The following is a 108,504-nucleotide window of genomic DNA, read 5'->3' on the forward strand; positions in this document are numbered from 1 at the left end:
CCCCGCCGACACCGAGCTCGTTGCCTGGCTGATCGAGGAGCATCTGACGATGTCCACGGTCGCGCAGTCGCGCGACCTGTCGGATCGCAAGACCATCGAGAATTTTGCCGCCGTGGTGCAGTCGGTCGAGCAGATGAAGCTGCTGACGATCCTCACCACCGCCGACATCCGCGGCGTCGGCCCCGGCGTGTGGAACGGCTGGAAGGCGCAGCTGCTGCGCTCGCTGTACTACGAGACCGAGCCGGTGCTCACCGGCGGCTTCTCGGAAGTCGACCGCGGCAAACGCCTCGCGGCCGCGCATGCCGAATTCCGCATGGCCTTCGCCGAATGGCCGAAGGACGAGCTCGATGCCTATATCGGCCGGCACTATCCGGCCTACTGGCTCAAGGTCGAGCTGCCGCGGAAAATCCGTCACGCCCGCTTCGTCCGTTCCAGCGAGCAGGCCGGCCACAAGCTCGCGATCAATGTCGGCTTCGACGAGGTGCGCGGCGTCACCGAGCTCACGATCTTCGCCGCCGACCATCCCTGGCTGCTGTCGATCATTGCGGGTGCCTGCGCCTCGGCCGGTGCCAACATCGTCGACGCCCAGATCTACACCACGACCGACGGCCGTGCGCTCGACACCATCTCGATCTCCAGGGAATACGACCGCGACGAGGACGAGGGACGGCGCGCCACGCGCATCGGCGAGATGATCGAGGACGTGCTGGAAGGCAAGCTCCGCCTGCCCGAAGTGGTGGCGCGGCGCACCGTGCGCAGCAAGGCAAAGCCCTTCGTGATCGAGCCGGAAGTGACCATCAACAATCAATGGTCGGACCGCTACACCGTGATCGAGGTCTCGGGCCTCGACCGCCCCGGCCTGCTCTACGAGCTGACCACCGCGATCTCGAAGCTCAATCTCAACATCGCCTCGGCCCATGTCGCGACCTTCGGCGAACGCGCCCGCGACGTGTTCTACGTCACCGATCTCCTCGGCGCGCAGATCAACGCGCCGACGCGGCAGTCCGCGATCAAGAGCGCGCTGACCCATGTGATGGCCGGCGACAAGGCGGTTCAGCCGGCGGCGTGAACCCCGCCGTCATTCCGGGGCGAGTCTTCAAACCTCGACACCCTCGTGCCGCAGCAGCCAGCGCTTGCGCTCGAGGCCTCCGCCATATTTCACCAGCGAGCCGTCGGCGCCGATCAGGCGATGGCAGGGCAGCACCACGCTAATGGGGTTGGAGCCGTTGGCATGGCCGACGGCGCGAATGGCTTTTGGCATGCCGATCTTTGCCGCGAGCGTGCCGTAGCTCAGCGTGGTGCCAACGGGGATTTTGGCAAGCGCGGTCCAGACTTTTTGCTGGAACGGCGTGCCGGCGATGCGCCATGCGACGCCTGCAAGCTGGCCGAGATCGCCTTCGAAATAGCTCGACAGCGCAGTCCGCATCCCGGCCGGCGCCGGCTGGTCGGTCAAATCGACAGGACCGTAATGCAGGCGCAGCAGCTCGCGCATGCGATGCTCGTAATCATGCCAGTCGAGCGCCCGTAGATTGCCATCGGCATCGGTGACCAACAGCGCGGTCCCGATCGGCGTCGCGATGCGGTCGAGGCCGAGGCGTTCAGGCATCTTGGTTGATCGAGCGGGCATTGCGGCACCAGGCAATCGAAACACAGCCATCGCACTTGCCATGGCGGCCATGCTAGCGTCCACCCGAAAGCTGACGCTTTTGGGGGAGCTCACTTTGAATCTGATCGCCAATGTCCTGGTGGCGCTGGTCGCCGCACTGCATGCCTACTTCCTCATCCTGGAGATGTTCCTCTGGGACAAGCCGACGGGCTTGAAAGTGTTTCGCAACACGCCTGAGAAGGCCGAGATCACCAAGGTGCTAGCCGCCAATCAGGGCCTCTATAACGGTTTCCTGGTCGCTGGCCTGATCTGGGGCCTCGTTCAAGGCAACCCGGCCTTCGCATTCCAGATCAAGGTGTTCTTCCTGCTCTGCGTGATCGTCGCCGGCGCCTATGGTGCGGCGACCGTCAGCACGCGCATCCTGATCGTGCAGGCAATGCCGGCGGCGTTCGCGTTGGTTGCATTGTTTCTCGCCTGAGACGCTTCGGCGCAGCGCCGCGATCCTTGCGCGGCGGCTGCCCTTCCTCCACAATCTTCGGCAGCGATGGCGACCGTTGCAATCAACGGAAAAGACCATCGGTCGAAAATTCCGTCAGGAGGAACAATCCAACATGAGCAATCGCAGAGTCTTTCTAGCTGCCACGGTGGCGCTTGCCTTCGCGTTCTCCGCCAGCCAGGCACTCGCCCAGAAGAAATACGACACCGGCGCGAGCGACACCGAGATCAAGATCGGCCAGACCGTGCCATTCTCCGGCGCCTACTCGGTCTATGCCAATATCGGCAAGACCCAGGCCGCCTATTTCAAGATGATCAATGACCAGGGCGGCATCAACGGCCGCAAGATCAACCTGATCCAGTATGACGACGCCTATTCACCGCCGAAGACGGTGGAACAGGTGCGCAAGCTGGTCGAAGGCGACGAGGTCCTGTTCACGTTCCAGCTGATCGGCACCGCGGCCAACGCCGCCGTGCAGAAATATCTCAACGGCAAGAAGGTGCCGCAGCTTCTGGCTTCCACGGGCGCGGCGCGCTTCAACGATCCGCAGAACTATCCCTGGACCATCGCCTACAATCCCAACTACGTGTCCGAGGGACGCATCTACGCCAAATACATCCTCAAGGAGCATCCCAACGCCAAGATCGGCGTGCTCTACCAGAACGACGACATGGGGCGCGACTATCTCGCGGGCCTCAAAAGCGGCCTCGGCGACAAGGCCGCCAGCATGATCGTCGGCGAAGTCTCCTACGAGGTCACCGACCCGACGGTCGATTCGCAGGTGGTCAAGCTGAAGTCGATGGGGGTCGACGTGTTCTTCGATGCCTCGACGCCGAAATTCGCGGCACAGGCGATCAAGAAGCTCGCCGACCTCGGCTGGACGCCGGTGCACATCCTCGACATCAATGCGAGCCCGATCTCGGCGACACTGAAGCCGGCCGGCCTCGACATCTCCAAGGGCATCATCTCGACCCAGTACGGCAAAGAGCCGGGTGATCCGCAGTGGAAGGACGATCCGGGCGTGAAGGCCTTCTTCGCCTTCATGGACAAGTATTTCCCGGAGGGCGACAAGCTCAACACCGTCAACACCTATGCCTATTCGGTGGCCGAATTGCTGACGCAGGTGCTGAAGCAATGCGGCGACGACCTCACGCGCGAGAACGTCATGAAGCAGGTCGCCAACATCAAGGGCTATACGCCAAGCCTCGCGTTGCCCGGCATCAAGATCAACACTGGCCCGAACGACTTCCGCGTCAACAAGCAGATGCAGATGATGAAGTTCAACGGCGAACGCTGGGAGCTGTTCGGCCCGATCATCGAGGACACCGGCCCGTCGGGTTAGCGATTGGTAGGTGGGTTAGCCCCGCGGATGCGCAAAGCGCGATCCGCCGGGGCGCAACCCGCCTCTTTATCTTTCGTGGCAACAGAAGCGGTGGGTTATGCCAGCTCCTCGCCCACGTGCTGAAGCAATGCGGTGACGATCTGACGCGCGAGAACGTCATGAAGCAGGCGGCGTCCTCGAAGGACGTCACCAGCGACATCGCCCTGCCCGGCATCAAGGCCAACACCTCGGCGACCGACGACCGCGTCAACAAGCAGCTTCAGATGATGATGTTCAACGGCGAGCGCTGGGAGCTGTTCGGCCCGATCCTCGAGGATGGGGGACCGGCGGGTTAGTTTCTCTCGCGGTCGTTCCGGGGCGATGCGACAGCGTCGAACTATGGTGCAACTGCGCACCTGAGAATCTCGAGGTTCCGGGGTTCGGCTCTTCGAGCCGCCCCGGAATGACTGAGCAAGAGACCGTGGATGGCCGGGTCAAGCCCGGCCATGACAGCGAGATTCCCTCCACGGCAATCAGGTCGGTATCTCCCCGAAATTCTTGCCGACCGGCAGCACCGCGTGCCGGATCAGCCGCGAGTCCTCCACCGCCGCCTGGCGATGTTTCACCGCTTCGCGATAGACGGGATCGCGGATCATCTCGACGAAGGCGGCAACGCTCGGATATTCGGCGATGAAGCAATGGTCCCAGCGCTCGTCCTGCGGACCGATCAGCATCAGCTCGAATTTGCCCTGCCAGACGATGCGGCCGCCGAGACGTTCGAACACCGGGCCGCTTTCGCGGCCATAGGCGGCATAGGCTTCCGCGCCGCTGGCCTTGCGGCCGTCGGGGTAGGCGGCTTGCTTCCGCAAGCGCACCAGGTTGAGCATGTGGATCGGGCCCGGGCGATCGTTCTCCCGGAATTGCGCGAAGATTTCCTTGGTCGGATCGATGTGACCCATGCGTGCTCCCTTCGTGAGTTCCCTCTTGCTATATGCCGGCGATCCTATCCTTGCCGCCCTGCAAGCGGAACTGCGGCGGGCGAATGCCGCATCTCCTAATCGCGCGTTAACGCCGGGGTAACCCGGCCTTAAACAGCGACCGCTAGCGTGCGGCGGGGCGGGCTGACCGGGCGTATTTGCGTATGGCGTGGGGAAAGAAGAAGGGTGGGCGGAAGGAGCCGCTGTTCGGCTTGCCTGCAGCGCTCGCCGAGCTGCGCCTCACGGCCGCGGACCGCATTCCCGGCGGCGAGGACAAGCCGAAGAAATCAACGAAATCATCCGCCAAGCGCAAAGCTGAAGACCCTGACGACGAGCCGCCGCGCGAGCGGAAGGCGCAACCGAGCCGTAGCGGCGCCAAGCGGCGCTCGAAGTCGCGCTTCGGCGCCAGCCTCGGCCGCCTTGTCTACTGGGGCGCGGTGCTGAGCCTGTGGGGCGTCATCGCCGTGATCGGCGTCGTGATTTATGTCGGCGCCCACCTGCCGCCGATCCAGTCGCTGGAAATTCCCAAGCGGCCGCCGACGATCCAGATCGTCGGCATCGACGGCAGCCTGCTGGCCCAACGCGGCGAGATGGCCGGGGCCAATATCGCGCTGAAGGATTTGCCGCCGTATCTGCCAAAGGCGTTCATCGCCATCGAGGATCGCCGCTTCTATTCGCATTTCGGCATCGACCCTGTCGGCATCCTGCGCGCGCTCGTCACCAACGTGCTCCATCGCGGCGTGTCGCAGGGCGGCTCGACCTTGACGCAGCAGCTCGCGAAAAACCTGTTCCTGACCCAGGAGCGCACCATGCAGCGCAAGCTGCAGGAGGTCGAGCTCGCGATCTGGCTGGAGCGCAAGCACTCCAAGGACGAGATCCTGGAGCTCTATCTCAACCGCGTCTATTTCGGCTCCGGCGCCTACGGCGTCGAGGCCGCCGCGCAGAAGTATTTCGGCAAGTCGGCGCGGAACGTCACCGTCGCTGAGGCCGCGATGCTCGCCGGCCTCGTCAAATCGCCCTCGCGCCTTGCGCCCAACCGCAACCCCGAGGGCGCCGAAGCGCGCGCGCAGATCGTGCTCACGGCGATGGCGGATGCGAAGTTCATCACCGAAGCGCAGGCGCAGGCCTCGATCGGCCACCCCTCCTACAATGTGAAGCCGGCCGGCGCCGGCACGGTCAACTACGTCGCCGACTGGATCGGCGAGGTGCTGGACGATCTGGTCGGACAGATCGACGAGAGCATCAAGGTCGAGACCACGATCGATCCGAAGCTGCAGGGCGTGGCGGAAGCCGCCATCATCGACGAGCTCGCGGCCAAGAGCGTGAAGTTCAATGTCAGCCAGGGTGCGCTGGTGGCGATGACGCCCGACGGCGCCGTGCGCGCCATGGTCGGCGGGCGGAACTATTCCGAGAGCCAGTACAACCGCGCGGTCACCGCCAGGCGCCAGCCGGGCTCCTCATTCAAGCCGTTCGTGTACCTGACCGCACTCGAGCAGGGGTTGACGCCCGACACGGTGCGCCAGGACGCACCGATCGAGGTCAAGGGCTGGAAGCCCGAGAACTACACCCACGAATATTTCGGCGCGGTGACGCTGACGCAGGCGCTCGCCATGTCGCTCAACACGGTGGCGATCCGCCTTGGCCTCGAGGTCGGGCCGAAGAACGTGGTGCGCACCGCGCACCGGCTCGGCATCTCCTCCAAGCTCGAGCCCAACGCCTCGATCGCGCTCGGCACCTCCGAAGTCTCGGTGGTCGAGCTGGTCGGTGCCTATGCGCCGTTCGCCAATGGCGGCTTTGCGGTGGCCCCGCACGTTGTCACGCGGATCCGGACGCTCGGCGGCAAGCTGCTTTACATGCGCCAGCCCGAGGAGCGGAATCCGGTCATCGACCCCCGCTATGTCGGCATGATGAATGCGATGATGCGGGAGACGCTGATTTCAGGCACCGCCAAGAAGGCGGAGATCCCCGGCTGGCCGGCGGCCGGCAAGACCGGGACCAGCCAGGATTACCGCGACGCCTGGTTCATCGGCTACACCGCCAACCTCGTCACCGGCGTCTGGCTCGGCAATGACGACAACTCACCGACCAAGAAGGCCACCGGCGGCGGCCTGCCCGTGGAAGTCTGGTCGCGCTTCATGAAGACGGCGCACGAGGGCGTGCCGGTGGCGAACTTACCGAGCTCACCGGGCGGCTGGGGCCTGTCGAACCTCGCGCAGGCGGCCTCGCAGGTGTCGCCGCCGGCTGCGCCAGCGACCGGACCGGCACCGGCGAGCAACGGCGGCTATCGCCCGCCGCCCACGCGCGCCAATGCGCGGCCGGAGGCCGCGGCCGGGCTCGATGGCTGGCTGATGGACCGGCTATTTGGCGGGAACCGCTAGCTTCGGTTCGAGGCTTCCGTGGCCCCAAAACAAAAACTGCGAAAACAACCCCATGCACAGTAGAACGCGACGTCAGGCGTGACGTTGGGTTGATCGTTCGAAGCGCTTGATGCGATGGGACGAATCAGGCGGCCGGCGCAATCGTCGCGGCGTCCGACAAGAAGCGCGCGAAATGCTGCCTCGCTCTCCGCTGTCATCGCCCGCGCATATCGTGCCACCGCTTCGGCAAGTCCTGCCTAGCGCGGCAAGATCGGCCGGGGCCAGCAGCTCGCTGAATGCAAAAACACCAGTCTCTTCAAGCTCCCGTCGGCGGCCCGGGTTTTGCTCTCCTAGGTTGAGTGAGTCACCGGGGGAACGTTCCATGATTTCAGGTGTATCCAGCGCGGCGCTGCCGCATCTGCGGCCCGCATCGATGTCCACTTCAGATGCGAAACCGGCTCTCCAGCCAGTGGTAGAGGATACGACCCAAGCCGAGACAAGCGGCTTCCGGATTGACGTCTCCCAAGTCAAGCCGCTGACTGCCAAGCCGATATCAGCGGCGGATGATCCCGTCCTGCGCGACCTCATGGCAACGCACTGGCTAATCGCCCACGAGACGAATGCACCCCAAGATGTCGTCGCCGACAATGCACCGCAAAACATTTATGCTCAGGTCAAAGTCGACGGCAAAGTGGTGGCCACTCTGTACAATGCCGGGTCCTCGGCGATGACCAATCAAGCGGCCGCCAAGATCGGCAGGCTCGAGGACCCTCCAGGTCTCAGCGGACCTGACCTGGCGCAGTGGCGGGCCGACAATTACGCGAGGCTGCTCGGCGGCACCGTCGAGAAGGCACCTACCGCAATCACGCAATCACAATGGACACCGCGTGAGAGCAGCTCCACGACCTATAGCCGCGAGCAACTCGACGCCGCGTTCCAGGCGATGCTGGCCGAGGGGCAAAGGGCGACCGCGCAGCAGCAGGCGTCGTATGCGGCCTCACGCGCGCAAGCGGGGACAAGTGCGGATTTCAGTGCGTGAGTGTGGAGACGATCTCTTGCTCCAGCCTCAGTGTCGTCCCGGCGAAGGCCGGACCCATACCGCATGATCTATCGATCGCGGAAAGAAGGCCTGCCGAACAACTGGCCTTCGCCAAACTTCTCCCTGCGGCTATGGGTCCCGGTCTTCGCCGGGACGACGAAAGAAAGTCGGCCGCCCGCACACAAAACGAGCGAGGCCTAATCCTCGACCCCATACCGGTGCAGGTCGTTGCCATGTGTATCGAGCCACTTCTTGGCGCGTTCCATCGACGGGCAGACCTTGCCGCACACCCGCCAGAACCTCGCCGAATGGTTCATCTCGACGAGATGGGCGACCTCGTGCGCGGCGAGGTAGTCGAGCACGAAGGGCGGCGCGAGGATCAGGCGCCAGGAGAACGACAGCGAACCGGCCGAGGTGCAGGAGCCCCAGCGGCTGGACTGGTCGCGGATCGACAGGCGCTTGACGCGGACGCCGAGTTCGGCGGCATAGGCCTCCGCCGAGCGCTGCAGGTCGCGGCGCGCCTCGCGCTTGAGGAAATCGCTGACGCGGCGATCGACATGTTCGACCCCGCCGGCGACGCAGAGAATGCGCTCGCCGCTGTCGCGCGTCTCGGTCCACACCGTGCCACGCTGACCGGCACGATGGACGATGCGATGGGGCGTGCCGCGAAGCGGTATCACCGTGCCAGGCTGGAACGGCGCAGCCTTCGGGAGCCGGCCGAGACGTGCCGCGATCCAGGCGCCGTGACGCGTCGCGAAGTCTTTTGCCTCGGCCAGCGTGCCGCGCGGCGGCATGGTGAGGATGGCTTCGCGATCACTCGGATGAATTCGGAGCGTGTAACGACGGGCTCGGCGGTGTCTTCGCAAGCGAATCGCAAAGAATTGCGATCCATGGGTGATGACGAGGGTCTTCGGTTCGTGGGGCCGCCGATAAAGGAGTGCGCGAGTGGCCATGTCTGTCAGTCCGGGGGGCAGGAGTTCGCCCGGATTCTGCCATAACCACCGCCAGGGAAAGCGCTCGGCGCAAAAACAAATCATTTGCCCAATATACAGGGGTCTGGCGTCCGGGAGACCCTACAGACTGGGGTTGGAACCGGCTTTTTTCGCCCCCGCTGAACGCATGCGACACCCCCAAGGGGTGAGGGCGGACTCACTCCTATAGCGCTACCTAAATACCGCGAATCTGGAGGGAACTTGCCCCTGCCGGACGCTCCGACAGGGGCGGAAATTTCGACGGGAAAGCCGAAATTCAGGATTATTCGGCTGCGAGAGCCTGCAAGCTCTTGGGATTCGCGGCCGAGACCATGAAGTCATGAATCCGCGGCACGATCTCCGACTTGAAACGCGATCCGTTGAAGACGCCGTAATGTCCGACGCCCTTCTGGACGTAATGAACGCGGCGATGATCGGGGATCGAGCTGCACAGACCGTGCGTCGCTTCGGTCTGACCGAGACCGGAGATGTCGTCGTTCTCGCCTTCGACCGTCATCAGCGCGACGCGCGTGACCTTGGAAGGATCGACAAGGGTTCCACGATGGGTCATCTCGCCCTTCGGCAGCGAGTGCTTCACGAACACGGTGTCGACGGTCTGCAGGTAATACTCTGCCGAGAGATCCATCACCGCGAGATATTCGTCATAGAAGTCGCGATGCTTGTCGACGAGGTCGCCATCGCCCTTCACCAGATTGGCGAACAGCTGCTTGTGGGCGTCCATGTGCCGGTCGAGATTCATGCTGATGAAGCCGTTCAGCTGCAAAAATCCCGGATAGACGTCGCGCATCATGCCCGGATGCGGGAACGGCACCTTGGTGATGACATGGTTGCGGAACCAGTCGATGCCGCGCTCCTGGGCGAGGTTGTTCACCGCGGTCGGATTGCGGCGGGTGTCGATCGGGCCGCCCATCAGCGTCATCGAGGTCGGCACGAACGGATCGCGCCGCGCTTCCATCACCGAGACGGCGGCGACGACGGGCACTGAGGGCTGGCACACCGCCATCACATGGGTGTTGCCGCCGAGGACGTGCAGCATCTCGATGATGTAGTCGATGTAGTCGTCGAGATCGAAGCGGCCTTCGCTGAGCGGCACCATGCGGGCATCGGCCCAGTCGGTGATGTAGACCTCATGCGCCGGCAGGAAGGCCTCGACCGTGCCGCGCAGCAGCGTCGCGTAATGGCCGGACATCGGCGCCACGATCAGCACGCGCGGCTGCGGGCTGCGCAGCGGGCGGGTAAACTTGCGATCGAAGTAGAGCAGCCGGCAGAACGGCTTTTCCCAGACCGAACGGATCTCGACGGGGACGCGGAGGCCGTTGACCTCGGTGTCGTCGAGGCCCCATTCCGGCTTGCCGTAGCGGCGCGTGGTGCGTTCGAACAATTCGCAGGCCGCGGCGACCGACTTGCCGACCTCGGTACGGGCCCAGGGATTGAGGGGATTCTGAAACAGCAGCTTCGTCGCGTCGGTGACTGCACGGGCCGGATTGAGAGAGGCGTGGGCCATCTCGTACATCCAGTACATCGGCGTCGTCAGGACCGGACTGCCTTCTGCAGCCAGGGGCGGGGCGCCGCCAAACTCACCAATAGGCATCGCTAGTATCCTCTTCGCATCGCAGCATACTGCCGAATGCGTAATATTGCGTCAATGCATGGTTCCGTACATCTACGGAACGGAGGCGGCTAAATCAGCCTGAATCCACGAGAAAGTGACGTTATTCACCGGCCGAAAGCAGTGAGCCGTGCTTTTTGGCGCTGCGCAAAAGGGCAAGGAATGCCCAAAAAGAAGCAACCAGAAGTACAGCATTGATGGCCAACGCCTCCAGCATCAGATCGATCCTGAAGCTGTTCTCGCTCAGCAGCGCGCGCATTCCCTCGAACACATAGGTCGGCGGCAGCGCCCAGGCGACATATTGCAGCCAGACCGGCAGCACGCTGACGGGATAGTAGATGCAGGCGAGCGGCATGATCGCGAACATCAAGGTCCAGACGATGCTCTCGGCGCCAAGACCGTGCCGCAGCACCAGCCCCGAAACGAAGATGCCGACCGACCAGCTGGTGAAGATCAGATTGCAGAAGAAGGCGATCAGCGGCAGGCCGAGCGCATAGACGTTGAAGTGAAACAGGAACAGTGCGAGCAGCGTCATCGGGACGATGCCGATGGCGAGCCGGATCAGGCTCATGACCGTCAGCGACAACAGAAACTCGATGGGCTTCAAGGGGCTCATCATGAGGTTACCGAGGTTGCGCGCCCACATCTCTTCCAGAAACGAGATGGAGAAGCCGAGCTGGCCGCGGAACAGGATGTCCCAGAGGATGACGGCACCGATCAGGGTGCCGCCGGCGCGCGCGAAGAAGCTGGCATTTTGCGCGATGTAATACTGGATGAAGCCCCAGGTGATGACCTGCAGCGCCGGCCAGTACAAGAGCTCGAGGAGCCGCGGCCAGGACGACAACAGCAGGTACCAGTAGCGCAGGATCATCGCGCCGATGCGGTGGATGGAGATGCCGCGGTGGAGGGAGAGCTCGGTCATGGCGCCCTTCCGCACATGGATAGAAATGCCGCGCACGGTCCATCCAAGACGTCATTGCGAGGAGCCCTTGCGACGAAGCAATCCAGAGTCCTTCCGCGGAACGATTCTGGATTGCTTCGCTTCGCTCGCAATGACGAAAGGAGCACCCGTTTCTCCCTCATCTTGCCGCCTCCTTCGCACCGTTCACCCGGCCGCGGGCGACGTCCAGAAACACCTCCTCCAGCGTGGTGCGGTTGTAGCGGGCCATGATCGCTTCCGGCGTGTCGTCGTCCTCGATGCGGCCGCGCTTCATGATGATGACGCGATCGCAGAGCCGCTCGACCTCGAGCATGTTGTGCGAGGCGAGAAGGATGGTGGCGTTGTTGTCGCGGCGGTACCGTTCCAGGTGACCTCGCACCCAATCGGCGGTGTCGGGGTCGAGCGAGGCGGTCGGTTCATCCAGCAAAAGCAGCTCGGGCTGGTTGATCAGCGCTTTCGCCAGTGCGACGCGGGTCTTCTGTCCCGCGGAGAGCTTCCCGTTGGCGCGGTCGATGAAATCGCTGAGGTCGAGATCGTCGGCGAGCTTCGCAATGCGGTCCGCGAGATGATTCACCGCATAGAGCTTGCCGAAGATGGTGAGGTTCTGCCGCACCGTGAGCCGCATCGGCATGTCGACATAGGGGCTCTCGAAATTCATCCGCCCCAGCACCGCAGCGCTCTCCTCGGGCATGCGATGCCCGAGCACCTCGACGCGACCGGACGTCGGCAGCACCAGACCCATGATCATCGCGATGGTCGTGGTCTTGCCGGCGCCGTTGCCGCCCAGTAGGCCGGTGATGCTGCCGCGCGGCAGCGAAAAGGAGATATCGTCGACAGCAAGAGTCTGCTTGTAGACCTTGACGAGGTGCTCGACCGCGATCGCCGCGGAGGAAACGTGCTCCGCGACAGTCGGCCGACTTGAAGCCTTGTCATTCTCGGTCATGCTGGGCCGTTCTTCTGCTATTGCAGCCGATAGCGCAAGGCTTGTAATCGGAGTGGTTCCGCAGGCCCAGCGTTTGTGATCGAGAAGGCACCGCCACATTGGCCGATATGACCGAAATTGCCGCTTCCGACTTTCGCCCCGCGCAGCGGCATATCCGCCTCGACACCATCCTGCGGCTGCGCTGGCTCGCCGTGCTGGGCCAGCTCGCCGCGATCTTCATCGTGGCGCAGGGGCTGGAGTTCAACGTCGAGATCGTCCCCTGCGTCAGCATCATCGCACTGTCGGCCGCGCTGAATCTCGGCCTGCAGACCGTTGCCAATCCGATGCGGCGGCTGGAGCCGATGCAGGCGGCCGGCCTGCTGGCGCTGAACATCGTGGAGCTGGCGGGGCTGTTGTTCTTCACCGGAGGCCTGCAGAACCCGTTCTCGTTCCTGTTTCTCGCGCCCGTGCTGATCTCCGCGACGGCGCTGCCGGCCCGCTTCACCTTCGGCCTCGGCCTGCTCGCTGTCGCCTGCGCCTCGGTGCTGTTCTTCTTCCACCTGCCGCTGCCCTGGGATTCCGACGATCCGCTGGTGCTGCCGCCGATCTATCTGGTCGGGGTCTGGCTCTCGATCGTGCTCGCCATCGGCGTCACCAGCCTCTACTCGTTCCAGGTGACCGAGGAGGCACGCAAGCTCGCGGACGCGCTGGCCGCGACCGAGCTGGTGCTGACGCGCGAGCAGCACCTGACCCAGCTCGACGGCCTTGCCGCTGCGGCCGCGCACGAGCTTGGCACACCGCTCGCGACCATTTTCCTGATCTCGCGCGAGCTGGAAAAGACGGTGAAGGATCCGGGCTTTGCCGCCGACCTGAAGACGCTGCGCGAGCAGACCCAGCGCTGCCGCGACATCCTCAGCAAGATCACCCAGCTGTCTTCCACCGGCGCACCGTTCGACCGCATGAAGCTGTCGGAGCTGATCGAGGAGGTGGTGGCCCCGCACCGCGATTTCGGCGTCGAGATCAAGGTGCGGATCGCGGTGGCCGCGGTCGCCGAGCCGGTCGGCTCGCGCAACCCGGCGATCCTCTACGGCGTCGGCAACATCGTCGAGAACGCCGTCGATTTCGCCCATACCACTGTCGAGGTGAACGCCTGGTGGAACAAGGACACGATCGAGCTGCTGATTTCCGATGACGGCCCGGGCATTCCGCCCGATATCCTCAACCGGATCGGCGAGCCCTATCTGTCGCGGCGGCGTACCCTGGATGACGGCGGTGGCGAACGGCGCGGCCTCGGCCTCGGCGTGTTCATCGCGCGCACCCTGCTCGAACGCACCGGCGCCAAGGTCTCGTTTACCAACCGGATCTTTCCGGAACACGGCGCGGTGGTCCAGATCACGTGGCCGCGAGACCGTTTTGAGGCTATCGAGACGGTCGAAGAAACAATAGGATAGACCGCGACCTTGCGTCGCACGCGAGGCCCGATCGACCATTGGCGGCCTTGGCGCCGCCCGATTGCGGCGCCATATGTAGATGTGCAGGAGAGAGGACAAAACCTTGAACGCCATCGCCGAACTGAATGAACAGGCCGACCGCTCACTTCTCATCGTGGAGGACGACAAGCCGTTTCTGGAGCGCTTGTCGCGCGCGATGGAGACCCGCGGCTTTGCGGTGACGTCGTGCGACACCGTCTCGGACGGCCTTGCGCAGATCGGCAAGGCAGCGCCAGCATTCGCGGTCGTCGACTTGCGGCTCGGTGACGGCAACGGCCTCGACGTCGTCTCGGCGCTGAAGAAGAAGCGTCCGGATGCACGCGCGATCGTGCTGACCGGCTATGGCAACATCGCCACCGCCGTGACCGCGGTGAAGATGGGCGCGATCGATTATCTATCGAAGCCCGCGGATGCCGACGACGTGGTCGCCGCGCTGCTCTCAACCAGCGCGGAGAAATCCGAGCTGCCGACCAACCCGATGTCGGCCGACCGCGTGCGCTGGGAGCACATCCAGCGCATCTACGAGATGTGCAACCGCAACGTCTCGGAAACGGCGCGCCGGCTCAACATGCACCGCCGCACGCTGCAGCGCATTTTGGCGAAGCGCGCGCCGAGGTAACGGTGTCGTAGGGCGGCCGCGTGCCCCGGACGCTGCGCAGCACGAAGTAATGCGTTGCGGCGCCGGCGCCCATGCCTCAGCTTGAATCGCCGCTTTCCGGGTCCCGGCTCTGCGCAGCAGCGCGGCGTTGCAGGCGCATCCGGGACACGAACCCGGCCTACCCCCAGAAATCCGCGTGTCCCTGCGGATCGACCAGGCGGTTGATCCGCAAGGCCGCTGCCATCCCGAAACGCACCGTCATCTGCTTGCGCGTAGCGGCGGCGAGCTTGTGCTCGGGTGCTTCGCAATGCATGTGCGCGCCGTAGGCGTCGGCGATGATCAGGCCGGTGTCTTCAGGAAAAATCTCGCAGGGCAGATCCTGCGTGAAGGCGAAGAACAGCCGGTCGCAATGGGCGCGGTATTCGTGCCATTTCTGGTCGGCGCGCAAATCCTCGACCGACGATTTGATCTCGACGATCCAGATCTCGCCGCGCTCGTTCAGCGCCACGAGATCGGCACGCCGGCCCGACGGCAGCGGCAATTCGCTGATGCAAGAGAAGTCGAGCGAACGGAGCAGCCGCGCCGTGCCGCGCGCGATAGCGAGCGCCGTTTCGGACTGGCGACGGTCAGGCGGCGGCACGAGGGTGATGCGGGCGGTGTTGTCCATGGGCGGAGGATAGCCGATTCCATTTCGCCCGTCATTCCGGGGCGCGCGCAGCGCGAGCCCGGAATCCATAACCGCAGGAAGCGGTTGTGGAGCGAAGGCGGCAACTCAGAATCTTCGCCAAACTCAATCCTGTGGCTGGGTCCCGGGCTCGCGCCAAGTAGCGCGCCCCCGGGACGACAGCAGTGTGAGGCGCGGGAACCTCCCCTTCCCCACGCACTTATCACGCAGCCGCCGTACCTCGGCGGAACCAACGGCCGCGCGCGCATGATCGACGATCTCTGGTACAAGAACGGCGTGATCTACTGCCTGTCCGTCGGCTCCTACATGGACGCCGACGGCGACGGCGTCGGCGACTTCAAGGGGCTGTTGCGCCGGCTCGATTATCTGCACGGGCTCGGCATCACCACGATCTGGCTGATGCCGTTCCAGACCTCGCCCGGCCGCGACGACGGCTACGACGTCGCCGACTATTACAGCGTCGATTCCCGCTACGGCACGCTCGGCGACTTCGTCGAGTTCGCCCATGGCTGCAAGCAGCGCGGCATCCGCATCATCATCGACCTCGTCGTCAACCACACCTCGGATCAGCACCACTGGTTCAAGGAAGCGCGGCGCGACAAGAACTCGCCCTATCGCGACTGGTATGTGTGGTCGGACAAGAAGCCGGCCGGCGCCAACAAGGGCATGGTGTTTCCCGGCGTGCAGAAATCGACCTGGACGCGCGACAAGGAGGCCGGCGCGTATTACTTCCATCGCTTCTACGACTTCCAGCCCGATCTCAACACCTCGAACCCGCATGTGCAGGCCGAAATCCTGAAGATCATGGGCTTCTGGATCCAGCTCGGCGTCTCCGGCTTCCGCATGGACGCGGTGCCCTTCATCATCGCCACCAAGGGCGCGGAGGTGAAGAAGCCGGTCGAGCAGTATGACATGCTGCGCGCGTTCCGCGAATTCCTGCAATGGCGACAGGGCGACGCCATCATCCTCGCCGAAGCCAACGTGCTGCCGAAAACCGACATGGAATATTTCGGGCGCGACGGCGACCGCATGCACATGATGTTCAACTTCCACGTCAACCAGCATCTGTTCTACGCGCTGGCTTCGGCCGACTCGCGTCCACTGGCTAAGGCGCTGAAGGCGACCAAGCCTCGCCCAGCCTCGGCGCAGTGGGGCCTGTTCCTGCGCAATCACGACGAGCTCGATCTCGGACGATTGACCAAGGCGCAGCGCGAGGTCGTGTTCAAATGCTTCGGACCCGACAAGGACATGCAGCTCTACGACCGCGGCATCCGCCGCCGCCTCGCGCCGATGCTCGGCGGTGACCGCCGGCGGCTCGAGCTCGCCTACAGCCTGATGTGCACGCTGCCGGGAACGCCCGTCATCCGCTACGGCGACGAGATCGCGATGGGCGACGATCTCTCGCAGCCCGAGCGCAATTGCGCGCGCACACCGATGCAATGGTCGACCGAACCGCATGGCGGCTTCACCAAGAGCGACAAGCCGGCCTGCCCTGTCATCGACGGGGGACCCTACGGCTTTCCGCACGTCAATGTCGCAAAACAGCGGCGCGATCCCAACTCGATGCTGAACTGGACCGAACGCATCGTGCGCATGCGGAAAGAAGTGCCGGAGGTCGGCTGGGGCGACTTCACGGTGATCCCGATGCGCGATCCCGCCGTGTTCATCATGCGCTACGACTGGCGCAACAATTCGGTGCTGTTCGTGCACAATCTCGACGAGAAGCCGCGCGAGATCGCGTTCTCGGCAGGGTTATCGGGCGAGGCCGGCGCGCATCTGATCAATCTGCTCGCGGAAGACCACAGCCACGCCGACAAGCGCGGCCAGCACCGCGTCGTGCTGGAGCCGTATGGCTATCGCTGGTATCGCGTCGGCGGGCTGGATTATCTGCTGAAGCGGAGTGATATCGACGAGAACACGGCGCGGGGGAAGAAGCATCCGGGGTAGGTCGAGGTGCCGTAATTTGCTCCGCCGTTTCAACGGTCCATTGCGAGCGCAGCAAAGCAATCCAGAATCATTCCGCGTTGACCGTCGGGATTGCTTCGCTGCGCTCGCAATGGCGGGGAGATAGCGGTGGCCCTCTCCTCGGCCGTTCTCTTGGCGAAGGCCGAGATCAGGCCGGCGGCTGCACGAGCACCCCTTCATTCCCCCGCAGATCCAGCACACCCTCCAGCCTCTCCCCCTCACGATCCAGGAACGTCGACAGCAAGATTTCGCTGCCGAAGCGGATTGCGCTGGTCGTCACGGCGATCGGCTCCGGGCCGAGATTGAGCACGACGATCACCGCCTTGCCGCCGGCGACGCGGCGATAGATCAGCAGGTCGCCTTGCGCGGCGATCGGGTGGTAGTCGCCGGCGACCAGCGGCGGGCAATTCTTCCGTAACGCGATCAGGCGCTTGTAGAGGCTGAGAATCGAGCGCGGATCGGCTTCGAGATTGGCGACGTTGTCGCGGATATGATCCTCGGGCAGCGGCAGCCACGGCCTCGCTTCCGAGAAACCGGCGAAGTTGGACGAGTCCCACTGCATCGGCGTGCGGCAGCCGTCGCGGCCGACGCCGATGCCGGGGACGTTTTTCTCGAAGGGATCGCGCACATCCTCCGGCGCGATCGCAAGCTGGTGCATGCCGATCTCGTCGCCGTAATAGAGCGTCGGCGTACCGCGCAGGGTCAGCAGCAGCATCGCGGCGACGCGGCCCTGCTCGGGGCCGACACGGCTCGCCACGCGCGGACGGTCGTGGTTGCCGAGCACCCAATTCGGCCAGGCGCCGCGCGGCAGTGCCTTCTCGTAATCCTCGACGATCGTCTCGATCGAGCGCGCGCTCCAGAAGGTCGAGAGCAGCGCGAAATTGAACGGCATCTGCGCGCCGGTGAGATCGTTGCCGTAATAGGCCATGAGGCGGTGCAGCGGCAGGTAGATCTCGCCGATCAGCACGCGGGCAGAATACGCATCGGTGACGCGCCGCATCTCGGCGATCACGTCATGCACCTCGTCCTGGTCGGTGGAATATTGCGTCAGGATCTTTTCATGCGGCGGCCGGCCCTCGACGTAATGCGGGTTCGGCGGATTGTCGCGAAACTCGGCGTCCTTGATCAGGTGCCAGATCACGTCGACGCGAAAGCCGTCGACGCCCTTCTCCAGCCAGAACCGCATCACGTCGTAGATCGCGGCGCGAACATCCGGGTTGCGCCAGTTGAGATCGGGCTGCTGGGCGAGGAAGGCGTGGTAGTAATATTGCCCCGTGGTCTCGTCGAATTGCCACGCGCTGCCGCCGAATTCGGACAGCCAGTTGTTCGGCGCGCTGCCATCGGGCTTGGGATCGCGCCAGATGTACCAGTCGCGCTTGGGATTGTCCCGCGAGGCGCGACTCTCGACGAACCAGGGATGCTGGCTTGATGTGTGGTTGGGCACGAGGTCGAGGATCAGCTTCAGGCCGTTGTCATGGGCCGCCGCGAGCAGCGCGTCGAAATCCGCCATCGTGCCGAACAGCGGATCGATACCGGCATAGTCGGAGATGTCGTAGCCGAAATCGGCCATCGGCGAGGGGAAGATCGGCGACAGCCAGATCGCGTCGACGCCGAGCGATTTCACATATGGCAGCCGCTTCAGAATGCCGGCGAGGTCGCCGACACCGTCACCGTCGCTGTCCTGAAAGGAGCGCGGATAGATCTGATAGAAGATGCCGTCGCGCCACCAGTTTTCGCCGTGAGCCATGTCGGAATGCCATCCAAAGACTGCCTCTCGCGCAAGAGAACGCGGGAGCAACGCCCCGGTTCAGATTGGCGAGCCAATTGGGACGGCCGTGTGACCTGTTCCCCGCGCCGGCGGGCGAATCTTTTGCTTGGCGGCATGGCAAAAATCGGCATTGTGGCGCCATGACCGAGCAAAATGACAACATGCCCAAGGCGGGCGCGATCATCGTCCCCGTGACGCTGTTCGAGCAGAACTGCACCATCATCTGGGACGAGCCGAGCAAGAAGGCCGTGGTGATCGATCCCGGCGGCGACGTTCCGAAGATCCTGGACGCGATCAAGCAGACCGGCGTCACCGTGGAGAAGATCTGGCTGACCCACGGTCATATCGACCATGTCGGCGGCGCGGCGGATTTGCGCGATGCACTGAAGGTGCCTATCGAGGGGCCGCATCAGGCCGACAAGTTCCTGCTCGACAACGTGGTCGAGAGCGGCGCGCGCTTCGGCATGACGGGTGTGCGTAATTTCGCGCCGGACCGCTGGCTCGAGGAAGGCCACAGCGTGTCGATCGGCGGCCTGTCGTTCGACATCCTGCACTGCCCGGGCCACTCGCCGGGCAGCGTGGTGTTCTTCAACAAGGACTTGCGCTTTGCCCATGTCGGCGACGTCCTGTTCGCGGGCTCGGTGGGGCGCACGGACCTGCCCGGCGGCAGTCACGCCACGCTGATCAACTCGATTCTGACGAAGTTGCTGCCGCTCGGCGACGATGTCGGCTTCATCTGCGGCCACGGCGCCGGCTCGAGCATCGGCCAGGAGCGGATGACCAATCCGTTCATCACCGGCGAGACGTAGGCGCTTTCTTGCTTGAGCATGATCTGATCGGAAAACCGCTTCACACTTTGCGCTAGCGCGGCCCTTCAGGTCCGGATCATGCCCTATTCAGCAGCCTCGGTGAGCACGGGCTCGCCGAGGTTTCGCTCGCCCCATTCGCGGATCGCCGCGACGACGGGGACAAAGCTCTTTCCCTTCCGCGTCAGGCGATACTCGACCTTCGGCGGCACCTCGCCGAAATCCTTGCGGTCGATCAGGCCGCTCATCGTCAGCGCCTTCAATTCGCGGCTGAGCACGCGCGGGGTGATCTCGGCACTGCCTTCAGCGCCGCGCAGCAGGCCGCTCCTGATCTCGCCGTAGCGGCGCGGGCCGTCCTTGAGATCCCAGACAATGCGCAGCTTGTACTTGCCGCTGATCATCTTCTGAAACGCCGCAACCGGACAGGTGCGTGCGGGTGAAGTCTTTGCCATGTCGTTTCCTCCATGTGCGCGATGAGGATAGGAGCAACGGCGAAAAAGTCCATACTATCAATTTTGTCCGTACTTGCAGGATCGTATCCGGCGCGCAGATGATGACGCACATGACGAACAGGGAGCGTCACATGAAGCATTTCATGATCAGCTACCAATTCAAGAACGGCACAACCGAGGCCTGGCACCAGGAGATCGGCCGCTTCATCAAGGCGATCGACGGCGATCCGGAGCTGAAGGGGCGGATCGGTTATCGCGTCCTGAAGGCCCGCGACGACGGCGCCTATTTTCATCTTGCCAGCGTCAGCGACGATGCCGCGCAGAAAGCTCTGCAGTCCCGCGACTTCTTCAGGGCCTATCAGGAGATGACGCGAAAGGTCGCCGGCGGCGAGGTGACGGTGACGCCGATCGAGGTGATCGACGCGACCGGGTAGCCACGCACTGTGCCGTCCCGGACAAGCGTCAGCGCAGATCCGGGATGACGGCAGGATTTGTGTCGCTTGCGGGACGACGCGGGGCTACTTCATCAATCCCGCGGCGGTCAGCGCGCGGGTGATGATCTGGCCGAGATCGAAGCCGCGAGCCTGCTCGTGCTTCGGCTCGGCCGTCTGCTCGGCAACGGCAGAGCGGATCGAGCGGGCAAGATGCGGCGCGGGCGTCAGCGCCGGCTTTGCGGGCTTTGCCTCCGCCCTCTTCTTCGCGTCCGCAATCCATCCCGTCAGGCCGAAGAATTTTGCGATGTGATAGGACGAGGAGATGCCGGCCTCGATCAGGAACGCGCCTTCGATGCCGTAGCGCTGGTCGTTGTCGGCAAGGCCAAGCGGCGTGCCGTGGGCCATGTCGGTGATGGCGTAGGATTCGACCAGCGTCTCGCCGTCCTTGTTCCACCAGGCCTGGCGCGGATAGCCGTCGACATGGGTCTCCGCCATCGGCACCGCCGGCAGATCGTGCAGGTCGAGCCACTGCTTGACGATTTCGTTGGCATTGCCGGGATTGACGGTGCGGTCGGCGCTGCCGTGCCATACCGACATCTTCGGCCAGGGACCACGATGATCGGAGGCGTTGCGCACGAGATCGCCGAGCTCGCGTGCGGGCCGCGCCGGCGAATGAAACATGCCCTCCAGCGCCTCGCGCAGATTCGAGGCGATGCCGTAGGGCAGGCCGGCAATGACCGCGCCTGCGGCAAAAACTTCCGGATAGGTCGCGAGCATCACCGACGTCATGCCGCCGCCGGCCGAGAGGCCCGTGATGAAGACGCGCCGGGGATCGATGCGATGTGCCTCGACCATGTGCGCGATCATCTCGCGGATCGAGCGCGCCTCACCGCTATCCCGCGCGGTGTCTTCCGGATTGAACCAGTTGAAGCAGGTGTTGCCGTTGTTGATGCGCTGTTGCTCGGGCATCAGCAACGCGAAGCCGTAATGCCGCGCGAGCGTCGACCAGCCGGCGCCGAGATCGTAGGCCGCTGCCGTCTGGCCGCAGCCATGCAGCACGACGACCAGCGCGCGCGGCTTCTGCAACTGCGCCGGCACGAACGCGAACATGCGCAAGGCGCCGGGATTGTCGCCGAAACCGGTGACCTCTTGCAGCGGGCTGGATGAATCCGGGCTGCGGCCGAACTCGGCAAAGCGCAGACTGTCCAGCTTCGGCAGACGTCTCAACAATTCGACATTTCTGGCTAACGACACGGCAGCTTCCTGGTGGGCGACGTTCAACGTACAGCCCAACCAGATAGTTGCTGCATTGCGAAATAAAAAGGCCGTATGCTGTCGATCGCGCGAAAATCACTGGAAATTCAGCAGGAATCCGCACGTATTAACCGCAATGCCTCAACTTGATGCAGATGCGCGGCGCATCCACGTCAGAAATGCGGTGCAGATCATGATTAACGTCACAAACAACGCGAGCGAGACGAGAAATCCTGCGCGTGCTGATTGCAAAGATTCGATGGCAAAGAACACCGCGCCGATTGCGGCCACTCCGGCCGCATTTCCGATCTGTGCTGTCGTACCGTACATGCCGGAGGCCGAGCCTGCGGCGACAGGTCTTACCGTCGCGAGCACTGCACCTGATAACGGCGCCATCACGAGTCCCTGACCATAGCCGAAGATGATCATGGCGAGCGCAAGCGCGAGCGGTGTCGGCGCGTCAACGCAGAATGCAACAAGTGCAAGCACGCCAAGACCTGCGATCTGCAGCACACAGCCTTCGATCAGGACCTTGGTGCCGCGATGCCGCGCCCGCGCGCCACTGTGGCGCGAGGCCACGACGAAGGCGACCGCGAGCGGAACGAAGGCCATGCCGGCGGCGAGCGGCGGAATTTTCAGGCCGCGCTGCATGAATAGCGTCATGACCAGATAGAACGAGAGATTGGCGAGGAAAAAGAAGAACGCCGCGCCAAGGCCACGCAGGAAGGCGGTGTCCGCCAGCAGCATCAGATCGATCAGCGGCATGCCGCCGGCGCGCGCGACGCCATGCTCGAGCTTCAGGAATGCCAGCAGGATGGCGACGCCGATCACCATCACCGCCCCTAGCCACGGCGTCCAGCCGACATCATGACCGAACAGCAGCGGCCCGATCAGGCACAGCAGCCCTGCGAACAACACCACGCTGCCCTTGACGTCGAGCCGCGTGCCCGCCCGTCGCGGCACCGACGGCATGATGCGCCAGGCGGCCGCGGCGATGGCCAGGCCGCAGGGCACGTTGACGAAGAACACAGAGCGCCAGCCGGTGCCGGCGAGATCGAGCGTGACGAGGAGGCCGCCGAGCAGGAAGCCCGCGGCGCCCGCAAGCCCGAGCACGATGCCGTAGACGGCGAAGGCGCGGTTGCGCGACTCGTCGGTGAACAGCAGATGCAGCGTCGCCAGCACCTGCGGCACCATCAGTGCCGCGGTCGCCCCCTGCGCCAGCCGCGCGACGATCAATTCGACGCCGGATTGCGCAAGGCCGCACCACAGCGAGGTTGCCGTGAAGCCGAGGACGCCGACAAGGAAGATAGTCTTGGTGCCGTGGATGTCGCCGAGCCGTCCGCCGGTGACGACCAGCGTGGCATAGGCGATCAGATAGATCGCGATGACTGATTCGATCTGCGCCGGCGTCGCATGCAGGTCGACGGCGATGGTGGGAATGGCGACGTTCACGATGAAGGCATCGACGCCGAACATGAACTGGGCCGCGACGACGATGGCGAGCACCCACCAGCGGCGGGTCGAATCGATCGGCTTTGTGACGGTTTGATGCATCTTGGCGCTAACCTTCGGCGATTCAATTGCAGGCAAAACTCGCAGATCGCCGTCATCCGCGCGATTACCTCGGAGGTAGGACGTGCTTTCCCCTTGCCGCATTGGCCCGATTGCTGCATGTCGGTTCCCGCTGGATTTGCAGGGGTTCGGAAGTCTTCCGATGTACGACTACGACATGGTGGTGATCGGATCGGGCCCCTCGGGGCGCCGGGCCGCGGTGCAATGCGCCAAGCTCGGCAAGTCCGTGCTGGTGGTGGAGAAGGGCCGGCGGGTCGGCGGCGTTTCCGTCCACACCGGCACCATTCCCTCGAAGACGCTACGCGAGACCGTGCTGAACCTGTCGGGCTGGCGCGAGCGCGGCTTTTACGGCCGCTCCTACCGGGTGAAGCAGGACATCGCGGCCAGCGACCTGATGACCCGGCTGCAGAAGACGCTCGATCACGAGGTCGAGGTCTTGGAGCATCAGTTCAGCCGTAACCTCGTGCGCACGGCCAACGGGGAGGCGCGCCTGGTCTCGCCGCACGAGGTCGCGATCACCAGTGCGATCGGCGAGACCAAGACCGTGTCCGCCGCCTTCATCCTGATCGCCTGCGGCACGCGGCCGTTCCGGCCCGACTATGTGCCGTTCGACGGCACCACCGTGCTCGACAGCGACGAGATCATCGAGCTGCCAAAGCTGCCGCGCAGCCTGGCTGTGATCGGCGCCGGCGTGATCGGCGTCGAATATGCCACCATCTTCAGCGCGCTCGACGTTCCCGTGACGCTGATCGAACCGCGGCCGACCTTCCTCGATTTCATCGACAAGGAATTGATCGACGAGTTCATGCATGAGCTGCGCGACCGCAATGTCGCGCTGCGGCTCGGCTCCAAGGTCACCTCGATCGAGAAGACGGCGCAGGGCCACATCGTCACGCATCTGTCCGACGGTCGGCACGTCACGACGGAAATGCTGCTGTTCGCGGCGGGNCCGCCTCAATCTCGAGACCGCCGGCATCGCCGTCGACCATCGCGGCCGTATCACGGTCGATCCGGTGACCTTGCAGACCAGCGTGCCGCACATCTACGCCGCCGGCGACGTGATCGGCTTTCCGAGCCTTGCCTCGACCTCGATGGAGCAGGGCCGCGTCGCCGCCTGCCATGCGCTCGGCATGGAGCCCCTGGCGCCGCCGGAATTCTTTCCCTACGGCATCTATTCGGTGCCGGAGATCTCGACCGCCGGCCTCACCGAGGAAGAGGTGCGCACGCGCGGCATTCCCTACGAGGTCGGCATCGCCCGCTTCCGCGAGACCTCGCGCGGCCACATCATGGGGCTGAACAGCGGCATGATGAAGATGATCTTCTCGACCAAAACGCGCCGCCTGCTCGGCGTGCATATTCTGGGCGAAGGCGCCACCGAGCTGATCCATATCGGCCAGGCCGTGCTCAACCTCAAAGGCACAATCGACTATTTCATCCAGAACACGTTCAACTATCCGACGCTGGCGGAAGCGTACAAGATCGCCGGGCTGGATGCGTGGAACAGGATGACGCGGTGATCTTTCGCCCGAGGCCGGAATTCAAACGCAGTTTGAATTCCGAGTGAGGGGGAGTCTCCGCGGGTCGTACGCCCATTGCAATGACGCCTTCTCAACACGTCATTGCGAGCGCAGCCAAGCAATCCAGAATCCCTGCGCGAAAAGACTCTGGATTGCTTCGCTGCGCTCGCAATGACGGTTGCAGCACCTCGGAAACACAATGACCTCCGTTCTCGCGGAGAGAAGCCCCTCACCCCAACCCTCTGCCCGTAAGAACGGGGAGAGGGAGAAGAGGCAGCGTCAGCGCATGCCTGCATTCCACTGCGCGGGACATCACGCGATTGCGTTCGCTTTCGCCACCACGTAGCCTGATCGCTTCAACAAACAGAAAATTCAACCGGAGAGAACGCCATGGCGCGCCTGAAGTTCGGAGCCTTCCTTGCCCCGCATCACCCGATCGGGGAGCATCCGATGCTGCAGTTCCGGCGCGATCTCGACCTGGTCGAGCAGCTGGATGCGCTCGGCTATGACGAGTTCTGGTGCGGCGAGCACCATTCCTCCGGATGGGAGATGATCGCTTCGCCCGAGATGTTCTTGGCCGCAGCCGGCGAGCGCACCAAGCGGATCAAGCTCGGCACCGGCGTGGTCTCGCTGCCCTATCACCACCCCTTCAACGTCGCCCAGCGCATGGTGCAGCTCGACCATATGACCGGCGGCCGCGCCATCTTCGGCTCCGGCCCCGGCGCGCTGGCTTCCGACGCGCACACGCTCGGCATCGACCCGATGACGCAGCGCGACCGCCAGGACGAGGCGATCGGCGTGATCCGCCGCCTGTTCAACGGCGAGCGCGTCACCGCGAAGAGCGACTGGTTCACCATGAACGATGCCGCGCTCCAGATCCTCCCCTTGCAGGAGGAGATGCCGTTCGTGGTGGCCTCGCAGATCTCGCCGTCAGGCATGACGCTCGCCGGCAAATACGGCATCGGCATCATCTCGCTGGGCTCGATGACCACGCAGGGCCTGATGTCGCTGCAACAGCAATGGCAGTTCGCCGAAGACGCCGCGAAGAAGCACGGCACCAAGGTCAACCGCGCCGACTGGCGCGTGCTCTTGACCTTCCACATCGCCGAGAGCCGCGAGCAGGCCCGCAAGGAGGCCGGCGCCGGGCTGATGCGCTGGCACAACGAATATAATGTCGGCACGCTGCAACGGCCCGGCCTGACCGCATTCTCCTCGCCGGATGAGGCCGTGGACAAGACCGCCTTCGTCGAAGGCGCCGCGTCCACCATCGGCACGCCCGAGGACCTCGTCAAAACCATCAAGAACGTGATGCAGGTCTCCGGCGGCGTCGGCGCCATCATCGGCTTCGTGCACGACTGGGCCAATCCGGAAGCCACGCGCCGGAGCTGGGACATGGTGGCGCGCTATGTCGTGCCGGAGATCAACGGCTACATCGACGGCCTGCGCAGGTCGCAGAAATTCGTGATCGAGAACCGTGCGATCTTCGAGCGCGCGGGCCAGGCCGTGATGGCCAAGATCATGGAGAACGAGAAGGCCGCCGAGGCGCTGAAGGTGACCGGCCCGGGCCGCGTCGCGATTCCCGCGGTCAACGCTCCGGACCTGCAGAAGGAAGCGGCAAAGCGGTAGGCGGCCTCTGTCGTTCCGGCCTACTGCGCAAATGCGCACGGTGGCCGGGATGACGATGGCGTGATTGCGCGCAAGACGACCCCGATGTGCTATGCAGGCCGGGTCAGCCTACCGGAGCAATCCTCATGTCGATGCAGAATGTCGCCCCTGCGCTTCCGTTCACCGCCCCCAAGCGCAACGAGCTGACGCACATCCCCGGCGACGAAGGCTGGCCGATCATCGGCAAGACCTTTCAGGTGCTCGCCGACCCCAAGGGGCATATCGAGGCGAACGGCGCCAAATACGGACCGGTCTACCGAACGCATTTTTTCGGCGAGACCAACGTCGTGCTGCTCGGGCCCGAGGCCAACGAGCTCGTGATGTTCGACCAGCAGAAGCTGTTCTCCTCGACCCATGGCTGGAACAAGGTGCTCGGCCGGCTGTTTCCGCGCGGGCTGATGATGCTCGATTTCGACGAGCACCGGCTGCATCGCAAGACGCTGTCGGTCGCGTTCAAGTCCGGGCCGATGAAATCCTATCTCGGCGATCTCGATCGCGGCATTGCCGCGCGTGTCGCACAATGGAAGGCCAGGCCCGGCGAGATGCGGCTTTATCCGGCGATGAAGCAGCTCACGCTCGATCTCGCCGCGGCGTCCTTCCTCGGCGCCGATATCGGCCCGGAGGTCGACGAGATCAACCGCGCCTTTGTCGACATGGTCGCAGCCTCCGTCTCGCCGGTTCGCCGCCCCCTGCCCGGCAGCCAGATGTCGCGAGGGGTGAAGGGACGCAAGCGCATCGTCGCCTATTTCCGCCAGCAGATCCCGCTCCGCCGCGGCAATCACGGCGGCGACGATTTGTTCTCGCAGCTCTGCCGCGCCACCCACGAGGATGGCGCGCTGCTGTCCGAGCAGGACATCATCGACCACATGAGCTTCCTGATGATGGCCGCGCACGACACGCTGACCTCCTCGCTGACCTCCTTCATCGGCGAGCTCGCCGCCAACCCGGACTGGCAGGACAGGTTGCGCGCGGAGGTCCTGGCGCTCGGGCTCGCCCCTGATGCGCCGAGCAGCTTCGACGATCTCGAAAAGATGCCGCTGTCGGAGATGGCATTCAAGGAAGCGCTGCGGATCAAGCCGCCGGTGCCCTCGATGCCGCGCCGCGCCATGCGCGATTTCACCTTCAGGGGCTATATGATTCCCGCCGGCACCGCGATCGGCGTCAATCCGCTCTACACCCATCACATGAAGGACATCTGGCCCGAGCCGGACCGCTTCGATCCCTTGCGTTTCACCGAGGAAGCCCAGCGTGGCCGCCACCGCTTCGCCTTCGTGCCGTTCGGCGGAGGCGCGCATATGTGCCTCGGCCTGCACTTCGCCTATATGCAGGCCAAGTGCTTCGCGCGACACTTCCTGCAGAACATCGAGGTGTCGCTGGAGCCGGGCTACAAGCCGGACTGGCAGATGTGGCCGATCCCGAAGCCGCGGGACGGGCTAAGGGTCAGGGTGAAGGCGGTGTGAATTAGTCCACCGTCATTCCGGGGCGCACGAAGTGCGAACCCGAAATCTCGAGGTTCCGGGTTCGATGCTTCGCATCGCCCCGGAACGACGACAGATCATCCGTCCCTACGTCCCCTGATCAAATGCCTTGCGCAGCGCCGACAAGCCCTGCTGCTGCTGGCTCCAGTTGCGGCCGCCGGTCATGGCGCCGTCGATGACGAGGTCGTGGCCGTTGATGAAGCTGGATTCGTCGCTGGCCAGGAACACCGCGGCATAGGCGATGTCGTCGGGAAGACCTGCGCGCGGGATCGGTTGCGCGGTCTTGTAGACCTCGCGCATCACCGCGGGCGTCTTCTCCGCGGCATCGGTCGACAGCCCCAGCGCCTTGCCGAAAATGCCGGTCGCGATCGCGCCGGGCGAGATCGAGTTGACGCGGACGTTGGATTCGCCGAGCTCCATCGCCACGCATTTGGTGAGATGGATCACCGCGGCCTTGGCCGCGCCATAGACGATGGACGAGGAAAACCCGGCGAGGCGGCCGGCGATGCTGCCATTGTTGATGATGCTCCCGGACCCCTGCTTCTTCATATGGGGCGCGGCGTGCTTCATGCCGAGCATGACGCTGCGCACCAAGGTCGCCATCGCCGCGTCGAACCGTTCGACCTCGAGCCCCTCGATGCCGCCGGTCTGCGCCGGGCCGCCGGCATTGTTGAACAGGCAGTCGATCCGGCCGAACTTCTCCACCGCGAGGGCGATCAGCGCCTGCATCTGCGCTTCGACGGTCACGTCGGTCTGGCGGAAAACGCAGTCGGCCCCGAGCTGCCTCGCCAGCGCCTCGCCTTCCGGTATGCGCCGCCCGGCGATCACAATTTTGGCACCTTCGGCAACGAAGACTTCCGCAGTCCGCAATCCGATCCCGCTCGTCGCGCCCGTGATCACCGCCACCTTGCCGTCCAGCCTGCCCATGGAATGTCCCTGCTTTCGAACCCCTTGACGCCAAATGGCGAACACCGATCGACGACGGCGCCGCGACAGAAGGCGCCGCGACGGTCACTATTCCTGCCCGCTTCCGACAAGGCAAGCTTTGCTTGCGCGTCCGACATGCGTAACATTCAAGGCGGATGCACGTCGCAACCGGGCTGCGCATGGAGAGGCTGATCGAGGAGTTCCGCAAGGGCTGGCAGGGCGTGGCACCTCCGTCGCTCGGCCTGAGCATCGCCTTTGCGATCGCCTGCCTGCTGGTTGCGACGCTGGCGCGCTGGGGCCTCGCGTATGTCCGGCCCGACGTCTACTTCACCCCCTATTTTCCGGCCGTGTTCTTTGCTGCCGCTTTCGGCGGTTTCCGGATCGGCATCGTGACCGCGATCGTCGGCGGCGTGCTCGGCGTCGTCGTGAATTTCGGCGATGCCTTTGCCGATCGCGCGCGCTTTGCCCTGCTGGCTCTGTACTGGGCGGTCTGCGCGCTCACCATCTGGGGTGTCGAGCACTATCGCACGCTGCTGATGGAGCAGCGCCGGATCTCCAAACGCCTGACCGAGGAGGAAGACTATCGCAAGCTTCTGGTCGACGAGCTCCAGCACCGGCTGAAGAACAAGCTCTCGACCGTGCACGCCGTGATTCACCAGGTGCTGCACGACCAGCCGCAGGTCTGGGCCCGGATCGATCCGCGGCTGCGCTCGCTGGCCACGACCGATGACCTGATCTCGCGGATCGACAAGGGCGGCTGCGACATCCGCGACCTCTTGATCGCCGAGCTCGGGCCCTACGGCCATGTCCGCTTCACCCTCAACGGCGACCGGCTGTTCCTGCCGCCGAAGCTCGCGGTCACGCTGTCATTGATGTTTCACGAACTCGCCACCAATGCGGGAAAATACGGCGCGTTCTCCGCGCCGCGCGGACTGCTGCAGGTGTCGTGGACCGTCAGCGGCGACCGCCTGACCGTCACCTGGGACGAGACCGAGGGTCCGAGCATAGGCAAAGTGTCGCCGCCTGGCTTCGGCACCAAATTATTGAAGTCCGCGCTCGCCGCCTTCGACGGCAAGACCGAGGTCTCTTATCTGGAGACCGGTCTGCATTGCATCATGCAATGCCGCATCCCCAAAGGCGGCTAGACTCGAAACAAACGAAAGAGAAGCGCGAAGGTCACGCACGCTTTTCGCGCGTGAGATTGACGCTCTGTTAATGACGATTTTCTGCGCGCCGCATCGCCGCAAAACATCCCCGTATTTCTCCGCACTGCTTAACCAAACTTAAGAGGGAACTGCGCATGATAGCGTGCATTGCAAAGGCGCGCTGAACCAAGAAGATTCATGACTTCTATGAACGACAACAAATATTCCGGCGCGAGTGAAGCCGAACTCGGATTTCTCAAGGAAATCGTTAGAATGCTGCCGGCCGGCCTGACGGTGCAAGATGCCCATGGCGAGCTTCTGCTGGTTAACGATGCCGCAGCCGCCCAGCTCGGCATGGACGGCAGCCGTCCCTCGCCTGATCTTGCGCCGCGCCGCGAAGCCTGCCGCAAGGCGCTGAGCGCCGGCCAGCCCGTCGTCACCGAGGAAGCGCTTCACGACGGCGCCGCGCGCCAGGTGCTGCTCACGACCCATCTCCCCGTTCGCCTCGCCGGACGCGAGCTCCTGATCTCCGCCTCCTCCGACATCACCGAGCAGAAGAATTTCGAGGACCAGCTGTTCCGCTCGGCCTATTTCGACGAGCTGACCGGCCTGCCCTCGCGCCGCGTGATCGAACATCGCGCCAACAGCCTGCTCGCCCGCGATCGCGAACGATTCGCGCTCGCCTTTCTCGATGTCGACAATTTCAAACACATCAACGACTATTACGGCCACGCGGTGGGCGATGCGCTGCTGGTCGAGCTGTCGAAGCGGCTCGGGCGGGACCTGCGCGATTCCGACATGCTGTCGCGCATCTCCGGCGACGAATTCCTGCTGCTGCTCTCCCCGATCCAGAGCCAGGAGGAAGTCGCCGAGTTCATGCAATCGACGCTGGAGCGGCTGACCGCGCCGTTCTTCATCGACCATTCGGAGGTCTTCGCCTCGACCTCGGTCGGCATCAGCCTCTATCCCGACCACGGCCGCAGCTTCGAGACGCTGCGGCAGAACGCCGACATCGCGATGTACCGCATCAAGAACAACGGCAAGGGACTGGCCGCGTTCTTCGACGCGAGCATGGAGCGCGAAGCGCAGGCGCGAATCAAGGTCGAGCAGTCGCTGCGGCTCGCCATCCTGGAAAAGCGCTTCTGCTGCGCCTTCCAGTCCAAAGTCGACATCCGCACGCAGGCGGTGAAGGGCATCGAGGCCCTGGTGCGCCTGCGCGACGACGAAGGTGTGATCCAGGCGCCGGGCTCGTTCATCAACCTCGCCGGCGAGCTCGGACTGATCGACGAGCTGACCCACCTCGTGCTCGCCGAGATCGTCAAGTCGATCGACCTGATCAACGACACCTTCGGCGCGGAAGCGACCATCAGCATCAACGTCGCCGCCAAGCAGGCAGGCAACCCCGAGTTCATGCGCAGCTTTGCGCTCGCCCTGGAGGAAACCGGCTTTCCCCAGCGCTTCATGATCGAGGTGACGGAAGACGCCTTCGTCGCCAAGAATCATTTCCAGGCCGAGATCCTGCCGATGTTCCGCAAGCTCGGCGTCGGCATCTCGATCGACGATTTCGGCACCGGCTATTCCTCGCTCTCGGCACTCGCCGACATCACGGCGGACGAGATCAAGATCGACCGCTCCTTCATCACGGACATCCACAAGCGCCCGCGCAGCCAGGGCATTCTGCGCGCGATCGAGTCCTTGAGCGAAGCGCTAGGCATGACGGTGATCGCCGAAGGCCTCGAATCCTTCGAAGAGCTGGCTTATCTGCAGGCCGCGACCAAGATCCGCTACGCGCAGGGCTATTATTTCTCCCGCCCGATCTTCCTGGAGGAGCTGAAGCTCGCAACACCGGTCTCCAGCGAAGCCCGCGCCAGCGTGGCCAGCCGCCCGATGCAGCAGAACCGCCAGGGCTATTCGCGGGCGAGCGGGTATCGAAGGTAGGCCTCGCCAATCTTCGCCGGGACGACACCGGGAAAGGCCGCACTTCCGTCGACCGATTCCCCCTTTGAAATTGCTGGCCTTTTGGTAATACACAGGCGGGCTTCCCGCGAGGCACGCCATGTCCGTTCCCACTTCTGCCGTCAGCGATCCCGCCTATCTCCGCGCCCGCGCGATGGTGACGCTGTTCGAGCGGCTGGAGAACCTCTGCGAGGGCGCGATTGCGATCGATCGCGGTGGGCGCGTGGTCTACGTCAACGAGAAATATCTGGCCTCGCTCGGCCTCAGGCATACCGCGGAGGCAATCGGCCGGCCGATCGAGGAGATCATTCCGAACAGCCTGATGCGGAAGGTGGCCGAGACCGGCGAGCCGATCCTGCTCGACATCATGGAGCTCGGCGGCGAGCAGCTCGTGGTGACGCGCATGCCGATCGAGGACGAGAACCGGAAAGTCATCGGCGCGATCGGCTTCGTGCTGTACGACCATCTGGAGAGCCTGAAACCCCTGCTCGCCCGCGTCGCGCAGCTGGAGAGCGATTTGCGGCTGGCGCGACGGCAATTGTCCAACGCCCGCGCCGCGCGCTTCACCTTCGCCGATTTCGTCGGCACGACGCCCGCGATCGCCCAGGCCAAGGAGCTCGCGGGCCGCGCCGCGCGGCAGAGCGTAACGGTGCTGCTCACCGGCGAGACCGGAACGGGCAAGGAAATGCTGGCGCAGGCGATCCACAACGCCTCCTCCCGCGCCGACAAGCCGTTCGTCAGCGTCAACGTCGCCGCGATACCGGAAACGCTGATCGAGTCCGAATTCTTCGGGACCGCGCCCGGGGCCTATACCGGCGCCGACCGCAAAGGGCGCGAAGGCAAATTCCGGATCGCCGACGGCGGCACGCTGTTCCTCGACGAGATCGGCGAGATGCCGCTGCAGCTGCAGGCCAAGCTGCTGCGCGTGCTGCAGGAGCGCGAGATCGAGCCGCTCGGCTCGGACAAGATCAGCAAGGTCGACGTTCGCGTCATCGCCGCGACCAATGTGGATTTGCGCAAACGTGTCAGCGATGGCGCATTCCGGCCCGATCTCTATTATCGCCTCAACGTGCTCTCGGTGGACCTGCCGCCGCTGCGTCAGTGCCTCGACGATCTCCCCGACATCTGCGCCCGGCTGCTCGACGACATCAGCGCGTCCGGCGACTACGTCAAGGCCAAGATCACGCCGAGCGCGCTCGCCGCGCTCGCCCGTTATGACTGGCCGGGCAATGTCCGCGAGCTCCGCAACATCCTCGAGCGCGCGCTGATTCTCAGCGATTCCGGGCGGCTGACCGGCGACGATTTCGTCCGCATCCTCCCCGTCGGCACCGAGGTCAGGCTTGCACCGCCCGCGCGCCCGGCCGCAGCGGTGGTGCCCTATGCCGAGGCCGAGGCGGAGTTCGAGAAACACACGCTCGAGCAGGCACTCGCTGCCAGCAACGGCCAGATCTCGGAGGCCGCCAAGATGCTGCGCATCTCGCGCGCGACCTTCTACAAGAAGCTCGCAAAGTTCGGCCTCGCCACGGGACCGGCCTCCGTCTGAGTTTCGAGACTCGCTTTGTCCAGAGTCTCGGATTCCTGACACGCGATCTCGCCGCGCTTTCCCGAAGCCTTTGCTGAATCTGCTGGGTTTTCAGCCAATTTGCGCAAAGCTGTGGCATCTGGCGCGGACCTTGCTCTTCGCTTTTGCACAATGACGCATGCTGCACATGCGCATTCGCAACCAGGGAGGACGCAAGATGAGTGAAGCGATCTCGGTCCATCAGCTTCAGACGAGACAGCCCTCGCACGTCACGGTCGCCACCGCGAGCCTGATCGGCACGGCGATCGAGTGGTATGACTTCTTCCTCTACGGCACCGCCGCGGCGCTGATCTTCAACAAGCTGTTCTTTCCGACCTTCGACCCGATGATGGGCACGCTGCTGGCGTTCGCGACCTACGCGCTCGGATTCATCGCGCGCCCGCTCGGCGGCGTCGTGTTCGGGCATTACGGCGACAAGATCGGCCGCAAGACCATGCTCTATCTGACCTTGCTGATCATGGGCGCGGCGACCGCGGCGATCGGCTTCCTGCCGACCTACGAGACCGCCGGCATCTGGGCCGCGATCCTGCTCGTCACCTGCCGGCTGATCCAGGGCTTCGGTCTTGGCGGCGAATGGGGCGGCGCAGTGCTGATGGCGGTCGAGCACGCGCCCGCGGACAAGAAGGGTTTTTACGGCAGCTGGCCGCAACTCGGCGCGCCGCTCGGCCTCGTGCTCGGCACGCTGGTTTTCTCCGTGGTATCGGCGATGCTGACCGACGCGCAGCTCTATGCCTGGGGCTGGCGCATCCCGTTCCTGTTCTCGATCGCGCTGGTACTGGTCGGCCTGTGGATCCGCTTCACCATCGCGGAATCGCCGGAGTTCCAGAAGGTCAAGGACACCAAGCAGGAAGTGAAGATGCCGATCCTCGAGGCAATCAGGATGTATCCGAAGAACATCCTTCTCGCGATGGGCGCGCGCTTCGCCGAGAACGGCTTCTTCTACATCTACGCGACCTTCGTGCTCGCTTATGCCACGCAATCGCTCGGCATGAACAAGCAGGACATGCTCAACGGCGTCTTGATCGGCGCGGCGATCGAGACCTTCACCATCCCCGCCTTCGGCGCCCTCTCCGACCGGCTCGGGCGGCGGCCGATCTACATCTTCGGCGCGGTGTTCTCGGCGCTGATGTCGTTCCCGCTGTTCATGCTGCTCGCAACCAAGAACCCGCAATATGCCTGGATCGCGATCGTGCTCGGCCTCGCCGTCGGCCACGCCGCGATGTACGGGCCGCAGGCGAGCTTCCTGTCGGAGCTGTTCGGCACCAAGGTACGCTATAGCGGCGTCTCGCTCGGCTACAACCTCGCCTCGATCTTCGCCGGCGCGCTGTCGCCGCTGATCGCGACGGGATTGATGACGGCCTACGCGCCGGCGACCTGGCCGATCTCGCTCTACATGATCGCGCTGGCGCTCATCACCGTCGTCTCGGTCTATTTCGCCACCGAAACGCGCAAGGTCGCCCAGCCCTGAACGGGCTGAGCGCGGCCCCCGCGACGCCGGAGCGGCTGGTCGCCAGCCGCTCCACGCGATACGAATAGAGGCAAACGAGAAGAACGGGCATGCGGTCCGCAACAGACATGGGAGGGAATGCCATGAGCCAGCATCCTGCCTTGCCCTATTTGCGCAATGCCGAGAAGGGCAAAGTCGTCACGGCGGCGGAGGCCGTGATGCTGATCCGCGACGGCGACACGGTGGCCACCGGCGGCTTCGTCGGCATCGGCTTCGCCGAGGAGATCGCAATTGCACTGGAGGAGCTCTATCTTTCCAACGAGGGCGACGCGCCCTACACGCAAGGCAAGCCGCGCAACCTGACGCTGGTCTACGCGGCCGGCCAGGGCGACGGCAAGCATCGCGGCCTCAACCATTTCGCGCATGAAGGCCTGGTCCGGCGCGTGATCGGCGGACACTGGGGCCTTGCTCCCAAGCTGCAGCAGCTCGCTATCGCCAACCAGATCGAGGCCTATAACCTGCCGCAGGGCGTGATCACGCACCTGTTCCGCGACATCGCGGCGCGCCGGCCGGGCCACGTCACCCGCGTCGGCATGGGCACCTTCGTCGATCCCCGGCATGGCGGCGGCAAGCTGAACGCACGAACCACCGAGGACATGGTGGAGCTGATCACCCTGCGCGGCGAGGAGTGCCTGCTCTACAAAACGTTCCCGATCAATGTCGGGATCATCCGCGCCACGACCGGCGATCCCGACGGCAACCTCACCATGGAGAAGGAGGCGCTGACGCTGGAGGCGCTCGCCATTGCCATGGCGGCGCATAATTCCGGCGGCATCGTCATCGCCCAGGTCGAGCGCGTCGCCGAAAGCGGCAGCCTCAATCCGCGCCAGGTCAAGATTCCCGGCATCCTTGTCGACTGCGTCGTGGTGTCGAGGCCCGAGAACCACTGGCAGACCTTCGGCACGCAATACAATCCGGCGTTCTCGAGCGAGATCCGCGTCCGCGCCGCCTCCCTGCCGGCGATGCCGGTCAGCGAGCGCAAGATCATCGCCCGGCGCGCCGCGCTAGAACTCAAGGCCAACAGCGTCGTCAATCTCGGCATCGGCATGCCCGAAGGCATCGCCTCGGTCGCCAATGAAGAACGGATCATCGACCTCATCACGCTGACGGCGGAGCCGGGCGTGATCGGCGGCATCCCCGCAAGCGGAATCGATTTCGGCGCGGCGATCAACACCCAGGCGGTGATCGACCAGCCCTATCAGTTCGACTTCTACGACGGCGGCGGTCTCGACGCCGCCTTCCTTGGCCTCGCCCAGGTCGACCGCGCCGGCAATCTCAATGTCAGCAAGTTCGGGCCGAAGCTTGCGGGGGCCGGCGGCTTCATCAATATCAGCCAGAACGCCAAGGAGGTCGTCTTCGTCGGCACGTTCGGCGCGGGCAAGCAGCGCATCGCGGTGAACGACGGCAAGCTCGTCATTCTCGACGAAGCCAAGTCACGCAAGTTCGTCGACAAGGTCGAGCACGTCACCTTCAGCGGTCCGTTCGCCGCCGCGCGCAAGCAGCGCACGCTTTATGTCACCGAACGCTGCGTGCTCGAGCTCAGGCCGGACGGGCTCGAGCTCACCGAAGTCGCGCCCGGCATCGACATCGAGCGCGACATCCTGCGCCTGATGGACTTCAAGCCGCTGATCCCGCGCGACCCTGCCCTGATGGACGCCCGCATCTTCCGCGACGGCCCGATGGAGCTGCGCGAGCGCCTGCTCACGATCCCGCTCGACCAGCGCTTCACCCTGGACGAGCAGCAGAACCTGTTCTTCGTCAATCTGGAGCGTTACCCGCTGCGCAGCAAGGCCGAGATCGACACCATCGCCGCCATCGTCGAGGCGAGGCTCGCACCGCTCGGCCGCCGGGTCTACGCCATCGTCAACTATGACAATTTTTCCATCCTGCCGGAGCTGATGGACGACTATTCGGCCATGGTGCGCAGCCTGGTCGACCGCTTCTATTCCGGCGTATCGCGCTACACCACGTCGGGCTTCCTGCGCATCAAGCTCGGCGAAGCCTTGCAGAAGCGCGGCGTCGCGCCGCATATTTTCGAGAGCGCGGAGGAAGCGCAGTCGGATCGACGTCAGGCCGAGGGGGCCGCCGTATCGGGCACGGCGCGGCAAGCCCAAAAATGATGCATGCTCGAAAAGAGCCGACACGCTCGGCCAGAGGTTCAATTGCAATGTTCGTAGTGTTGTGCAAATCGCTGTTGCCGAGAAACGTTGAATCGGGAGGGACCATCGTGCGTCGATCATTCATCATAACAACAACCATCCTTGCTCTTGCCGCGAGTACCTCCGCACGGGCCGACGACCTCAAGGTCGCGCTGATCTACGGCAAGACCGGTCCACTGGAAGCCTATGCCAAGCAGACCGAGACCGGCCTGCAGATGGGTTTCGAATACGCCACCAAGGGCACCATGACGCTCGACGGCCGCAAGATCGTCGTCATCACCAAGGATGACCAGGGCAAGCCGGACCTTTCCAAGGCCGCGCTCGCGGAAGCCTATCAGGACGACAAGGCCGACATCGCGATCGGCACGACCTCGTCGGCTGCGGCGCTGGCGATTCTCCCGGTCGCCGAAGAGAACAAGAAGATCCTGATCGTCGAGCCCGCCGTCGCGGACCAGATTACCGGGGAGAAGTGGAATCGCTACATCTTCCGCACCGCGCGCAATTCCTCGCAGGACGCGATCTCCAACGCGGTCGCGATCGGCAAGCAGGGCGTCACCGTGGCGACGCTGGCACAGGACTACGCCTTCGGCCGCGACGGCGTCGCCGCCTTCAAGGAGGCGCTGGCCAAGACCGGCGCGACGCTCGCTGCGGAAGAATATGCCCCGACCTCGACCACCGACTTCACCGCCGTCGGCCAGCGCCTGTTCGACGCGCTCAAGGACAAGCCGGGCCGCAAGATCATCTGGGTGATCTGGGCCGGCGCGGGCAATCCGCTGGCAAAACTGCAGGACATGGATCCGAAGCGTTACGGCATCGAGCTCTCCACCGGCGGCAACATCCTGCCGGCGCTCGCCGCCTATAAGGGCCTGCCCGGCATGGAAGGCGCGACCTATTACTTCTACGACATCCCGAAGAACCCGGTGAACGACTGGCTGGTCGCCGAGCACCAGAAGCGCTTCAACGCGCCGCCGGACTTCTTCACCGCGGGCGGCTTCGCGGCCGCGATGTCCGTCGTCGCCGCCGTCACCAAGGCGAAGTCCACCGACACCGAGAAGCTGATCACGGCGATGGAAGGCCTGGAGTTCGATACGCCGAAGGGCAAGATGGTGTTCCGCAAAGAAGACCATCAGGCGCTGCAGAGCATGTATCACTTCAAGGTCAAGGTCGATCCGAACGTCGCCTGGGCCGTGCTCGAGCCGGTGCGCGAGCTGAAGATCGAGGACATGGACGTTCCGGTCAAGAACAAGCGGTGATCGCTTCACCTCTCTCGCGTGCGGGAGAGGCCGGGACAGGGTTCTCACCTCTTGGGGGTTCTCGCCCGCGGAGACACCCTCTCCCCAGCCCTCCCCCGCAAGCGGGGGAGGGAGCGCAGCGCGATCGCAGATACAGCTCCATCCAAACTCGATCGAAACATCGGATGTCTCTCACTCTTGAAACCCGCGACCTCACCATCCGCTTCGGCGGGCATGTCGCGGTCAACAACGTCACCTGCAGCTTTCGCCCGGGCGAGCTCACCGCCATCGTCGGGCCGAACGGCGCCGGCAAGACCACCTATTTCAATCTGATCTCGGGCCAACTGCGCGCCACCAGCGGCAGCATCCTGTTCGACGGCACCGACATCACCCAGCACTCCGCGCCGCTGCGCACCCGTGCGGGTCTCGGGCGCGCGTTCCAACTGACAAATCTCTTTCCGAACCTCACCGTGGAGGAGAACGTCCGCCTCGCGGTGCAGGCTGCCAGCGGCACGCATTACGACATGCTGCGGCCCTGGATGGTGCGCGGTGATCTCATCGCGCGCGCCGACGCCATCCTCGACCAGGTCGCGCTCGGCAATCGCCGCGGCGTCGCCGCGACCGCGCTGTCGCATGGCGACCAGCGCAAGCTCGAGGTCGCGCTGATGATCGCGCTGGAGCCGAAGGTTTTCATGTTCGACGAGCCGACTGCCGGCATGAGCATCGACGAGGTGCCTGTCGTGCTCAACCTGATCGCGCAGCTCAAGCAGGACAGGAGCAAGATCATCCTGCTGGTCGAGCACAAGATGGATGTGGTGCGCTCGCTCGCCGACCGCATCATCGTGCTGCATAACGGACAACTCGTTGCAGATGGGCCGCCGGCCGAGGTGATCGCCTCGCCGATCGTGCAGGAAGCCTATCTCGGCGTCGCACCCAAGAGCACTGCAGAGAGCGCAGCATGAGCGATCTGTTGAAACTCTCCGGCGTGCACACCCATATCGGGCGCTATCACATCCTCCAGGGCATCGATCTCACTGTGCCGCAAGGACAGGTCACGATGCTGCTCGGCCGTAACGGCGCCGGCAAGACCACGACGCTGCGCACCATCATGGGCCTGTGGCAGGCCTCATCAGGCGAGATCACCCTCGCCGGCGAGCACATCGAGAGCCGCACGACGCCTGACATCGCGCGGCGCGGCGTCGGTTACGTGCCGGAGAGCATGGCGGTGTTCTCCGACCTCACGGTGAAGGAGAATCTGGTGCTCGCAGCCCGCGACGGGCCGCTCGATGATGCCCAGCTCGACTGGATCTTCGGCTTCTTCCCGGCGCTGCGCCGGTTCTGGCTGTCCCGCGCGGGAAGCCTCTCGGGCGGGCAAAAACAAATGTTGTCCATCGCCCGCGCGATCATCGAGCCGCGCAAGCTGCTGCTGATCGACGAGCCGACCAAGGGGCTGGCGCCGGCCATCGTCATGGCGCTGATCGAGTGCCTGAAGGAGATCAAGCGCAAGGGCGCGACGATCCTTCTGGTCGAGCAGAATTTCTTTGCCGCCCGCGAGCTCGGCGACAGCGTGCTGGTGATGGACAACGGCACCATCGTTCATCGCGGCGAAATGGCGGCGCTCGCCGCCGACGTGCCGCTGCAGGAGCGGCTGCTCGGCCTGAGCCTGGAGGCGCATCAGTGACTGACCTTGCCGCAAACGATCCGCTGCCGAAGCCGAAGCGCGACATCGCGCCGGTGCTGCTGCCGATCGCACTCGCCCTGCTGATGATCCCGCTGATCGGATCGACCAGCTCCTGGCTGACCTTGACCGCCGCGAGCCTCGCCATGGGCATGATGATCTTCATCATGGCTTCGGGCCTGACGCTGGTGTTCGGCCTGATGGACGTGCTCAATTTCGGCCACGGCGCCTTCATCGCCGTCGGCGCCTATGTCGCAACCCTGGTGCTGGCGCCGTTCGCGGCGTCGATCCAGGCCGATTCGCTCTGGATGAACCTCGCGGTGCTTGCCCCGGCCGCGCTGCTCTCGATGGCCGTCTCCGGTGCGCTCGGCCTGATCGTCGAGCGCGTGCTGATCCTGCCGGTCTATGGCCAGCATCTGAAGCAGATCCTCATGACCACGGGCGGGCTGATCGTCGCCGAACAGACGCTCTATGCACTGTGGGGACCCCAGATCATCCCGATGCCGCTGCCGGCCTCGCTGCGCGGCTCCTTCATCCTCGGCGATGTCGCGATCGCCAAATACCGCGTGCTGGCGATGCTGATCGGGCTCGCCGTCTTCATCGCGATCCAGCTCGTGCTCAACCGCACCAAGCTCGGCCTCCTGATCCGCGCCGGCGTCGAGAACCGCGAGATGGTCGAGGCGCTCGGCTATCGCATCCGCCGCCTGTTCCTCGGCGTGTTCATGACGGGATCGGCGCTGGCCGGCCTCGGCGGCGTGATGTGGGCGCTCTATCGCGAGCAGGTGCACGCCTCCATGAGCGACGACCTCACCGTCTTGATCTTCATCGTCGTCATCATCGGCGGCCTGGGGTCGATCGGCGGCTGCTTCATCGGCGCGATCCTCGTCGCCATGGTCGCCAATTACGGCGGCTTCCTGGTGCCGAAACTCGCCCTCGTCTCCAACATCCTGCTGATGGTCGCCATTCTGATGTGGCGGCCGCGCGGCCTCTATGCGGTGACCAGCCGATGATGATCCTCTCCGGCGATCCGCCGCGCAGCCGCGTCCTCACGCTCCTCCTCGTCCTCATCATCCTGGCGCTGGCGGCGACGCCGTTCCTGTTTCCGGGCGCCAAGGCGCTCAATGTCGCGGCCAAGATCTGCGTGTTCGCCGCGCTGGTCGCGTCCTACGACCTCTTGCTCGGCTATACCGGCTCGGTGTCGTTCGCCCACACGATGTTCTACGGCATCGGCAGCTATGCCGTCGCCATCGCGCTTTACGGCATGGGTCCCAATTGGACCGCGGTCGCGACCGGCATCGTCATCGGCCTGCCGCTCGCGGCCCTGCTCGCGCTCGCCATCGGCCTGTTCTCGCTGCGGGTGGCCGCGATCTTCTTTGCCATGATCACGCTCGCTGTCGCCTCCGCCTTCCAGGTGCTGGCCTCGCAGCTGTCCTGGCTCACCGGCGGCGAGGACGGGCGCAGCTTCCAACTGCCCGAACTGCTCCGGCCGGGCACGGTGCTGATCTCGAAAAACATGTTCGGCTTCGAGGTCAACGGCCGCATCCTGACCTTCTATCTGGTGTTCGCGATCTCGGCCCTGATGATCCTCGGGCTGCTGCGCGTCGTGAACTCGCCGTTCGGGCGCGTGCTGCAGGCGATCCGCGAGAACCGCTTCCGCGCCGAGGCGCTCGGCTTCCGCACCGTCTTCCATCTGACCTACGCGAACTGCCTTGCGGCGCTCGTCGCCGCCAGCGCCGGCATTTTGAACGCGCTGTGGCTGCGCTATGCGGGTCCCGACACCTCGCTCAGCTTCTCCATCATGCTGGACATCCTGCTGATGGTGGTGATCGGCGGCATGGGCACGATCTACGGCGCGATCATCGGCGCCACCATCTTTATCCTCGCGCAAAACTATCTGCAGTCGCTGATGGGCGTTGCCTCCAAGGCCGCCTCGGAAGCCGGCCTGCCGCTGCTGCCGGGCCTCCTGCATCCCGACCGCTGGCTGCTGTGGCTCGGGCTGCTCTTCATTGCCAGTGTCTATTTTTTCCCGACCGGCGTGGTCGGACGATTGCGCCATGGCGGCGGCAAGAAAACTGCAGACGCCTCGCATTAAGCATTGATTAATGATGCAGCGCAGCGGCTGCCTCGGGCGCAATGCAACCGCGACGTGCTTCGCGCCCAGCGGCACGCGGCCGCGGCAGCGCAACCTGATTAATGCTTAGGTAACTGGTTTTCCTAAGGTTTGGGCCATTTGTGCGGTGTATTCGTGTTTCTCCAGGGAGGGGGAATGCGCCAGGTCTTTTCCACGATGGCAGCCGGAATGTCCCAAGCCGTGAAAAACGGCTGGGCGGCCTTGGCGCGTCGTGGCCCTGTTCTATGGTTGACCCTGAGCGGTGTGTTGCTGGTCGCGGGCATCTTCGCCGTGACCGCCATGGCCGTCGGCGAATTCCGCGAGCGGACCCTGGCCAATCGCGAACGCGAGCTGGAAAACACGGTGCAGCTGATCGCGCGGCACTTCGATCAGCAATTTGAAGACTCCGATGTCATTGCCGCCGATCTGATCGGGCAGATGAACCTGCCGGAGATCACCTCGCCCGCGATGTTCCGCGAGCGCATGTCGGGCCTTGCGGCGAACCAGATGCTGCGGAGCAAGGTCAGCTCCGTATCCTATCTCGGCGACATCGCGATCTACGATGCCGACGGAGAACTCATCAACTGGTCGCGGGCCCAGCCGCTGCCCAAGATCAATATTTCCTCGCGCACCTATTTCCAGACGCTCAGATCCGATCCGATGGCCGAGCCGGTCATCCTGGAATCGGTCCGCAGCTTCATCATCGGCAAATGGACCACGGTCGTCGCGCGCCGGCTCAACGGCACCGATGGCACCTTCTTCGGCGCGATGGTCCGGCGGATCGATCCGGACAGCTACCGGAACTATTTCGCATCCGTGGCGCTTGCCGAGGGCACGGCGATCTCGCTGTTCGACCGCGAAGGCAAGATGCTGGCGCGCTACCCGCATGTCGAGGAGCTGATCGGCAGGAGCTTCAAGGATGCACCGCTGATGCGGAAGGTGCTGGCCAGGGGCGGTCAGCACACGCTTCGCGTCACCAGCCCGATCGATCGCGAGGAGCGGCTCGGCTCGGCGGCGTCGCTGACGCATTTCCCGCTGGTCATCGTCGCCACCAACACCACGGCTGCGGCGCTTGCGGACTGGCGGCAGCAGACCAGCTTCATGGTCACCACAGCGGCGCTTTCGGCCGTTGTGATCGCGCTGATGCTCTATCTGATCATTCGCCAGATCAACCGCCAGAACCGCGAGGCCCAGGAGCGGATCGAGGCGGAACGGCTACGGCTCGACACCGCCCTCAACAACATGTCGCAAGGATTGGTCCTGTACGACGCTGCCGGCTACATCGTCACTTGCAACCGCCGTTACGCCGACATGTTCGGCCTCTCCCACGACATCATCAAGCCCGGCTGTCACATCCTCGAGGCGATGCATCACCGCAAGGAACGCGGCATGTACGACGGCGACGTCGAGAAGTTTTGCGCCGACCTCATGAGAGGCGTCGCCGAAAGCAAGGTCGCCACGCTGACTCATCAGCTGGCCGACGGCCGCGCCTTCCAGGTCATCAACACCCCGCTCGCGCAGGGCGGGTGGGTCGCTACCATCGAAGACATCACCGAGCGTCGCAACCTGGAACAGGAGCGCGATCGCAACTACACTTTCTTGCGTGAGATCATCGACCATATCCCGTCGCGAATCTCCGTGAAGGACGCCCGCACGCGGCGCTACCTCCTGGCCAACCGGGTGGCCGAGGAACAGCTCGCCGAATCCACCGGGACGATCGTCGGCAAGACCGCGTTCGACCTCTACCCCACGGCGACCGCCGAGATCATCACCCGGGACGACGACAGGCTCCTGCAGTCGCCGGACGGACTATTCCTCGATGAGCACATCTGGAATACCCCGACCGTCGGACGGCGCTACATCACATCGCGGCGGATCGGCATCCGCGACAAGTCCGGCGAGCCGCGCTTCATCATCAACGTCGTCGAGGACGTCACCGAGCGGCGGCGCGACCACGAGAAGATCGCGCACATGGCGCATTACGATGCGCTGACCGATCTGCCGAACCGCACGCTGTTCCGCGAGCAGATCGAGCGCGAGCTGGCGAAGGTCGCGAGCGGCGCGCAGTTCGCGCTGCTCTATATCGACGTCGACGAGTTCAAGGGCATCAACGATTCGCTCGGCCATCACGTCGGCGACGAGCTGCTGAAGGCGATTGCGACCCGCCTGCGCGGCTGCCTCAAGAAGGCCGATCTGATCGCGCGGCTCGGCGGCGATGAATTCGCGGTGATCCAGACCGCGGTCCAGTCCTCCGCTGACGTGCTGTCCTTCGTGACGCGGATCTACGAGGCGATCCGCCAGCCCTATCACTGCCTCGGCCACCAGCTCTCCACCGACGCGAGCATCGGCATCGCGCTGGCGCCGCAGGACGGGGCCGATCTCGACCAGCTCATCAAGAATGCCGACCTCGCAATGTACGGCGCCAAGGCTTCAGGCCGCCGCACCCACCGCTTCTTCGAGCCGGAGATGGACGCCAGCGCCAAGGCGCGCCTGACCATGGAGCAGGACCTGCGCCAGGCCCTGGTGAACGGCGGCTTCGAGATCCACTATCAGCCGCTGGTCGATCTGCGCTCGGGCGAGGTCTCGGGCTGCGAGGCACTGCTGCGCTGGCGGCATCCCGATCGCGGCATGGTGTCGCCGGCGGAGTTCATCCCGATCGCCGAAGACACCGGCCTGATCAACGAGCTCGGCGACTGGGTGCTGCGCATGGCCTGCAACGAAGCCGCGACCTGGCCGGCGCATATACGGGTTGCGGTCAACGTCTCGCCGGTGCAGCTCAAATGCGACACGCTGGCGCTCAGGATCGCCAGCGCGCTCGCCGCCTCGGGGCTCAGTCCCTCGCGGCTCGAGCTCGAGATCACCGAGGCCGTGCTGATCCGCGACGACGAGGCCGCGCTCTCGATCCTGCACCAGCTCCGTTCGATCGGCGTGCGCATCGCGCTCGACGATTTCGGCACGGGCTATTCCTCGCTCAGCTATCTCAAGCGTTTCCCGTTCGACAAGATCAAGATCGACCGCTGTTTCGTCGCCGACATCGCGGAAACGAGCGGCGCACCCGTCATCGTTCAAGCCGTGGTGAACATCGCCGCCGCCAGCAACATGACCACCGTCGCCGAAGGCGTCGAGACCGAGGCCCAGCGCGAGATGCTGCGTAACCTCGGCTGCACCCAGATGCAGGGCTATCTGTTCAGCGCGCCGAAGCCGGCCACCGAGGTGCGAAAACTGTTTGGCCGCGGTGATGCCGCACCCGTGGCCGCGGTGGCCTGAGATGGCGAAGCCGGGCAAGCCGTCGGCCAGGGCCGCCGACACCGCGAATTCCTGTGCCGCAACCGCGCCATCCGCGCCGAAACGGTGCCGGCCGCGTCGCGGCCCTCGGCCGGGCGGCGGTTCCTGGCCCTTTCCGGCGCAAATCAGCCCAGCGCATCGCGACGAGAAGCGGTTGCCCACCCCGCGCCAATCGGCTAAATGACCTCCATTAGCACCCGTAGCTCAGCTGGATAGAGCGTTGCCCTCCGAAGGCAAAGGTCACACGTTCGAATCGTGTCGGGTGCGCCATTTGCGTACGACGGCGCCCGGCGCGCCCGTCCAGTATCCTTCGCCGATTTGATCCTCAGTTTTGCTTCGGCAAGGTATTTACGCCCTTGTCATTGAGGCATTTCTTCTTGTCTTTGTCCAAAAGACATCCCGGCCCTGGCGCCGATACAGGAAGCGGCTGTTTTTCTATGACCGCGGGTGTTGTCGTGGGCGCAGCTTCGATCGCCGATGACGTTGGTTTCAAGATCCAGCTCACAGCAATCGTATACGCACCGGACTGAATGGTCTCCTGACCGCTTATGGAGCCTGTCGAGGGCAACGGAATGTCTGCGAAGTTCAATTCGGCGAGGTCGCTCCCGAGGATTCTCAATCTGCCGTTATTCTTTGTCAGGGGTGCAAATATGCTGCGGATATCGATCGTCGTGTTCGCCTCGGCCAAGAAGCGCAGATGGATGTTGTAAGTCTTGTCCTTTGTGTTCACGCTGATCTTGGTGCCGCAGAAATCGTTGGTGTCGTTCGTCTTTTCGAGAACGGGAAGGGTAGCATCTCCGGCGATCTCCCCGTTGATGTCGAACCAGCCTTTGACGGAATCCAGCTCTCTTCCTTTGAGGCGGTCCCTCACGCGGACATAGCCACTCCCAACGCACCCGTGCTGATTGCGCACATCCGCAACGAACGGTGTGTTGAAATCGACAAACCTCGTCAAATCAGGTTTCACGGTCGCCGTCGGCGGCTTGAAGTTTTTCGCGCTCGCCAGCGCCGCCGATTGCGCGCAAGCCTGCATTTGCCGCTCGCAGGCAGCGGATTCCCCGCAGGCCTCGAATTTCTGTGCGCATGCAGCTATCGCGTTGCCCATCCCGGCCATATCCGTTTTGGTCAGGCCGCTCTGCGCGAGCATGGCGTCGGCCGCTTTATTTTGGGCTTCCAAGTCCTTCTGGACCATGCCGTTGTATTCGGTTGCCACCAACGGAATTTCCACGTGGGCCTCGCGGCTATAGTCGAAATCACGCCAGGGCTTCGCTTCCTTACCCTGAAAAGACTTGTTCGGATCGTCGTGATGACCGGTCACCTGGACCTTTACATCCAGAATTCCTGACTTGGGGAGATCTTGTGCCGTGGCGGAAAGGGACATCAAACCCGTGAAAACAAGGCTCAGCGCTGCGCGTTGCATGTATCCTCTGATGCTGATGATTTGTGCTGTCGAATGAATGCCAAAAGCGACATCGCTCAGACCATGCGAACGCTTCCGGCCGCTAGTCAGTGCCGGACATCACACTCAACGTGGCCGCGGTTGCCGCGGGATGGCATGGGCGTCCGCACAATTGCTGACCGCCGCGGGACCTTGCTCGGATGACAGCAAGAGCGGCCCCATCGCGAGGGCGAGCGCAATGGCCAACGACTGATCTTGCGAGACCTCGGGAACGATTCAGGTCATCCTGAGACCTTGAAGGTCGAACCCGCACAGATGGGCGCGACTCAACCGGCGCTCACGTCAGCATCGCGATGATCGCCTGGATCTGGTCGGAGGCGGACGCCACCAGCCCGTCATAGGACGTCTGACCATGCGCGGCAGCCTTCAGGATTGATTCGGCGACGGCTGCTTTCAGGCCGAAGACCGATTGATGGGCCGGCACGCTCGCCATCACGGTCTCGAGTGCCCGGCGCATTGTCTGAACGAGCTCGAAGCTGTACTGCATGGGCTGTCCTCCGCACGCCCATATGGGACCAGATCCCAAGGCTTGCCACTCACAAGGGCGAGATTGCTCTTTGAACCCGTCGAGACTGAACGCCTCAATTCAAACGTCAGATGGCCGCATTGGGCACGCCGGAAAACGCGACTGCGGCGACGACGAACAACGACACCTGACGCATCCATCACCTCGCGCTTCGCTTTGCGTGACTGTATCATCCCTGCATGAGCGATTCCGACACGGTGACGGGCGACGCCTCGCCCGTGCGCAAGATCATCCATATCGACATGGATGCTTTCTATGCGTCCGTGGAGCAGCGCGACAATCCGGAGCTGCGTGGCAAGCCGGTCGCGGTCGGAGGCTCCGCCGAACGCGGCGTCGTTGCGGCCGCGAGCTATGAGGCGCGCAAGTTCGGCGTTCGCTCGGCGATGCCGTCGGTGACGGCGCGGCGGCAATGCCCCGACCTGATCTTCGTCAGGCCGCGCTTCGAGGTCTACAAGGCGATCTCGAGGCAAATCCGCGAGATCTTTGCCGAGCACACGCCGATCATCGAGCCGCTCTCTCTCGACGAAGCCTATCTCGACGTGACCGAAAACCTGCAAGGCATCCCGCTGGCGCGGGACATCGCCTTGCTGATCCGGAAGAAGATCAAGGCCGAGACAGGCCTCAACGCCTCGGCCGGCGTCTCCTACAACAAGTTTCTGGCCAAGCTTGCCTCCGATCATCGCAAGCCCAACGGCCAGTTCGTGATCTCCCCGGAGATGGGACCTTCCTTCGTCGAGACGCTGCCCGTGGGCAAGTTCCACGGCATCGGTCCGGCAACGGCTGCGAAGATGAACGCGCTCGGCCTGTTTACGGGCCTCGACATCCGCAACCAGTCGCTGGAGTTCATGAACGCGAATTTCGGCAAGTCGGGTGCGTATTACTACTGGATCTCGCGCGGCGTCGACGAGCGGCCGGTCCGGGCCAACCGGATCCGCAAGTCGATCGGGGCGGAGACCACCTTCTCGACCGACCTCGACGCATTCGACGCGCTGGTCGCCGAGCTCAAGCCGCTCGTCGACAAGGTCTGGCGCCATTGCGAGACGACCGGCAACCGCGGCCGCACCGTCACCCTGAAGATCAAGTTCGCCGACTTCGAGATCATCACGCGCAGCAGGTCGGTCCCGGCAGCGGTTGCCGGCCGGGACGAACTGGCGCGGCTGGCTTGTGGCCTGCTCAAGGTCGAAATGCCGCTGCCCAAGCGCGTCAGGCTACTGGGCGTGTCGCTGTCCTCCCTGCAGGACGGGGACGATGCCGAGCCGCAGCTCACTCTGGGCATCTGAGCGAGGCTGATGGTGACGGATTTTGTAAATCCGTCACCGACGAAAGTGCCGGTCCTGGCGGACCGATCAATGCTTCATCTGCTCGAATACCACGATCACGCCGGTTGGCTCGGGCTCGTGCGCCATCAGGCGCGTCAGGTCCGAATCGCTCCAGTCGGCGAGACTGACGACCTCGCCGCTCTGGCGGTCCGCTCCGAGTGATGGAGTGGGTTCGAGCACCTTGAGGCCCATCTCGTCGACGAAGAAGGTGTGCTCGCCGAACATGCTGTTGAGCTGCGGCATGGCGGGATGCTCGTCGGGCAGCACCTGGGCGCCGAGTTGATGAACGGTCTGCTTCACCTGTTCGGTTGTTAGCTTCATGTGCTGCTCCGTTGCTGTCCTGTCCGGGTTCATCGGCGTGGGCCAGAACGGGCGTTCCCTGCGCCTGCGCCGCCTGGCTTCCCTTCCGAACAGGTGCTTCGCACAAATGTTCCTGCGAAATGCATTTCGTGATCGTAAGGTTCATCTGCCGCGCCTGCGGCACGAGATCGCCACACGATGCACACGATCCGGCGTTGACGGCGCTATTCGGCGGCTTCGGTAACCTGCTAGTCGCTGCGGTTCTCGCCGACCGACAGCGCGCAGATGCGTGACAGATATGTGTAGGGCAGCCCGGTCTCGTCGGCCCAGGCGTTGAACTGCGCCTGCACCTTGGCGAGATCGCCCTTGGACTTCACTTCCTCGGCAATGTCGAGGCCGGCATCGCGCAGACATGCGACGACGTCCTTGGAGGTGACGAAACCGTCCCAGCCGACGAAACGCAGCAGCATCTGGCCGGTGTTGCCGCCCAGGCGGCTGCCGCGCTTGGTGAGCAGGTCGAGCAGGTCGATCTCGTTGGACGGCGGCCACTTCGCCAGAAACTTGCCGAAGCTGCCGTGCTCCTTGGCGATCTCCTGCACGAAGGCGGCGTTGTCGCGCACCGACATGATCTTGGCGCCGTTGCGCACGATGCGCGCATCGCGCAGCAGGCCTTCCCAATAGTCCTCGGGCTGGAAGCTCAGCTTGGCCGGCTGGAAGTGCAGGAAGGCGTCTTCAAAGCCGTCCCATTTCGCATCGATCACGCTCCAGGCAAAGCCCGCGCAGAACACCCGCCTGGTCATCTCGGCAAGGATGCGGTCGTCGCCGAGCCTCGCCAGCCGCTTCAGGTCGGGCTTGTCTGGCATCAGCTTGTCCAGCGCCTTGGGCCCGCCCTTGCGCTTCTCGGCGCGGGCACGAATGGTCTTGAAGGAGGTCATGTGGACACAAATGTTGAGGGGAGGCCACGACACCAGAATTCGACGATCCGGTCCAGTCCTCGCGTTGCCCCCTTGCGCTCTGCGGCGCGCCGCAGCATGCTGTCGCCCGCTGGATTGACGCGAAGGAGCGGCCGGGCTGGTCTGCTTCTTGCCTTATGCCGTTTTGGAATTCCCTGACATTTTTGATCTCTCGCCGACGGATTTTCCATGCGCTGCCTGGTCGTGGCCGACCTGCACTACTCATTGCCGCAGCTCGACTGGCTGGTCAGCGCGGCGCCGCAATTTGACCTCCTGATCTTCGCCGGCGACGCGCTCGACATCGGCTCGATGGTCGATTTTCGCGCACAGATCGTGGTGGTGAAGAAATACCTCGCGCTACTCGCCGCAAAGACCCGCGTGATCCTCTGCTCCGGCAATCACGACCTCGACGAACGCAATGCGGAGGGTGAAAAGATCTCGCGCTGGATCTCGGAGGTGCGCGAGCTCGGCATTGCCTGTGACGGCGACAGCCTCGCCATCGGCGACATGCTGTTCACGGTGTGCCCATGGTGGGACGGGCCGCTGGTCAAGCAGCGTCTCGTCGAGCAGTTGCGCGATGCCGCCGCGAGCCGCCCGCCGCGCTGGATCTGGGCGCATCATGCGCCGCCGGCGGATTCACCGACGAGCTGGGGCGGCAAGCGCTTCTTCGGCGATGTCGAGCTGGTGCAGTGGATCATGCAATACCAGCCCTCGATGGTGATCTCGGGCCATGTGCATCAATCGCCCTTCATCACCGATGGATCGTGGTTCGACCGGCTGGGCCAGACCTGGGTTTTCAATACCGGCCTGCAGCCCGGCCGTCCCCCGACCTACATCGTGCTGGATTTCGATGCGGACAAGGCGTTCTGGCTGGCGGCCGGCGAAGCGCAGTGGATCGACCTTGCCGCGCCGCTGAAGCGGCCGGCAGCTCCCATCGAGGCGGCGCCCGACTGGCTCACATCCTTGGATCGGATTGCCGATCCGAGCCTGGCGAGACCTCAAGCGGCGGCAGGTTGATCATGCTCTGCAGCACCTCGCCGACCATGGCCAGATGCGTGCCGTGGCCGGCATATTGCCGCTTGAGATCGGCAAGATAGGTGTTGGCGACGTTGAGCCGCTGCGCCAGCATCTTAGCGATCAGCAACGCGATGCCCGGCTCCTGCTTCAGGAACGAGGCGGCATCCTCGAACTCGTAGATGACTGAATCGGAGCAGGCGCGCACCGTCGCCGTATGTGGCAGGCCCAGCAGCACCGACATTTCACCCAGCACCGCGCCGGGCTCGGTGACGGTGGCAACCACCATTTCGCCCTTGAGCACCTCGAGCTTGCCTTGCATCAGCACGTAGAGATGGCCGCTGGTGCCACCCTCGGTGACGACGAGCGTGCCGGCAGCAACCTGCCGTTCAGTTCCGCCGGTGCAATAATCCAGGACTGCGCGCATCTTGCGAAAGCTCCCATCGCTGGGGGTACCCGCTCGATACTAGAGCACGATCCGTGCCAGGCCGCAAATCAACGCGGGTGCGAGAGGCGCTTTGCGAGGTGGACCGACTGCCAGTCTCCCAGCCCCGTATCGCTGAAGCCGGCCTTCTTGGCGAGGCCGCGCATCTCGGCATTGGTCCGCGCCGTCTCGCCGGCGATCATCTCATGGCCGAGATCGATGGCGCGCGTCTCCATCGCATTCATCATCTGGAAGCCGAGGCCCATGCGCTGGAAGGCATCGGCGACCGAGATGGCAAACTCGCCGTGCCGTGCGGCCGCGTCATATGCATAGTGCGTTTCGCCGATGATCCTGCGCTGTCCCTCCTGCCCGAACTCGGCGAGCAAGGTGAAATGATCGGGACGGCCGGCTTTCGCCACGCATTCGGCCGCGACGGAGGCGAGATCGGTGCGCGCGCCCATGAAGCGCTTGTTGCGCGACGTCACGGAGAGGCCGGTGAAATACACCGACAGATTCTCCACGTCGGATGCGCAGGCGGACCTGATGCGGACCATCCCATTCGCTTCGGCCAGTTCAAGCGGCCGGGCGACGGCTTCCGGAAACAGCTGTGGCATTGCGTTATGCTCTCGGCAGGTTGCGTGGACCGCACACCTAACCGAGGCCGCGTCCCTGCGGCTTGGACATCACTGCCAATCATGCGGCTGAAAACGAACAGCTCGCTTCCCCGGGCCGCACGTCACACACGCGAGAGCGAGGGCACCTCTTCGGGCAGGATCGCCTGCAGGCCGCCGAAGCGGCGCTCGCGGTTGTGGAAGGCGGCGAGCGCGTCGGCGAGATCGCCCGCCTCGAATTCGGGCCACATCCGCTCGGTGAAGTGCAGCTCGGCATAGGCGCCTTCCCAGAGCAGGAAGTCCGACAGCCGCTTCTCGCCCGAGGTGCGGATGATGAGATCGACGTCGCGCAAGCCGGCCTCGCCGGTGACGAGCTGGGAGAATGCCTCGCGGGTGAGACTGGTCAGCGCCGCCGCCTTGGCGGCCGCGTTGAGGATGGCATCGCGCGCGGAGTAGTCGACGGCGATGCGCAGATGCAGCGTGCTGCCATGAGCGGTCGCCTCTTCGGCGCGCGTGATCGCATTGGCGATGCCGTCAGGCAGCCGGTCACGGCGCCCGATCACGGAAAGACGCACGCCATTCTTCACGAGGCTCTGCACCTCGTTGGCGAGATAGAAGCGCAGTAGGGTCATCAGTGCGGCGACCTCGGCCTTCGGCCGCCGCCAATTGTCCGTGGAGAAGGCATAGAGCGTCAGCGTGCCGATGCCCTGCTTGGGCGCGGCCTCGACGATGCGGCGGATGGTCTCGACGCCGGCCTCGTGGCCGCGCACGCGCGACAGGCCGCGCCGCGTGGCCCAGCGCCCGTTGCCGTCCATGATGATGCCGACATGAAGCTTCTCGTTGCGGGACGTGATTTCACTTTGCATTGCAAAGTCTCCGGTCAAAAAAGGGAGGATCAGGTCGAGATGATGCCGAGGCGGCCGAGCGGCGGCGCCTCGCGGCCGGCGGCCTTCGCCGCGTCGCGCACCAGGCGCTCGAGCACGGCGAGATAATCGAGGAATCGGCGGCGGCCGGCCTTGGTCAGGCGACAGGTGGTGTGTGGGCGATTGCCCTCATAGCCCTTGGTCACCTCGACGAGGCCGCCTTCCTGGAGCACGGCGAGATGCCGGCTGAGATTGCCGTCGGTGAGGCCGCAGAGCTGCTTGAGGTCGGCGAACGCCAGCCCCTTCGGGTGCGCCATCAGCGAGGTCAGCAGCCCGAGCCTCGCCTTCTCATGGATCACGCGGTCGAGGCCTTCATAAGAAAAAGGCGCACTGTCAGTCTTCGACATCGTTGGCTCCGGACGCGAAAAACAGAATGGCCGCCATCACCGACTGCCCGATCACGAAAGGCAGCCCCATGGTCCATGGCGACAGCGTGTGGGTTCGGCTCGCGAGCACCACGACCGCGAAGCCCGACACGAAATACCAGGCCCCGGCCAGCGCGACGGTGCGCGGCAGCGAGCGGACCGAGGCGAAGATGCCGAGCGAGACCAGGATCTGCCACAGGCCCGGCAGCAGCCATAGCGTCTCGCTCGCGAACTTCCACATCACCACCGCGAGCAGCACGCCGGCAACGCCGGCCGGCAGGAACTGCTCGACCGCCTGGTAGATCATGGCATCGGCAAGACCGGAATGATGGCGCCGCGAGCGCGCGCGCATCTCGATCCCGATCATCAGGACCGACAGCACGGCGGCGATGAGCCAGCCGAAGAAGAAGCCGAGCGGTTCGCTGGTCGGATCGCCAAGCAGCAAGAATTGCAGGATCGCGGTGATGAGCGCGACGGCGCCGGTGGCCGCCATCGTCGCCGGGCCATAGCCGCGAAACGCGGTGCCCGCCGCGATCTGGCTGCGGATCGCCACGATGTCGGCCAGTGCCTTGTCGAGATCGCGCATCGGCAACGCCAAAACCTCGCTCCGCCCGGATTTGCGAAGGCGAATGCCCTCTTACTTTGTATTGCAAAGTATATCGGATTGCAAAGCAATGGCAAGGCCCATGTCGCCCGCTAAGAGATTGCCTCGATGGGACAACTGTCGGTTGCACGACACCTTCTTCCGCGGATAAGATGGATTCGAAGGATTCGGGAGGAAGAAGTATGTGGCGTAAGTCATTTGTTGCCGCGGCTCTGGTGCAGGTGATCATCGCGGGCACCGCGAACGCGAAAGGACCGTTCGGCAGCGTCAATGTCGGCAACTGGATTGGCGGCGCCTTCAGCAACGACGAGACGGGCACCTTCTCCCATTGCGCGGCGACGACGCCCTATGCCAACGGTGTGATCCTCGTCGTGAGCCAAAATGCCGCCGGCACATGGTCGCTCGCCTTTGCTAGCCCCAGCTACCGCTTCAACAAGGGAGAGAACGCGGCGATCGACGTGACCTTTGACGGACAGGAGCAGGCCAGGCTGTACGCCACGGCATATCAATCCAACATGCTCACGGCCATCATGCCGCTCAATGTCGTGCGTACGTTTCAGAAGGCGAGCCTGATGGTGGCGACAGCCGGCCGCTCCGTCCTGAATTTCGATCTGACCTCGACCGGGCCGGTGATCGCCGCCTTGGCGAACTGCGTGACCAGGGTGAAAGCCGACGGGCTCGAAAAGGCTGGTGATTTCACCAAGGGAGCAGCCAAGCCGGCGGCCACGGCAGAGAAGCAGGCGTCACCGCCGGCCAGCGGTAAACCTGCGAAGGCCAAGAGCGGTACCGGCTTCGTGGTCAGCGCGAACGGCCACGTCGTCACCAACAACCATGTGATCGACGGCTGCGTCGGCGACATCAAGGGCAATCTCACGGGCGAAGCCCCGCTGGTGTTGCGCGTCGTGTCGAGCGATGCAACCAACGATCTCGCTCTTTTGCAGGCGCCGTCGACGGTGACGTTCAAGGAGTTTGCCCGGATCCGGGACCGTTCGATCCGCTCCGGCGATTCCGTCGTCGCGATCGGTTTTCCCTATCACGGGCTGCTGAGCTCGGACTTCACCGTGACCACCGGTATCGTGAGCTCACTCAGCGGCATGCGCAACGATTCGCGTTTCCTGCAGATCAGTGCGCCTGTGCAGCCCGGCAACAGCGGAGGCCCGCTGTTCGACACCACCGGACAGATCGTCGGCGTGGTCACGGGAAAGCTCGACAGCCTGCGAATCGCAGTCGCGACCGGCAACATTCCCGAAAACATCAACTTCGCCATCAAGACCGGCGCCTTGCGCGACTTCCTCGACAACTCCGTGGTGCCCTATCAGACCGCCGAGCCGAAGAGCGAACTCAAGACCACCGATATCGCCGGCAATGCCCGGCCGTATACGATGCTGATCTCGTGCAACGCGACGGAACAGGCGGACGCGAAGCGGTGAGGAGGGCGCCCTCCGCGCCTCACCTCGGATGTCGTCGTCCCGGCGAAAGCCAGGACGACATTGAGGAACCGACCGCTCCCCTCACCCGTGGCAGCACATAGCCTTCGCCGCCTGCGGCTCATACTCATCGCGGAGACGGACCCAGTCCATCGGATAGGGCAGGCCGTCCTCGTGACGGCCGAGCGGGGTGAGATCGAGATACTGATAGGCGGCGTTCATCATGTCGAGGCCGCGGGCGAAGCAGGAATAGGTGTGGAAGACCTCACCGGCCTCGTTGCGATAGAACACGCTGATGCCGGGCAGCTCGGGCCCATAGATCGGCGTGGTGCCGAAATTGTACATCGGCTTGCCGGTCGCGATCTCGTCCGGCGAGAACGTCACGCCGAAGTCGCGGTTGAAATCGTTGTCGCCTGAGGAGACCCAGTCGAAGGTCCAGCCCATCCGCGTCTTGAAGGCCTCGAGCTTTGCGCTCGGTGCGAGCGAGACCGCGGCCATGGACGTGTCGCGCGCGGCCAGATGCGGCACCATGCGCTCGTACCCATCCGCCCAGAACGAGCAGCTCTTGCAGGCTGCGTCCCAGTCGGGCGCGAACATCACGTGCTGGACCACGAGCTGCGGGCGGCCCTTGAAGAGATCGGCGAGGGTGACCCTGCCGTTCGGCCCGGTGAAGGCGTAGGTCTTGTCGACCTTCACCCAAGGAAGCTGGCGGCGCTGATCGGCAAGCCGTTCGCGCGCCTGCGTCAACTCCTTCTCATGTGCCAGAAGAGCCTTGCGCGCCGCAATCCACTGCTCGCGCGAAACGATCTGATGTTGCGGCATGGCATTCTCCTTTGGAATTCAGGTGACGAAGGCATCGAGCTTGTCGAGGAACGAGCTCCAGCCGCGCTGATGGTTGTCGCGCGCGGTCTCGTCGGCGAACTGGGCGTGATGGAACACCAGCAGGGTGCCTGCACTGTCCGGCTTGAACGAGATCGTGACGAGCGATTCGCGCTCCGGCGTCGAGTGCCAGGCCCAGGTGAAGACCAGACGCTCGTTCGGCACCACCTCGCGATAGCTGCCGCCGGCCTCGAAATACTCGCCGTCGCCGCTGACGAAACTGACGCGAAAGCGGCCGCCGGTGCGGACGTCGAGGTCGGCTTGCAGCGTCGCCGGCTTCATGTTCGGCGGCCCGAACCACTGCACTAGCTGTTCGGCTTGCGTCCAGGCGGCGAAGACTTTTTCCGGCCGCGCGCGGAGCCGGCGCGTGAGCGTGAGGCTTGGGCGTTCCGCGGATCGTTCGGCGGCGCTGGTGGCTGCGTTGGGCATGTCTCTTCCTCTACGAAGGCGGCAAGACGGTCGAGCTTGTCGGACCAGAACTGGGCATAGCGATTGAGCCAATTCATCGCCTGCTCCATCGGCCGCGCGGTAAGCCGGCAGGAGACCGTGCGGCCGCTCTTGTCGCGCGCGATCAGGCCCGCATCCGTCAGCACGTCCAGATGCTTCATGATCGCCGGAAGCGAGACCGGAAACGGCGCGGCCAGCTCGCTCACCGACAGACTGTCCGCTTCGCCGAGGCGCGCGAGCAATGCGCGCCTCGTCGGATCGGAGAGTGCCGCAAAGGTCCGGTCGAGCGTCTCATCCTGATACTTAACCATTTGGTTTAGTATAGACGCAAACGAAAATGCGTCAAGCCGCAACCCGCGGGCACGGGGTCGCACGACTGCGTGATCAGGCGGCGAATGTATGAAGCGCGATCAGTACGGCGCGACGGGCCGCGTGCGCCGCGGCGGGCGAGGCGGCGGCACCCGTTGCTGGCCGTAGGCAGAGCGAGGATTGGGGCCGCAATACAGCAAGCGGCCGGAGACACTGGCCAGGCACTGCCCATAGGTGCTGTAGGCGCATTCGCCGGGATAGTCATATTCACCGCCCTGGGCGCACCAGGGATAGTCGCCGGCAGCGGCGGGCGCGACGGTGACAACGCCGGCAAGGATCGTCGCACCCAACGTCAGCAGCGCCAATTGCGTCCTGCGCATGGTCCCAACTCCTTTGCTCGCGGCGCGAGATACGCGCCATCTACCATCAGGTTTCGCTGGCGGGTTTTATTCCAGATCAACGAAACAACGCGCGCAAGAAAAAAGCCCTGCCGAACGGCAGGGCTCCAATTTCCGGTCATCACAAGATCGCTATTCGACCTTCAGGCCGGCGAACTCGACGACCTTCTTCCACTTCTCGGTCTCGGCCTTGATCTCCTCGCCGAACGCCTCCGGCGTCTGCACCCGCGGCTCGCCGCCGAGCTCGACCAGACGTTTGGTCATGTCGGGCTCCTTCATCAGCGTGTTGATCTCGCTGTTGAGCTTGGCGATGATCTCCTTCGGCGTGTTCTTCGGCGCGCCCATGCCGAACAGCGCACTGGCCTCGTAGTCCTTCACGGTCTCGGAAATCGCCTGCACGTCGGGCAGCTGTGGCGAGCGCTCCGCGGTGGTGACGCCGATCGCGCGCAGCGAGCCGGAACGGATGTGCTGGATGATCGAGGGCATGTTGTCGAAGATCACCTGCACCTGGCCGCCGAGCATGTCGGTGATCGCGGGCGCCGCGCCGCGATAGGGCACGTGCTGCATCTTGCAGCCGGTCATGGCCATGAACATCTCGCCGGACAGATGCACCGAGGTGCCGTTGCCGGACGAGGCCATGTTCACCTTGCCGGGATTGGCCTTCACATATTCGATGAACTCGGCGACGTTCTTGGCCGGCACTTCCTTGTTGACGGTCATCACGTTCGGCACGCGCTGGAACGAGGCGACCGGCGCGATGTCGCGCACGAAGTTGAACTTGAGATTGCTGTACAGCGAGGCGTTGATGTAGTTGGCCGGATTGACAAGCTGCAGCGTGTACCCGTCGGGCTCGGCATTGACGACGGATTCGGTGCCGATATTGTTGCCGGCGCCAGGCTTGTTCTCGATCACGAATTGCTGGCCGAGCTTTTCCGACAGCCGCTGTCCGATCAGCCGTGCCAGGATGTCGGTGGCGCCGCCCGGCGGGTAGCCGACCACCCATTTCACCGGCCGGGCCGGATAATCGGCGGCAAGAGCCTTCGACAGCGGGGTGGCTGCAAGCGGACTGGCGGCAAGCAGGCCCAGCGCGGTACGGCGAGTGATCATCTCAAGGGTTCTCCCAGTGTTGTTCTTGCAAGCCGGATAGCTTGAAAGCGGCGTCGATGCGGTTGTAACAAAGCTTGCCGCAGGCGGAAAGTGCGCGGGGCGCATCACGACGAAAGGATAAGGCATGACGGTCAAGGTTGAAGCCCTCGATCATCTCGTGATCAACGTCGCCGATGTCGCGGTGACCGCGGAGTGGTACCGCAAGATTCTCGGTATGGAAGTCAAGGTGTTCGACCCCGGCGGCGGCAAAGCGCCGCGGACTTCCCTTCAATTCGGTAACCAGAAGATCAACGTCCGGCCGCGCGATGCCGACAAGGTCGAGTGGTTCACAGCAGATCACCAGACCGCCGGCAGCGACGATCTTTGCTTCCTCACCTCCTCCGCTCCGGACGAGGTGGTGGCGCATTTGAAGGCACATGGCGTCGCGATCGAGGAAGGCCCGGGACCGAGGCAGGGCGCCCGCGGCACGCTGCGCTCGGTCTATTGCCGGGATCCCGACGGCAGCCTGATCGAGATTTCGTCGTACGAGGATTGAGGTCGCCCGGCCACCGCTGCCTGTCGCATTGTCATTGCGAGGAGCCCTTGCGACGAAGCAATCCAGACTGCCTCCGCGGAGATAGTCTGGATTGCTTCGCTGCGCTCGCAATGACGGGGGAGAGCGCGGGCGCTTCCGCATCCCCCGATTTGCGCCCCGCGTCATCCGATGGCAGGAAGACGCAATAATCAAAAGGCAGCCGCCAGCAAGATGCGGGCTGCACGGGGAGGATCCATGTCATATCAACAGACCGCCACCGGAATCGTCGGACCCTTCGACGGGCTCGACGTGCCCTGGCTCTTGAGGATGCGTGCGGAGGTCCGGCGTGATCATTCGTTCCTGATCTGGGCGCCGTTCGACGCACCGGTGCGGCGCTGGAGCTATGGCGAGTTCCATGAGCGGGTCGGCGCGCTCGCGGCGGGGCTCGCAGGGCGCGGCGTCAGGCCCGGCGAATATGTGCTCATTCATCTCGACAATTGCATCGAGGCGCTGCTGGCCTGGTTTGCCTGCGTCGAACTGGGCGCCATCGCCGTCACCACCAACACGCGCTCGGCACCGGCCGAGATCGAATATTTCGCCAATCATTGCGGCGCCGTCGCCGCGATCACGCAGCCGGCCTATGCGGAGATCGTCGCGCAGAACTGCCGCAACATCCGCTGGATGGCGGTGACATCGCATGATGCGGGTGCTGCGCCCGCGCAAGCTCTCTCGCGCGGCGACAGTTTTGAATCGCTGTTTGCCGACAGCGCCGACCGTCCCAGACGCGCGGCAGATCCGCTGGCACCGTGCAGCGTGCAATACACCTCGGGCACGACATCGCGCCCGAAGGCGGTGCTGTGGACTCATGCCAACGCACTGTGGGGCGCCAAGATCAACGCGGCGCATGAGGACCTCCATGCAGGGGACGTGCACCAGGCCTATCTGCCGCTGTTCCACACCAATGCGCTGGCCTACTCCATGCTGGCGACGCTGTGGGTCGGCGCCACCTGCGTGATCCAACCGCGCTTCTCCGCGAGCCGGTTCTGGAGCGTCGCGCGCGAGCACGGCGCGACCTGGACTTCGACCATTCCGTTCTGCATGAAGGCGCTGCTCGAGCAGGAGATCCCGAAAGACCACAAATTCCGCCTGTGGGGCACCGCGATCAACGAGCCGCCTGCCTTTGCCGCCTTCGGCGTCAAGATGATCGGCTGGTGGGGCATGACCGAGACCATCACCCACGGCATCATCGGCGAGGTCGACCAGCCCAACATACCCATGTCGATCGGCCGCGCCGCGCCGGAATATCAGATCCGCATCACCGGCGATGACGGCCGGCCGACCGAGGTCGGCGACACCGGCAATCTCGCGATCAAGGGCATTCCCGGCCTGTCGCTGTTTGCCGAGTACCTGCACAACGAGAAAGCCACGCGCGAAAGCTTCGACGAGCATGGATTCTTCCTCACCGGCGACCGCGTCGAGCGACTGGAAAACGGCTTCATCAAGTTCGGCGACCGCGCCAAGGACATGCTGAAGGTCGGCGGCGAGAACGTCGCGGCCTCCGAGATCGAGCAGGTGATCGCGCTCGTCCCGGGCGTTCGCGAGGCGGCCGTGGTGGCGAAGAAGCACCCGATGCTGGACGAGGTGCCGGTCGTCTTCATCATCCCGCATGGCGGCGTCGCGGCTGCGCAGCCCGACCTGCATGACCGCGTGATGGCCGCCTGCCGCAAGGGCCTCGCCGACTTCAAGGTGCCGCGCGAGATCAGGCTCGTCGACGACATGCCACGCTCGACGCTGGAGAAGGTGGCGAAGGCGGAGCTACGGAAGATGGTGGGGTGAGTGAGTGATGTCATTCCGGGGCAACGCGCAGCGTTGAACCCGGAATCTCGAGATTCCGGGTTCGATGCTTCGCATCGCCCCGGAATGACGGATGAGATTATCAGAACGACCCCAGCGCCACCGGGCGGAACGCCTGGAGCAGCTGCTGGTCGAGCTTGCCGCCCATGCCTTCCATCATGGTGAAGGCGCGGGAGTGGGTGAAGGGCATGCGGTAGGCGCGCTTCTCCACCAGGGCGGCGTAGATGTCGACGATCGTCGTCAGGCGCACGATGTCGCTGATCTGGTTCGATGACAGGCCGTTCGGATAGCCCGAGCCGTCGAGGAATTCGTGGTGATGCAGCACGACATCCAGCATCTCCGGCGGGAAGCCGCCTTGGGCCGCGAGCGCGTCATAGCCGCGGCGCGGATGCTGGCGGACCTCGGCCATCTCCTCGTCGGTGAGCCTGCCCGGCTTGTCGAGCAGCGCGGAGGGAACGAAGGCCTTGCCGACGTCGTGCAGCAGCGCGGCACGGGTCAGGCGGCGCTGGTCGTCCTCGCGCATGCCGAGATGCTGTGCGAACGAAACTGCAAAGCCGGTGACGAACAGGCAGTGACGATAGCTGCCGACATGGTGGCAGCCAACCGTGGTGAGCCATTCGCGCAGCGAGGAATGCTTGATCGCCTTCAGGATCTTGCTCTCGGCGGCGATGACGTCGTCGAAGGTCAGGGGCACGCCGAGCGGAAGCTTCTCGAACATCTTCTTCAGCACCGCATGCGCCGCCTCGACGCCGCGATTGAGCGTCTTGCCGCGATCGGTCGCGTCATAGGTGGCGGTGTCGGGGAACGCGGCGCGGATGCGCTGGAGGATGGCGTCGGGCTGCAGCGGGCGCGAGATCGTGTCGGTGGCGCCGAGCGCCCAGGCCTGCATGGTACCGTGATGCAGGGCGTCCGCGAGCACGAACAGCCGCGGCATCGAGCGATAGGCATCGCCGCGCAGCTTGTTGCGCACCCGCTGCACGCTCTCGGGCGAGCGCAGGTTGATGTCGACGACGAGGCCGGAGAGATCGCGCGACGGCTGCTCGGGGATGTCCTGGGTGGTCACCGTCGAGACCTCGCCGACCGCCTTCAGGATGCTGGCGAGCTCGGTGCTCTCGTCACTCCGGTCGGAGGCGAGCAGAAGCCGGCGTTTGGCAGTGGTTTTGGCTGGCGCGTTCATGGCTTCCCCAAAGCACGGGACTGGATTTGGCATCAGCCTAAGCCGGATCAGGTTCTCTGGCCCTTAAGAGGCGTGCTCAATGGAACCCTTCGCAATTGCGCGCAATTTTACCGGACTCGAGCTCCGGGAACTGAACAAACAAGACCACGAAAACAACCCCATGCACAGTAGAACGGCCATTGAAAATGCTGGGCTTTTTCGCAGTGCGCGGCGCGGCCGGAGCGGGGCTATCGGGATACATCGGGCCCATGCGCAAGGGCATGTCGCGCGACCGAAATCATCCCGGCTAGAATGAAGCGGAAACAAGCAGGGCGGAAACAATGCCTGGGATCAATCGGGACGGCGTCCGGATCTACTATGAGGTTCACGGCGAAGGTCCGCCGTTGCTGCTGACCCACGGCTACTCCTCGACCTCGGCGATGTGGCATGGCCAGGTCGATGCGCTCGCGAAGCACCACAAGTTGATCCTTTGGGACATGCGCGGCCACGGCCAGTCCGACTATCCCGATGATCCCGCGGCCTACAGCGAAGCGCTCACGGTCGGCGACATGGCGGCGATCCTCGATGCCGTCGGCGCGACACGTGCCGTCATCGGCGGTCTGTCGCTTGGCGGCTACATGTCGCTCGCCTTCTATCGCGCGTATCCGCAACGCGCTCGCGCGCTGCTGATCATCGACACCGGCCCCGGCTTCAAGAAGGATGATGCGCGCAAGGCCTGGAACGCGCGGGCGCTGGCCACCGCCGACAGGCTCGACCGCGAAGGCCTTGACATGCTGAAATCCGCAACGCGCGAGCGCGCGACGGCGAGCCATCGCAACGCCAAGGGGCTTGCTATGGCCGCGCGCGGCATGCTGACCCAGCGCGATGCGCGCGTGATCGAGTTGCTTCCCGACATCAAGGTGCCCTCGCTGGTCGTGGTCGGCGCCGACGACACACCATTCCTCGCCGCGTCCGACTACATGGCAGCCAAAATCCCGGGCGCGCAAAAGGTCGTGATCCCCGCCGCCGGGCACGCCGTCAACATCGATCAGCCCCAGGCTTTTGTTGACGCGGTCGCGCCTTTCCTGAAGAACTTGCCGGGATAGGCCAGAAGGATGTTGGGCAATGAAGCGGGCGATGGTGGTTGCGGGCGCGGTGTTGCTGTCGATGTCTGCGCAGGCCGAGCCGTTCGGCACCGTGCCGCCGCGCCAGCCTTTCGTCACCACCTTGTCGAACAACACGCCGCTCGCCTTCGGCATGGATGCCGAGCAGACCGCTCGCGCTCTCGGGCAGCCGCTGCAATATGTGCGCGGGCGTCCCGGCAACGAGATCTATCTCGCGCTACGCAATCTCGGCGGCAGCGGATTGATCCCCTACCGCCACCGCCTGTTCCTGCAATTCCGCCACGGGCGGCTGGCGGGATGGAAAGAGGACTATGGCGAGAACTGGATGTGGGAGTAGGTGCTGACGCTCATCCTGAGGAGCTTGCGCAGCAAGCGTCTCCAAGGATGAAGGCCCGGCTGCTGCATCTCGGCCTTTCATCCTTCGAGACGCGCGCGAAGGCGCGCTCCTCAGGATGAGGGGATAGATTGGATTGACGGCCAACCAAGAAGGACAACCCGCGTGGGACAAGACATCAAACTGACGGCTTCCGACAATTTCCAGCTCGGCGCCTATCGCGCCGATCCTGCGGGCGGGGCGAAGGGCGCCGTAGTGGTGATCCAGGAGATCTTTGGCGTCAACCATCACATCCGCTCGGTCTGCGATCGCCTCGCCACTGAAGGCTATGTGGCGATCGCACCGTCGATCTTCGACCGCACCTCGCCGAACTTCCAGTCCGGCTACACGCCCGACGAGATCGCCGAAGCACGCAAGTTCGTTGCCAATCCGGACTGGGCCGCGATGCTGCGCGACACGCAAGCCGCGATCGATGCGGTGAAGAGCATCGGCCCGGTGGGTATCATCGGCTTTTGTCTCGGCGGCAGCATCGCTTTTGTCGCGGCGACGCGATTGTCGGGGCTGAAGGCCGCGATCGGCTATTACGGCGGCGCGGTCGTGCGCTTTGCCGACGAGACACCGAAGGTTCCGACGCAGCTGCATTTCGGCGAGAAGGACACCGGCATCCCGCTGACCGACGTCGAAACGATCAAGACCAGGCGGCCGGACGTCGAGGTCTTCATCTATTCCGGCGCCCAGCACGGCTTCCATTGCGACGAGCGGCCGAGCTATGACAAGGCGAGCTCCGACATCGCCTGGCCGCGCAGCATGGAATTTTTCGCGAAGCATTTGAGATAGCGCGCGTCTCTCTCCGCTTGTCATTCCGGGGCGCGACGAAGTCGCGAGCCCGGAAGCCATAACCCGAGTTCGTGGTTATGGATTGCGGGCCTGCACCGCTTCGCGGCGCATCCCGGAATGAAGGAGCGAAGGTGCGCCGCCGGTCAAGCAGGAATCGGGTGGCTGCATCATGGCGCGCGGCGATAGAGCTGGCCGATCAACTCACGCCGGGAGATCGCCATGCAGCAGGCCGATACAAACCTCGTCATCCGCAATCCGTTCGGAACCATGGACGTTCCGGCGCCCAATGACTCCGAGGTGATGGACTATGCCGCTTCCACCGCGCTTGCCGGTGATGCCGCCGACGTCAACGCGGCGCAATGGGCGTCCGTTGCCGCATCATCCGATCCACTCGAAGGCATCTGGGCGAGCCGCTGGAACGGTGGTGCCGATCCGACCATTGCGGGTGATACGCCGGAGACGTGGAAAGAGGGACGCGCTGAAGTTCGGATCACGGGCGATCGCATCTACCTGCGGTTTGATTGGGACCATGGCCGCCGGCACGGGCTGATCGATGCTACGCGCGAAGACACCGGCCGGCTGGTCGGCAAGTACATCAACCTGACCAACCCTGCGATCATGCGGCCGTGGGTCGGGCGCGTGGTCGATGCCCGCAGGATCGACGGATGCTTTCCGAATGGACGGCTGGATTTCAGGCGGTGAGAGCGGACGTGGCGCGCCCCCTCTCTCTTCTCGTCATTCCGGGATTCGCCGCAAGGCGCAGGCCCGGAATCCATGGGGCGTCAGAGTTGGAGGCACGATGGATTCCGGGCTCGCGCTTACGCGCGCCCCGGAATGACGAGGGGAGAGAGTTGGGCTCTGGCCTCAGAACCAGCGCTCGCCGACGAACACGGTGTCGCCCGGCGCCAAGGGTGTGCCGAGCGGCACCACGGCGCGCATGGAGCCGCCGGCCTCGCTGTGCGTCACGGTGACCACATCGCGCTTGGCGCGCGGCGAGAAGCCGCCGGCAATCGCAACGGCGCTTTCGACCGTCATGTTCGGCACATAAGGATACTGGCCCGGCGCGGAGACTTCCCCGAGGATGAAGAACGGACGATAGGTGTCGATCTCGACGGCGACCGAGGGTTCGCGGATGTAGCCGTTGCGCAGGCGCGCCGCGATCTCGCCGGCCAGCCCTGCGGTGGTGCGGCCGCGCGCGGGCACCGCGCCGATCAGCGGCATGGTGATGGAGCCGCCAGCATCGATCGCGTAACTGTTGGTGAGACCTTCCTGGCCGTAGACCACGACGCGGAGCTTGTCGCCGGCGTCGAGATGATAGGAGGCGTCGTAACGCCCCTGCGCCGCCATCGGGGCGGCGTAGCCGACCGGCATGGGCGCGGGCGCGGAGGCAAAGGAGTTGCGCAGCGCGCCGATGGCGCCGCCGCCGTCGGCGACGACAACCGGCTGCGGCGCGCTATAGGGCTGGCCATAGGCCATCGCGTCGAGATCGGGGCGGGGCTGCACCATGGCGACGGGACCGGCGGTCTGCATGCAGCCGCCCAGGGTCAGCGCGGCGGACGCTGCCAAGATCGACCATCGAAACGCGCGTGCAACCGGCACCGGACCTATCCCTCGAAACGAGACGGCTCCAGTGATGCACCGGTTATGGTTAATAAAGCGTTGAGCTGGGGCCGCCGCTCCGCTACCGCGTCGTCATCCCGGGGCGTCGCGATAGCGACGACCCCGGAATCCAGAGATTGTGGCGCGCGCTTCCCAGGTGCGCGATTGCGCACCGTAGTTCGCGCTGGCGCGCGCCCCGGAACGACGGACCGAGACGACTACGCGCTCACGCCGACGCCGATCGGGCAGGACACGCCGGTACCGCCGAGGCCGCAATAGCCGGCGGGGTTCTTCGCCAGATATTGCTGATGATAGTCCTCGGCGAAATAGAACGCGCCGGCGGGCGCGATCTCGGTGGTGATGGCACCGAGCCCCTTTGCGGCAAGCGCCTTCTGGTAAAGCGCCTTCGACTCGTCGGCCGCCTTCTTCTGCGCATCCGAGTAAGTGTAGATCGCGCTTCGGTACTGCGTGCCGACGTCGTTGCCCTGACGCATGCCCTGCGTCGGGTTATGGCTCTCCCAGAACGTCTTCAGAAGCTTCTCGTAAGAGATCTTCTTCGGATCGAACACGACCAGCACCACTTCGGTGTGGGCGGTGCGGCCCGAGCAGACTTCTTCATAGGTCGGGTTCGGCGTGTGGCCGCCGGCATAGCCGACGGCAGTCGTGTAAATGCCGTCGCCGAGCTGCCAGAACTTGCGCTCGGCGCCCCAGAAACAGCCAAGCCCGAACACCGCCTGCTCGAGGCCAGCGGGGTAAGGCGGCTGCAATTTGCTGCCGTTGACGAAATGAATGGTCGCGGTCGGGATGGCTTGCGCACGGCCGGACAGCGCTTCAGCTGCGCTCGGCAATGCGGTGGTCTTGCGCATGAACAGCATGATCGGATCTCCGAAACGAGCTGTGCGTCGCGTGAGCCAGTTGCTCAGGCGGCGTGCTCGCGATCAGGTGGGAATATAGGTCTTTACGCACGAAGGGGCAGCCTTGTTACGCCGCGCCCAGTGCGGTGCTTCAATCCCGGCGCGAAAGATCAATCCCGGCGGGAATTGAAAGATTAATCCCGGCGGGAATTGAAAGATCAATCCCGGGAATAGCCGATCAGCGGCTTGCGCGGCCGGAACAGGATCATCAGGAGAATGCCCACAAGGCCGAGAACGGCAAAGACCGGCTGGTCCAGCACGAGGCGGATCACCGAGGTCCAGAGCCAGGGCGCCTTGGCCTCGACCCAGGTCCGGAACGCGGTCTGGCTCGTCTGGTTGATGTCGTTCCAGAATTGGCCAAACCGGGTGAACCGCAGGGTCTGGTCGGCGACCCAGCGGGCGCCGTCATAGACCATGAAGATGAACCCGCCGGCGAGCAGCAACAGCCCAATCAGTCGGAAAAAGCCGCGGATCATGCCTCACCCTATACGCTCGTCCGGTCGGACGGGCCCAAGAAACGCCGACTAAACGCCGACGAGACGCCGCCAGCCAATAGCCGGGAGGCGGCAGAAATTCAACCTCTTCAGGGCGTTACGGCCCGCGTCTGGCCCGCCTGAGGCCGGTTTTCCGGCCCGGAAAGCGTTGACGGTGCCGCCGACCCTCTCTATAAGGGCGCCAACTGGCGGCGGGCGCAATCCTGCCGCCGCTGTTCTTTGAGCAGTTGCAGGCTCTTTAGGCCTCATGTTCCGGGAACGGCCCGCAACCGAACACCCTAAATCCGAGCGTCGATTCCGCGGTCAAGCAAGCCGGCGCTACCCGACCAAGACGCGACCGGTACCCGCAAAGGATATTGAGACCATGGCCAATACCACTTCCGCCAAGAAAGCGACGCGCAAGATCGCCCGCCGCACCGCCGTCAACAAGTCGCGCCGCACCCAGATGCGCGGCGCCGTGCGCACTGTCGAGGAAGCCATCGCGACCGGCGATCGCGCCGCCGCCGTGAAGGCGCTGGCGACTGCCGAGCCCGCCCTGATGCGCGCCGCGCAGCGCAACATCATTCACAAGAACAACGCCAGCCGCAAAGTCTCGCGCCTCACCGCGCAGATCGCCAAGCTCGCGAAGTAATCTCGGCCTATCATCTGATCGGTTGATCCGGTCGGCACGACAATGAGCCCGGCATCGTGCCGGGCTTTTTTGTTGCCTGTCATATTCACGCAAGCAGTCACGCGCCTCACGATCTCCGCATGGAAGAATTTGCGCTGTCCGCATTATGATGGCGTTCCGCAATTCTACCTGCGGATGATTTTGCAACAGCGGAAACTTTCACCGCGTTGCGAAAAACCCCTGCGGCGCGGGGCTAAGATGAATTGGCGCGCGAGAAAGTTCTACACACCGTAGATTCACTGGAACGCTGCCACAGGTGGAGTTACCCTGTGAAACGAGACTCAAAAAACGATGTCTCGCTAATCACTTATCGACATAGCTGCGGCAAGCATTTGGAAAATTCGCTGGCGCGTCGCTCGCGTGACGCTTTTGTAAAAAATTTTTGGCGGTGGCGGAGAATTGTCACATGAAGCGCCGCATTTTCGATTCTGTGCACGAATCCAAAAACTTGCTTCAGAGCCTGTGCACAAGTCCCGCGCGACGTTAACCGAGGTCAAGATTTTTGATGCCTCAAGTGTGAATCAATTTCGTTGCGAGTCTTTCCGCATAGTGTATTCCTTAAGTCGTTCGCGGCGCCCACGATCTTGAGACCAGCGCGGTATCGGAAACGGGGCGAGCGTGCAAATCGGCGGCGGTGTGCACGTTGGCGACGCTTCAACAAGCGATTGTCGGTTCGAAACCCATAGCAATATGGGAACGGTAGCTTTTTGTCTGAATGTCTCCAAGCGGGATTTCTAGCATCCCGCTCGCGCCAAGCGCATATGAGAGACATCTTGCAGCTACCCCGACATGCGCGATGGCGGAGCCGAACGAACGACTAGTGCAGACGGGCAGGACATCCGCGACAGGAGTACGACGCGGTTGTCTTTTACGCAGGACCTTGCCGTGAGCAATCACGGCAGGACGGGGAGGTATCATGTCCTACGGATTCAATGCGGTATTGATTCAAGTTCCATCGCTCGACGATGCCGTTTCCGATCCGTCCTGCGTTCAGCCTCCTACATGCACGGGCGCGTCGAGTACGCGCTGACCTCGCGACCCCTCCATCAAGGACATCGCTGATCTGACCCGCGGCGCTTCGCGCCGAATGGTCGAGCTATGCCCGACGATGGACTCGCTTGAGGTCGCGTCATTGCCGGGATTCGGCAGGAACCCTGCATGGCGCTCACCGATTCAATCTGAGCTCTCAAGAGAAGTTTTTAACGATGAACACATCGGAACAGGATCGCTGGTCACGCGTGAAGGGTCGGCTGCGCTCGAGCGTTGGCGAAGACGTCTATACGAGCTGGTTTGCACGCATGGATCTCGAAGGCGTGCAGGACGAGAGCGTGCGGCTGTCGGTGCCGACCCGCTTCCTGAAGAGCTGGATCCAGGCCCATTATGCCGAGCGCGTGCTGTCGTGCTGGCAGGCCGAGATGCCGGAAGTGCATCGCATCGACCTCACGGTCCGTTCCGCCGTGCGCCCGGTGGTGCAGGCGAAGGAAGCGCCCGCGCCGGTCGAGGCACGCCGCGCGCCCGCCCCCGAGCTGCGCTCGACCGCGACCGCGCCGGTGTCGGCCAATCATGACGCGCTCGGCGGCTCGCCGCTTGATCCGCGCCTGACCTTTGCGAGCTTCGTCGTCGGCCGCTCCAACACGCTGGCCCATGCGGCCGCGCGCCAGGTCGCCGAGGGACGCCGCGGCGATCCCGTGATGTTCAACCCGCTCTACATCCATGCCGGCGTCGGCCTCGGCAAGACGCATCTCTTGCAGGCCGTGACCTGGGCCGGCAATTCCGGCAACGAGCGCAAGGTGCTGTATCTCACGGCCGAGAAATTCATGTACGGCTTCGTCGCCGCGCTGAAGACGCAGACGGCGCTCGCCTTCAAGGAAGCGCTGCGCGGCATCGACGTGCTCGTGATCGACGACCTGCAGTTCCTGCAGGGCAAGTCGACCCAGGCCGAGTTCTGTCACACGCTGAACGCGCTGATCGATGCCGGCCGCCAGGTCGTGATCGCGGCCGACCGTCCGCCGTCCGATCTCGAGAGCCTCGATGATCGCGTCCGCTCGCGCCTTGCCGGCGGCCTCGTGGTCGAGATGGGCTCGCTCGGCGAGGAGCTGCGCCACGGCATTCTGAAGTCGCGCGTCGCCGCGGCCCGTACCCATCATGCGACCTTCGACGTGCCCGAGGAGGTGCTGCATTATCTCGCACGCACCATCACCCATAACGGCCGCGATCTCGAAGGCGCGATCAACCGCCTCTTGGCGCACTCCAAGCTCAACAACCAGCCGGTGACGCTGGAGATGGCCGAGCGCGAGGTGCGTGACCTGGTCCGGCCGCAGGAGCCGAAGCGGATCAAGATCGAGGACATCCAGCGCGTGGTGGCACGGCAGTACAACGTCAGCCGCTCCGACCTGCTGTCCTCGCGCCGCACCGCCAATGTGGTCCGCCCGCGCCAGGTGGCGATGTACCTCGCCAAGACGCTGACCCTGCGCTCGCTCCCCGAGATCGGCCGCCGCTTCGGCGGACGCGACCACACCACGGTGCTCCACGCCGTGCGCAAGATCGAGGCACTGGTCTCCAAGGACACCGCGCTGTCGGAGGAAGTGGAATCGCTGAAGCGCCAGCTTCAGGAATAAAGGCCTAGGCCTCCTGCCATTCTCCCGCCGCCCCGGCCACGCCCGGGCGGCGGTTTTCGTTTGGGCGGTAAATCGTGGGAATCGTGCGGAACTGCCCCCCGATCCCTTGAATCCGGGGGCCATCCGAGCCACCTTGCGCGACCCTGACGGCTTTGGTCATATCGGCTGGATGATCCGGCTTTTCGGGGTCTTCGGTGCCGCGGCGCTTTTCGGCTGCCCGGCCTTCTCAAACGCTGAGTTTTCCTTGGGGATCGGGCGAGTAGTGCAATGAAGGTTACGGTCGAACGCGCGCAACTCCTGAAGTCACTGGGCCATGTCCACCGCGTGGTCGAGCGCCGCAACACCATCCCGATCCTCGGCAACGTGCTGGTCCGCGCCGATAACGCCAAATTGTCGCTGAAGGCGACCGACCTCGACCTCGAGGTGACGGAAACGCTGGCGGCGGAAACCGCCACCGCCGGTTCCACCACCGTGCCGGCGCACATGTTCTACGACATCGTGCGCAAGCTGCCTGACGGCTCGCAGATCGTGCTGGAGGCCGACGGCGACCGCGCCGTGCTGGCGATCCGCGCCGGCCGCTCGCGCTTCACGCTGCAGACGCTGCCGGAGAATGATTTCCCGGATCTGGCCGCCGGCGACATGTCGCACTCCTTCTCGCTCGCCGCCAAGGACGTCAAGCGGCTGATCGATCGCACCCAGTTCGCGATCTCGACGGAAGAGACGCGCTATTATCTCAACGGCATCTATCTGCACGCCGCCGGCACCGCGAAGGCCGCGACCCTGCGCGGCGTTGCCACCGACGGCCACCGCCTCGCCCAGCTCGACCTGGTGCAGCCCAAGGGCGCCGAGGGCATGCCCGGCGTGATCGTGCCGCGCAAGACCGTCGGCGAGGTGCAGCGCCTGATCGAGGACACCGACGCCGAGATGACGATCGAGCTGTCGCAGGCCAAGATCCGCTTTACCATCGGCAATGTGGTGCTGACCTCGAAGCTGATCGACGGCACCTTCCCCGACTATGGCCGCGTCATTCCGCAAGGCAACGACAAGGAGCTCGTCGTCGACAAGAAGGATTTCGAGAACGCAGTCGACCGCGTCTCCACCATCTCCAGCGAGCGCGGCCGCGCGGTCAAGCTGTCACTGTCGGCGGGCAAGCTGGTGCTGTCGGTGACCAACCCGGATTCCGGCAGCGCGACCGAGGAGCTCGAGGTCGAATACGCCTCCGACGCCCTCGATATCGGCTTCAACTCCCGCTATCTGCTCGACATCGCCGCCCAGATCGAAGGCGAGGTCGCGACGCTGAGACTGGCCGACCCCGGCTCGCCCACCCTGGTCCAGGACCGCGACGACAAGAGCGCGCTGTACGTGCTGATGCCGATGCGGGTGTGAGGGGCGTGGTCCTCCTCCCGCGATACCTTCCGTGTGGAGACAATCCCTCACCCGGCTTCGCTGCGCGAAGCCACCCTCTCCCACAAGGAGAGAGGGTGAAGCCTCCCCCTTTCCCCGTCGAAACAAGCGCGATGCACGTTGCTGTGCCCTCTCCCCTTGTGGGAGAGGGCATCTCCGCTGTCGGATAAACACTCAGTCGGGTGAGGGGTTCGTGCCGCAGGAGCCATCCCATCGGCCAGTCGCCAAGCGGCTCCGCCAATTCGCGAAGAACATGCGACACGAACCGACGGATGCGGAAGCCGCAATGTGGCGCTTGCTGAGGGATCGTCGGCTCTCCACTTTCAAGTTTCGCCGACAGGTGCCGTTCAAGAACTACATCCTCGACTTCGTCTGTTTCGAGAAGCGCCTCATGATCGAGATCGATGGCAGTCAACACGCGGAATCGCGGCGGGACACAGTTCGGGATGCCGCACTTGCCGCCGAAGGCTTCGCCATCGCCCGCTATTGGAACAATGACGTACTGCAACAGCCCACCTCTGTATTGGAGGACATCCTTGCAAAGCTTGCCGGGCGGTAACATACCCCTCACCCGTCGCCTCACTTCGTGAGGCGCCACCCTCTCCCACAAGGGGAGAGGGGAAGAACCGCGTTCACGACGAATAACTCATGACCCCCTCCCGCATTCATCGCCTGACGCTGACGCATTTTCGCAATTACCGGGCGGCGGGGCTCGAGACGGCGGCTGACATGGTGGCGCTGGTCGGACCGAACGGGGCGGGCAAGACCAATTGCATCGAGGCGATCTCGTTCCTGTCGCCGGGCCGGGGCCTGCGGCGCGCCACGCTGGAGGATGTCGCCGACAACCAGGGCGACGGCTCCTGGGCGGTGTCGGCGCAGGTGGAGGGCGCGCTGGGGCTGGCGACGCTCGGCACCGGCATCGATGCGCCGCGTGCAGACAGCCCGGTCAGCCGGCGCTGCCGCATCGATCGCGAGCCGGTCAATTCCGCAGCCAGCTTCGGTGACCACATCCGCATGGTCTGGCTGACGCCGGCGATGGACGGGCTGTTCATGGGCGCCGCGTCCGAGCGGCGGCGCTTCTTCGACCGCCTGGTGCTCGCCATCGACAACGAGCATTCCAGCCGCATCAACGCGCTGGAACGTTCCCTGCGCTCGCGCAACCGGCTGCTCGAGACGCGCAATTACGACGACCATTGGTGTGACGCGATCGAGCGCGAGACCGCCGAGCTTGCGGTTGCGGTCGCCGCAACGCGCGGCCAGACCGCGGCGCGGCTGACCGGCATGCTCAACGCGCGCGCGCAAGCTTCCGCGTTTCCATCCGCTCAGATCGCGCTCGACGGCTGGATGGAGAATGCGCTGCTCCAGGAGACCGCGACCTCGGTTGAGGACCGCTACCGCCAGATCCTGCGCGACAACCGTCCGCGCGATGCCATCGCCGGCCGCACCACCGACGGCCCGCATCTCACCGACCTCCAGGTGATCTACGCGCCGAAGAGCATGCCGGCGCGCGACGCCTCGACCGGCGAGCAAAAGGCGCTGCTGATCGGGCTCGTGCTGGCGCATGCGAGCCTGGTCGCCGAGATGACCGGCATCGTGCCGCTGCTGCTGCTCGACGAGGTCGTCGCCCATCTCGATCCTAGCAGGCGCGCCGCGCTGTTCGACGAGCTGCGCAAGCTCGGCGCGCAGGTCTGGCTGACCGGCGCGGACCCGGCCGCCTTCGCGGAGATCGGCGCCGGCGGCGAGGTGTTTGACGTCGAGAGCGGACGGGTTTCGGCCCGACCAAAGCCGGCGCATTGAACCCGACCGATTTCGATCGCGACTAGTTGCCAGAGGCCGCGCCGACGGTGTCGCAGCCGTTACCGCGCGATCAATGACGCGCAGATCTCTTGGCAAGTTTCTTGGAGAGTGAGATGCGGACGGTAATGCCCGGGGCGCAAGCCTCGGCACGATGGCGGGCGTTTGTGTGCGGCCTCGTTTTCCTCGCGATCTGCATGCTCGCGGCAAGCGCCAGCGCCTGGGCGCCGCATATCTCAGTGCTGTTCTCGTCCGCGCTCACGCCGGATCCCGGGACCAAGCTGCCCGCGCCGACCCGCTACAGCTACAGGGGCATCCACACCACCGTGGTGAGCGGCATCGAGGCCCCGCTCCGCACCAGGCTGGAGGCGACCGTCCCTGCCGATCTCGGCGACGTGCTCGCCTTCTACCGCAGCGAGCTCGACAAGCTCGGCTGGAAAGAAAAGCCCGATGGCGCGGTGATCGGCGCCGATCACGTCCAGCTCGCCTTCGCTTCCCCGCTCGGACCGGCGCTGCTGGATCTCCACCGCAAGGACAGCAGCACCGCAGTCGAGCTCGTGCAGAAGAATTCGGACACGGCAACCAGGGCGAACGTCATGCCCGAACCCGGCCAGGCCAAGGTGGTGTTCTCCAATATCGGCGAGACCGAGGCCGTGCTGACGATCGACGCGCGGACCATCACGCGCGCGGGTGGCGCCAACGCCGTCGCGCTGGATCTGCCGCCCGGCAAATATTCTTACCAAGTGAATGTGCCGGGCCGCGCGGCTCATACCAACACCCTCGTCGTCGCGGCCGGTGATACCTGGGAGCTCACGGTCGGACGCAACGGCGACGCGTGGTCACCGCTCCATCTGTATTGAGCCTGGGTCAGCCCTCTGCGCCCGCTACCACGGTACCCGGTTGAACCTGCCCGGTCCCCGCCGCGACTTCTCATCCGAGGCCGCGCCGACGATGTCGCAGCCCGCAATCGCGCGAGGGATTGCCCTGCGCGAAATCCAGGAGTTTTGGCGATGTCGATGATCAAGCGCGGGACGCAGGTCCCGGCACGCTGGCGGCTGCTTGCCTGCGGTCTTCTGCTGATGGCGAGCGCGACGCTGCCGGCGCGCGCCGACGACGGTATCGTCGACGTCCACGCGCTGCCGCAGCTCGAGGGCGCGGTGGCGGATACCTCGCTCGGAAAGAGCGACCGCGTCGAATATCGCATGCCGACGCCGGAGGCGGTGACGGCGCCGGCCGTGAAGAAGCTCCTGAGCGCCAACGGCTGGGTGCCCTATGTGCGCCCGCTGGAGGAGAAGAGCGCCACGCTGAATTTCAAGAAGGGCCGGCAGGGCCTTTCGGTCTTTCTCACACAGGCCCTGGGCCGGCCCGACCAGTCAGTGGTTCATTATTCGCACGACCGTATCTACGGAAACGTGCCGTTCCCCGACGGCGCGCTCGGCATCGTGTTCGATGGCACCAGGCCCTATCTCGGTTGCATTGCGCCTGACACGCTCGAGGCGACGTTGGATTTCTACACGAGAGAGATGGCCGCGATCGGCTGGCGCAAGCTCACGCCGGAAACGGCCGCGCGATGGACCAATGCCAGCCTCGACGAGACCATTCCGAACGGCGCGCGCGTGTACTACGAGCATCCCGACAGCGAAGCGACCGGCTTCTACAGGCAGAAGCCCGTGATGCTGACGATGACGCGCCGCGACGACGGCAAGACCAATGTCGAGATCCGGACGGCCCTGTTCGCCCTGCCGGCCGAGCTCAAGCTCGACGGCGATTCCGCAGGCTTTCCACGGCCGGACTCAACCAAGACGTCCATGGGCAAGGGCAACGCGACCACCGCCAAGCGCGAAATGTCGGCCGCTGTGATGGCCGATCTGCCCGCCGTGCTCGCCTTCTATCGTCGCGAGCTCAGCGCGCGCGGCTGGCGGAACGATGGCAATGCCGCGCTCAACCCCGGCGACGAGGTGGCGATCAAGGTGTCCACGGCGGAGGAAACCGGCGTGCTGCGGCTTGGCCGCAAATATGATTTCACCATGGTCAGCCTCGCCACGCAGCTGACGGACGCGGCGATCGCGGCGCGGATCAAGGCGAAGAAGGAAGCCGACGAGAAGTTCTTCAGGGATGCCGAGATCGCGGCCAAGCAGGTCATCGCCGCCGACGAGGCACGCCGGAAGGTGCAGGCAGCCGCGCTGTCCGATGCCCCGCTCAACGCGCTCGCGAACAGCAACACGCCGGTGCCGCTGCCGGAGAACGCCGAGGGGGTGAGGTTCGAAGGCAATGGCGGCCACCTCGAATTCTCCTCGACCGCGAGCGTCAAGGCGCTCACCGCGTTCTATCGTGCATCGCTCAAGCCTGCCGGCTGGAAGGAGCAGCCCTCCGTGATCAACCAGCCCAATATGGCGGTGATGGAATTCTCCAGGAGCGGCAAGTCGATTTCGATGACGGTGATGCAGATGGGCCCGAAGGTGAATGTCAGCGCCAGCGGATCGGGCCTGGTGATGGCCGCGGCCAAGCCGGCAGCCTTGCCGGCAGCCTTGCCGGAGGTGCAGGCGAAATCCTCCGAGCCGCTCAAGCCCGACACCGAATCCCAGCTGCCCGTGCCGACGCAGCGGTCGTCGACCTCGATCGCAACATCGAAACTGCCGGGCACGGAGACGCCGTTCCGCCGCGAGCTGGAAGCCCGCATCCCCGCCCCGCTCAGCGACGTGCTGGCGTTCTACCGCACCGAGCTCGGAAAGCTCGGCTGGCAGGAAAAGGCCCACGGCGCGACCGTGTCCGCGGAGCGCGCGCAGATCGACTTCACCTCGCCGCAAGGGCCGGCCGTGCTCAAGCTCGGCCGCGACAAGGGCGAGACCACAGTCAATCTGGCGCAGAAGAATCCGGAGGCCGCGACGAAAGCAGACATCATGCCCAAGCCGGGCCAGGCCAGGGTGATGATCGGCAACATGGGCGACAAGGAAGCTTCGCTCACGATCAACAAGCAGACCGTCAAGATCGCGGCCGGCGCCGGCGGCCCGCAATCGCCGAAAGGTCCGATGCTCGATCTGGCGCCCGGGACATACCAGTACGCGCTGCGCATGCCGGGGCGCCCGGCCCGCACCGAAACCCTCACGGTCGCCGCGGGCGATGCCTGGGGCCTGATGGTGGGGCCGACCGGCGAGGTGCTGCCGCTGCAGATGTATTGAGCCCCCCGCCTGGGCCTGTCATGGCGAGATTGAACCAGTCGGGTTCCTGAGGCGACTAGACGCCTGGAGGCGATGGCGACCATGTCGCAGCCGCCGCATGGCGCGAAAATCACAACGCGCGACATTCCTGGAGTGTGAGTAAGACGATGGTCAAACGCGCGTCAAATATTCCGACGGGATGGCGGCTGGTGGTGTGCGGCCTCTTGCTTCTCGCGAGCTGCCCGCTTCCGGCGCACGCCGAGGGCGCGGTGCCCCACATGGCGCGGCTGTATTTGGCGCGGCTGTGGCCCGGGCCGCTCAAGCTCGATCCTGATGTCGATCTGCCCGTGCCGACCCGGATCAGCCATAGGCACTTCACCACCCAATATGCTGATGGCGTCAAGGCTCCGATCCGGCGTACGCTCAGCGCCAGCATCCCTGCCGAGTTCAGCGACGTGCTCGCCTTCTACCGTGCCGAGCTGCCGAAGCTCGGCTGGCAGGAAGTGGCAGGTGGGCCCATGGTCGCAGCCGAGCACGCGGAGCTCTCGTTCACATCCCCGCAGGGGCCCGTCAGCATGAAGCTTGACCGCTCGAAGGACGAGACCACCGTCGAGCTGGTGCAGCGAAATACGGAAGCCGCGGCCAAGGCCAATTTCCTGCCGATCGCAGGACAAGCGCGGCTGATATTCGGCTATCTCGTGCCTGATGTCGCTTCGCTCGCGATCAATGATCAAATCGTCAAGATCGAAGGCGGCCTCAATCACCCGCAAATGCTGGATCTGCCGCCGGGCACCTATTCCTACCAGCTGCTCGTGTCGGGCCATCCGGTGCGCACCGATTCCATCACTGTGGCCGCGGACGAGGCCTGGGCCCTCAGGTTGAGTGACGACGAGAGCAAGTCGGACCGGGTCTACTGAACCCGTCGCCTGTTCGGAGGCACCACAGCGCCTCGGAACAGGCCTCCGCACCCCCGCAAAATCCACGCCTTTAGGGGTCCGAAACGGGCGCTCGAATCGGCCTTTTCGCGAGCCTCCGAATCGGCCTTCAAAAGCCTTGAAAACCGGCAGAAAAACCCTATCTGCTCAAAGGGTTGCCGGAGGATACTTTGCGCTAGGCGCAAGCGGTCTTTCATGGCACAAATAGGCTCGCAAATCAGCGCCTTTTGCGCCGCTGATTCGGGCGACATCTCGAAGGCCTCTCATGACAGAACCTGCTCGGCAGCCCGCTGCCGAAAACGAGCCCTCCAATCCGAGCGAATACGGTGCGGAATCGATCCGCGTGCTCAAGGGTCTCGATGCCGTCCGCAAGCGCCCCGGCATGTATATCGGCGACACCGATGACGGCTCGGGCCTGCACCACATGGTGTACGAGGTCGTCGACAACGCGATCGACGAGGCGCTCGCGGGCCACGCCTCGCGCGTCGACGTGATCCTCAATGCCGACAATTCCGTCACCGTGCGCGACGATGGCCGCGGCATTCCCGTCGACATCCACAAGGGCGAAGGCATCTCGGCGGCCGAGGTCATCATGACCCAGCTCCACGCCGGCGGAAAATTCGACCAGAATTCCTACAAGGTCTCCGGCGGCCTGCACGGCGTCGGCGTCTCCGTCGTCAACGCGCTGTCGAGCAAGCTCGGCCTGCGCATCTGGCGCGACGACAAGGAACATTACATCGAGTTCGCCCATGGCGATGCCGTGGCACCGCTGAAGGTCGTTGGCGATGCGCCCGGCCGGCGCGGCACCGAGGTGACGTTCCTGGCCTCGACCGAGACGTTCAAGAACGTCGAATATGATTTCGCCACCCTCGAGCATCGCCTGCGCGAGCTCGCCTTCCTCAATTCCGGCGTCAACATCATCCTCTCCGACATGCGCCATGCGGTCGAGAAGCGCGAGGAGATGCACTATTCCGGCGGCGTCGAGGAGTTCGTCAAATATCTCGACCGCAACAAGAAGGCGCTGGTGCCGGCGCCCATCATGGTGCGCTCGGAAGCCAACGGCATCGGCGTCGAGGCCGCCTTGTGGTGGAATGACAGCTACCACGAGAACGTGCTGTGTTTCACCAACAACATCCCGCAGCGTGACGGCGGCACCCATCTGGCCGGCTTCCGCGGCGCGCTGACGCGCCAGGTCAACGGTTATGCCGAGGCCAATGCGAAAAAGGAAAAGATCGCGCTCACCGGCGACGACTGCCGCGAGGGCCTCACCGCCGTGTTGTCGGTGAAGGTGCCGGACCCGAAATTTTCGTCGCAGACCAAGGACAAGCTGGTGTCCTCGGAAGTGCGCCCCGTGGTCGAGAACGTCCTCAACGAGGCGCTCCAGGCCTGGTTCGAGGAGCACCCGTCCGAGGCCAAGATGATCGTCGGCAAGGTGATCCAGGCCGCCGCCGCCCGCGAAGCTGCGCGAAAGGCGCGCGAGCTGACGCGCAAGAGCCCGCTGTCGGTCTCCTCGCTGCCCGGCAAGCTCGCCGACTGCCAGGAAAAGGACCCGGCCAAGTCCGAGCTCTTCATCGTCGAGGGTGACTCGGCAGGCGGCAGCGCCAAGCAGGGCCGCAACCGCGAATTCCAGGCAGTGCTGCCACTGCGCGGCAAGATCCTCAACGTCGAACGCGTCCGCCCCGACAAGATGCTGTCGTCCGAGCAGATCGGCACGTTGATCACCGCGCTCGGCACCGGCATCAGCGACGAATTCTCGGTCGAGAAGCTGCGCTACCACAAGATCATCGTGATGACGGACGCCGACGTCGACGGCGCCCATATCCGCACGCTGCTGCTGACCTTCTTCTACCGGCAGATGCGCGACATCATCGACGGCGGCTATCTCTATATCGCCCAGCCGCCGCTCTATAAGGTCTCGCGCGGCAAGTCCGAGCAGTATCTGAAGGACGAGCGGGCGCTGGAGGACTATCTGATCGACGCCGGGCTCGACGACTGCGTGTACATCCCCGGCACCGGCGGCGACCGGTCCGGCCGCGATTTGCGCGCGCTGGTGGACGATGCCCGCGTCGTCCGCAGCATCCTGCGCAACCTGCACAGCCGCTACAACCGCAAGGTGGTCGAGCAGGCCGCCATCACCGGTGTGCTGAACAAGTCGGTCTACGGTAACCCCGAGAACGCCACGGCCGCGGCTCAGTACATCGCGACCCGGCTGGACAGCCAGGCCGAGGAGGTCGAGCGCGGCTGGATTGGGCAGTTCGTCGAGGGCCAGGGCTTCCTGTTCGAGCGCACCGTGCGCGGCGTCAAGGAAGCGGCCATTATCGACGACGCGCTGCTCGGCTCCGCCGAGGCCCGCAAGCTCGACGAGTACGCGCCAAAGCTCCAGGACGTCTACGCCCGCTCCGGCAAGCTGCGGCGCAAGGACTCGGAGCACGTGGTCCACGGCCCGACCGACCTGTTCGAGGCGGTCACCGATTCGGGGCGCAAGGGCATCACGCTGCAGCGCTACAAAGGCCTGGGCGAGATGAATCCGGAGCAGCTCTGGGAGACCACGCTCGACACCGAGGTGCGCTCGCTGCTGCAGGTGAAGGTCAAGGAGGTCGACGAGGCCGACGACATCTTCACCAAGCTGATGGGCGACGTGGTCGAACCGCGCCGCGACTTCATCCAGGAACATTCGCTGAGCGCGACCATCGATATCTGAGGCGGGTTGGCTTGATCGGCCACCATGGACGCAGATCACCTCTCCCGCAGGGAGAGGTGATCGAATCCCCTGAACCTCGCCACCCTCCCCCGCGACGAAGTAGCGTGCCCCACGGGCCGCTGCCGCGTTGCCGACGCGAATGTCACCGAGCACGCTGGACGAGAGCGCCGGAGCCGAAGTGCGAGCCGGCGCGATGGACCTGAGGGCAGATCACGGATGAGGTCCGAGCGACATGTTGCCGATTTTAGCTGACCATCGCCAAATGTACGTGCAGCAGGTCTTCGAAATGGCCGAGCTCTTCGGCTTCGAGACCCGCAACAAGTATCGTATTCGCGATCAAAATGGCCGCGATCTGCTCTATGCGGCCGAACAGCAAAAGGGAATTCTCGGCTTCCTGGGGCGCCAGGCATTCGGGCATTGGCGCTCTTTTGAGGTTCATTTTTTCGACAATGCCCGCCAGCCGGTCATGCGCGGGATTCATCCCTTCCGCTGGTTCTTTCAGTGCCTGGAGCTGCGTTCGCGCGACGGCCGCCTCATCGGAACCATCGAGCGTCAGTTTTCGATTCTCACCAAGACCTTCCATGTGCACGATGCGCAGGGGAGAGTGGTGCTCGAAGTCAGCTCGCCATTTTGGCGCGTATGGACCTTTCCGTTCATGCGCGGCGGGCGAGAACACGCGCGCGTTGCGAAGAAATGGTCCGGCCTCGGTGCTGAACTGTTCACCGACCGCGATAATTTTCTGGTGGAGTATCTCGAACGCAGCCTGACGGAAGATGAGCGAGCGCTGGTTCTCGCAGCTGCGATCTACATCGATCTCATGTACTTCGAAGTCAAAGGCGAGGGCGGAGCCATCAATTTGTTCCGGAATTGAAGCGCGGTGTAACCCAGAGGGAGCGCATCGGGCTGCTGCAGGGGCCGTTCGTCACAAGCTCCGACCTCATCCTGAGAAACCCGCGTCAGCGGGCGTCTCGAAGGATGGCCGCGGGTGACATACGTGCCTGCATGGTCCGCCAGGCAATGCGGGTATCGTCCTCAGAGCGCGTTCCGCGCTCCTCACCATGAGGAATTGGCGGTCTCCCCAGGCCTACCAGCGCAATTGCTCCCCTGCTCAAATCTCTGTAGGTTCCGCCCGAAACAGGCCCGCCCCACTCATCAGGACAGCGAGAATTCATTTGGCGCCCATCCAGTACATCGTCGAGGGCGGTCACCGGCTCTCGGGCTCGATCGAGCCGTCCGGCAACAAGAATTCGGCACTGCCGATCATCGCCGCCGCCCTGCTCACCGAGCATCCGGTGACGCTGGAGAACGTGCCGCGGATTCGCGACACCGAGACGCTGGTCGAACTGATACGCTCGGTCGGGGCGTCCGCGGAATGGACCGGGCGCAACACACTCCACATCCACGCCAAGAGCATCCGCGCCGCCGATCTCGACCCCGAGCTCTGCGTCCGCATCCGGGCCTCGATCCTGCTCGCCGGCCCCCTGCTCGCCCGCTGCGGCGAAGTGATGCTGCCGCCGCCCGGGGGCGACGTCATCGGCCGGCGCCGGCTCGACACCCACGTGCTGGCGCTCGAACAGCTGGGCGCCAAGGTGACGGCGACCGACCGACTCGAATTCCGCGCTGCGAAGCTCGCCGGGGCGGACGTGTTCCTGGACGAGCCGAGCGTCACCGCGACCGAGAATGCGCTGGTGGCGGCCGTCGCCGCCGACGGCGTCACCTATTTGCGCAACGCCGCCTCCGAGCCGCATGTGCAGGATCTCGCCAATTTCCTGGTCGCGCTCGGCGCCAGGATCGAGGGCATCGGCACCAACACCATGGTCGTGCACGGGCCGGCGACGCTGGGGGAAACCACTTACCGGATCCAGCCCGACCATATCGAGGTCGGCTCGCTGATCGGCCTTGCCGCCGTGACGCGCTCTCCCTTGCGCATCGTGCGCGCCGGCGTCGAGCACCTGCGCTCGATCCGCATGGGCTTCGAACGGCTCGGCATCGTCTGCCGCATCGAGGGCGACGATCTCATCGTGCCGTCGAACCAGACGCTGAAGATCCAGGACGATTTCGGCGGCCACGTGCCGAAGCTGGAGGACCAGCCCTGGCCGGCCTTCCCGGCCGATTTGATGTCGATCGCGATCGTCACCGCCACGCAATGCGAGGGCGTGATCCTGATGTTCGAGAAGATGTTCGAGTCGCGGATGTTCTTCGTCGACAAGCTGATCGCGATGGGCGCGCGTATTGTCCTCTGCGATCCTCACCGCGCCATCATCGCCGGTCCCAGCCGCCTGCACGGCGCGACCATGACCTCGCCCGACATCCGCGCCGGCATGGCGATGCTGCTCGCGGCCGTGTGTGCCGAGGGCACCTCTACCATCAACAACGCCGACCAGATCGAACGCGGCTATGAGCGCATCGAGGAACGGCTGAACGCGCTGGGCGCCAAGATCAAGCGCGTACCGGAAAGGAAGAGCTGAGGCAGCTTTCTTCCTTCTCCTCTTGCGGGAGAAGGTGGCATAGGCGCCTTCGGCCGCCGTTCTCAAGAACGCCGAAGCAAAGCTTCGGCTATGGCGCCGGATGAGGGGTTCTCTCCACGAATTCAAGTGAGAATTGGACTCGCGGACAGAACCCCTCACCCGTCTCGCCGCTATCGCGGCGAGCCACCCTCTCCCACAAGGGGAGAGGGAAAAGAAGCCCGCGCCACGCACAGTATCGTAGGATGGGCAAAGCACAGCGTGCCCACCATTTCTCTCTAAATCATTGATAGACGTGGCCACGGCGCAAGCGCGCCTTTGCCGACCCTACGATCCCTGAAAATGGTCTCGTGCCCCGGACGCAGCGCAGCGCTTCTTCAGCGGTGCGCTGCTGAGCCGGGGCCCATGCGACTGCGAGCTACGCCTGTGGCTCCTGGGTCCCGGCTCGCGCTTCGCGCGTCCGGGACACATGGGCCATGTTTTCGTCGCCCGGTTGTGCTAATGAGCCGCCATGCTCGACACCGTCCAACAGCATGCGCAGCCGCAAGCCGGCGTGCCGCAAAATCATCTCGCGCAAGAATTCGGCGAGACGCTGCGGCTGGCCGTGCCGATGATGCTGACACAGCTCGGACAGATCGCGATGATCACCACTGATCTCGCGCTGATCGGGCGGCTCGGCGAGGATGCGGTGGCCGCTGCGGCGCTGGCGCATACGGTCTATTTCGTCAGCTTCACCTTCGGGCTCGGACTGATGTCGGCGGTGTCGCCGCTGGCCGCGCAGGCGTTCGGCGCCGGCGATGTCAGGCGGATCCGCCGCTCTCTTCGCGTCGGGCTATGGGCCGCGCTGCTGATCTCGCTGCCGATGATGGCCTCGCCGCTCTATGGCGAACAGATCCTGCTCGCGCTCGGCCAAATGCCGCAAGCCGCCGCGCTCGCCCAGCGCTATCTGAACGGTCTCGCCTGGGGCATCGCACCTGCGCTCGGCTTCATCGCGCTGCGCAGCATGATGAGCGCGGTGAACCGGCCGCAGGCACCGCTGTGGATCACGCTCGCGGCCATCCCGATCAACGCCGCGCTGGTCTATGTCCTGATCCACGGCCTGCTCGGCCTGCCGGAGCTCGGCCTGTTCGGCGCGGGCCTTGCCACCACGCTGGTCAATCTCGGCACCTTTCTCGCCGCGCTCGCCATCGCAGGGCTGCGCAAGCCGTTTGCCGACTACCGCCCGCTCGCCCATCTCTGGCGGATCGACTGGCCGTTGATGCGCCAGCTCATCGCGGTCGGCGCGCCGATCTCGTTTTCCCTGCTGCTGGAATATGGCCTATTCTCCTCCGCCGCGCTGCTGATGGGACTGATCTCGACCACGGCGCTCGCCGCGCACCAGATCGCGCTCCAGGTCACCGCCGTGCTGTTCATGGTGCCGCTCGGCGTCGGCATGGCAGCGACGGTGCGCGTCGGCCATGCCTTCGGCCGCAACGACATGGTCGCGGTGAGACGCGCAGGCCTCGTCGCAGCCGTGCTCGGGATCGCGTTCGTGTCCGCCCTGACCGTCGCGATCGTCCTCGGCCGCTACGAGCTCGGACGGCTGTTCTTCGGCCGCAGCGAGGCCAGCGCGGCGACGGTCGAGCTGACGGCAACGCTGCTGCTGGTCGGCGCGAGCTTCTTCGTCGCCGACGGCCTCCAGACCATCATGGGCGGCGCGCTGCGCGGCATCAATGACACCAGGATGACGCTGGTGTTCGCGGCGATCGGCTATTGGTGCGTGGCCTTTCCGATCGCCTGGATTCTTGCTTTCCACACGGGGCTGGGCGCGGTCGGGGTCTGGATCGGGTTCTCGGTCGGCACCTTCGTCTATGCCGGGCTCCTGATCTTGCGCTTCCAGATGCTAGCGCGCAAACTGGCGGGATGATCGGAACGGTCCGCGAAGTCACTCCTGATGTCGACGCCGGCGTTGTGCTCGCCGGCGCGCAGTTCATCGATGCCTTTCGCGTCGAGGTCGGTGCGACGCAATTGAGCGCCCGCGAGGCCTGCACCCGCATGGTGCTGCACGGGCCGCGCTGGATCGACACACTGACGCGACTGCGCAACGTCCTGGTGAAACCCTTCGGACTGAAGACGTCGGGCGACGGTGCTCCGGCTCCTTACGGGATGATCGGCCTGTTTCCAGTGCTGAGCGAAACGCCGGAGCAGCTCATCGCCGGGTTTGACGACTACCATCTCGATTTCCGCGTCGTGGTTGACATCGCCGGCGGTGCGGCGGACCGGCGGGTGACATTGACCACGCTGGTGCGGACCAACAATCTGCTCGGGCGCACCTACCTCAGGCTGATCGTACCGTTCCACAAGCTTGTGGCCCGCAGCATGATGGGAGACATCGCGGAGCCGGCCCGATGACGCTGTCCGTCGACCTCTTCTACTCCTACCGCAGCCCCTTCAGCTATCTGGCGCTGCCGAAGACGCTGAAGCTGGTCGCGGAGTACGACCTCGCGGTGAACCTCCGGCCGGTCTATCCGCTCGCGGTCCGCGTGCCCGGTTTTTTCAAGAAGGCCAGCCCGAACTTCATTCGCTACATCGTGCTCGACAGCACGCGCGTGGCGCAGCACGAGGGCATTCCGTTCCGCTTTCCCAGGCCCGATCCGATCGTACAGGACAAGGTGACGCTCGATGTCGCGACCGAGCAGCCCTACATCCACCGCCTGACCCGGCTGGGCGCCATGGCGCAGCTCGAGGGACGCTCGCTCGCATTTACAGATGCGATCGCGCGCGTGCTGTGGGACGGTTCGGTCTCGGGGTGGAACGAAGGCGACCATCTCGCGCGCGCCGCGGAGAAAGCGGGCTTCGATCTTGCCGCGATGGATGAAGCGATCACCGCTGATCCGGGCCGCTATGAGCAGGTGATCGCGGAGAACGAGAAGGACCACGCCGCGTCAGGCCATTGGGGCGTGCCGACCTTCGTGTTCGAGAACGAGCCGTTCTTCGGGCAGGACCGCATCGATCTCTTGGTCTGGCGTATGCAGGGCAAGGGGCTGTCGAAGCGCCAGGCATGAACCGGTTTCGCCGAAGCCGCGACTGAGACGTGGTGCCCCGATGCCGGCGGCACGGTCGGAGGTCGCATGCATCTGGCAAAATTCTTCCATCGCCCGCCCGGCGACGACGATCGCGAGCTGATACTGATCCCGGGCCACGATCCCCTGGTGCTCGGCATCCACATGAACTGGACGGGCGATCCGGACGCGGAAGAATTCCTGCGCAAGGAGTTTTCCAACATCGCCGACGCTGCCGCGGCCTTCCGCCGCCATGTCGGCGAGCTCGTCGCTTCCGGCTATGTCGAGACGGACCATACCAATTACACGCTGCGCGACCTCGGACCCGGTCCGCGAGCCAAGCCGGACTGGCAGAGAGGCCTGGACGAGCTGATGATCCTGGCGCTCAGCGCGCCGATGGCCGAGCAGGCGAGGCAGCTCGACGCGCTCAAGGGCACGCCGGCCGAGCATGAGCCGCTGTATCTCTGGCACGCCGCTCGCCGCAGCAAGGTCGACGGTGGAAATCCCCCGCAAGCGGTGCGCCTTGCCGAACAGGCGCGCGATACGCTCATTGCACGGCGGGCTGCCGGGCAGCCGCATTATGCATGGTCGATCTATGAGAACGACCTCGAGGGACGCATCCTGGACTTGCTGAGCGATGCCTATCTTCAGGCCGACAATCCCGACGAGGCGCTGAAGACGATCGAGCATGTCTGCAAGATCGCCCCGAGTCAGGGCCGGATCGTCAAGCGCGCCGAGCTGCTCTGCGGCTATTTCCCCGAGCGGCGGGAGGAAGCCTTCGACGATGCCTATCAATGGTCGCAGTTCGGCGGCTTCGAGGACATCATGGCGCTGCCCGGCTATGCCGAATATGAGGCGCGGCGCAAGGCAAGCAAATCCGCCAAAGGCTGGCGCTGGAAGCGCGGCAAGCCGGCGAGCGAAGCAGGCATCAGCGCCGCGGAGCAGGCGCTCGGCGTTCGGCTGCCCGACGACTATCGCAAATTCCTGCTGACCCGCGGCGAGACCGAGCTCTTGGTTCGGTTGCCCAAGTCGTCATCCGAGCTCCGCTTCTATGCACCGGGCGAGCTCGCCACGCAGCAGCGCAATGTCCTCGATTTCATCGCCCATTCCGAGGACGAGCTCGAAGAGGCCTGCGCCTATTTCCGAAAAGAATACGGCGTCTCGTTAAAGCACCTGGTGCCCATCGCCGAGCCGTCGCAGCTCAGCCGCTGCCTGCTGCTCCATGTCGAGGAGGGCGAGCGCTACGGCTGGTGCTTCCGATGGGACCATGACGGCGCATGGGAGCTGGAGCAACAGCAGCCGGGTTTTGACGTGGCGTTGAAGAGACTGACCGACGGCATCAAGCGGCGCGAGGCGGAGCAGCTCGCGTTCTTCGATCTCTAGAGCTTCTTTTGACGCGTTTTCTTTACGCGAACCGGCATCCACTTCGCTTGAAAACGCTTTGGCTTTATTCCGCAACACGCACGGATTTGTCGCTGGCTGCCTCCGACCACTCGCCGACGACGCGATCGAGGTCGCAGAGATTCTGGTGCATCTGCTCCAAGGAGAAGCCGAGGGCGAAGAAGCGCTCGGCAGTGTCGCCGGGCTGACCGCGGATCAGGCCGTCATGACGGACGGAAGCGACCGCCTCGGCGTAGTGCTGGAGCGCGACGTGGACGGGCTGGATCGGCGGCGCGCCGGCGCCCTCGCGCAAGGCGCCAGCCGCCGAGCGCAGGAAGCGCGCGATCACGGTCGAGACCTCATTCAAGGGCGCAGCTAACCGCATCTGCACCTCGACCGGCAGCGGCACCACGGTGGCGCGGCCGATCATCACGACGTCATGGCGCAGCCGCAGCACGGTGCGCAGCAAGGGGCCCGTGTCGGGCCCGCTCGACAGCCGCGCCGCGCGCTCGCGCTCGGCTTCGGCACCGATCGCATTCATGCCGACCATCGCCGTGCCGATGCCGTCCTGGATCCGGTGCAGCGCGTCGTTGTCGCGGCCGCGCGTGAGGCCGGCGAGCAATTCGGTGAACGCATCGGCGATCAATTCTAGCAATTGTGCCGCAGCGGCACGGATCTGCCGCACTGCGCGCGACGGCAGAACGAGAAACGAGACCAGCAAGCCCGTGATGGCGCCGACGCCGACCTCGCTGACGCGGTCGATCGCCGAGGTCATGGGATCGGAATGGTGCATGGTCGGGACCAGCAGCACGATGATCGCGGTCACCGTCGCCGCGTTGAGGCTTGGATTGATCGCGGCCACGAAAGCAAGTGGCGCAACCGCCAGCACCAGCAGCCCCAACAGGCCCGCCTCGGTGGAATACGGAATCAGGATCGCGATGGCGCCGCCATAGATCGCGCCGCCGATGGTGCCGAGCACGTAGTCGCGCGTCGCCTTCAGCGAGCGGCCAACGCTCATCTGGGTCACGATCAGCGAGGTCAGCACCGCCCAGAGCGGCAGCAAGAGATGCAGCGCGGTGGCGATGGCATAGGCCGCGGTCGCGGCCACCGTGACCCGGATCGCCAGCCCCAATTGCGTCCGCCGCGCCCGGATCCGCTCAAACAGGTGCTTTGCGCGCGTCATACGGAATATCCCGATCCTCTCGCGGCGGACAAAAGCATAGCTGATGCCCGCAACCCCAAGCCCGCTTGAAAGGCCAAATCAGCCCGCCTAACCTGCGCGCCAAAACGAGGAAACACGATGGCCCACGAAACCGCAACGCTCGCCGCCTATGTCATCAACCTGAAATACCAGGATATTCCGGCGGAGGTGCTGGAGCGCGCGAAAGTGCTGACGCTGGACTTTCTCGGCAGTGCGATCCGGGCGCGGCGCGAGGCGGAATCGACCCCGTCGATGCTGAAGATGCTGGAGGCGCTGGCGCTCGACACCAGGGGCGAGTCCACCGTGTTCGGCGATGCCAAGACCTGGACGCCGGCGGTCGCAGCTCTCCTCAACGGCGCACTCGGCCATTCCCTCGACTTCGACGACACTCACGCCGATTCCTCGCTGCATCCGAGCGCGCCGGTGGTTCCCGCCGCCTTCGCCGTCGGCGAGATGGTCGGCGCATCGGGCCGCGACGTGCTAACCGCGATCGTCGCGGGCTATGAGGTGTGCTGCCGGCTCGGCAATGCGCTCGACCCGACCTCGCATTATGCGCGCGGCTTTCATCCGACCGCGACCGCCGGCACCTATGGCGCAGCGGCGGCGGCCGGCAAGCTGTTCGGCCTGAATGAGCAGCAGCTGATCGCCGCGTTCGGCGTCTCCGGCAGCCAGGCCGCGGGCTCGCTGCAATTCTTGGTCAATGGCGCCTGGAACAAGCGCTACCAGGTCGGCGCCGCCGCCATGAACGGCGTGATCGCCGCGACGCTGGCGCGCAACGATTTCGTCGGCGCGACCGAGTCGGTCGAGGGCAAGCACGGCCTGCTCGCCGGCTATACCGACGATGCGCACCCCGACAAGGCGGTCGCCGGGCTCGGCAAGACCTATGAGACCATGAAGATCGGCGTAAAACCCTATCCGAGCTGCCGCTACACCCATGCCGCGATCGATGCGCTGATCGCAATGCGGCGCGAGCACAATCTGACGCCGGACCAGGTCAAGCGTGTCGAGATCGGCCTGCACCGCAACGGGATCACGCTGACCGGCGATGCCGCGACCAAGCGCCACCCGCGCTCGATCGTCGGCGGCCAGTTCTCGATGTTCTTCACCGGCGCGCTCGCGCTCGACCAGGGCTCGTTCGGCTGGGACGACTACAACCGCCTCGGCGACGCCGCCATCGACGCGCTCGCCGACAAATTCGACGTGGTGCAGGACGACCGGCTCGAGATCGGCCGCACCCACCCCTTCGGCGCGCGCGTCAGCATCACCACCGACGATGGCGTGCATGAGCGGCTCTATGCCGATCCCTCTGGCGAGCCGACCTCGTTCCCGGACACGCAGGCGATGCAGCAGAAGTTTTTGACGCTGGCGCGCCCGGTGCTGAACGCGCGCGCTGAAAAATTCGCGGATGCGATCATGACGCTGGAGCGGTTCGACCGCGTGGCCAAGGCGACGGAATTGGGGAGATAACTCTCTCTTCCCCTCTCGCCGTTACGGCGGGACGGCGCTTCAATTTCACTGCCAATTGGCGCGCGACGTGATCCAGGCATCGGCGGGCTTTCCGAACAGATCGATCTCGCGATCCTTCCGCGCACCGAGCCTGCGCGCCACGGCCTGGGACGGCGCATTCCCGCTTTCGATGCAGTGCATGATCTCGTCGATCTCAAAGCTGTCGAACGACCAGTCGATCGACGCGCGGGCCGCTTCGACCGCATAACCTCTGCCGCGATATTCCTTTGCAATGCCCCAGCCGACCTCGAAGGCGGGCCAACCCGGCGGGCACCAGGGTCCAACGCGCCCGACATACCTGCCGCTCGCCTTTTCCTCGACCGCGAACATGCCGAAGCCATAGAGCGCCCAGTGCCCTGCTATCACCGCGGCGTTGCGCCAGCCGGCGATCTCAGTGGTCACCGGCTTGCCGTCGGCTGCGATGAACCGCGCCGTTCCGGGATCGCTCAGCATCACCGAATTGGGCGCGATGTCGCTGGCGCGCCACGGACGCAAAATCAGACGCTCTGTCTCGATTTGGGGACCCCTGACCTCGAGCAACCTCGCGCCAGGCTTGAGCGGCGGAATCATCTCTCTCCTCCCGTTCCCAACGATGTTCTGCTACGATCCTATCAGTAAGAAACAGGAGTTCACCATGAGCTGGATGCCCGACAACGATCCCGTGCTCGGCGACCCCAAATCCTGCGATGCGCTCGATCTCGTCATCGTGCCGCGTACGCGCGACCTCGGCGACGGCTTTGCGGTGCGCCGCGCGCTGCCGCATGGCAAGCGGCAGATGGTCGGGCCCTTCATCTTCTTCGACCATTTCGGCCCGGTGCAGTTCGTCTCCGGCAAGGGCATGGACGTGCGGCCGCATCCGCATATCGGGCTTGCCACCGTCACCTATCTTTTCGACGGCGCGATCATGCATCGCGACAGCGAGGGCAACGTCCAGGAGATCGCGCCCGGCGCGATGAATCTGATGACCGCCGGGCGTGGCATCGCCCATTCCGAGCGCACGCCGGATGCGCAGCGCGCCTCGGGCCAGAAGATGCTCGGCCTGCAAAGCTGGATCGCACTGCCGGCCGGCTCCGAAGAGATCGCGCCGTCGTTCCAGCATTACGCCGCAGGCGATCTGCCGATGATCTCCGAGCGCGATTTCACGGCGCGGGTGATCGCAGGCTCCGCTTTCGGCATCGCCTCGCCCGTGTCGATGGTGTCGCCCTGGTTCTACACCGAGGTCACGGCCGCGGAGGGCGCGAGCGTGCCGCTCGACCCCGATCATGAGGAGCGCGCGATCTACGTGGTCGACGGCGAGGTCGAGATCGCTAACGAGCGCTACGAGGGGCCGCGGCTGCTGATCTTCCGGCCCGGCGACCGCATCACCGTGAAGGCCCTGAGGCCGACGCGGATGATGTTTCTCGGCGGTGATGCATTGGAGGGCCCGCGCCACATCTGGTGGAATTTCGTCTCCTCCAGCAAGGAGCGGATCGAGCAGGCCAAGCAGGACTGGAAAACCGGCCGCTTCGCCGCGGTTCCGCAGGAACATGAGTTCATTCCGCTGCCGGAATAGGCTAATCCGGTCTCCGGCCGCGCCATTTGGCGCGTCCGGACTCCCGACGCCATGCCTGCAAAAGATTTGCCTGCGAAAGATCTGCCGATGACCGCCATGCTCTCCAGCGACCTGCCCCTGACCAAGATCGGTCGCGGCAAGGTGCGCGATATCTACGCCGTCGACGATGACCGCCTGCTGCTGCTGACCACGGACCGCATCAGCGCCTTCGACGTCGTGATGGGCGAGACCATTCCGATGAAGGGCGCGGTGCTGACGCAGATCAGCGCGTTCTGGTTTGGCAAGCTCGAGGGCGTGGTGCCGCATCACATGATCAGCGCGAATACCGACGAGATCATCGCGGCCGTGCCGGCCTTGAGGCCGCATCGGGCCGAGATCCTCGGCCGCGCCATGCTGTGCAAGCGCACCACCGTGTTCCCGATCGAGTGCGTGATCCGCGGCTATCTCTCGGGTTCGGCCTGGAAGGAATATGCCGGCTCCGGCACGCTTGCGGGCGAGAAGCTGAAGGCCGGCCTCGTCGAAAGCGAGAAGCTGGAGCCTTCGATCTTCAGCCCGGCAACCAAGGCCGAGACCGGCCATGACGAAAACATCACCATCGCCAGGATGCGCGCCGTGGTCGGCGACGAAGTCGCCTACACGCTGGAGAGCATGACGCGTGCGATCTACACGCTCGGCGAGGAGCTGGCGCGCGAGCAGGGCATCATCATTGCCGACACGAAATTCGAGTTCGGCCGCGACAAGGACGGCCGCATCATCCTGATCGACGAGGTCATGACGCCGGATTCGTCGCGCTTCTGGGCGGTCGATGCCTACAAGCCCGGCCAGCCGCAGGCGAGCTTCGACAAGCAGCCGCTGCGCGACTATCTCGATGTCGAGCGCCGCGCCGGCCGCTGGAACGGCGACGCTCCCCCGCCGCCCCTGCCGGCGAGCGTGGTGGAGGCGACCAGCAAGCGGTATCTGGAAGCGTATCGGCGCGTGACGGGGAAAGAGCTGAAGATCTAGCGCGGTTGCTTCGCTGCGCTCGCAATGACGTGGAGGGGCTGACGTACCTCTCCCATCCTGACCGCCCTTTATCAATGGCCGTTGAAGGACCGGGGACCCCGGTTGCGCTAGGGTCACCGCCCTCCACCACTCGAGCAGAGAGCGTGAGGCGGGCGTCGTCGCGTGGCAGATTCAACCGTTCATCTCAGTCCGTTCCTCCGCTTCAGCCCGGTCATCGCGCGTGCGCTGAATGACGTGCTCGGCGGAGCCGCCGCCAGCGTTCTGACCGTCACTCTCGGCCTCTCCTATGCGGTGCTGATCTTCGCCGGCCCGCTGGCGCCGGACCTCGGCACCGGCGTCGGTGTCACCTTCATGGCATCGGCGGTCCTCGCCCTCGTGATCGGGGTTGGAAGCTCCCTGCGCTTTGCGATCGCCGCGCCGGAAGCTTCGACCGCGGCCATGACCGGGATTGTCGCCTCGTCACTGGTCGAACGGATCACGGCAGCGGATCCCTCGTCACCGCTTCTGGCTCCGGTGCTCGTCACCTTTGGCCTCGTCAGCATCGCCACCGGCCTCGTGCTCTGCACCTTCGGCGTCACGCGGATCGGCCGCGCCATTCGATATATTCCCTATCCGGTGGTCGGCGGCTTTCTGGGCGCGACGGGCTGCCTGATCCTGCTGGGTGCCATCAGGGTCATCACCGGGCAGCCGCTTCAGCTTGCAACGCTCGGAAGCTTCGCCAACACGACGACGCTCTTCGAGCTCGGCGCCGCCTGCGCGATGGCCGCAGTGCTCTATCTCACCTGGCACCGCTCTCGCACACCGATCGGACTGCCGCTCATCCTGGTCGCGGGGACGCTCGCCGCGCATCTCGCCTTCTGGCTTGCCGGCATTTCTCCCGCCGAGGCGCAGAGGCTGGGATGGACCTTTCACCCGCCGGAGCAGATCGGACTGGTCTGGCCGTGGACGGCGCAGGCGATCGTTCATTATCCTTGGTCCACGCTGCCCGAATTGTCCGGCAATCTCATCGCGGTGATCTTCGTCACGGCATCGAGCACGCTGTTCAACACCACCGGCGTCGAGGTCGCGACCCTTCGCGAGGCCGATCTGGAGCGCGAGCTGAACGTCACCGGCCTCGCCAATATCCTCTGCGGCGCGCTGGGCGGGTACCCCGGCTGCATCTCGGTCAGCCGCTCTATCCTCAACTTTTCGGCCGGTGGGCGCGGCCGCCTCTCCGGTCTGACCTCCGCGGCGATCTCGGCCTCGATGCTGATCGTCGCGCCGGCGCTGCTCGGCTTCATGCCGAAGCTCGTGCTCGGCGGGCTGCTGGTCTATCTCGGCAGCGACACGCTGCACAAATGGATCGTGCAGTCGCGACGCCGCCTCACGATGCCGGAATATCTGTCGCTGCTTGCGATCATCCTCATCATCCTCAAATGGGGCTTTGTCGCCGGCATCCTGATCGGCGTCGTGATCGGTTGCACGATCTTCGCGCTGAGCGCCTCGCGCGCTAGCTCTATCAAATTCGGCTTCGACGGCACCGAATATCGCTCCTCCCTCGACCGCTCGCGCGATGAACAGGCGCTCCTGTCCACCCATGGCAGCGAGATCCAGGGCCTGAAGCTGCAGAGCTATCTGTTCTTCGGCTCGGCCAATCGTCTCTACCAGCACGTCAAGGCACTGCTGCAGCGGCATCCGGAATGCCGCTTCCTGGTCTTCGACTTCAAGCTCGTGACCGGAATCGATTCCTCGGCCGCCTACAGCTTCGACCAGATCAAGCGCGCGGCACTGGACCGTGGCATCGACCTTGTGCTGGTGCATCTTCCGCCCGGCGCCACCAAGGCGCTGCGCGACAACGGATTCGTCTCGCCCGAAGTGCGGATCGTGCAGGAGCTCGACCATGCCCTTGAATGGTGCGAGAACGAGATCATCGCCCAGCATCGCGGCCACGCGCAGGAGGAAGCCTCCTTGCGCGACTGGCTTACCCAGATCCTGGGCAACGGGGATGACGCTGCGCAACTGAGCCGTTGCTGCGAGCGCCTCGAGGTCAGGGCCGGCGAGATCATCGTGCGGGCCGGCGACCCCGCCGATTCCATGCACTTCATCCTCGATGGCCGGGTCGGGATCATGATCCCCGCGGAACAGGACGGCATGACACGGGTCCGAAGCCTCGGGCGCTACACCACGATCGGCGAGATGGGGCTGGTGTCACGCACGCCGCGCAGCGCCACGATCCAGGCCGAGGTCGACAGCGTGCTCTACGTGCTCAACGCGCACCAGTTCGACGCGATCAAGATCGAGGCCCCCGCGCTCAGCCACAAGCTGCTGACCTATTTCGTGTCGGTCATGGCCGAGCGGCTGACGTTTGCGAACCGGACGATCGCGGTGCTGCGGCGGTAAGGATTTACGCTATCAGGCCCCATGATAAGGCAGTTGGCGTGACCCATTGCGGGTGCGTTGGGACAATGGCTCCCGGCGTCGGTTTCCAGTATGATTTTGCGCGCAATTGGTTCTCCAAGCACGGCCGGGCGTGCTTCCGATGAAGCTTCTTCTATCGCAATCGCTCATGCCGCCGCTTGCGCTCAACGCAAACGCTTCGGTTGCACGCCGCTCTAGACCAGCGCGAGGAAGACTCCAGGGACCGCGCAGCGGCCCCTGAATAGCGAAAGCGCATTTGGAAGACAGCCCTTTTGGAAGATAGCCATGGAGACGAAACATGACACGTACACGAGCGACAAGAATTGCAATTGCAGTCTCGACGTTCACCTGCGCGGCGTTGTTCTCCTTCGCCTGGTCTGAGGAGCACGGCGTCTCGATGTCGGTCGACAGTGCGCAGGCGCGGGTCGGTCGCCCGCTGACTCCCGTGAGCGTTGCCGGCGTGGCGCGTCGACAGACACGGAGAGCCGCATATGGATACGGTGCCGCCGCAGTCGGGGCAGGTGTTGCAGCCGCTGGCACGGCCGCCGCCGTTGCCGCAACGTCACCGGGATGGGGGACCGGCCCCTATTTCGGTACGGGCTATTATGCGAATAGGGATCCTTACGCCTCTTACGCCTACTCGCCGGACGACTGGCGCAGGCGAAACGGCTTCGTCTGCACGCCCGGCACGATGACCAAAATGGAAGACGGCCGGATGTATCGCTGCCAGTAAAGTCGCAGGCTCAGGAGTGGGAGGCGGCTTTCGAGCCGCCCCCTGGCGGTTAGACCCCCGCCATCATCACGTATTTGATCTCGACATATTCTTCCATGCCGTGACGCGAGCCTTCGCGGCCAAGGCCGCTTTCCTTGACGCCGCCGAAGGGCGCTACTTCCGTGGTGATCAGGCCGGTGTTGACGCCGACCATGCCGGACTCCAGCGCTTCGGCGACGCGCCAAACCCGACCGAGATCGCGGGAGTAGAAGTAGGAGGCGAGACCGAAGGGGGAAGCGTTGCACATCGCGATGACGTCGGCCTCGTCCTTGAAGCGGATCACAGGCGCGAGCGGACCGAAGGTTTCCTCCTGCGACACCAGCGAGTCCGGCTTGACGTCGGCAAGCACCGTCGGCTCGAAGAAGGAGCGTCCGAGCTCGCTGCGCTTGCCGCCGGTGACGACCTTGGCGCCGCGCTTCACCGCGTCGGCGATATGGCGTTCGACCTTGTCGACCGCCTTCATGTTGATCAGGGGCCCTTGCGTGACGCCGCTTTCGGTGCCGTCGCCGATCTTCATCGCCGCGACCTTCTTCGAGAGTTTTTGCACGAACTCGTCGTAGATCTTGTCCTGGGCATAGATGCGGTTGGCGCAGACGCAGGTCTGGCCCATGTTGCGATATTTCGAGACGATGGCGCCCTCGACCGCCGCATCGATGTCGGCGTCGTCGAACACGATGAATGGCGCGTTGCCGCCGAGCTCGAGGCCAAGTCGCTTCACGCCGACGGAAGCCTGCTGATAGAGGATCTTGCCGACCGCGGTCGAGCCGGTGAAGCCGACGAAGCGCACCGCGGGATGCTCGCACAGCACCTTGCCGATCGGCGGCGCATCACCGGTGATGATGTTGAGCACGCCCTTGGGAATGCCGGCCTTCTCGGCGAGCACGGCCAGGGCGAGCGCCGAGAGCGGCGTCTCGTTGGCGGGCTTGAGCACCACGGTGCAGCCGGCCGCCAGCGCCGGCGAAACCTTTCGCGTGATCATCGAGTTCGGGAAATTCCACGGCGTGATCGCGCCGCAGACGCCGATCGGCTGCTTGATCGCGAGCAGGCGTGCATCGGGCCGCTGGCTCGGGATGGTCTCGCCATAGACGCGGCGGGCTTCTTCCGCGAAAAACTCGATATAGGCGGCGCCGATGTCGACCTCGCCAAGAGCTTCAGAGAGCGGCTTGCCCTGTTCGGAGGTGAGGATCAACGCGAGGTCCTCGCGGTTGGCGGTGATCAGTTCGAACCATTTGCGCAGGATGTTGGAGCGCTGCTTGGCGGTGTGCTTGGCCCAGGCCGGGAAGGCGCGCTCGGCGGCTTCGACCGCCTTGGTGGTCTCCTCGGCGCCAAGCTGCGGAACCTTTGCGAGCGCGACGCCGGTGGCGGGATTGTTCACCGCGAAGACCGGTGTGCCGATCCAGGCGCCGTCGATGTAGCAGGCTTCCTTCAGCAGCGAAGGGTCCTTCAGCCGGTCACGCAGGGTGGCGGTGGCTTGCGGTGCGCGGGCGGCGGCGGTGGGGGTCATAGGCGTTGCTCCCTGGGTCGGTCTGATCGGCCCGGAATATAAGGACGGACCGCGCGCAATGCACCGTCCGGCAACGCACATCTGATGGGAGCTAAAGTGGCAGCGGCGTGGTTACGCCGCGCCGCTCATATAAGTCTCGCGCCGTCCGATCATGCGCTCGGCGGCGGCTTTTGCATCGGCCTTCGAGGAGGTTGCGCAGGTCCGGTATTCGAGATCGGGGGCGTCGGATGTGTCGCGGCGGCTGAACCAGTTCTTCGAGCCGACCGGCAGCAGCGCCAGGGCCTGCGCCAGATTGTCGACCGCGCCGAACGAATAGAGCGCCCCGGTACCGGCGATGCGGACTTCGTAAATGCCGGGCGAGATCGGCGCTTCGAGGTTGTCGCCCCGTCCGGGACGGGGATAGCGCTTCCATTCGCTCCAGGTTGAAATCATCTGAGGCCCCCTCGCGGCCGGTGTCGGCCGCCAAATTTGCATCAAGTCTTAACGTCGGCCGACGATTGGCCGAGTGCTGAACGTCGCAACGCACAAAATGTTTCAAGTGCTTCAAACACGCGAAACATATCGGCAGGCCCCATCCACGGTCACGGTTCGTCGCGGTCATCCACCGCAGATTGTGACGGAGTGTTGCAGTTCAGCAGCCTTGTCGTCCTGCCTGGGGGGCGGGCCGTCAAGTCACGACATCGCGACCGAAGCCCGCAGGTTGGGCCGCTTGCCGTATGCGACCTGCAGGAGGACAATCGATCACTTCCAACAATAATCAAACCGGAGGAAACGCGCATGCAGAGCCAGGCCCAGATCGACGAGATTCTGCGCAAGACCAGCGATGCCAGGGAGATTCCCGGCGTGGTCGCGATCGCCGCGAGCGGTAACGATGTGCTGTACCAGGGCGCGTTCGGCAAGCGCGACCTCTCCAAGCCCGATGCAATGACGCTGGACAGCGTGTTCTGGATCGCCTCGATGACGAAAGCGGTGACGTCGGCCGGCGCGATGCAGTTGGTCGAGCAGGGCAAGCTGTCGCTGGATGCGCCGATCGGCGAGGTGCTGCCCGATCTCGCCAAGCCGCAGGTGCTCGAAGGCTTCGACGCCAAGGGCGAGCCGAAGCTGCGGCCGGCCAAGGGCGCGATCACGCTGCGCCAGCTCATGACCCACACCGCCGGTTTTGCCTACAATGTGTGGAATGGCGATCTCGCGCTCTATTTGGAGAAGACCGGAACCCCGAACATCTTCTCCTGCCAGGACATCGCGCTGAAGACGCCGATCATGTCTGATCCCGGTACGCGCTGGGAATATGGCATCAACATCGACTTCGTCGGCAAGGCAGTGGAAGCCGCCAGCGGCAAGCGGCTCGATGCCTATCTGCGCGACAATCTCTTCACCCCGCTCGGCATGAGCGACACCGGCTTCAAGATCACCGACGACATGCGCAAGCGGCTGGTCGCCACCCATGCTCGCGGCGAGGATGGATCGCTGGCGCCGATCCCGTTCGAGATCGAGCAGAATCCGGAATTTTGCATGGGTGGCGGCGGCCTTTACGGCACTGCCGGCGACTACATCAAGTTCACCCAGATGATCCTCAACAAGGGCCGCGGCAACGGCAACCAGGTTCTGAAGCCCGAGACGGTCGCGCTGATGGGCCAGAACCACATCGGCGATCTCACCATCGGCAAGATGACGACGGTTGCGCCCATGTACACCAACGATGTCGATCTCTTCCCCGACATGGTGAAGAAGTGGGGGCTGTCCTTCCTGATCAATACCGCCAAGACGCCGGAGGGCCGCAGTGCCGGCAGCCTCGCCTGGGCTGGTCTGGCCAACACCTATTTCTGGATCGACCCGGCGCGCGATGTTTCCGGCGTGATCCTGATGCAGGTGCTGCCGTTCATCGACGCCAAGTGCATCGAGGCCTTCACGGGATTCGAGCGCGGGGTCTATGCCGGGCTCGATGCGGGGAGCGGACAGAAGGCAGCGTGAGCTAGCACGTCTCTCACGGCGCGACGACCGTCATCCCCCGCGCAGGCGGGGGATCCAGTATTCCAGAGACGGTAGGGAGAAATCGAGAAGCCGCGGCGTACTGGATCGCCCGCCTTCGCGGGCGATGAAAGTGGAGAATGTGGGAAGCGCGCGCCGCAAACTCGTCATTGCGAGCGTAGCAAAGCAAAGCAATCCAGTCCGTCTCCGCGGAAAAATTCTGGATTGCTTCGCTTCGCTCGCAATGACCGGGGAGAGAGCGAGCCTTAAACCGTCAGCCCGCGCTGGCCGGCGAGCTCCTTCAGCGACACCAGCGGCCGCGCGCCGATGTGCTGGATCACTTCGGCCGCCGCGAGCGCGCCGAGCTCGCCGCATTGCTTGTACGCGAGGTTGCGCGCAAGGCCGTAGAGGAAGCCGGCGGCGAAGAGGTCGCCGGCGCCGGTGGTGTCGACGACCTTGTCGACCGGGAAGGCCGGGGCCGCGACGGCGTCTTCGGACGAGACCACCATGCAGCCCTTCTCGCTGCGGGTGACGACGCCGAGATTGACGTCGTTGCGCAGCTGCTTCAGCGCGGTGTCGAAATCCGAGGTCATGTAGAGCGAGTGCAGCTCGGACTCGTTGGCGAACACGATGTCGACGGTGCCGCCCCGCATCAACGAGAGAAACTCGTCGCGATAGCGATCGACGCAGAACGAATCCGACAGCGTCAGCGCCACCTTGCGCCTGGCGTCATGGGCGATCTTGGCCGCCTTGACGAAGGCGTCCTTGGCGTTCTTGGGATCCCAGAGATAGCCTTCGAGATAGACGATGCCGGCGGACGCGATCTCGGCCGGGTCGATATCGGCGGGCGACAGATCCTGCGCCGCGCCGAGATAGGTGTTCATGGTGCGCTCGCCGTCATCCGTGACCAGGATGTAGGAGCACCCGGTGGCGGGGCCGTCCTTGGCGGCGGGTGTGTTGAAGGCGACGCCGGCAGCGCGGATGTCGTGGACGTAGAGCTTGCCGATCTGGTCGTCCTTGACCTTGCCGACATAGGCAGCGCGCGCCCCCAGGCTGCCGATGCCGACGATGGTGTTGGCGGCAGATCCCCCCGAAACTTCCGTCGCCGGGCCCATGTCCTTGTAAATGGCGGCGGCGCGCGCCTCGTCGATCAGGGACATGCTGCCCTTGGTCATCCCGTGCTTGGCCAAAAAGGCTTCGTCGGTCCTGACCAGCACGTCGAACAGCGCATTGCCGATCCCGAGAACGTCATATTTCACGTCAGCCATTCACCTTGATCCTGTTTGGCGGATTGCGATCCCTGCGGAAATCCGCTTCCTGTCGGACTGGAATCTGGCTCGCGGCCTATCACGACCGGGCCTTCGCGGGCAAGCAACGGTATTATTAAAGGCCCATGATCCGTTCCTTCCTGACAGTCTCGACGGGAACACTGGCCTCGCGCCTGCTCGGCTTTGCGCGCGATTCCATGATTGCCGCTCTGCTGGGCACCGGCGCGGTGGCGGATGCCTTTCTGGCGGCATTCCAGCTCGTCAATGTGGTGCGGCGGCTGCTCAGCGAGGGGGCACTGAACGCGGCGCTGATCCCGGCCTGGCTGCGCGTCCGCGACCGCGATGGCGAGGAAGCCGCTTCCGCATTCGCAGGACGCGTGCTGGCGACGGTCAGCGCGGCCCTGATCGCGATCTCGGCCGTCGTTGCGCTGGTGATGCCGCTGATCATCACGATCATCGCGCCCGGCTTTCTCGGCAGCAGCACGCTCGATCTCGCCGTCGCGAACGCGCGGCTGATGCTGCCCTATCTCGCCTTTGCCGGGCCCGTTACGGTGCTGATGGGGCTGCTCAATGCGCAAGCGCGCTTTGCGCTGACCGCCTTCTCGCCGCTGCTGTTCAACATCGCGCTGATCGCCGCGATTGCGGTGCTGCTCGTCGGACATCCCGACGCGACGTTCGCGGCGTGGATGCTGGCGGCGACCGTCGGCATCGCCGGCCTGCTGCAATTGTTGATGCTGCTGTCACAGCGCAGTGCGAATCTTGCGACACCGCTGCGGGTGAGCTTCGACAAGGAGATGCGCGGCTTCTTCGCGAAGGCCATTCCCGGCATGATCGCGAGCTCAGGCCCGCAATGGCTGATGGTCGCGGGCGCGATCATTGCGTCGGCGACGCCCTCTGCTGTCTCCTGGCTCTATTTCGCCAATCGCCTGATCGAGCTGCCGCTCGGCATCGTCGGCGTCGCCATGGGCACCGTGCTGGTGCCGGAGCTGACGCGGGCCGTCAGCAGCGGCGACCGCGAGGCGGTGGCGCACGCGGAATCGCGCGCGCTGGAGCTCGCGGCCGGGCTGGCGCTGCCGGCGACGCTCGGCCTGATCGTGCTGGCCGAGCCGATCGTGCGGCTGCTGTTCGAGCATGGCGCTTTCGGTGCGGGGGACAGCATTGCGACCGCGCACGCGCTGATGTGGCTGGCGCTGGGCCTGCCGGCCCACGTGATGATCAAGGCGCTGTCGCCGGCGTTCTTCGCCCGCAGCGACACGATGGCGCCGCTGCTCGCGACGGCCAAAGGTTTTGTGGTCGCGGTCGCGCTCGCCGTGCTGCTCGGTCATGTCTTCGGCGCCAGCGGGATCGCGGCGAGCATCGCGGCCGGAGCCTGGAGCAGCGCGCTCTCGCTGCTCCGGAAGGGCACCAGCGAGTTCGGCTTCTCGGTGGACGCGGCCGCGCGAAAACGGCTGCCGCGGATCGTGCTCGCTGCGGCCGCCATGGGCGCCCTGCTCTGGCTGTCCGCGGATCTCGTGCCCGCCGGGGCGCATGGCCTGATCCGCTCCATCGTGCTGGGCGTGCAGATCGCGGCCGGGATCGCCGTCTATGGCCTGTTGCTGCAAACCCTCGGCGCCGCCTCCTGGCGCGAGGCGGCTGCCGCCTTGAAGCGGCCTGCCTAGCCCGGCCCGGCGTGGGACAAGCGAATTACCCTTGACGGGGCAGCGCCGCTGTTGGAAACGACGGCCGAATACCTATGGGAAGGCTGACCATGCCATTCGTTGAACGGGTCTTTTCGGGCGTCCAGCCGACGGGCAATCTGCACCTCGGCAATTACCTCGGCGCCATCGTCAACTTCGTGAAGATGCAGGAAACCCACAACTGCATCTATTGCGTCGTCGACATGCACGCGATCACGCAGGGCGTGGACGTCTGGGGTGGACCGGTCGAGCTCGCGCGCAACACCCGCGAGGTGACAGCGGCGTTCATCGCGGCCGGTATCGATCCCAAAAAGCACATCGTGTTCAACCAGAGCCAGGTCTCCGGACACGCCGAGCTCGCCTGGATCTTCAACTGTGTCGCGCGCATGGGCTGGCTCGGCCGCATGACCCAGTTCAAGGAGAAGGCCGGCAAGGACCGCGAGAATGCCTCCGTCGGCCTGTTCGACTATCCCGTGCTGATGGCGGCCGACATTCTGCTGTACCGCGCCACCCACGTTCCCGTTGGCGAGGACCAGAAGCAGCATCTCGAGCTGTCGCGTGACATCGCGCAGAAGTTCAACAATGACTTCGGCGACTCCATCCGCAGCCAAGGCACCCCCGACGGCCTGTTCTTCCCGCTCCCGGAACCCTTGATCACGGGCCCGGCGACGCGCGTGATGAGCCTGCGCGACGGCACCAAGAAGATGTCGAAGTCGGATGCCTCCGACAATTCGCGCATCAACCTGACCGACGACGCCGACACCATCGCGCAGAAGATCCGCAAGGCGAAGACCGATCCGGAGCCGCTGCCGACTGAAGAGAAAGGCCTGGAAGCCCGCCCCGAGGCCGACAATCTCGTCGGCATCTTCGCCGCGCTCTCCGGCCGCTCCAAGGCCGACGTGCTCCGTGAATTCGGCGGCGGCCAGTTCTCCAGCTTCAAGAACGCGCTGGCGGAGCTGTGCGTGACAAAACTCGCCCCGATCGCCGGCGAGATGAAGCGCCTGGTCGCCGACCCCGGCCATATCGACTCGATCCTGAACGAGGGTTCCGACCGGGCCCGTGCCATCGCCGACGAGACCATGAAGCTGTCGAAGGACATCGTCGGCTTCATCCGCCGGCGCTAAGGCGCAATCGCGAGACCGGCTGGCGCCACGGCGCCGGCCGCTTCGCCCCTCCCAAACATTGCGGGAGTGTGGCAGCATGCCGGCCGTGCACATGCCGGGACATGCATGACCAGCAAGCGACTTTGCTTCGAGCCGGGTCACAAGCCCAAATGCCTCGTCGTCGTCGACGACAGCGCCGAATGGGATCGCGCGGTCTATTACGCCAGCCGCTGGGCGATCCGGGCCGGCGGCGGCGTGGTGATGCTGCGCATCATCGAGCCCGAGGAGCAGACGCAGGAGTGGCTCGGCGTCGCCGATATCATGCGCGCCGAGGCGCAGGAGGCGGCCGAGGCCGCGCTCGACCGCGCCGCCGGCAGAGCCAACGGCATCGCCGCGATCACGCCGGAACGGGTGATCCGCGAAGGGGCCGCGATGGAACAGCTGCTCGCCGTCATCGACGAGGACCCCGATATCGCCATGCTGGTGCTCGCCGCCAGTCCCGGCGCGGAGGGTCCTGGACCTCTGGTCGCGCTGCTCGCGCATGCGCTCGGCACGTTCCCGGTGCCGGTGACGATCATTTCGGGCGCGCTGAGCGACCAGAGCGTGGATTCGCTGGTGTAGGCCGCTGTCTTCACCTCGCCCCGCTTGCGGGGAGAGCGGAACGAAGCCCCTAACCTGCTGATATAATTGCAGAACGCCCCTCCGCCCCCTTGATCGTGCGTTCCCCGTCGCCATCTGCTAGGTGATAGAGCACGCGCCGGCCTTGAACCGGCGACGTCTGGAGAAAACCATGTTCATTCAAACCGAAGCCACCCCCAATCCCGCCACGCTGAAGTTCATTCCCGGCCGGGTCGTCGTCGACGGCAGCCCGATGGAATTTGCGAGCCGCGAATCGGCCGCGCGTTCGCCGCTGGCCGAAAAGCTGTTCGACGTGCCCGGCGTCACCGGCGTGTTCTACGGATCGGATTTCATCACCGTGACGAAAGCGAGCGGTGAATGGCAGCAGCTCAAGCCCGCGATTCTCGGCGCAATCATGGAGCACTACATGTCCGGCGCGCCGCTGCTCGCCGGCGGCGAAGCGCAGGGCGATGTCGATCTCGACGACGAGGACGAGTTCTTCGACGAGGCCGATGCCGAGACGGTCGACATGATCAAGGACCTGATCGAGACCCGCGTGCGGCCGGCGGTCGCCAATGACGGCGGCGACATCACCTTCCGCGGCTTCAAGGATGGCATCGTCTATCTCAACATGAAGGGCGCCTGCTCGGGCTGCCCGTCATCAACCGCAACGCTCCAGCACGGTATCCAGAACCTGCTCAAGCACTTCGTGCCCGATGTGGTCGAAGTCCGGCCGATGTGACGACGAAGTCGTCATCCCGGGGCGGTCCGCAGGACCGAGCTCCGGCGCGCGGTTGCGCGCCTGAGAATCTCGAGATTCCGGGTCTGGTGCTAACGCACCATCCCGGAATGACGGTTGTGGTAGGGTGGCATTTGGGGGCCTGCAAATCGTGCGTGATGAATGGCGGATAGGCGCTCGGTTCGCTAGACTGCTCTGCATTCGCCACCCGCCAGCCGCTGTTTCATGCTGATCCTTGCCATCGATACTGCACTCGAAGCGTGCGCGGCGGCCGTGCTCGACACCGACGCCGGCGAGCTGCTTGCGCAGGAGCAGCAGCTCATGAAGCGCGGCCACGCCGAGGCCTTGATGCCGATGGTCGCGCGCGTGATGCGATCGGCCAATCTCGCCTTCACCTCGCTCGACCGCATCGCCGTCACCGTCGGCCCCGGCAGTTTCACCGGCCTGCGTGTCGGCATCTCGGCGGCGCGCGGCCTCGCGCTTGCGGCGAAACGGCCGGCCGTCGGGCTGACGACGCTGTCAGCCTATGCCGCCACCGTCGTCGCCCAGAGCAAATCAGCACCGGTGATTTCCGCGATCGATGCGCGGCACGATCACGTCTATTTCCAGATCGTCGCTGGCGACGGCAGTCAGCTGGTGCGGCCGGGCATCGCGCCCATCAATGATGCGATCGCGGCCTCGCAATTCGGCGCGCCGCATCTCGTCGGCAATGCCGCGAATATTCTCGCCGATCGCTGGCCGAAGGATATGCCGCAGCCGATCGCGGTCGACGCGCAGCCCGCGCCCGACATCGGCTGGGTCGCATGGCTCGGCGCAGCCGCCGACCCCGAGACCAATCCGGCGCGGCCGTTCTATCTGAAGGCGCCCGACGCAAAGCCGGCCGCAACTCCGCCGTTCGCACAAGCCGCAAGCTCATGATGGGATGGCTGTTGGAATGGTGGCGCGGCGGCACGGCCGCCGTCGAGCCGGTTTCCCTGCGCGATGCCGCACGGCTGGCTGAGCTTCATGGCGCCTCCTTCGCGCATGGCTGGGGCGAAGCGGAGTTCGAGAGCATGATCAGCGAGCGCAACACGCTCGTGCATCGCTTGCGCCTCGGCCGCAAGATCATCGGCTTTGCCGTCTCGCGGATCGGCGCGGACGAGGCGGAGATCCTTTCGGTCGCGGTCGACCAGGCCCATCGTGGCCGCGGCCTGTCCCGCGCGCTGCTGATGACCCATCTCGGCCATCTCGCGGGCCGCGGCGTGCGCACGATATTTCTTGAAGTTGAGGAAAATAACCAGCCGGCGCGGCGGCTCTACGACCGGGCCGGATTCATAGTGGTCGGACGCCGCGAACGCTACTATAAGCAGCCGAACGGGGAACAATTGAACGCCCTTCTGATGCGACGTGACTTGTCGTAACATCGATGGCAATAAGCGCCCCGTCAGGCAGACAATCATGACCGCACTGAAACCCTCTTCTGCATCCAAGGCGACCGGCATCGAGGCGCGCTGTGCCGCCACCGGCATGCGCATGACCGAGCAGCGCCGCGTCATCGCCCGGGTGCTCGCGGAGGCGGTCGATCATCCCGATGTCGAGGAATTGTACCGGCGCTGCGTTGCCGTCGACGACAAGATCTCGATCTCGACCGTGTATCGCACCGTCAAGTTGTTCGAGGATGCCGGTATCATCGAACGCCATGATTTTCGCGAAGGCCGCGCGCGCTACGAGACGATGCGCGACAGCCACCACGACCACCTCATCAATCTGCGCGACGGCAAGGTGATCGAGTTCACCTCCGAAGAGATCGAGAAACTGCAGGCGGAGATCGCCCGCAAGCTCGGCTACAAGCTGGTCGATCATCGGCTCGAGCTCTATTGCGTCCCGCTCGACGACGACAAGCCGACGTCTTGAGTTTCGTGCCCATCGATCTCATCATCTTCGATTGCGACGGCGTGCTCGTGGACAGCGAGGTCATCTCCTGTCGCGCGCATGCGGATGTGCTGACGCGGCACGGCTATCCGATCACATCGGAGCAGGTGCTGGTCCGCTTTCTCGGCGTATCGGAGAAAGATGCGCGGCGGATGGTCGAGCAGGAAATCGGCCGCAGCCTGCCCGACGACCTGGAGAGCCAAGTCAATGCGGCCACGCTGCAATTCTACGCCAGCGATCTGCAGCCGATCACCCATGTCGCCGCCGCGATCGCCGCGATCGATCTGCCGAGATGCGTGGCATCGAGCGGCACGCCGGACAAGATTCATCATGGCCTGACCTGCGCCGGGCTCCACGACCTGCTCGCACCGCACATCTTTTCGGCGAGCCAGGTCGCGCGCGGCAAGCCCGCGCCCGACCTCTTCCTGTTCGCCGCCGCGCAGATGAAGGTCGCGCCGGAACGATGTCTCGTGATCGAGGACAGCGTCCCCGGGGTGACCGGCGCGCACGCCGCCGGCATGACCGTGCTGGGCTTTCACGGCGGCAGTCACTGCCCCCCGGGGCATGCCGAACGGCTGCGGGCTGCCGGCGCCGGACTGACCTTCGACGACATGCGGCAATTGCCTGAACTGGTCCGGCGGATCGGGGCTGACGCTCTGGCAGGCTAGCCTCTGGCCGTCATTCCGGGGCGATGCGCCAGGACCGCGAAGCGCAGCCCGGAACATCGAACCCGGAATCTCGCGCCAAAACCTCTGGATTCCGGGCTCGCGCTAGCACGCGCCCCGGAATGACGGCCGAAAATGCCCCCATTCGCTGGATTTTCGCCACTGCAGCCTATATCTGAGGGCCGTCCTCCACCGCCATTTCGGGTTCCATGACGCCGCCGCGCAAGCTGCACATCAAATCATATGGCTGCCAGATGAACGTCTACGATGCCCAGCGCATGGTGGACACGCTGGCTCCGGAAGGATTCGTGGAGACGGCGAGCGCCGAGGACGCCGACCTCGTCATCCTCAACACCTGCCATATCCGCGAGAAGGCCTCCGAGAAGGTCTATTCCGAGCTCGGCCGGCTGCGCGTCGCCAAGGACGAGGCCGCGCGCGGGGGCCGCGCGATGCAGATCGCGGTCGCCGGCTGCGTGGCGCAGGCCGAGGGCGAGGAGATCGTGCGCCGGGCGCCGGTCGTCGACGTCGTGGTGGGACCGCAGAGCTACCATCATCTGCCGGAGCTCTTGAAGCGCGCCGGCAACGAAGGCCGCGCGATCGAGACCGAATTCCCGGCCGAAGACAAGTTCGGCTTCCTGGCCCAGCCGAAGCCCGCCGCGATCCGCGCGCGCGGCATTTCCGCCTTCGTCACCGTGCAGGAAGGCTGCGACAAGTTCTGCACCTTCTGCGTCGTGCCGTACACACGAGGCTCGGAAGTCTCCCGCCCCGTGGCAAAGATCGTCGATGATGTGAAGCGGCTCGCCGACAACGGCGTGCGCGAGCTGACCCTGATCGGGCAGAACGTCAACGCCTATCACGGCGAGGGGCCTGACGGAAAAACCTGGCCGCTCGGCCGGTTGCTCGAACACCTTGCGGCAATTCCGGGGATCGCGCGGCTGCGCTATTCGACCAGCCATCCCCGCGATGTCGATGACAGTTTGATTGCGGCCCATCGCGATCTCGAAGCCCTGATGCCGTTCGTCCACCTGCCGGTGCAGTCGG

97 protein-coding genes, 1 tRNA gene and 3 pseudogenes are annotated in these 108,504 nt (G+C 64.7%); 66 read left to right on the forward strand and 35 right to left on the reverse strand.

Annotated features, from left to right (window positions below):
- A pseudogene (locus A5906_RS43700) lies at positions 1 to 1,069 on the forward strand (ACT domain-containing protein); the annotation flags it as partial.
- Positions 1,070 to 1,096: 27 nt separating this feature from the next.
- Here A5906_RS43700 and A5906_RS02565 read toward each other — a convergent pair.
- Positions 1,097 to 1,627, reverse strand: a complete 531-nt coding sequence (locus tag A5906_RS02565; protein ID WP_080133680.1) for a methylated-DNA--[protein]-cysteine S-methyltransferase — start codon at positions 1,625 to 1,627, stop codon at positions 1,097 to 1,099.
- Between the two features lie 49 nt (positions 1,628 to 1,676).
- Here A5906_RS02565 and A5906_RS02570 point away from each other — a divergent pair, with 49 nt between their 5' ends.
- From A5906_RS02570 to A5906_RS02580, 3 genes and pseudogenes are all read left to right on the forward strand, one after another.
- On the forward strand, positions 1,677 to 2,084 hold the full coding sequence (locus A5906_RS02570; RefSeq protein WP_167523469.1) for a DUF1304 domain-containing protein: 408 nt from the start codon (positions 1,677 to 1,679) through the stop codon (positions 2,082 to 2,084).
- 133 nt (positions 2,085 to 2,217) lie between these two features.
- Positions 2,218 to 3,444, forward strand: a complete 1,227-nt coding sequence (locus A5906_RS02575; protein ID WP_080133682.1) for an ABC transporter substrate-binding protein — start codon at positions 2,218 to 2,220, stop codon at positions 3,442 to 3,444.
- Positions 3,445 to 3,545: 101 nt separating this feature from the next.
- Positions 3,546 to 3,779 (forward strand): annotated as a pseudogene (locus tag A5906_RS02580) (ABC transporter substrate-binding protein); the annotation flags it as partial.
- Between the two features lie 177 nt (positions 3,780 to 3,956).
- On the opposite strand, the gene A5906_RS02585 reads toward A5906_RS02580, so the two are convergent.
- Positions 3,957 to 4,382 (reverse strand): DUF1330 domain-containing protein, encoded by a 426-nt coding sequence (locus A5906_RS02585; RefSeq protein ID WP_080133683.1) that lies wholly within the window; start codon positions 4,380 to 4,382, stop codon positions 3,957 to 3,959.
- A gap of 182 nt (positions 4,383 to 4,564) precedes the next feature.
- Between A5906_RS02585 and A5906_RS02590 the strand changes: the two genes are divergently transcribed.
- Together A5906_RS02590 and A5906_RS02595 are read left to right on the forward strand one after the other, a co-directional pair.
- On the forward strand, positions 4,565 to 6,778 hold the full coding sequence (locus A5906_RS02590; protein ID WP_080133684.1) for a transglycosylase domain-containing protein: 2,214 nt from the start codon (positions 4,565 to 4,567) through the stop codon (positions 6,776 to 6,778).
- Positions 6,779 to 7,139: 361 nt separating this feature from the next.
- Positions 7,140 to 7,796 carry a hypothetical protein gene (locus A5906_RS02595; RefSeq protein WP_136614900.1) on the forward strand — a complete coding sequence of 219 codons (657 nt, stop codon included), beginning with the start codon at positions 7,140 to 7,142 and terminating at the stop codon, positions 7,794 to 7,796.
- A gap of 197 nt (positions 7,797 to 7,993) precedes the next feature.
- Here the strand turns inward: A5906_RS02595 and A5906_RS02600 are convergent, their stop codons facing one another.
- From A5906_RS02600 to A5906_RS02615, 4 genes are all read right to left on the reverse strand, one after another.
- Complete coding sequence (locus A5906_RS02600) at positions 7,994 to 8,833, reverse strand: M48 family metallopeptidase (protein ID WP_080133686.1); 840 nt, start codon at positions 8,831 to 8,833, stop codon at positions 7,994 to 7,996.
- 217 nt (positions 8,834 to 9,050) lie between these two features.
- On the reverse strand, positions 9,051 to 10,379 hold the full coding sequence (locus A5906_RS02605; protein ID WP_080133687.1) for a polyhydroxyalkanoate depolymerase: 1,329 nt from the start codon (positions 10,377 to 10,379) through the stop codon (positions 9,051 to 9,053).
- 121 nt (positions 10,380 to 10,500) lie between these two features.
- Entirely contained in the window at positions 10,501 to 11,319 is an 819-nt protein-coding gene (locus A5906_RS02610) for an ABC transporter permease (RefSeq protein ID WP_080133688.1), read from the reverse strand.
- A gap of 157 nt (positions 11,320 to 11,476) precedes the next feature.
- Entirely contained in the window at positions 11,477 to 12,280 is an 804-nt protein-coding gene (locus A5906_RS02615; protein WP_080133689.1) for an ABC transporter ATP-binding protein, read from the reverse strand.
- Between the two features lie 107 nt (positions 12,281 to 12,387).
- Here A5906_RS02615 and A5906_RS02620 point away from each other — a divergent pair, with 107 nt between their 5' ends.
- A complete protein-coding gene (locus A5906_RS02620; protein WP_080133690.1) occupies positions 12,388 to 13,710 on the forward strand; it encodes an ActS/PrrB/RegB family redox-sensitive histidine kinase in 1,323 nt (440 codons plus the stop codon).
- 103 nt (positions 13,711 to 13,813) lie between these two features.
- On the forward strand, positions 13,814 to 14,368 hold the full coding sequence (locus A5906_RS02625; RefSeq protein WP_027563303.1) for an ActR/PrrA/RegA family redox response regulator transcription factor: 555 nt from the start codon (positions 13,814 to 13,816) through the stop codon (positions 14,366 to 14,368).
- Positions 14,369 to 14,525: 157 nt separating this feature from the next.
- Here A5906_RS02625 and A5906_RS02630 read toward each other — a convergent pair whose 3' ends face one another.
- Entirely contained in the window at positions 14,526 to 15,014 is a 489-nt protein-coding gene (locus A5906_RS02630; RefSeq protein WP_080134037.1) for an MmcB family DNA repair protein, read from the reverse strand.
- A gap of 264 nt (positions 15,015 to 15,278) precedes the next feature.
- Here A5906_RS02630 and A5906_RS02635 point away from each other — a divergent pair, with 264 nt between their 5' ends.
- Positions 15,279 to 16,979, forward strand: coding sequence for an alpha-amylase family protein (locus A5906_RS02635; protein WP_080133691.1), 1,701 nt, complete (start codon positions 15,279 to 15,281; stop codon positions 16,977 to 16,979).
- Between the two features lie 166 nt (positions 16,980 to 17,145).
- Here the strand turns inward: A5906_RS02635 and A5906_RS02640 are convergent, their stop codons facing one another.
- Positions 17,146 to 18,744, reverse strand: coding sequence for an alpha-amylase family glycosyl hydrolase (locus A5906_RS02640; protein WP_080133692.1), 1,599 nt, complete (start codon positions 18,742 to 18,744; stop codon positions 17,146 to 17,148).
- Between the two features lie 161 nt (positions 18,745 to 18,905).
- On the opposite strand from A5906_RS02640, the gene A5906_RS02645 reads away from it, so the two are divergent.
- Entirely contained in the window at positions 18,906 to 19,574 is a 669-nt protein-coding gene (locus tag A5906_RS02645; RefSeq protein WP_080133693.1) for an MBL fold metallo-hydrolase, read from the forward strand.
- 83 nt (positions 19,575 to 19,657) lie between these two features.
- Here A5906_RS02645 and A5906_RS02650 read toward each other — a convergent pair whose 3' ends face one another.
- Complete coding sequence (locus A5906_RS02650; protein WP_080133694.1) at positions 19,658 to 20,023, reverse strand: winged helix-turn-helix transcriptional regulator; 366 nt, start codon at positions 20,021 to 20,023, stop codon at positions 19,658 to 19,660.
- 131 nt (positions 20,024 to 20,154) lie between these two features.
- Between A5906_RS02650 and A5906_RS02655 the strand changes: the two genes are divergently transcribed.
- On the forward strand, positions 20,155 to 20,457 hold the full coding sequence (locus A5906_RS02655) for a hypothetical protein (protein ID WP_245326563.1): 303 nt from the start codon (positions 20,155 to 20,157) through the stop codon (positions 20,455 to 20,457).
- Between the two features lie 84 nt (positions 20,458 to 20,541).
- Here A5906_RS02655 and A5906_RS02660 read toward each other — a convergent pair whose 3' ends face one another.
- Both A5906_RS02660 and A5906_RS02665 read right to left on the reverse strand, forming a co-directional pair.
- Complete coding sequence (locus tag A5906_RS02660; RefSeq protein WP_080134038.1) at positions 20,542 to 21,711, reverse strand: extracellular catalytic domain type 1 short-chain-length polyhydroxyalkanoate depolymerase; 1,170 nt, start codon at positions 21,709 to 21,711, stop codon at positions 20,542 to 20,544.
- Between the two features lie 141 nt (positions 21,712 to 21,852).
- Complete coding sequence (locus A5906_RS02665) at positions 21,853 to 23,265, reverse strand: MFS transporter (RefSeq protein WP_080133696.1); 1,413 nt, start codon at positions 23,263 to 23,265, stop codon at positions 21,853 to 21,855.
- A 160-nt stretch (positions 23,266 to 23,425) separates the two neighbouring features.
- Here A5906_RS02665 and A5906_RS43705 point away from each other — a divergent pair.
- The 4 genes and pseudogenes from A5906_RS43705 to A5906_RS02680 all read left to right on the forward strand — a co-directional run.
- A partial coding sequence (locus A5906_RS43705) for an FAD-dependent oxidoreductase (protein ID WP_245326585.1) occupies positions 23,426 to 24,231 on the forward strand: 806 nt, incomplete at its 3' end.
- 1 nt (position 24,232) lies between these two features.
- A pseudogene (locus tag A5906_RS43715) lies at positions 24,233 to 24,800 on the forward strand (FAD-dependent oxidoreductase); the annotation flags it as partial.
- A 390-nt stretch (positions 24,801 to 25,190) separates the two neighbouring features.
- Positions 25,191 to 26,426: an LLM class flavin-dependent oxidoreductase gene (locus A5906_RS02675; protein ID WP_080133697.1), complete on the forward strand. Its 1,236-nt coding sequence runs from the start codon at positions 25,191 to 25,193 to the stop codon at positions 26,424 to 26,426.
- 125 nt (positions 26,427 to 26,551) lie between these two features.
- Positions 26,552 to 27,925 (forward strand): cytochrome P450, encoded by a 1,374-nt coding sequence (locus A5906_RS02680; protein WP_080133698.1) that lies wholly within the window; start codon positions 26,552 to 26,554, stop codon positions 27,923 to 27,925.
- Between the two features lie 105 nt (positions 27,926 to 28,030).
- Here the strand turns inward: A5906_RS02680 and A5906_RS02685 are convergent, their stop codons facing one another.
- Positions 28,031 to 28,870: an SDR family NAD(P)-dependent oxidoreductase gene (locus tag A5906_RS02685; protein WP_080133699.1), complete on the reverse strand. Its 840-nt coding sequence runs from the start codon at positions 28,868 to 28,870 to the stop codon at positions 28,031 to 28,033.
- A 179-nt stretch (positions 28,871 to 29,049) separates the two neighbouring features.
- On the opposite strand from A5906_RS02685, the gene A5906_RS02690 reads away from it, so the two are divergent.
- The 12 genes from A5906_RS02690 to A5906_RS02750 all read left to right on the forward strand — a co-directional run bounded on the left by A5906_RS02690 (position 29,050) and on the right by A5906_RS02750 (position 45,794).
- Positions 29,050 to 30,015 carry a sensor histidine kinase gene (locus A5906_RS02690; protein WP_080134039.1) on the forward strand — a complete coding sequence of 322 codons (966 nt, stop codon included), beginning with the start codon at positions 29,050 to 29,052 and terminating at the stop codon, positions 30,013 to 30,015.
- 207 nt (positions 30,016 to 30,222) lie between these two features.
- Positions 30,223 to 31,953: a putative bifunctional diguanylate cyclase/phosphodiesterase gene (locus tag A5906_RS02695; RefSeq protein WP_080133700.1), complete on the forward strand. Its 1,731-nt coding sequence runs from the start codon at positions 30,223 to 30,225 to the stop codon at positions 31,951 to 31,953.
- Positions 31,954 to 32,071: 118 nt separating this feature from the next.
- Positions 32,072 to 33,514: a sigma-54 interaction domain-containing protein gene (locus A5906_RS02700; RefSeq protein WP_080133701.1), complete on the forward strand. Its 1,443-nt coding sequence runs from the start codon at positions 32,072 to 32,074 to the stop codon at positions 33,512 to 33,514.
- 196 nt (positions 33,515 to 33,710) lie between these two features.
- Positions 33,711 to 35,021 carry an MFS transporter gene (locus tag A5906_RS02705; RefSeq protein ID WP_245326564.1) on the forward strand — a complete coding sequence of 437 codons (1,311 nt, stop codon included), beginning with the start codon at positions 33,711 to 33,713 and terminating at the stop codon, positions 35,019 to 35,021.
- Positions 35,022 to 35,143: 122 nt separating this feature from the next.
- Complete coding sequence (locus tag A5906_RS02710) at positions 35,144 to 37,180, forward strand: acyl CoA:acetate/3-ketoacid CoA transferase (RefSeq protein ID WP_080133703.1); 2,037 nt, start codon at positions 35,144 to 35,146, stop codon at positions 37,178 to 37,180.
- Between the two features lie 107 nt (positions 37,181 to 37,287).
- A complete protein-coding gene (locus A5906_RS02715; protein ID WP_080134040.1) occupies positions 37,288 to 38,472 on the forward strand; it encodes a substrate-binding domain-containing protein in 1,185 nt (394 codons plus the stop codon).
- Positions 38,473 to 38,636: 164 nt separating this feature from the next.
- Positions 38,637 to 39,413, forward strand: coding sequence for an ABC transporter ATP-binding protein (locus A5906_RS02725; protein ID WP_080133704.1), 777 nt, complete (start codon positions 38,637 to 38,639; stop codon positions 39,411 to 39,413).
- A complete protein-coding gene (locus A5906_RS02730) occupies positions 39,410 to 40,132 on the forward strand; it encodes a branched-chain amino acid ABC transporter ATP-binding protein (protein ID WP_080133705.1) in 723 nt (240 codons plus the stop codon). Before A5906_RS02725 ends, A5906_RS02730 begins: the two co-directional genes overlap by 4 nt.
- Complete coding sequence (locus A5906_RS02735) at positions 40,129 to 41,139, forward strand: branched-chain amino acid ABC transporter permease (RefSeq protein ID WP_080133706.1); 1,011 nt, start codon at positions 40,129 to 40,131, stop codon at positions 41,137 to 41,139. Before A5906_RS02730 ends, A5906_RS02735 begins: the two co-directional genes overlap by 4 nt.
- The gene (locus A5906_RS02740; protein ID WP_186465144.1) at positions 41,136 to 42,221 is read left to right on the forward strand and encodes a branched-chain amino acid ABC transporter permease; all 1,086 of its coding nucleotides are present in this window, start codon (positions 41,136 to 41,138) and stop codon (positions 42,219 to 42,221) included. Before A5906_RS02735 ends, A5906_RS02740 begins: the two co-directional genes overlap by 4 nt.
- 174 nt (positions 42,222 to 42,395) lie before the next feature.
- Positions 42,396 to 45,506: a bifunctional diguanylate cyclase/phosphodiesterase gene (locus tag A5906_RS02745; RefSeq protein ID WP_080133708.1), complete on the forward strand. Its 3,111-nt coding sequence runs from the start codon at positions 42,396 to 42,398 to the stop codon at positions 45,504 to 45,506.
- A 211-nt stretch (positions 45,507 to 45,717) separates the two neighbouring features.
- Positions 45,718 to 45,794: transfer RNA gene (locus tag A5906_RS02750), tRNA-Arg, on the forward strand.
- Positions 45,795 to 45,849: 55 nt separating this feature from the next.
- On the opposite strand, the gene A5906_RS02755 is transcribed toward A5906_RS02750, so the two are convergent.
- Together A5906_RS02755 and A5906_RS02760 are read right to left on the reverse strand one after the other, a co-directional pair.
- Positions 45,850 to 46,944 (reverse strand): hypothetical protein, encoded by a 1,095-nt coding sequence (locus A5906_RS02755; protein WP_080133709.1) that lies wholly within the window; start codon positions 46,942 to 46,944, stop codon positions 45,850 to 45,852.
- A gap of 316 nt (positions 46,945 to 47,260) precedes the next feature.
- Positions 47,261 to 47,470 (reverse strand): hypothetical protein, encoded by a 210-nt coding sequence (locus tag A5906_RS02760; RefSeq protein WP_080133710.1) that lies wholly within the window; start codon positions 47,468 to 47,470, stop codon positions 47,261 to 47,263.
- Between the two features lie 218 nt (positions 47,471 to 47,688).
- Here A5906_RS02760 and dinB point away from each other — a divergent pair, with 218 nt between their 5' ends.
- Positions 47,689 to 48,789 (forward strand): DNA polymerase IV, encoded by a 1,101-nt coding sequence (gene dinB, locus A5906_RS02765; RefSeq protein ID WP_080133711.1) that lies wholly within the window; start codon positions 47,689 to 47,691, stop codon positions 48,787 to 48,789.
- Positions 48,790 to 48,855: 66 nt separating this feature from the next.
- Here dinB and A5906_RS02770 read toward each other — a convergent pair whose 3' ends face one another.
- Together A5906_RS02770 and A5906_RS02775 are read right to left on the reverse strand one after the other, a co-directional pair.
- A complete protein-coding gene (locus A5906_RS02770) occupies positions 48,856 to 49,149 on the reverse strand; it encodes a hypothetical protein (protein ID WP_080133712.1) in 294 nt (97 codons plus the stop codon).
- A 227-nt stretch (positions 49,150 to 49,376) separates the two neighbouring features.
- Positions 49,377 to 50,063 carry a DNA-3-methyladenine glycosylase I gene (locus A5906_RS02775; RefSeq protein WP_080133713.1) on the reverse strand — a complete coding sequence of 229 codons (687 nt, stop codon included), beginning with the start codon at positions 50,061 to 50,063 and terminating at the stop codon, positions 49,377 to 49,379.
- A gap of 207 nt (positions 50,064 to 50,270) precedes the next feature.
- Between A5906_RS02775 and A5906_RS02780 the strand changes: the two genes are divergently transcribed.
- Positions 50,271 to 51,098 (forward strand): metallophosphoesterase family protein, encoded by an 828-nt coding sequence (locus A5906_RS02780; RefSeq protein ID WP_080133714.1) that lies wholly within the window; start codon positions 50,271 to 50,273, stop codon positions 51,096 to 51,098.
- Here the strand turns inward: A5906_RS02780 and A5906_RS02785 are convergent.
- The 5 genes from A5906_RS02785 to A5906_RS02805 all read right to left on the reverse strand — a co-directional run bounded on the left by A5906_RS02785 (position 51,037) and on the right by A5906_RS02805 (position 54,004).
- Positions 51,037 to 51,522, reverse strand: a complete 486-nt coding sequence (locus A5906_RS02785) for a Crp/Fnr family transcriptional regulator (protein ID WP_080133715.1) — start codon at positions 51,520 to 51,522, stop codon at positions 51,037 to 51,039. The genes A5906_RS02780 and A5906_RS02785 overlap by 62 nt on opposite strands.
- Positions 51,523 to 51,590: 68 nt before the next feature.
- On the reverse strand, positions 51,591 to 52,133 hold the full coding sequence (locus A5906_RS02790) for a GNAT family N-acetyltransferase (RefSeq protein ID WP_080133716.1): 543 nt from the start codon (positions 52,131 to 52,133) through the stop codon (positions 51,591 to 51,593).
- A 122-nt stretch (positions 52,134 to 52,255) separates the two neighbouring features.
- Complete coding sequence (locus A5906_RS02795) at positions 52,256 to 52,996, reverse strand: di-trans,poly-cis-decaprenylcistransferase (protein WP_080133717.1); 741 nt, start codon at positions 52,994 to 52,996, stop codon at positions 52,256 to 52,258.
- Positions 52,997 to 53,025: 29 nt separating this feature from the next.
- Positions 53,026 to 53,400 carry a transcriptional regulator gene (locus A5906_RS02800; RefSeq protein WP_080133718.1) on the reverse strand — a complete coding sequence of 125 codons (375 nt, stop codon included), beginning with the start codon at positions 53,398 to 53,400 and terminating at the stop codon, positions 53,026 to 53,028.
- A complete protein-coding gene (locus A5906_RS02805; RefSeq protein WP_080133719.1) occupies positions 53,387 to 54,004 on the reverse strand; it encodes a hypothetical protein in 618 nt (205 codons plus the stop codon). Before A5906_RS02805 ends, A5906_RS02800 begins: the two co-directional genes overlap by 14 nt.
- Before the next feature lie 200 nt (positions 54,005 to 54,204).
- Here A5906_RS02805 and A5906_RS02810 point away from each other — a divergent pair, with 200 nt between their 5' ends.
- Positions 54,205 to 55,452: a S1C family serine protease gene (locus A5906_RS02810; RefSeq protein ID WP_080133720.1), complete on the forward strand. Its 1,248-nt coding sequence runs from the start codon at positions 54,205 to 54,207 to the stop codon at positions 55,450 to 55,452.
- A gap of 81 nt (positions 55,453 to 55,533) precedes the next feature.
- Here the strand turns inward: A5906_RS02810 and A5906_RS02815 are convergent, their stop codons facing one another.
- From A5906_RS02815 to A5906_RS02835, 5 genes are all read right to left on the reverse strand, one after another.
- Positions 55,534 to 56,271, reverse strand: coding sequence for a DUF899 domain-containing protein (locus A5906_RS02815; protein ID WP_080133721.1), 738 nt, complete (start codon positions 56,269 to 56,271; stop codon positions 55,534 to 55,536).
- Between the two features lie 18 nt (positions 56,272 to 56,289).
- Positions 56,290 to 56,634, reverse strand: a complete 345-nt coding sequence (locus A5906_RS02820; protein WP_245326565.1) for an SRPBCC family protein — start codon at positions 56,632 to 56,634, stop codon at positions 56,290 to 56,292.
- Entirely contained in the window at positions 56,634 to 57,086 is a 453-nt protein-coding gene (locus A5906_RS02825) for an ArsR/SmtB family transcription factor (RefSeq protein ID WP_080133722.1), read from the reverse strand. The genes A5906_RS02820 and A5906_RS02825 overlap by 1 nt, the downstream gene beginning before the upstream one ends.
- 99 nt (positions 57,087 to 57,185) lie before the next feature.
- Positions 57,186 to 57,464: a DUF3551 domain-containing protein gene (locus tag A5906_RS02830; RefSeq protein ID WP_080133723.1), complete on the reverse strand. Its 279-nt coding sequence runs from the start codon at positions 57,462 to 57,464 to the stop codon at positions 57,186 to 57,188.
- A 150-nt stretch (positions 57,465 to 57,614) separates the two neighbouring features.
- Positions 57,615 to 58,589: a Bug family tripartite tricarboxylate transporter substrate binding protein gene (locus tag A5906_RS02835; RefSeq protein ID WP_080133724.1), complete on the reverse strand. Its 975-nt coding sequence runs from the start codon at positions 58,587 to 58,589 to the stop codon at positions 57,615 to 57,617.
- Between the two features lie 124 nt (positions 58,590 to 58,713).
- Here A5906_RS02835 and A5906_RS02840 point away from each other — a divergent pair, with 124 nt between their 5' ends.
- Entirely contained in the window at positions 58,714 to 59,124 is a 411-nt protein-coding gene (locus tag A5906_RS02840; RefSeq protein WP_080133725.1) for a VOC family protein, read from the forward strand.
- Between the two features lie 234 nt (positions 59,125 to 59,358).
- Positions 59,359 to 60,939, forward strand: coding sequence for an ATP-dependent acyl-CoA ligase (locus A5906_RS02845; protein WP_080133726.1), 1,581 nt, complete (start codon positions 59,359 to 59,361; stop codon positions 60,937 to 60,939).
- 100 nt (positions 60,940 to 61,039) lie between these two features.
- On the opposite strand, the gene A5906_RS02850 is transcribed toward A5906_RS02845, so the two are convergent.
- Entirely contained in the window at positions 61,040 to 62,134 is a 1,095-nt protein-coding gene (locus A5906_RS02850) for an HD-GYP domain-containing protein (protein WP_080133727.1), read from the reverse strand.
- Between the two features lie 320 nt (positions 62,135 to 62,454).
- Between A5906_RS02850 and A5906_RS02855 the strand changes: the two genes are divergently transcribed.
- From A5906_RS02855 to A5906_RS02870, 4 genes are all read left to right on the forward strand, one after another.
- The gene (locus tag A5906_RS02855) at positions 62,455 to 63,219 is read left to right on the forward strand and encodes an alpha/beta fold hydrolase (RefSeq protein WP_080133728.1); all 765 of its coding nucleotides are present in this window, start codon (positions 62,455 to 62,457) and stop codon (positions 63,217 to 63,219) included.
- A gap of 19 nt (positions 63,220 to 63,238) precedes the next feature.
- The gene (locus A5906_RS02860; RefSeq protein WP_018644244.1) at positions 63,239 to 63,574 is read left to right on the forward strand and encodes a hypothetical protein; all 336 of its coding nucleotides are present in this window, start codon (positions 63,239 to 63,241) and stop codon (positions 63,572 to 63,574) included.
- Positions 63,575 to 63,736: 162 nt separating this feature from the next.
- Positions 63,737 to 64,408 (forward strand): dienelactone hydrolase family protein, encoded by a 672-nt coding sequence (locus A5906_RS02865; protein ID WP_080133729.1) that lies wholly within the window; start codon positions 63,737 to 63,739, stop codon positions 64,406 to 64,408.
- 219 nt (positions 64,409 to 64,627) lie between these two features.
- Positions 64,628 to 65,110, forward strand: a complete 483-nt coding sequence (locus A5906_RS02870) for a hypothetical protein (protein WP_080133730.1) — start codon at positions 64,628 to 64,630, stop codon at positions 65,108 to 65,110.
- Between the two features lie 162 nt (positions 65,111 to 65,272).
- Here the strand turns inward: A5906_RS02870 and A5906_RS02875 are convergent, their stop codons facing one another.
- From A5906_RS02875 to A5906_RS02885, 3 genes are all read right to left on the reverse strand, one after another.
- Positions 65,273 to 66,007, reverse strand: coding sequence for a polysaccharide biosynthesis/export family protein (locus tag A5906_RS02875; protein ID WP_080133731.1), 735 nt, complete (start codon positions 66,005 to 66,007; stop codon positions 65,273 to 65,275).
- A 218-nt stretch (positions 66,008 to 66,225) separates the two neighbouring features.
- Positions 66,226 to 66,882: a peptide-methionine (S)-S-oxide reductase MsrA gene (gene msrA / locus A5906_RS02880; RefSeq protein ID WP_080133732.1), complete on the reverse strand. Its 657-nt coding sequence runs from the start codon at positions 66,880 to 66,882 to the stop codon at positions 66,226 to 66,228.
- Positions 66,883 to 67,079: 197 nt separating this feature from the next.
- Complete coding sequence (locus A5906_RS02885) at positions 67,080 to 67,397, reverse strand: hypothetical protein (protein WP_080133733.1); 318 nt, start codon at positions 67,395 to 67,397, stop codon at positions 67,080 to 67,082.
- 382 nt (positions 67,398 to 67,779) lie between these two features.
- On the opposite strand from A5906_RS02885, the gene rpsT reads away from it, so the two are divergent.
- The 15 genes from rpsT (at position 67,780) to A5906_RS02960 (ending at position 87,584) form a co-directional block, all read left to right on the forward strand.
- A complete protein-coding gene (gene rpsT, locus A5906_RS02890) occupies positions 67,780 to 68,046 on the forward strand; it encodes a 30S ribosomal protein S20 (RefSeq protein WP_080133734.1) in 267 nt (88 codons plus the stop codon).
- A 1,244-nt stretch (positions 68,047 to 69,290) separates the two neighbouring features.
- Positions 69,291 to 70,703, forward strand: coding sequence for a chromosomal replication initiator protein DnaA (dnaA, locus tag A5906_RS02895; protein ID WP_080133735.1), 1,413 nt, complete (start codon positions 69,291 to 69,293; stop codon positions 70,701 to 70,703).
- 267 nt (positions 70,704 to 70,970) lie between these two features.
- A complete protein-coding gene (dnaN, locus tag A5906_RS02900) occupies positions 70,971 to 72,089 on the forward strand; it encodes a DNA polymerase III subunit beta (protein ID WP_080133736.1) in 1,119 nt (372 codons plus the stop codon).
- A gap of 211 nt (positions 72,090 to 72,300) precedes the next feature.
- On the forward strand, positions 72,301 to 72,666 hold the full coding sequence (locus A5906_RS02905; RefSeq protein ID WP_080133737.1) for an endonuclease domain-containing protein: 366 nt from the start codon (positions 72,301 to 72,303) through the stop codon (positions 72,664 to 72,666).
- 89 nt (positions 72,667 to 72,755) lie between these two features.
- Positions 72,756 to 73,904, forward strand: coding sequence for a DNA replication/repair protein RecF (recF, locus tag A5906_RS02910; RefSeq protein WP_080133738.1), 1,149 nt, complete (start codon positions 72,756 to 72,758; stop codon positions 73,902 to 73,904).
- Positions 73,905 to 74,017: 113 nt separating this feature from the next.
- On the forward strand, positions 74,018 to 74,761 hold the full coding sequence (locus tag A5906_RS02915) for a hypothetical protein (protein WP_080133739.1): 744 nt from the start codon (positions 74,018 to 74,020) through the stop codon (positions 74,759 to 74,761).
- 150 nt (positions 74,762 to 74,911) lie between these two features.
- Positions 74,912 to 77,080, forward strand: coding sequence for a hypothetical protein (locus A5906_RS02920; RefSeq protein WP_080133740.1), 2,169 nt, complete (start codon positions 74,912 to 74,914; stop codon positions 77,078 to 77,080).
- A 146-nt stretch (positions 77,081 to 77,226) separates the two neighbouring features.
- Positions 77,227 to 77,976 (forward strand): hypothetical protein, encoded by a 750-nt coding sequence (locus tag A5906_RS02925; RefSeq protein ID WP_245326566.1) that lies wholly within the window; start codon positions 77,227 to 77,229, stop codon positions 77,974 to 77,976.
- 283 nt (positions 77,977 to 78,259) lie between these two features.
- On the forward strand, positions 78,260 to 80,695 hold the full coding sequence (gene gyrB / locus A5906_RS02930) for a DNA topoisomerase (ATP-hydrolyzing) subunit B (RefSeq protein ID WP_080133741.1): 2,436 nt from the start codon (positions 78,260 to 78,262) through the stop codon (positions 80,693 to 80,695).
- Positions 80,696 to 80,927: 232 nt separating this feature from the next.
- On the forward strand, positions 80,928 to 81,566 hold the full coding sequence (locus A5906_RS02935; RefSeq protein WP_080133742.1) for a phospholipid scramblase-related protein: 639 nt from the start codon (positions 80,928 to 80,930) through the stop codon (positions 81,564 to 81,566).
- A gap of 301 nt (positions 81,567 to 81,867) precedes the next feature.
- Positions 81,868 to 83,163 carry a UDP-N-acetylglucosamine 1-carboxyvinyltransferase gene (gene murA / locus A5906_RS02940; RefSeq protein WP_080133743.1) on the forward strand — a complete coding sequence of 432 codons (1,296 nt, stop codon included), beginning with the start codon at positions 81,868 to 81,870 and terminating at the stop codon, positions 83,161 to 83,163.
- 508 nt (positions 83,164 to 83,671) lie between these two features.
- A complete protein-coding gene (locus tag A5906_RS02945) occupies positions 83,672 to 85,066 on the forward strand; it encodes an MATE family efflux transporter (protein ID WP_080133744.1) in 1,395 nt (464 codons plus the stop codon).
- A complete protein-coding gene (locus tag A5906_RS02950; RefSeq protein ID WP_080133745.1) occupies positions 85,063 to 85,551 on the forward strand; it encodes a DUF2867 domain-containing protein in 489 nt (162 codons plus the stop codon). The genes A5906_RS02945 and A5906_RS02950 overlap by 4 nt, the downstream gene beginning before the upstream one ends.
- Positions 85,548 to 86,204, forward strand: a complete 657-nt coding sequence (locus A5906_RS02955) for a 2-hydroxychromene-2-carboxylate isomerase (protein WP_080133746.1) — start codon at positions 85,548 to 85,550, stop codon at positions 86,202 to 86,204. Before A5906_RS02950 ends, A5906_RS02955 begins: the two co-directional genes overlap by 4 nt.
- A gap of 66 nt (positions 86,205 to 86,270) precedes the next feature.
- Complete coding sequence (locus A5906_RS02960) at positions 86,271 to 87,584, forward strand: SMI1/KNR4 family protein (protein WP_080133747.1); 1,314 nt, start codon at positions 86,271 to 86,273, stop codon at positions 87,582 to 87,584.
- A 64-nt stretch (positions 87,585 to 87,648) separates the two neighbouring features.
- Here A5906_RS02960 and A5906_RS02965 read toward each other — a convergent pair whose 3' ends face one another.
- Positions 87,649 to 88,764, reverse strand: a complete 1,116-nt coding sequence (locus A5906_RS02965; RefSeq protein ID WP_080133748.1) for an FUSC family protein — start codon at positions 88,762 to 88,764, stop codon at positions 87,649 to 87,651.
- Positions 88,765 to 88,881: 117 nt separating this feature from the next.
- On the opposite strand from A5906_RS02965, the gene A5906_RS02970 reads away from it, so the two are divergent.
- Positions 88,882 to 90,249: an MmgE/PrpD family protein gene (locus tag A5906_RS02970; protein ID WP_080133749.1), complete on the forward strand. Its 1,368-nt coding sequence runs from the start codon at positions 88,882 to 88,884 to the stop codon at positions 90,247 to 90,249.
- A 45-nt stretch (positions 90,250 to 90,294) separates the two neighbouring features.
- Here the strand turns inward: A5906_RS02970 and A5906_RS02975 are convergent, their stop codons facing one another.
- Positions 90,295 to 90,858 carry a GNAT family N-acetyltransferase gene (locus tag A5906_RS02975; protein ID WP_080133750.1) on the reverse strand — a complete coding sequence of 188 codons (564 nt, stop codon included), beginning with the start codon at positions 90,856 to 90,858 and terminating at the stop codon, positions 90,295 to 90,297.
- 64 nt (positions 90,859 to 90,922) lie between these two features.
- Between A5906_RS02975 and A5906_RS02980 the strand changes: the two genes are divergently transcribed.
- From A5906_RS02980 to A5906_RS46095, 4 genes are all read left to right on the forward strand, one after another.
- Complete coding sequence (locus A5906_RS02980; protein ID WP_080134043.1) at positions 90,923 to 91,840, forward strand: pirin family protein; 918 nt, start codon at positions 90,923 to 90,925, stop codon at positions 91,838 to 91,840.
- An 87-nt stretch (positions 91,841 to 91,927) separates the two neighbouring features.
- Positions 91,928 to 92,842, forward strand: a complete 915-nt coding sequence (locus A5906_RS02985) for a phosphoribosylaminoimidazolesuccinocarboxamide synthase (protein ID WP_080134044.1) — start codon at positions 91,928 to 91,930, stop codon at positions 92,840 to 92,842.
- A gap of 162 nt (positions 92,843 to 93,004) precedes the next feature.
- Positions 93,005 to 95,221 carry an SLC26A/SulP transporter family protein gene (locus tag A5906_RS02990; RefSeq protein WP_080133751.1) on the forward strand — a complete coding sequence of 739 codons (2,217 nt, stop codon included), beginning with the start codon at positions 93,005 to 93,007 and terminating at the stop codon, positions 95,219 to 95,221.
- 316 nt (positions 95,222 to 95,537) lie between these two features.
- Positions 95,538 to 95,972, forward strand: coding sequence for a hypothetical protein (locus tag A5906_RS46095; RefSeq protein ID WP_347337584.1), 435 nt, complete (start codon positions 95,538 to 95,540; stop codon positions 95,970 to 95,972).
- 49 nt (positions 95,973 to 96,021) lie between these two features.
- On the opposite strand, the gene A5906_RS03000 is transcribed toward A5906_RS46095, so the two are convergent.
- On the reverse strand, positions 96,022 to 97,515 hold the full coding sequence (locus A5906_RS03000) for an NAD-dependent succinate-semialdehyde dehydrogenase (protein WP_080133752.1): 1,494 nt from the start codon (positions 97,513 to 97,515) through the stop codon (positions 96,022 to 96,024).
- Positions 97,516 to 97,626: 111 nt separating this feature from the next.
- Positions 97,627 to 97,947 carry a hypothetical protein gene (locus A5906_RS03005; RefSeq protein ID WP_080133753.1) on the reverse strand — a complete coding sequence of 107 codons (321 nt, stop codon included), beginning with the start codon at positions 97,945 to 97,947 and terminating at the stop codon, positions 97,627 to 97,629.
- A 345-nt stretch (positions 97,948 to 98,292) separates the two neighbouring features.
- Here A5906_RS03005 and A5906_RS03010 point away from each other — a divergent pair, with 345 nt between their 5' ends.
- The gene (locus tag A5906_RS03010) at positions 98,293 to 99,486 is read left to right on the forward strand and encodes a serine hydrolase domain-containing protein (protein WP_080133754.1); all 1,194 of its coding nucleotides are present in this window, start codon (positions 98,293 to 98,295) and stop codon (positions 99,484 to 99,486) included.
- Between the two features lie 263 nt (positions 99,487 to 99,749).
- Here A5906_RS03010 and A5906_RS03015 read toward each other — a convergent pair whose 3' ends face one another.
- A complete protein-coding gene (locus tag A5906_RS03015; protein ID WP_080133755.1) occupies positions 99,750 to 100,751 on the reverse strand; it encodes an adenosine kinase in 1,002 nt (333 codons plus the stop codon).
- A gap of 125 nt (positions 100,752 to 100,876) precedes the next feature.
- Here A5906_RS03015 and murJ point away from each other — a divergent pair, with 125 nt between their 5' ends.
- The 9 genes from murJ to A5906_RS43720 all read left to right on the forward strand — a co-directional run.
- Positions 100,877 to 102,409: a murein biosynthesis integral membrane protein MurJ gene (gene murJ, locus A5906_RS03020; protein ID WP_080133756.1), complete on the forward strand. Its 1,533-nt coding sequence runs from the start codon at positions 100,877 to 100,879 to the stop codon at positions 102,407 to 102,409.
- An 89-nt stretch (positions 102,410 to 102,498) separates the two neighbouring features.
- The gene (gene trpS, locus A5906_RS03025) at positions 102,499 to 103,551 is read left to right on the forward strand and encodes a tryptophan--tRNA ligase (protein WP_080134045.1); all 1,053 of its coding nucleotides are present in this window, start codon (positions 102,499 to 102,501) and stop codon (positions 103,549 to 103,551) included.
- Positions 103,552 to 103,656: 105 nt separating this feature from the next.
- The gene (locus A5906_RS03030) at positions 103,657 to 104,151 is read left to right on the forward strand and encodes a universal stress protein (RefSeq protein WP_080134046.1); all 495 of its coding nucleotides are present in this window, start codon (positions 103,657 to 103,659) and stop codon (positions 104,149 to 104,151) included.
- A 169-nt stretch (positions 104,152 to 104,320) separates the two neighbouring features.
- The gene (locus tag A5906_RS03035) at positions 104,321 to 104,890 is read left to right on the forward strand and encodes a NifU family protein (protein ID WP_080133757.1); all 570 of its coding nucleotides are present in this window, start codon (positions 104,321 to 104,323) and stop codon (positions 104,888 to 104,890) included.
- 222 nt (positions 104,891 to 105,112) lie between these two features.
- A complete protein-coding gene (gene tsaB, locus A5906_RS03040) occupies positions 105,113 to 105,805 on the forward strand; it encodes a tRNA (adenosine(37)-N6)-threonylcarbamoyltransferase complex dimerization subunit type 1 TsaB (RefSeq protein ID WP_080133758.1) in 693 nt (230 codons plus the stop codon).
- On the forward strand, positions 105,802 to 106,287 hold the full coding sequence (rimI, locus tag A5906_RS03045) for a ribosomal protein S18-alanine N-acetyltransferase (RefSeq protein ID WP_080133759.1): 486 nt from the start codon (positions 105,802 to 105,804) through the stop codon (positions 106,285 to 106,287). Before tsaB ends, rimI begins: the two co-directional genes overlap by 4 nt.
- Before the next feature lie 37 nt (positions 106,288 to 106,324).
- Positions 106,325 to 106,780 (forward strand): Fur family transcriptional regulator, encoded by a 456-nt coding sequence (locus A5906_RS03050; RefSeq protein WP_080133760.1) that lies wholly within the window; start codon positions 106,325 to 106,327, stop codon positions 106,778 to 106,780.
- A 5-nt stretch (positions 106,781 to 106,785) separates the two neighbouring features.
- Positions 106,786 to 107,466: an HAD family hydrolase gene (locus A5906_RS03055; RefSeq protein ID WP_080134047.1), complete on the forward strand. Its 681-nt coding sequence runs from the start codon at positions 106,786 to 106,788 to the stop codon at positions 107,464 to 107,466.
- Between the two features lie 206 nt (positions 107,467 to 107,672).
- The coding region (locus A5906_RS43720) for a MiaB/RimO family radical SAM methylthiotransferase (protein WP_245326567.1) at positions 107,673 to 108,504 on the forward strand (832 nt) is incomplete at its 3' end.

Source organism: Bradyrhizobium sacchari, from assembly GCF_002068095.1.
In the GTDB taxonomy this organism is placed as follows: Bacteria; Pseudomonadota; Alphaproteobacteria; order Rhizobiales; family Xanthobacteraceae; genus Bradyrhizobium; species Bradyrhizobium sacchari.

Bases quoted from the DNA above. Each gene is read 5' to 3' on its own strand.
- A5906_RS02565 (WP_080133680.1), bottom strand. From the start codon at position 1,627: ATGCCCGCTCGATCAACCAAGATGCCTGAACGCCTCGGCCTCGACCGC.
- A5906_RS02570 (WP_167523469.1), top strand. From the start codon at position 1,677: ATGCTAGCGTCCACCCGAAAGCTGACGCTTTTGGGGGAGCTCACTTTG.
- A5906_RS02575 (WP_080133682.1), top strand. From the start codon at position 2,218: ATGAGCAATCGCAGAGTCTTTCTAGCTGCCACGGTGGCGCTTGCCTTC.
- A5906_RS02585 (WP_080133683.1), bottom strand. From the start codon at position 4,382: ATGGGTCACATCGATCCGACCAAGGAAATCTTCGCGCAATTCCGGGAG.
- A5906_RS02590 (WP_080133684.1), top strand. From the start codon at position 4,565: ATGGCGTGGGGAAAGAAGAAGGGTGGGCGGAAGGAGCCGCTGTTCGGC.
- A5906_RS02595 (WP_136614900.1), top strand. From the start codon at position 7,140: ATGATTTCAGGTGTATCCAGCGCGGCGCTGCCGCATCTGCGGCCCGCA.
- A5906_RS02600 (WP_080133686.1), bottom strand. From the start codon at position 8,833: ATGATTTGTTTTTGCGCCGAGCGCTTTCCCTGGCGGTGGTTATGGCAG.
- A5906_RS02605 (WP_080133687.1), bottom strand. From the start codon at position 10,379: ATGCCTATTGGTGAGTTTGGCGGCGCCCCGCCCCTGGCTGCAGAAGGC.
- A5906_RS02610 (WP_080133688.1), bottom strand. From the start codon at position 11,319: ATGACCGAGCTCTCCCTCCACCGCGGCATCTCCATCCACCGCATCGGC.
- A5906_RS02615 (WP_080133689.1), bottom strand. From the start codon at position 12,280: ATGACCGAGAATGACAAGGCTTCAAGTCGGCCGACTGTCGCGGAGCAC.
- A5906_RS02620 (WP_080133690.1), top strand. From the start codon at position 12,388: ATGACCGAAATTGCCGCTTCCGACTTTCGCCCCGCGCAGCGGCATATC.
- A5906_RS02630 (WP_080134037.1), bottom strand. From the start codon at position 15,014: ATGGACAACACCGCCCGCATCACCCTCGTGCCGCCGCCTGACCGTCGC.
- A5906_RS02635 (WP_080133691.1), top strand. From the start codon at position 15,279: ATGATCGACGATCTCTGGTACAAGAACGGCGTGATCTACTGCCTGTCC.
- A5906_RS02640 (WP_080133692.1), bottom strand. From the start codon at position 18,744: ATGGCTCACGGCGAAAACTGGTGGCGCGACGGCATCTTCTATCAGATC.
- A5906_RS02645 (WP_080133693.1), top strand. From the start codon at position 18,906: ATGACCGAGCAAAATGACAACATGCCCAAGGCGGGCGCGATCATCGTC.
- A5906_RS02650 (WP_080133694.1), bottom strand. From the start codon at position 20,023: ATGGCAAAGACTTCACCCGCACGCACCTGTCCGGTTGCGGCGTTTCAG.
- A5906_RS02655 (WP_245326563.1), top strand. From the start codon at position 20,155: ATGAAGCATTTCATGATCAGCTACCAATTCAAGAACGGCACAACCGAG.
- A5906_RS02665 (WP_080133696.1), bottom strand. From the start codon at position 23,265: ATGCATCAAACCGTCACAAAGCCGATCGATTCGACCCGCCGCTGGTGG.
- A5906_RS02675 (WP_080133697.1), top strand. From the start codon at position 25,191: ATGGCGCGCCTGAAGTTCGGAGCCTTCCTTGCCCCGCATCACCCGATC.
- A5906_RS02680 (WP_080133698.1), top strand. From the start codon at position 26,552: ATGTCGATGCAGAATGTCGCCCCTGCGCTTCCGTTCACCGCCCCCAAG.
- A5906_RS02685 (WP_080133699.1), bottom strand. From the start codon at position 28,870: ATGGGCAGGCTGGACGGCAAGGTGGCGGTGATCACGGGCGCGACGAGC.
- A5906_RS02690 (WP_080134039.1), top strand. From the start codon at position 29,050: ATGGAGAGGCTGATCGAGGAGTTCCGCAAGGGCTGGCAGGGCGTGGCA.
- A5906_RS02695 (WP_080133700.1), top strand. From the start codon at position 30,223: ATGAACGACAACAAATATTCCGGCGCGAGTGAAGCCGAACTCGGATTT.
- A5906_RS02700 (WP_080133701.1), top strand. From the start codon at position 32,072: ATGTCCGTTCCCACTTCTGCCGTCAGCGATCCCGCCTATCTCCGCGCC.
- A5906_RS02705 (WP_245326564.1), top strand. From the start codon at position 33,711: ATGAGTGAAGCGATCTCGGTCCATCAGCTTCAGACGAGACAGCCCTCG.
- A5906_RS02710 (WP_080133703.1), top strand. From the start codon at position 35,144: ATGAGCCAGCATCCTGCCTTGCCCTATTTGCGCAATGCCGAGAAGGGC.
- A5906_RS02725 (WP_080133704.1), top strand. From the start codon at position 38,637: ATGTCTCTCACTCTTGAAACCCGCGACCTCACCATCCGCTTCGGCGGG.
- A5906_RS02730 (WP_080133705.1), top strand. From the start codon at position 39,410: ATGAGCGATCTGTTGAAACTCTCCGGCGTGCACACCCATATCGGGCGC.
- A5906_RS02740 (WP_186465144.1), top strand. From the start codon at position 41,136: ATGATGATCCTCTCCGGCGATCCGCCGCGCAGCCGCGTCCTCACGCTC.
- A5906_RS02745 (WP_080133708.1), top strand. From the start codon at position 42,396: ATGCGCCAGGTCTTTTCCACGATGGCAGCCGGAATGTCCCAAGCCGTG.
- A5906_RS02755 (WP_080133709.1), bottom strand. From the start codon at position 46,944: ATGCAACGCGCAGCGCTGAGCCTTGTTTTCACGGGTTTGATGTCCCTT.
- A5906_RS02760 (WP_080133710.1), bottom strand. From the start codon at position 47,470: ATGCAGTACAGCTTCGAGCTCGTTCAGACAATGCGCCGGGCACTCGAG.
- dinB (WP_080133711.1), top strand. From the start codon at position 47,689: ATGAGCGATTCCGACACGGTGACGGGCGACGCCTCGCCCGTGCGCAAG.
- A5906_RS02770 (WP_080133712.1), bottom strand. From the start codon at position 49,149: ATGAAGCTAACAACCGAACAGGTGAAGCAGACCGTTCATCAACTCGGC.
- A5906_RS02775 (WP_080133713.1), bottom strand. From the start codon at position 50,063: ATGACCTCCTTCAAGACCATTCGTGCCCGCGCCGAGAAGCGCAAGGGC.
- A5906_RS02780 (WP_080133714.1), top strand. From the start codon at position 50,271: ATGCGCTGCCTGGTCGTGGCCGACCTGCACTACTCATTGCCGCAGCTC.
- A5906_RS02785 (WP_080133715.1), bottom strand. From the start codon at position 51,522: ATGCGCGCAGTCCTGGATTATTGCACCGGCGGAACTGAACGGCAGGTT.
- A5906_RS02790 (WP_080133716.1), bottom strand. From the start codon at position 52,133: ATGCCACAGCTGTTTCCGGAAGCCGTCGCCCGGCCGCTTGAACTGGCC.
- A5906_RS02795 (WP_080133717.1), bottom strand. From the start codon at position 52,996: ATGCAAAGTGAAATCACGTCCCGCAACGAGAAGCTTCATGTCGGCATC.
- A5906_RS02800 (WP_080133718.1), bottom strand. From the start codon at position 53,400: ATGTCGAAGACTGACAGTGCGCCTTTTTCTTATGAAGGCCTCGACCGC.
- A5906_RS02805 (WP_080133719.1), bottom strand. From the start codon at position 54,004: ATGCGCGATCTCGACAAGGCACTGGCCGACATCGTGGCGATCCGCAGC.
- A5906_RS02810 (WP_080133720.1), top strand. From the start codon at position 54,205: ATGTGGCGTAAGTCATTTGTTGCCGCGGCTCTGGTGCAGGTGATCATC.
- A5906_RS02815 (WP_080133721.1), bottom strand. From the start codon at position 56,271: ATGCCGCAACATCAGATCGTTTCGCGCGAGCAGTGGATTGCGGCGCGC.
- A5906_RS02825 (WP_080133722.1), bottom strand. From the start codon at position 57,086: ATGGTTAAGTATCAGGATGAGACGCTCGACCGGACCTTTGCGGCACTC.
- A5906_RS02830 (WP_080133723.1), bottom strand. From the start codon at position 57,464: ATGCGCAGGACGCAATTGGCGCTGCTGACGTTGGGTGCGACGATCCTT.
- A5906_RS02835 (WP_080133724.1), bottom strand. From the start codon at position 58,589: ATGATCACTCGCCGTACCGCGCTGGGCCTGCTTGCCGCCAGTCCGCTT.
- A5906_RS02840 (WP_080133725.1), top strand. From the start codon at position 58,714: ATGACGGTCAAGGTTGAAGCCCTCGATCATCTCGTGATCAACGTCGCC.
- A5906_RS02845 (WP_080133726.1), top strand. From the start codon at position 59,359: ATGTCATATCAACAGACCGCCACCGGAATCGTCGGACCCTTCGACGGG.
- A5906_RS02850 (WP_080133727.1), bottom strand. From the start codon at position 62,134: ATGAACGCGCCAGCCAAAACCACTGCCAAACGCCGGCTTCTGCTCGCC.
- A5906_RS02855 (WP_080133728.1), top strand. From the start codon at position 62,455: ATGCCTGGGATCAATCGGGACGGCGTCCGGATCTACTATGAGGTTCAC.
- A5906_RS02860 (WP_018644244.1), top strand. From the start codon at position 63,239: ATGAAGCGGGCGATGGTGGTTGCGGGCGCGGTGTTGCTGTCGATGTCT.
- A5906_RS02870 (WP_080133730.1), top strand. From the start codon at position 64,628: ATGCAGCAGGCCGATACAAACCTCGTCATCCGCAATCCGTTCGGAACC.
- msrA (WP_080133732.1), bottom strand. From the start codon at position 66,882: ATGCTGTTCATGCGCAAGACCACCGCATTGCCGAGCGCAGCTGAAGCG.
- A5906_RS02885 (WP_080133733.1), bottom strand. From the start codon at position 67,397: ATGATCCGCGGCTTTTTCCGACTGATTGGGCTGTTGCTGCTCGCCGGC.
- rpsT (WP_080133734.1), top strand. From the start codon at position 67,780: ATGGCCAATACCACTTCCGCCAAGAAAGCGACGCGCAAGATCGCCCGC.
- dnaA (WP_080133735.1), top strand. From the start codon at position 69,291: ATGAACACATCGGAACAGGATCGCTGGTCACGCGTGAAGGGTCGGCTG.
- dnaN (WP_080133736.1), top strand. From the start codon at position 70,971: ATGAAGGTTACGGTCGAACGCGCGCAACTCCTGAAGTCACTGGGCCAT.
- recF (WP_080133738.1), top strand. From the start codon at position 72,756: ATGACCCCCTCCCGCATTCATCGCCTGACGCTGACGCATTTTCGCAAT.
- A5906_RS02915 (WP_080133739.1), top strand. From the start codon at position 74,018: ATGCGGACGGTAATGCCCGGGGCGCAAGCCTCGGCACGATGGCGGGCG.
- A5906_RS02920 (WP_080133740.1), top strand. From the start codon at position 74,912: ATGTCGATGATCAAGCGCGGGACGCAGGTCCCGGCACGCTGGCGGCTG.
- A5906_RS02925 (WP_245326566.1), top strand. From the start codon at position 77,227: ATGGTCAAACGCGCGTCAAATATTCCGACGGGATGGCGGCTGGTGGTG.
- gyrB (WP_080133741.1), top strand. From the start codon at position 78,260: ATGACAGAACCTGCTCGGCAGCCCGCTGCCGAAAACGAGCCCTCCAAT.
- A5906_RS02935 (WP_080133742.1), top strand. From the start codon at position 80,928: ATGTTGCCGATTTTAGCTGACCATCGCCAAATGTACGTGCAGCAGGTC.
- A5906_RS02945 (WP_080133744.1), top strand. From the start codon at position 83,672: ATGCTCGACACCGTCCAACAGCATGCGCAGCCGCAAGCCGGCGTGCCG.
- A5906_RS02950 (WP_080133745.1), top strand. From the start codon at position 85,063: ATGATCGGAACGGTCCGCGAAGTCACTCCTGATGTCGACGCCGGCGTT.
- A5906_RS02955 (WP_080133746.1), top strand. From the start codon at position 85,548: ATGACGCTGTCCGTCGACCTCTTCTACTCCTACCGCAGCCCCTTCAGC.
- A5906_RS02960 (WP_080133747.1), top strand. From the start codon at position 86,271: ATGCATCTGGCAAAATTCTTCCATCGCCCGCCCGGCGACGACGATCGC.
- A5906_RS02965 (WP_080133748.1), bottom strand. From the start codon at position 88,764: ATGACGCGCGCAAAGCACCTGTTTGAGCGGATCCGGGCGCGGCGGACG.
- A5906_RS02970 (WP_080133749.1), top strand. From the start codon at position 88,882: ATGGCCCACGAAACCGCAACGCTCGCCGCCTATGTCATCAACCTGAAA.
- A5906_RS02975 (WP_080133750.1), bottom strand. From the start codon at position 90,858: ATGATTCCGCCGCTCAAGCCTGGCGCGAGGTTGCTCGAGGTCAGGGGT.
- A5906_RS02980 (WP_080134043.1), top strand. From the start codon at position 90,923: ATGAGCTGGATGCCCGACAACGATCCCGTGCTCGGCGACCCCAAATCC.
- A5906_RS02985 (WP_080134044.1), top strand. From the start codon at position 91,928: ATGACCGCCATGCTCTCCAGCGACCTGCCCCTGACCAAGATCGGTCGC.
- A5906_RS46095 (WP_347337584.1), top strand. From the start codon at position 95,538: ATGACACGTACACGAGCGACAAGAATTGCAATTGCAGTCTCGACGTTC.
- A5906_RS03000 (WP_080133752.1), bottom strand. From the start codon at position 97,515: ATGACCCCCACCGCCGCCGCCCGCGCACCGCAAGCCACCGCCACCCTG.
- A5906_RS03005 (WP_080133753.1), bottom strand. From the start codon at position 97,947: ATGATTTCAACCTGGAGCGAATGGAAGCGCTATCCCCGTCCCGGACGG.
- A5906_RS03010 (WP_080133754.1), top strand. From the start codon at position 98,293: ATGCAGAGCCAGGCCCAGATCGACGAGATTCTGCGCAAGACCAGCGAT.
- A5906_RS03015 (WP_080133755.1), bottom strand. From the start codon at position 100,751: ATGGCTGACGTGAAATATGACGTTCTCGGGATCGGCAATGCGCTGTTC.
- murJ (WP_080133756.1), top strand. From the start codon at position 100,877: ATGATCCGTTCCTTCCTGACAGTCTCGACGGGAACACTGGCCTCGCGC.
- trpS (WP_080134045.1), top strand. From the start codon at position 102,499: ATGCCATTCGTTGAACGGGTCTTTTCGGGCGTCCAGCCGACGGGCAAT.
- A5906_RS03030 (WP_080134046.1), top strand. From the start codon at position 103,657: ATGACCAGCAAGCGACTTTGCTTCGAGCCGGGTCACAAGCCCAAATGC.
- A5906_RS03035 (WP_080133757.1), top strand. From the start codon at position 104,321: ATGTTCATTCAAACCGAAGCCACCCCCAATCCCGCCACGCTGAAGTTC.
- tsaB (WP_080133758.1), top strand. From the start codon at position 105,113: ATGCTGATCCTTGCCATCGATACTGCACTCGAAGCGTGCGCGGCGGCC.
- rimI (WP_080133759.1), top strand. From the start codon at position 105,802: ATGATGGGATGGCTGTTGGAATGGTGGCGCGGCGGCACGGCCGCCGTC.
- A5906_RS03050 (WP_080133760.1), top strand. From the start codon at position 106,325: ATGACCGCACTGAAACCCTCTTCTGCATCCAAGGCGACCGGCATCGAG.